Annotated in this window: 106 protein-coding genes, 3 tRNA genes and 2 pseudogenes (2 of these 111 running past the window's edge); 52 read left to right on the top strand and 59 right to left on the bottom strand. The window is 72.1% G+C overall.

All coding sequences use genetic code 11. The features are described from left to right. Nucleotides 1–952: the 5' portion of an RNA methyltransferase gene (locus H4F90_RS07465; RefSeq protein ID WP_182662886.1), read on the bottom strand. Its footprint begins 104 nt before the window's first position; 952 of the gene's 1,056 nt are visible here — the first part of the coding sequence; it begins with the start codon at nt 950–952; the stop codon falls past the left edge of the window. Between the two features lie 149 nt (nt 953–1,101). Here H4F90_RS07465 and H4F90_RS07460 point away from each other — a divergent pair, with 149 nt between their 5' ends. Then, on the top strand, nt 1,102–1,509 hold the full coding sequence (locus tag H4F90_RS07460; protein WP_182662884.1) for a surface-adhesin E family protein: 408 nt from the start codon (nt 1,102–1,104) through the stop codon (nt 1,507–1,509). A 22-nt stretch (nt 1,510–1,531) separates the two neighbouring features. Here H4F90_RS07460 and H4F90_RS07455 read toward each other — a convergent pair whose 3' ends face one another. The 16 genes from H4F90_RS07455 to H4F90_RS07380 all read right to left on the bottom strand — a co-directional run bounded on the left by H4F90_RS07455 (nt 1,532) and on the right by H4F90_RS07380 (nt 15,983). Then, nucleotides 1,532–2,284: an arginyltransferase gene (locus tag H4F90_RS07455; protein WP_182662882.1), complete on the bottom strand. Its 753-nt coding sequence runs from the start codon at nt 2,282–2,284 to the stop codon at nt 1,532–1,534. Then, a complete protein-coding gene (gene aat / locus H4F90_RS07450) occupies nt 2,281–3,102 on the bottom strand; it encodes a leucyl/phenylalanyl-tRNA--protein transferase (RefSeq protein WP_182662880.1) in 822 nt (273 codons plus the stop codon). Before aat ends, H4F90_RS07455 begins: the two co-directional genes overlap by 4 nt. A 9-nt stretch (nt 3,103–3,111) precedes the next feature. After that, entirely contained in the window at nt 3,112–5,163 is a 2,052-nt protein-coding gene (locus H4F90_RS07445) for a peptidase U32 family protein (RefSeq protein WP_182662878.1), read from the bottom strand. A 31-nt stretch (nt 5,164–5,194) separates the two neighbouring features. Next, nucleotides 5,195–6,370, bottom strand: a complete 1,176-nt coding sequence (locus H4F90_RS07440) for a PepSY-associated TM helix domain-containing protein (protein ID WP_182662876.1) — start codon at nt 6,368–6,370, stop codon at nt 5,195–5,197. Between the two features lie 587 nt (nt 6,371–6,957). After that, nucleotides 6,958–9,009 carry a TonB-dependent receptor gene (locus H4F90_RS07435; protein ID WP_182662875.1) on the bottom strand — a complete coding sequence of 684 codons (2,052 nt, stop codon included), beginning with the start codon at nt 9,007–9,009 and terminating at the stop codon, nt 6,958–6,960. Nucleotides 9,010–9,024: 15 nt separating this feature from the next. Next, on the bottom strand, nt 9,025–9,594 hold the full coding sequence (locus H4F90_RS07430) for a hypothetical protein (RefSeq protein ID WP_182662873.1): 570 nt from the start codon (nt 9,592–9,594) through the stop codon (nt 9,025–9,027). Then, entirely contained in the window at nt 9,591–10,223 is a 633-nt protein-coding gene (locus H4F90_RS15555; RefSeq protein WP_182662872.1) for an SCO family protein, read from the bottom strand. The genes H4F90_RS07430 and H4F90_RS15555 overlap by 4 nt, the downstream gene beginning before the upstream one ends. Next, complete coding sequence (locus H4F90_RS07420) at nt 10,220–10,825, bottom strand: c-type cytochrome (protein WP_182662870.1); 606 nt, start codon at nt 10,823–10,825, stop codon at nt 10,220–10,222. Before H4F90_RS07420 ends, H4F90_RS15555 begins: the two co-directional genes overlap by 4 nt. Then, entirely contained in the window at nt 10,822–11,472 is a 651-nt protein-coding gene (locus H4F90_RS07415; RefSeq protein ID WP_182662868.1) for a cbb3-type cytochrome c oxidase subunit II, read from the bottom strand. Before H4F90_RS07415 ends, H4F90_RS07420 begins: the two co-directional genes overlap by 4 nt. Next, nucleotides 11,469–13,118, bottom strand: a complete 1,650-nt coding sequence (locus H4F90_RS07410; protein WP_182662866.1) for a cbb3-type cytochrome c oxidase subunit I — start codon at nt 13,116–13,118, stop codon at nt 11,469–11,471. Before H4F90_RS07410 ends, H4F90_RS07415 begins: the two co-directional genes overlap by 4 nt. A gap of 142 nt (nt 13,119–13,260) precedes the next feature. Further along, complete coding sequence (locus H4F90_RS07405; protein WP_182662864.1) at nt 13,261–13,581, bottom strand: DUF2946 family protein; 321 nt, start codon at nt 13,579–13,581, stop codon at nt 13,261–13,263. An 82-nt stretch (nt 13,582–13,663) separates the two neighbouring features. Next, entirely contained in the window at nt 13,664–13,954 is a 291-nt protein-coding gene (locus H4F90_RS07400; RefSeq protein WP_182662862.1) for a hypothetical protein, read from the bottom strand. A gap of 17 nt (nt 13,955–13,971) precedes the next feature. Continuing rightward, nucleotides 13,972–14,496, bottom strand: a complete 525-nt coding sequence (locus H4F90_RS07395; RefSeq protein ID WP_182662860.1) for a copper chaperone PCu(A)C — start codon at nt 14,494–14,496, stop codon at nt 13,972–13,974. Between the two features lie 13 nt (nt 14,497–14,509). Next, complete coding sequence (locus H4F90_RS07390; RefSeq protein ID WP_182662857.1) at nt 14,510–15,106, bottom strand: copper uptake system-associated protein; 597 nt, start codon at nt 15,104–15,106, stop codon at nt 14,510–14,512. Between the two features lie 115 nt (nt 15,107–15,221). Further along, nucleotides 15,222–15,515, bottom strand: a complete 294-nt coding sequence (locus tag H4F90_RS07385) for a hypothetical protein (RefSeq protein WP_182662855.1) — start codon at nt 15,513–15,515, stop codon at nt 15,222–15,224. A gap of 81 nt (nt 15,516–15,596) precedes the next feature. Continuing rightward, complete coding sequence (locus tag H4F90_RS07380) at nt 15,597–15,983, bottom strand: DUF2946 family protein (RefSeq protein ID WP_182662853.1); 387 nt, start codon at nt 15,981–15,983, stop codon at nt 15,597–15,599. A 297-nt stretch (nt 15,984–16,280) separates the two neighbouring features. On the opposite strand from H4F90_RS07380, the gene H4F90_RS07375 reads away from it, so the two are divergent. Continuing rightward, nucleotides 16,281–17,291: a zinc-dependent alcohol dehydrogenase family protein gene (locus H4F90_RS07375; protein WP_182662851.1), complete on the top strand. Its 1,011-nt coding sequence runs from the start codon at nt 16,281–16,283 to the stop codon at nt 17,289–17,291. 13 nt (nt 17,292–17,304) lie between these two features. Further along, nucleotides 17,305–18,063 (top strand): DUF1624 domain-containing protein, encoded by a 759-nt coding sequence (locus tag H4F90_RS07370; protein WP_182662849.1) that lies wholly within the window; start codon nt 17,305–17,307, stop codon nt 18,061–18,063. 64 nt (nt 18,064–18,127) lie between these two features. On the opposite strand, the gene H4F90_RS07365 is transcribed toward H4F90_RS07370, so the two are convergent. The 7 genes from H4F90_RS07365 to H4F90_RS15550 form a co-directional block, all read right to left on the bottom strand. After that, the gene (locus H4F90_RS07365) at nt 18,128–18,949 is read right to left on the bottom strand and encodes a peptidylprolyl isomerase (RefSeq protein ID WP_182662847.1); all 822 of its coding nucleotides are present in this window, start codon (nt 18,947–18,949) and stop codon (nt 18,128–18,130) included. 118 nt (nt 18,950–19,067) lie between these two features. Then, nucleotides 19,068–19,343, bottom strand: a complete 276-nt coding sequence (locus H4F90_RS07360; protein ID WP_328700847.1) for a BolA family protein — start codon at nt 19,341–19,343, stop codon at nt 19,068–19,070. Between the two features lie 14 nt (nt 19,344–19,357). Next, nucleotides 19,358–19,993 (bottom strand): septation protein A, encoded by a 636-nt coding sequence (locus H4F90_RS07355; protein ID WP_182662842.1) that lies wholly within the window; start codon nt 19,991–19,993, stop codon nt 19,358–19,360. A 50-nt stretch (nt 19,994–20,043) separates the two neighbouring features. Next, on the bottom strand, nt 20,044–20,484 hold the full coding sequence (gene msrB, locus H4F90_RS07350) for a peptide-methionine (R)-S-oxide reductase MsrB (protein WP_182662840.1): 441 nt from the start codon (nt 20,482–20,484) through the stop codon (nt 20,044–20,046). After that, nucleotides 20,481–22,046, bottom strand: a complete 1,566-nt coding sequence (locus tag H4F90_RS07345; protein ID WP_182662838.1) for a protein adenylyltransferase SelO — start codon at nt 22,044–22,046, stop codon at nt 20,481–20,483. The genes msrB and H4F90_RS07345 overlap by 4 nt, the downstream gene beginning before the upstream one ends. 62 nt (nt 22,047–22,108) lie before the next feature. Continuing rightward, the gene (locus H4F90_RS07340) at nt 22,109–22,972 is read right to left on the bottom strand and encodes a hypothetical protein (protein WP_182662836.1); all 864 of its coding nucleotides are present in this window, start codon (nt 22,970–22,972) and stop codon (nt 22,109–22,111) included. A 1-nt stretch (nt 22,973) separates the two neighbouring features. Beyond that, nucleotides 22,974–23,171, bottom strand: a complete 198-nt coding sequence (locus H4F90_RS15550) for a hypothetical protein (protein WP_182662835.1) — start codon at nt 23,169–23,171, stop codon at nt 22,974–22,976. Between the two features lie 238 nt (nt 23,172–23,409). Here H4F90_RS15550 and H4F90_RS15545 point away from each other — a divergent pair, with 238 nt between their 5' ends. The 10 genes and pseudogenes from H4F90_RS15545 to H4F90_RS15850 all read left to right on the top strand — a co-directional run. Then, complete coding sequence (locus tag H4F90_RS15545) at nt 23,410–23,622, top strand: hypothetical protein (RefSeq protein ID WP_182662833.1); 213 nt, start codon at nt 23,410–23,412, stop codon at nt 23,620–23,622. Continuing rightward, nucleotides 23,619–23,906: a Dabb family protein gene (locus H4F90_RS15540; RefSeq protein WP_182662831.1), complete on the top strand. Its 288-nt coding sequence runs from the start codon at nt 23,619–23,621 to the stop codon at nt 23,904–23,906. The genes H4F90_RS15545 and H4F90_RS15540 overlap by 4 nt, the downstream gene beginning before the upstream one ends. A gap of 8 nt (nt 23,907–23,914) precedes the next feature. Further along, nucleotides 23,915–26,002 (top strand): M3 family metallopeptidase, encoded by a 2,088-nt coding sequence (locus tag H4F90_RS07320; RefSeq protein ID WP_182662829.1) that lies wholly within the window; start codon nt 23,915–23,917, stop codon nt 26,000–26,002. An 81-nt stretch (nt 26,003–26,083) separates the two neighbouring features. Continuing rightward, a complete protein-coding gene (locus H4F90_RS07315; protein WP_182662827.1) occupies nt 26,084–27,445 on the top strand; it encodes a BaiN/RdsA family NAD(P)/FAD-dependent oxidoreductase in 1,362 nt (453 codons plus the stop codon). A 64-nt stretch (nt 27,446–27,509) separates the two neighbouring features. Further along, entirely contained in the window at nt 27,510–28,559 is a 1,050-nt protein-coding gene (gene bioB / locus H4F90_RS07310; protein ID WP_182662825.1) for a biotin synthase BioB, read from the top strand. 297 nt (nt 28,560–28,856) lie between these two features. Next, entirely contained in the window at nt 28,857–29,354 is a 498-nt protein-coding gene (locus H4F90_RS07305; protein ID WP_182662823.1) for a hypothetical protein, read from the top strand. 73 nt (nt 29,355–29,427) lie between these two features. After that, nucleotides 29,428–29,937: a hypothetical protein gene (locus tag H4F90_RS07300; RefSeq protein WP_182662821.1), complete on the top strand. Its 510-nt coding sequence runs from the start codon at nt 29,428–29,430 to the stop codon at nt 29,935–29,937. 686 nt (nt 29,938–30,623) lie between these two features. Further along, entirely contained in the window at nt 30,624–31,004 is a 381-nt protein-coding gene (locus H4F90_RS07295; RefSeq protein WP_182662819.1) for a hypothetical protein, read from the top strand. A 153-nt stretch (nt 31,005–31,157) separates the two neighbouring features. Then, nucleotides 31,158–31,679 carry a DUF2846 domain-containing protein gene (locus H4F90_RS07290; RefSeq protein WP_328700845.1) on the top strand — a complete coding sequence of 174 codons (522 nt, stop codon included), beginning with the start codon at nt 31,158–31,160 and terminating at the stop codon, nt 31,677–31,679. Nucleotides 31,680–32,006: 327 nt separating this feature from the next. Further along, nucleotides 32,007–32,162: pseudogene (locus H4F90_RS15850) on the top strand (helix-turn-helix domain-containing protein); the annotation flags it as partial. 72 nt (nt 32,163–32,234) lie between these two features. Here H4F90_RS15850 and H4F90_RS07280 read toward each other — a convergent pair. Further along, nucleotides 32,235–32,489, bottom strand: coding sequence for a Txe/YoeB family addiction module toxin (locus H4F90_RS07280; protein WP_182662817.1), 255 nt, complete (start codon nt 32,487–32,489; stop codon nt 32,235–32,237). Next, a complete protein-coding gene (locus H4F90_RS07275) occupies nt 32,486–32,737 on the bottom strand; it encodes a type II toxin-antitoxin system Phd/YefM family antitoxin (protein ID WP_182662815.1) in 252 nt (83 codons plus the stop codon). The genes H4F90_RS07280 and H4F90_RS07275 overlap by 4 nt, the downstream gene beginning before the upstream one ends. 56 nt (nt 32,738–32,793) lie before the next feature. Between H4F90_RS07275 and H4F90_RS07270 the strand changes: the two genes are divergently transcribed. Further along, a complete protein-coding gene (locus H4F90_RS07270) occupies nt 32,794–33,360 on the top strand; it encodes a hypothetical protein (protein ID WP_182662813.1) in 567 nt (188 codons plus the stop codon). Here H4F90_RS07270 and H4F90_RS07265 read toward each other — a convergent pair. From H4F90_RS07265 to recC, 5 genes are all read right to left on the bottom strand, one after another. Then, a complete protein-coding gene (locus H4F90_RS07265) occupies nt 33,357–34,205 on the bottom strand; it encodes a DUF1223 domain-containing protein (protein ID WP_182662811.1) in 849 nt (282 codons plus the stop codon). The genes H4F90_RS07270 and H4F90_RS07265 overlap by 4 nt on opposite strands. Before the next feature lie 93 nt (nt 34,206–34,298). After that, the gene (locus H4F90_RS07260) at nt 34,299–34,784 is read right to left on the bottom strand and encodes an SRPBCC domain-containing protein (RefSeq protein ID WP_182662809.1); all 486 of its coding nucleotides are present in this window, start codon (nt 34,782–34,784) and stop codon (nt 34,299–34,301) included. 54 nt (nt 34,785–34,838) lie between these two features. Then, nucleotides 34,839–37,055, bottom strand: coding sequence for an exodeoxyribonuclease V subunit alpha (gene recD, locus H4F90_RS07255; protein ID WP_220486053.1), 2,217 nt, complete (start codon nt 37,053–37,055; stop codon nt 34,839–34,841). After that, nucleotides 37,052–41,107 (bottom strand): UvrD-helicase domain-containing protein, encoded by a 4,056-nt coding sequence (locus H4F90_RS07250; RefSeq protein ID WP_182662807.1) that lies wholly within the window; start codon nt 41,105–41,107, stop codon nt 37,052–37,054. The genes recD and H4F90_RS07250 overlap by 4 nt, the downstream gene beginning before the upstream one ends. A 76-nt stretch (nt 41,108–41,183) precedes the next feature. Continuing rightward, nucleotides 41,184–44,852: an exodeoxyribonuclease V subunit gamma gene (gene recC, locus H4F90_RS07245; RefSeq protein WP_182662805.1), complete on the bottom strand. Its 3,669-nt coding sequence runs from the start codon at nt 44,850–44,852 to the stop codon at nt 41,184–41,186. A 173-nt stretch (nt 44,853–45,025) separates the two neighbouring features. Between recC and H4F90_RS07240 the strand changes: the two genes are divergently transcribed. Continuing rightward, nucleotides 45,026–47,443 carry a Tex family protein gene (locus tag H4F90_RS07240; protein WP_182662803.1) on the top strand — a complete coding sequence of 806 codons (2,418 nt, stop codon included), beginning with the start codon at nt 45,026–45,028 and terminating at the stop codon, nt 47,441–47,443. A gap of 14 nt (nt 47,444–47,457) precedes the next feature. After that, the gene (locus H4F90_RS07235; RefSeq protein ID WP_220486052.1) at nt 47,458–48,585 is read left to right on the top strand and encodes a phospholipase; all 1,128 of its coding nucleotides are present in this window, start codon (nt 47,458–47,460) and stop codon (nt 48,583–48,585) included. An 89-nt stretch (nt 48,586–48,674) separates the two neighbouring features. On the opposite strand, the gene H4F90_RS07230 is transcribed toward H4F90_RS07235, so the two are convergent. Next, nucleotides 48,675–49,364 (bottom strand): Bax inhibitor-1/YccA family protein, encoded by a 690-nt coding sequence (locus H4F90_RS07230; protein WP_182663118.1) that lies wholly within the window; start codon nt 49,362–49,364, stop codon nt 48,675–48,677. A gap of 142 nt (nt 49,365–49,506) precedes the next feature. On the opposite strand from H4F90_RS07230, the gene H4F90_RS07225 reads away from it, so the two are divergent. Continuing rightward, on the top strand, nt 49,507–49,908 hold the full coding sequence (locus H4F90_RS07225) for a GlcG/HbpS family heme-binding protein (protein ID WP_182662801.1): 402 nt from the start codon (nt 49,507–49,509) through the stop codon (nt 49,906–49,908). A gap of 24 nt (nt 49,909–49,932) precedes the next feature. Here H4F90_RS07225 and H4F90_RS07220 read toward each other — a convergent pair whose 3' ends face one another. The 3 genes from H4F90_RS07220 to bfr all read right to left on the bottom strand — a co-directional run bounded on the left by H4F90_RS07220 (nt 49,933) and on the right by bfr (nt 50,984). Next, nucleotides 49,933–50,160: a hemin uptake protein HemP gene (locus H4F90_RS07220; protein ID WP_182662799.1), complete on the bottom strand. Its 228-nt coding sequence runs from the start codon at nt 50,158–50,160 to the stop codon at nt 49,933–49,935. 2 nt (nt 50,161–50,162) lie between these two features. After that, complete coding sequence (locus H4F90_RS07215; RefSeq protein ID WP_182662797.1) at nt 50,163–50,384, bottom strand: (2Fe-2S)-binding protein; 222 nt, start codon at nt 50,382–50,384, stop codon at nt 50,163–50,165. Nucleotides 50,385–50,501: 117 nt separating this feature from the next. Beyond that, nucleotides 50,502–50,984 carry a bacterioferritin gene (bfr, locus tag H4F90_RS07210; RefSeq protein ID WP_182662795.1) on the bottom strand — a complete coding sequence of 161 codons (483 nt, stop codon included), beginning with the start codon at nt 50,982–50,984 and terminating at the stop codon, nt 50,502–50,504. Between the two features lie 342 nt (nt 50,985–51,326). Here bfr and carA point away from each other — a divergent pair, with 342 nt between their 5' ends. The 4 genes from carA (at nt 51,327) to H4F90_RS07190 (ending at nt 56,892) form a co-directional block, all read left to right on the top strand. Further along, nucleotides 51,327–52,481: a glutamine-hydrolyzing carbamoyl-phosphate synthase small subunit gene (gene carA / locus H4F90_RS07205; protein WP_182662793.1), complete on the top strand. Its 1,155-nt coding sequence runs from the start codon at nt 51,327–51,329 to the stop codon at nt 52,479–52,481. 27 nt (nt 52,482–52,508) lie between these two features. Next, complete coding sequence (gene carB / locus H4F90_RS07200; RefSeq protein ID WP_182662791.1) at nt 52,509–55,814, top strand: carbamoyl-phosphate synthase large subunit; 3,306 nt, start codon at nt 52,509–52,511, stop codon at nt 55,812–55,814. Between the two features lie 116 nt (nt 55,815–55,930). Next, nucleotides 55,931–56,413 carry a transcription elongation factor GreA gene (gene greA / locus H4F90_RS07195; protein ID WP_182662789.1) on the top strand — a complete coding sequence of 161 codons (483 nt, stop codon included), beginning with the start codon at nt 55,931–55,933 and terminating at the stop codon, nt 56,411–56,413. A gap of 11 nt (nt 56,414–56,424) precedes the next feature. Further along, nucleotides 56,425–56,892: a DUF4149 domain-containing protein gene (locus tag H4F90_RS07190; RefSeq protein ID WP_182662787.1), complete on the top strand. Its 468-nt coding sequence runs from the start codon at nt 56,425–56,427 to the stop codon at nt 56,890–56,892. A gap of 25 nt (nt 56,893–56,917) precedes the next feature. On the opposite strand, the gene H4F90_RS07185 is transcribed toward H4F90_RS07190, so the two are convergent. Continuing rightward, nucleotides 56,918–57,394 carry a YhbY family RNA-binding protein gene (locus tag H4F90_RS07185; protein WP_182662785.1) on the bottom strand — a complete coding sequence of 159 codons (477 nt, stop codon included), beginning with the start codon at nt 57,392–57,394 and terminating at the stop codon, nt 56,918–56,920. A 48-nt stretch (nt 57,395–57,442) separates the two neighbouring features. On the opposite strand from H4F90_RS07185, the gene H4F90_RS07180 reads away from it, so the two are divergent. The 4 genes from H4F90_RS07180 to glmM all read left to right on the top strand — a co-directional run bounded on the left by H4F90_RS07180 (nt 57,443) and on the right by glmM (nt 62,568). Next, nucleotides 57,443–58,126, top strand: a complete 684-nt coding sequence (locus H4F90_RS07180) for an RlmE family RNA methyltransferase (protein ID WP_182662783.1) — start codon at nt 57,443–57,445, stop codon at nt 58,124–58,126. A 139-nt stretch (nt 58,127–58,265) separates the two neighbouring features. Beyond that, complete coding sequence (gene ftsH, locus H4F90_RS07175; protein WP_182662781.1) at nt 58,266–60,185, top strand: ATP-dependent zinc metalloprotease FtsH; 1,920 nt, start codon at nt 58,266–58,268, stop codon at nt 60,183–60,185. A gap of 111 nt (nt 60,186–60,296) precedes the next feature. After that, complete coding sequence (folP, locus tag H4F90_RS07170) at nt 60,297–61,166, top strand: dihydropteroate synthase (protein ID WP_182662779.1); 870 nt, start codon at nt 60,297–60,299, stop codon at nt 61,164–61,166. Nucleotides 61,167–61,221: 55 nt separating this feature from the next. After that, nucleotides 61,222–62,568, top strand: a complete 1,347-nt coding sequence (gene glmM, locus H4F90_RS07165) for a phosphoglucosamine mutase (protein ID WP_182662777.1) — start codon at nt 61,222–61,224, stop codon at nt 62,566–62,568. 76 nt (nt 62,569–62,644) lie between these two features. On the opposite strand, the gene H4F90_RS07160 is transcribed toward glmM, so the two are convergent. From H4F90_RS07160 to H4F90_RS07140, 5 genes and pseudogenes are all read right to left on the bottom strand, one after another. Next, nucleotides 62,645–63,361, bottom strand: coding sequence for an aquaporin (locus H4F90_RS07160; RefSeq protein WP_182662775.1), 717 nt, complete (start codon nt 63,359–63,361; stop codon nt 62,645–62,647). 19 nt (nt 63,362–63,380) lie between these two features. Continuing rightward, nucleotides 63,381–63,905, bottom strand: coding sequence for an arsenate reductase ArsC (locus tag H4F90_RS07155; RefSeq protein WP_182662773.1), 525 nt, complete (start codon nt 63,903–63,905; stop codon nt 63,381–63,383). Between the two features lie 187 nt (nt 63,906–64,092). Next, nucleotides 64,093–64,557 (bottom strand): annotated as a pseudogene (locus H4F90_RS07150) (ArsI/CadI family heavy metal resistance metalloenzyme); the annotation flags it as partial. Nucleotides 64,558–64,578: 21 nt separating this feature from the next. Then, nucleotides 64,579–64,902, bottom strand: coding sequence for an ArsR/SmtB family transcription factor (locus H4F90_RS07145; RefSeq protein WP_182662769.1), 324 nt, complete (start codon nt 64,900–64,902; stop codon nt 64,579–64,581). Between the two features lie 72 nt (nt 64,903–64,974). Then, complete coding sequence (locus H4F90_RS07140; protein ID WP_182662768.1) at nt 64,975–65,463, bottom strand: fasciclin domain-containing protein; 489 nt, start codon at nt 65,461–65,463, stop codon at nt 64,975–64,977. Nucleotides 65,464–65,728: 265 nt separating this feature from the next. Here H4F90_RS07140 and pstS point away from each other — a divergent pair, with 265 nt between their 5' ends. From pstS to phoR, 7 genes are all read left to right on the top strand, one after another. Then, a complete protein-coding gene (pstS, locus tag H4F90_RS07135) occupies nt 65,729–66,769 on the top strand; it encodes a phosphate ABC transporter substrate-binding protein PstS (RefSeq protein WP_182662766.1) in 1,041 nt (346 codons plus the stop codon). Between the two features lie 150 nt (nt 66,770–66,919). Continuing rightward, the gene (pstC, locus tag H4F90_RS07130) at nt 66,920–67,897 is read left to right on the top strand and encodes a phosphate ABC transporter permease PstC (RefSeq protein WP_182662764.1); all 978 of its coding nucleotides are present in this window, start codon (nt 66,920–66,922) and stop codon (nt 67,895–67,897) included. Between the two features lie 8 nt (nt 67,898–67,905). Next, nucleotides 67,906–68,787, top strand: a complete 882-nt coding sequence (gene pstA, locus H4F90_RS07125) for a phosphate ABC transporter permease PstA (RefSeq protein ID WP_182663116.1) — start codon at nt 67,906–67,908, stop codon at nt 68,785–68,787. 37 nt (nt 68,788–68,824) lie between these two features. After that, nucleotides 68,825–69,610 carry a phosphate ABC transporter ATP-binding protein PstB gene (gene pstB / locus H4F90_RS07120; protein WP_182662762.1) on the top strand — a complete coding sequence of 262 codons (786 nt, stop codon included), beginning with the start codon at nt 68,825–68,827 and terminating at the stop codon, nt 69,608–69,610. Between the two features lie 157 nt (nt 69,611–69,767). Further along, nucleotides 69,768–70,475: a phosphate signaling complex protein PhoU gene (gene phoU, locus H4F90_RS07115; RefSeq protein WP_182662761.1), complete on the top strand. Its 708-nt coding sequence runs from the start codon at nt 69,768–69,770 to the stop codon at nt 70,473–70,475. Nucleotides 70,476–70,506: 31 nt separating this feature from the next. Continuing rightward, nucleotides 70,507–71,217, top strand: a complete 711-nt coding sequence (gene phoB, locus H4F90_RS07110) for a phosphate regulon transcriptional regulator PhoB (protein ID WP_182662759.1) — start codon at nt 70,507–70,509, stop codon at nt 71,215–71,217. A gap of 37 nt (nt 71,218–71,254) precedes the next feature. Then, on the top strand, nt 71,255–72,670 hold the full coding sequence (phoR, locus tag H4F90_RS07105) for a phosphate regulon sensor histidine kinase PhoR (protein WP_182662757.1): 1,416 nt from the start codon (nt 71,255–71,257) through the stop codon (nt 72,668–72,670). 22 nt (nt 72,671–72,692) lie between these two features. On the opposite strand, the gene H4F90_RS07100 is transcribed toward phoR, so the two are convergent. The 7 genes from H4F90_RS07100 to hpnC form a co-directional block, all read right to left on the bottom strand. Next, nucleotides 72,693–74,375 (bottom strand): hypothetical protein, encoded by a 1,683-nt coding sequence (locus H4F90_RS07100; protein WP_182662755.1) that lies wholly within the window; start codon nt 74,373–74,375, stop codon nt 72,693–72,695. Between the two features lie 129 nt (nt 74,376–74,504). Then, nucleotides 74,505–74,771, bottom strand: coding sequence for a type B 50S ribosomal protein L31 (locus H4F90_RS07095; protein WP_182662753.1), 267 nt, complete (start codon nt 74,769–74,771; stop codon nt 74,505–74,507). 130 nt (nt 74,772–74,901) lie between these two features. Next, nucleotides 74,902–76,164 carry a transcription termination factor Rho gene (gene rho / locus H4F90_RS07090; protein ID WP_182662752.1) on the bottom strand — a complete coding sequence of 421 codons (1,263 nt, stop codon included), beginning with the start codon at nt 76,162–76,164 and terminating at the stop codon, nt 74,902–74,904. 228 nt (nt 76,165–76,392) lie between these two features. Then, complete coding sequence (gene trxA, locus H4F90_RS07085; protein WP_182662750.1) at nt 76,393–76,722, bottom strand: thioredoxin TrxA; 330 nt, start codon at nt 76,720–76,722, stop codon at nt 76,393–76,395. 121 nt (nt 76,723–76,843) lie between these two features. Next, nucleotides 76,844–78,244 (bottom strand): hydroxysqualene dehydroxylase HpnE, encoded by a 1,401-nt coding sequence (hpnE, locus tag H4F90_RS07080; RefSeq protein ID WP_182662748.1) that lies wholly within the window; start codon nt 78,242–78,244, stop codon nt 76,844–76,846. Nucleotides 78,245–78,249: 5 nt separating this feature from the next. Continuing rightward, a complete protein-coding gene (gene hpnD, locus H4F90_RS07075) occupies nt 78,250–79,113 on the bottom strand; it encodes a presqualene diphosphate synthase HpnD (RefSeq protein WP_182662746.1) in 864 nt (287 codons plus the stop codon). A 76-nt stretch (nt 79,114–79,189) separates the two neighbouring features. After that, the gene (hpnC, locus tag H4F90_RS07070; RefSeq protein ID WP_182662744.1) at nt 79,190–80,062 is read right to left on the bottom strand and encodes a squalene synthase HpnC; all 873 of its coding nucleotides are present in this window, start codon (nt 80,060–80,062) and stop codon (nt 79,190–79,192) included. A 204-nt stretch (nt 80,063–80,266) separates the two neighbouring features. Here hpnC and H4F90_RS07065 point away from each other — a divergent pair. The 7 genes from H4F90_RS07065 to H4F90_RS07035 all read left to right on the top strand — a co-directional run bounded on the left by H4F90_RS07065 (nt 80,267) and on the right by H4F90_RS07035 (nt 86,925). Next, nucleotides 80,267–80,353, top strand: a tRNA-Leu gene (locus H4F90_RS07065). 33 nt (nt 80,354–80,386) lie between these two features. Beyond that, on the top strand, nt 80,387–81,703 hold the full coding sequence (gene tig, locus H4F90_RS07060; RefSeq protein WP_182662742.1) for a trigger factor: 1,317 nt from the start codon (nt 80,387–80,389) through the stop codon (nt 81,701–81,703). 151 nt (nt 81,704–81,854) lie between these two features. Next, nucleotides 81,855–82,466 (top strand): ATP-dependent Clp endopeptidase proteolytic subunit ClpP, encoded by a 612-nt coding sequence (gene clpP / locus H4F90_RS07055; RefSeq protein ID WP_328700839.1) that lies wholly within the window; start codon nt 81,855–81,857, stop codon nt 82,464–82,466. A 134-nt stretch (nt 82,467–82,600) separates the two neighbouring features. Further along, on the top strand, nt 82,601–83,875 hold the full coding sequence (gene clpX / locus H4F90_RS07050) for an ATP-dependent Clp protease ATP-binding subunit ClpX (protein WP_182662741.1): 1,275 nt from the start codon (nt 82,601–82,603) through the stop codon (nt 83,873–83,875). Between the two features lie 181 nt (nt 83,876–84,056). Further along, complete coding sequence (gene lon / locus H4F90_RS07045) at nt 84,057–86,495, top strand: endopeptidase La (protein WP_182662739.1); 2,439 nt, start codon at nt 84,057–84,059, stop codon at nt 86,493–86,495. Nucleotides 86,496–86,698: 203 nt separating this feature from the next. Next, nucleotides 86,699–86,774 (top strand) — tRNA-Gly (locus H4F90_RS07040). A gap of 77 nt (nt 86,775–86,851) precedes the next feature. Next, nucleotides 86,852–86,925, top strand: a tRNA-Cys gene (locus H4F90_RS07035). A 105-nt stretch (nt 86,926–87,030) separates the two neighbouring features. Here the strand turns inward: H4F90_RS07035 and H4F90_RS07030 are convergent. Next, a complete protein-coding gene (locus H4F90_RS07030; RefSeq protein WP_182662737.1) occupies nt 87,031–87,180 on the bottom strand; it encodes a hypothetical protein in 150 nt (49 codons plus the stop codon). Between the two features lie 324 nt (nt 87,181–87,504). On the opposite strand from H4F90_RS07030, the gene H4F90_RS07025 reads away from it, so the two are divergent. After that, a complete protein-coding gene (locus H4F90_RS07025) occupies nt 87,505–88,407 on the top strand; it encodes a dienelactone hydrolase family protein (protein WP_182662735.1) in 903 nt (300 codons plus the stop codon). 101 nt (nt 88,408–88,508) lie between these two features. On the opposite strand, the gene H4F90_RS07020 is transcribed toward H4F90_RS07025, so the two are convergent. Both H4F90_RS07020 and H4F90_RS07015 read right to left on the bottom strand, forming a co-directional pair. Beyond that, on the bottom strand, nt 88,509–89,294 hold the full coding sequence (locus H4F90_RS07020) for a substrate-binding domain-containing protein (protein WP_182663112.1): 786 nt from the start codon (nt 89,292–89,294) through the stop codon (nt 88,509–88,511). 181 nt (nt 89,295–89,475) lie between these two features. Further along, nucleotides 89,476–90,021, bottom strand: a complete 546-nt coding sequence (locus tag H4F90_RS07015; protein ID WP_182662733.1) for a hypothetical protein — start codon at nt 90,019–90,021, stop codon at nt 89,476–89,478. A gap of 246 nt (nt 90,022–90,267) precedes the next feature. Between H4F90_RS07015 and H4F90_RS07010 the strand changes: the two genes are divergently transcribed. Next, nucleotides 90,268–91,116, top strand: coding sequence for a hypothetical protein (locus H4F90_RS07010; RefSeq protein WP_182662731.1), 849 nt, complete (start codon nt 90,268–90,270; stop codon nt 91,114–91,116). Nucleotides 91,117–91,146: 30 nt separating this feature from the next. On the opposite strand, the gene H4F90_RS07005 is transcribed toward H4F90_RS07010, so the two are convergent. Next, a complete protein-coding gene (locus H4F90_RS07005; protein WP_182662729.1) occupies nt 91,147–92,673 on the bottom strand; it encodes a cryptochrome/photolyase family protein in 1,527 nt (508 codons plus the stop codon). A 77-nt stretch (nt 92,674–92,750) separates the two neighbouring features. Here H4F90_RS07005 and H4F90_RS07000 point away from each other — a divergent pair, with 77 nt between their 5' ends. The 6 genes from H4F90_RS07000 to H4F90_RS06975 are packed head-to-tail and all read left to right on the top strand — an operon-like array spanning nt 92,751 to nt 97,419. Next, nucleotides 92,751–93,332, top strand: a complete 582-nt coding sequence (locus H4F90_RS07000) for a YqgE/AlgH family protein (protein WP_182662727.1) — start codon at nt 92,751–92,753, stop codon at nt 93,330–93,332. Further along, a complete protein-coding gene (ruvX, locus tag H4F90_RS06995) occupies nt 93,325–93,789 on the top strand; it encodes a Holliday junction resolvase RuvX (protein WP_182662725.1) in 465 nt (154 codons plus the stop codon). Before H4F90_RS07000 ends, ruvX begins: the two co-directional genes overlap by 8 nt. Nucleotides 93,790–93,829: 40 nt before the next feature. Next, entirely contained in the window at nt 93,830–94,345 is a 516-nt protein-coding gene (gene pyrR, locus H4F90_RS06990; RefSeq protein WP_182662723.1) for a bifunctional pyr operon transcriptional regulator/uracil phosphoribosyltransferase PyrR, read from the top strand. An 11-nt stretch (nt 94,346–94,356) separates the two neighbouring features. Then, complete coding sequence (locus H4F90_RS06985) at nt 94,357–95,319, top strand: aspartate carbamoyltransferase catalytic subunit (protein ID WP_182662721.1); 963 nt, start codon at nt 94,357–94,359, stop codon at nt 95,317–95,319. After that, nucleotides 95,316–96,635, top strand: coding sequence for a dihydroorotase (locus H4F90_RS06980; RefSeq protein ID WP_182662719.1), 1,320 nt, complete (start codon nt 95,316–95,318; stop codon nt 96,633–96,635). Before H4F90_RS06985 ends, H4F90_RS06980 begins: the two co-directional genes overlap by 4 nt. A gap of 13 nt (nt 96,636–96,648) precedes the next feature. Then, the gene (locus tag H4F90_RS06975; protein WP_328700838.1) at nt 96,649–97,419 is read left to right on the top strand and encodes a lysophospholipid acyltransferase family protein; all 771 of its coding nucleotides are present in this window, start codon (nt 96,649–96,651) and stop codon (nt 97,417–97,419) included. A 60-nt stretch (nt 97,420–97,479) separates the two neighbouring features. On the opposite strand, the gene gpmA is transcribed toward H4F90_RS06975, so the two are convergent. After that, entirely contained in the window at nt 97,480–98,223 is a 744-nt protein-coding gene (gpmA, locus tag H4F90_RS06970) for a 2,3-diphosphoglycerate-dependent phosphoglycerate mutase (protein WP_182662715.1), read from the bottom strand. Between the two features lie 98 nt (nt 98,224–98,321). Between gpmA and H4F90_RS06965 the strand changes: the two genes are divergently transcribed. The 4 genes from H4F90_RS06965 (at nt 98,322) to H4F90_RS06950 (ending at nt 100,787) form a co-directional block, all read left to right on the top strand. Next, a complete protein-coding gene (locus tag H4F90_RS06965) occupies nt 98,322–98,777 on the top strand; it encodes a rhodanese-like domain-containing protein (protein WP_182662713.1) in 456 nt (151 codons plus the stop codon). 46 nt (nt 98,778–98,823) lie between these two features. Beyond that, complete coding sequence (grxC, locus tag H4F90_RS06960) at nt 98,824–99,087, top strand: glutaredoxin 3 (RefSeq protein WP_182662711.1); 264 nt, start codon at nt 98,824–98,826, stop codon at nt 99,085–99,087. A gap of 145 nt (nt 99,088–99,232) precedes the next feature. Beyond that, on the top strand, nt 99,233–99,703 hold the full coding sequence (gene secB, locus H4F90_RS06955; protein ID WP_182662709.1) for a protein-export chaperone SecB: 471 nt from the start codon (nt 99,233–99,235) through the stop codon (nt 99,701–99,703). Nucleotides 99,704–99,743: 40 nt separating this feature from the next. Further along, a complete protein-coding gene (locus H4F90_RS06950) occupies nt 99,744–100,787 on the top strand; it encodes an NAD(P)H-dependent glycerol-3-phosphate dehydrogenase (protein ID WP_182662707.1) in 1,044 nt (347 codons plus the stop codon). A 45-nt stretch (nt 100,788–100,832) separates the two neighbouring features. Here the strand turns inward: H4F90_RS06950 and H4F90_RS06945 are convergent, their stop codons facing one another. Beyond that, a complete protein-coding gene (locus H4F90_RS06945) occupies nt 100,833–101,684 on the bottom strand; it encodes a DODA-type extradiol aromatic ring-opening family dioxygenase (RefSeq protein WP_182662705.1) in 852 nt (283 codons plus the stop codon). 154 nt (nt 101,685–101,838) lie between these two features. Here H4F90_RS06945 and H4F90_RS06940 point away from each other — a divergent pair, with 154 nt between their 5' ends. Continuing rightward, nucleotides 101,839–104,490, top strand: coding sequence for an ABC transporter permease (locus H4F90_RS06940; RefSeq protein WP_235971981.1), 2,652 nt, complete (start codon nt 101,839–101,841; stop codon nt 104,488–104,490). 76 nt (nt 104,491–104,566) lie between these two features. Here the strand turns inward: H4F90_RS06940 and H4F90_RS06935 are convergent, their stop codons facing one another. The 5 genes from H4F90_RS06935 to H4F90_RS06915 form a co-directional block, all read right to left on the bottom strand. Continuing rightward, nucleotides 104,567–105,133 (bottom strand): chemotaxis protein CheW, encoded by a 567-nt coding sequence (locus H4F90_RS06935; protein WP_182662703.1) that lies wholly within the window; start codon nt 105,131–105,133, stop codon nt 104,567–104,569. Between the two features lie 31 nt (nt 105,134–105,164). Next, nucleotides 105,165–106,946 carry a methyl-accepting chemotaxis protein gene (locus H4F90_RS15790; protein ID WP_182662701.1) on the bottom strand — a complete coding sequence of 594 codons (1,782 nt, stop codon included), beginning with the start codon at nt 106,944–106,946 and terminating at the stop codon, nt 105,165–105,167. 53 nt (nt 106,947–106,999) lie between these two features. Continuing rightward, on the bottom strand, nt 107,000–109,177 hold the full coding sequence (locus H4F90_RS06925; RefSeq protein WP_182662699.1) for a chemotaxis protein CheW: 2,178 nt from the start codon (nt 109,175–109,177) through the stop codon (nt 107,000–107,002). Between the two features lie 49 nt (nt 109,178–109,226). Next, entirely contained in the window at nt 109,227–109,589 is a 363-nt protein-coding gene (locus tag H4F90_RS06920; RefSeq protein ID WP_182662697.1) for a response regulator, read from the bottom strand. Between the two features lie 63 nt (nt 109,590–109,652). Continuing rightward, on the bottom strand, nt 109,653–110,083 hold the 3' portion of the coding sequence (locus H4F90_RS06915; protein WP_182662695.1) for a hypothetical protein. The gene runs 1 nt beyond the window's last position; 431 of the gene's 432 nt are visible here — the last part of the coding sequence; the start codon is cut by the window's right edge — 2 of its three bases fall inside, at nt 110,082–110,083; its stop codon occupies nt 109,653–109,655.

Raw genomic sequence — 110,083 nt, 5'->3', positions numbered from 1 at the left:
CCACGTCCTGCCCGGCCGAATCGCGCAGCTTGACCAGGATGCCGTGCCGGCCCAGGGTGGCGGCCAGGGCCTCGGCCCGGGCACGGGCCGGGCGGCGGAAGGCCAGCTCGGGCACGGTGTTCCAGGGGATGAGGTTGAGCATCACCCGCTTGCCGCGCAGCAGGTCGATGAAGCCTTCCACCTCATCGTCCCCGTCGTTCACGCCGTCCAGCAGCGTCCACTGCGCCATCCAGGGGTGGGCGCTGGCCTGGCTGTAGGCCTCGGCGGCCTCGACCAGCTCCTGCGGGCTGAGCCGTGGCGCGCGCGGCAGCAGCTCGGCGCGCCGCGCCGGGTCGGTGCTGTGCAGCGAGACGGCCAGCGTCGGCTTCACCGGCGATCGGCCCAGGGCTTCGAAGGCCCGCCGGTCGCCCACGGTGGAGAAGGTCATCTGCTTGTGGCCCAGGCCGCCATGGGTGCCCAGCAGCTGCAGCGCCTCCAGCACCGCCTCCAGGTTGTGGGCGGGTTCGCCCATGCCCATGAAGACCAGCTTGCGCACCGGCCCCGCGGCGCGGGCGGCGGCCACCTGGGCGACGATCTCCAGGCTGTCGAGCTGGCGCTTGAGGCCCTCGCGCCCGGTCATGCAGAAGCCGCAGCCCACCGCGCAGCCGACCTGGCTGGACACGCACAGGCCCTCGTCGGGCAGGCGCACCGTCTCCACCGTCTGGCCGTCGGCCAGGGCCATCAGCCAGCGCTCGCTGCCGTCGCCGGCGGGGTGGGCGGACACGCGCCGCAGCAGCCCGTCGAGCTGCGCCTGCAGCGCCGGCAGGGCGGCGACCAGACGGTCGGGGAAGCGCGCCCGCCGGCCGCCGGCGTCCAGGCGCTGGCCGCGGCTCCACAGGCGCAGCACGCGGGCGGCATGCACCGGGGCTGCGCCAAGCGCGTGCAGTTGCTGCTCCAGGGTGGCGATCGGCATGGGCGGGGGGCGGAAGGCGGGCCCGCATTGTCGGCCGGCCCGGCCGCGCAAGCAGGTGACAGCCCCAGGCTGACCGGCGGCGGGGCGATCGGCGATCATGCCGGGCTGTTTTCCCACCCTCCTGCGGCCCGGCCGTTCAAGGACCCAGCATGACCTTCCTCCGGCCCGCCCTTGCCGCCCTCATCCTGTCGACGCCCTTCCTGCCGGCCCAGGCCGGCTGGACCGAACTGGGCGGCAACGAGCAAGTCACCTTCTACGCCGATTTCGACGGCGTCAACAAGTCCAAGGACGCGGTCGCGATCTGGACCCTGGTCGATTCCAAGAAGCCGCGCACCTACGAGGGCAAAGTGTTCAGCTCGGTCCGCACGCAGTTCGAGTTCCAGTGCGCCGGCCCCAAGGTTCGTGAGCGCGAGACCCGCTTCCACGCCGGGGCGATGGCCGCCGGCGAGCTGGTCGCCAGCTACAAGGTCGAGGAGCCGGCCTGGGAGCCGGTGACCGGCGGCACCGTCAAGGACGCCCTGGCGCAGGAGCTCTGCAAGCCCGCTGCCGCCAAGTGAGGCGGTGCGCCGGCTCGGCGCCTCAGCCTGGGTCGGCCCCGCCGGGCAGCCACTGCCCCTCGCGCAGCAGCTCGTGCGGCCGGAAGCGGGCCTTGTAGGCCATCTTCGGGCTCTCGCCGATCCAGTAGCCCAGGTAGAGGTGGGGCAGGCCCAGCTGCCGCGTCTGCGCGATCTGCCACAGCACGTTGTAGGTGCCGTAGCTGGCCTCGGCCTCGGGCTCGTAGAAGGTGTAGACGGCCGAGAGGCCGTCGTTCAGCACGTCGAGGATGGAGACCATCTTCAGCGCGCCCGGCGTGCCGTCGGACGCGGCCGGCGCGCGGAACTCCACCAGCCGCGAATTCACCCGGCTTTGCAGCAGGAACTGCGTGTACTGGTCGATGGAATCGTGGTCCATGCCCCCGCCGGCATGGCGGCCAGCCTGGTAGCGCAGGTAGAGCTGGTAGTGCTCGGGCACGAAGCACAGCCGCAGCACCCGGGCTTCCAGCCCCGCATGCTGCTTCCAGGCGCGGCGCTGGCTGCGGCTGGGCTGGAAATCGTCCACCGGCACGCGCAGCGGCAGGCAGGCCTGGCAGCCGTCGCAGTAGGGTCGGTAGGTGAACATGCCACTGCGCCGGAAGCCGCTGGCGACCAGGCCCGAGTAAGCGTCGGCGTGGATCAGGTGGCTCGGCGTGGCCACCTGCGACCGGGCCTGGCGTCCCGGCAGGTAGCTGCAGGGATAGGGCGCCGTCGCATAGAACTGGAGCGATGCGAGGGGCAGCTCTTTCGGGAAGGTCACGGCAGGCTCGGCGGTGCGGCGGGGGGGCTCGACACGGCGTCCGGGGCGGCAAGGCCCAGGCTCGACCAGTGCGCCGGATCATAGGTCCAGGCACCGGCCGTCCCGGCCTGCGGGGCCTTGGGATCGGGCGCAGCGTCAAGCAGTTCGCGCAGATGGGCCTCGAAGGCCCGCCGCGTCCACTCCACCCCGCCCAGCGAAGCCAGGTGCCGGGTGTTCTGCTGGCAGTCGATCAGCGGCCGGCCGCTCGCGCGGCAGAAGGCCACCAGCGCGGCCAGCGCGATCTTCGAGGCGTCGCTGCGTCGCGCGAACATCGATTCGCCGAACACCATGCGCCCCAGGCCGACGCAGTAGAGGCCGCCGACCAGCTCGCCGTCGATCCAGGTCTCGATGCTGTGCACGCGGCCCTGGCGGTGCCAGTCCAGGTAGGCGCGGCGCAGGCTGGGCACGATCCAGGTGCCTTGCTGACCGGCGCGCGGCGTGCTGGCGCAGGCGGCGATGACGGCGGCGAAGTCATGGTCGAAGCGCAGTTCGCAGCGCGGGTCGGCCAGGAAGCGGCGGATCGTCTTGCGCAGGGAATGCGAGAGCCTGAAGTCCTCCACCCGCAGCACCATGCGCGGGTCGGGGCTCCACCACAGCGGCGGCTGGCCGGGGCTGAACCAGGGGAAGATGCCGCGCCGGTAGGCCGCTTCCAGCCGCGCCGGGGTGAGCCGGCCGCCCGCGCACAGCAGGCCCGGCGCGGGGCTGTCCGGGCCCAGAGCCTGGTCGGTGGGGGGGAAGTCCGCCTCGCCCAGCGGCGAGTCGTCCAGCCAGGGGATCACGGCCGCCGCTCAGGCCGAGGCCGGCTGCGGCCGCTGGCGGTAGAAGCGGATCGGCACGCCGGCCGCCTCGCTGGCCTTGATCTCGCGCTGCTGCGCGGCCATCACCTGCGGCTTCATGCGGCCCACCACATGCATCTCGCAGGGCTTGCAGTCGAAGCGCAGGGTCATCAGCTCGTCGCCGTAGCGGATCTGCAGCGGCTCGGCCTTCACCTGGCCCTGCACCCCGGTCACGCCCTTGGCCTGCTTGGGGCACAGGCTCAGCGAGAAGCGCACGCAGTGCTTGGTGATCATCAGGCTGACCTCGCCCGGCTCGGTGTGGCTCTCGTAGGCCGCCTCGATGATCTGCACGCCGTGGCGCGCATAGAAATCGCGCGCCTTGTGGTTGTGGACGTTGGCCAGGTAGCTCAGGTGCTCGCCGGGGTAGGGCGCCGGAGGCTCGACCGGCGCGGCCCGTTCCAGCCGGCGGAAGGCGGCGGCGCGGGCGGCCTCCAGGGCCGCCACGCCCTCGCGCCGCAGGCCGTTGAGCGCGCTGGCTGGCACGAAGGGCAGGGTGCCGCCGCGCGGCAGGCTCAGCTGCCGCAGGCTGAAGATCGTGCCGCCCAGCTTGCCGAGCTGCTGGCGCAGCGTGGCCTCGGCCTGGGCCGCCTGCTCGGCGCGCGGCAGGGCGCCGTCCAGGCGCACGCAGGCCTCGTGGCCGTCCTCGTCCCGCAGGCTCAGGCTCAGGCCGGCGGCGTCCCAGCCCAGGGCCAGGTCCACGGCGATGCGGCGCTCGGCCGAGGGCTTGTCCAGCAGCCGGTCCCAGGCGCGGTCGCGGTTGCGGTGCAGGGCGGTGCCGGCGCGCAGGTCCTTGAAATCGGCGCAGGGCTGCGGCGGCCAGACCCGCCAGCGGTTAGCGCCCGGCTCGCCCAGGGCCGCGGCGCGGCGCTTGCCGTCGGCTGGCGCGGCCTCGGCCGCCAGGCGCTCGGCGCGGTTCACCGGCAGGCCGACCAGCTCGGTCTGCAGGTCGAAATAGCTCAGGCCGTCGCCATTGCTCAGGGCCGCGTCCGGGGCCAGGGCCACGTCGAAGGCCTCGGCGCCCACGGCCAGCACCTCGCCCAGCGGCAGGCCGGCATGCTTGGGCGTGTCGAAGGCGCCGATGTCGATCTTGCGGCCGGTCGCGAAGTAGTCGGTCGCGCCGCGGTTGAAGTTGCGCTGCGGGTCCGGCGTGAAGCTGAAGCGGCAGCGGCCCGAGGACGCGCGCCGGAGCGCGCCACTGCCTTCCTCCAGCAGCCCATCGAGCAACTGCCGGTAGTGCGCCGTCAGGTTCTTCACATAGCCCAGGTCCTTGTAGCGGCCCTCGATCTTGAAGCTGCGCACCCCGGCGTCCACCAGCGCCGCAAGGTTGGCCGACTGGTCGTTGTCCTTGAGCGAAAGCACATGCTTGTCGTGCGCGACGATGCCGCCGGCCGCATCCGTCACCGTGTAGGGCAGGCGGCATTCCTGCGAGCAATTGCCGCGGTTGGCGCTGCGCCCGGTGTGGGCATGGCTGATGAAGCACTGGCCGCTGTAGGCCACGCAGAGCGCGCCGTGCACGAAGAACTCCACCGCCGCATGGTCCATCGCCTGCGCGCAGGCGGCGATCTGCGGCAGCGTCAGCTCGCGCGCCAGCACCAGCTGCGAGAAGCCTGCGTCCTGCAGGAAGCGCGCCTTCTCCGGCGTGCGGATGTCGCACTGCGTGCTGGCATGCAGCTGGATGGGCGGCAGGTCCAGTTCCAGCAGGCCCATGTCCTGCACGATCAGCGCATCCACCCCCGCATCCCAGGCCTGCCAGACCATGCGCCGCGCATCCTCCAGCTCGTCGTCGCGCAGGATGGTGTTGATCGTCAGGAAGATGCGGCTGCCGTAGCGGTGCGCATGGCTGCACAGCCGCGCGATGTCGGCCATGGCATTGCCTGCCTTGTCCCGCGCGCCGAAGGCCGGCCCGCCGATGTAGACCGCATCGGCCCCGTGGTTCACGGCTTCGATGCCGATGTCGGCATCGCGCGCCGGGGCGAGCAGTTCGAGGTCGGGGCGCAGGGGCATGGCGGGGGTGGGGCGAGGACGGTCTCCCAGTTTAGGAGCCCTGTCTGCCGCCCACTGCTGTCCCGCTGCCGCCGCGGGTCGCTCCCCGCCGCGTCGCCCCCACCTTCCTCGCCCGCCGCTTGTCCCGCCAGCGCCGCCAGCCCGTCCAGGCCAGCAGCAGGGGCAGCAGGCCGGCGGCGGCGACCCCGGCGCGGCCGGGCAGGCCGAAGGCTTCGCCCATGTGCAGGGGATGCATCCATTGCCAGAACACATCGCCGGCGGTGAAGGCCCGCGGGTCGCGGGCGGCGACGATCTCGCCGCTGGCGTCGTCGATCCAGACCAGGGTGGCGGGGAAGCGCACACCGGGTTCATCGGGCTGGCGCAGGCGCACGCGCCAGGGGCTGCCCGCCTCGGCCGGGGGGTCGACCCAGCGGGCGCGGGCGCCGGGCCAGGCGGCTTCGGCGACGGCCACGGCCTGGTCCACGCTCAGGCGGCGTGGCTCGGGGAAGCCTTGCGGGACGGACGGCAGCGGCGTCAGGGGGCTGAAGGCGGCGATCACCGGCTGCGTCCAGTGCGGCAGGGCGAGCAGCAGGCCGCTGAAGGCCAGCATGCCCAGCAGGGGCAGGGCCAGCCAGCCGCCGAGCTTGTGCAGGTCGTGATGGCGCCGGGCCGGCGCGGCGCCGCGCAGCTTGAGCCGCCAGGCCGCCCGCCAGCCACCGCCGCGCGGCCACCACAGCCACAGGCCGCTGAGCAGCGAGACCATCATCAGCCCGCCGCCGATCCCCACCGCCGTCACGCCGTGCTTGCCCAGCAGCAGGCTGTAGTGCAGGTCGTAGACCCAGGTGGTGAGGTGCTGGCCCCAGAAGCGGTTGAGCACCACCTGCCGGGTGGCCGGGTCCACGGTGGCCAGCAGGGGCGCGAAGCCCTGGCCGCGCGTTTCCGCCGGGCGGAGGTAGCGGGCGGTCAGGGGCTCGCCCGGGGCCTGCGGGATCTCCAGCCGCCAGCCCGGCCCGCGCTGGGGGTGGGCCGCCTGCAGGGCGGCGTAGGCCTGTTCCAGCGTCATCGGCGGCGCGCCCTCGCGCCGCGCCAGGCGGGTGTCGAGCAGGGCATCCAGCTCGGGATAGAAGGCCAGCACGCTGCCCGTCAGGCCGACCAGCACGAACCACAGGGCCAGGCCCAGGCCCAGCCAGCGGTGCAGCCGCAGCCAGAGGCGGCGGGCGCGGCTCATGCCGGGGCCGGCCCGGCGGGCCGGGCGCAGGGTGTGGCGGCACGGCGTGCCGGGTGCAGGACGGGAGGCACGTGGTCCGTCAGCAGGGGACGCTTGCACTTGGCTTGGGCCGGAGGCTGGGCAGGCCTGCTGCTGCGTGTCCCCCGGCCGCTTGGCGGCCTCCTCCTTGACCTTCGCAGCAGGCCTGCCCAGCCTCCTGCGCGCGGCCCAGGGTGCAGGCCAGAAGCCCCACGGGTGGCCCTGCGACCCAGGGCGCGGGCCGGAACGCCGACGGTGGCCTTGCGACCCAGGGCGCGGGCCGGAACACCGAGGGTGGCATCGCGGGGCCGTGCCGGCGCGCAAGGGCGCAGGTCAAGGAGGAGGGCCGCGCAGCGGCCCGGGGGACACGAAGCCCTTGCGCGCCGGCGCGGCCCCGCGCCGCTCAAGCCCGACCCCGCGCCGCTCCACCGCGGCCTCGTGCCGCTCCCCCCCGACCCCGCGCCGCTCCACCCCGACCCAAGCCTCGCCAAGGGCATCGTCAGCCCAGGCGCCCAAGGCCCCAGGGCCAGGATGACAAGACGCCTCACGCCGACTCTCCGGGCCGGGGCTCAGTAGCGCGCGCTGATCGCCAGCCAGACGCTGCGCGGCGCGCCCGGCGAGAGCAGCGGGGCATTGGCCGTGGTGTCGAAGTAGGCGTAGGCGTATTCGCGATTCATCAGGTTCAGCACCTGAGCTTCCAGCTTCAGGTTGGCATTCAGGGCCTTGCTGAGGCCGAGGTTGAGCAGGGTGAAGCCGCCGAAGCGGCCGGCGTCATTGTTGCGGGTCAGCTCGTAGTCGCCCTGGTGCTGGGCCCAGGCCTTGAGCGCCCAGCCCTCGCCGGGCAGCCAGTCCAGGCCGGCGGAGACGATCTGGCGCGGCACATGGTCCAGCTCCTTGCCGCGGGTGGGGTCGGCGGGGCCGGCGCCTTCGGTGATGCGCGCGCGCTGGAAGGCGGCGGCCATCCAGGCCTGCAGCGGGCCGGCGGGGCGCCAGGCCAGTTGCAGGTCCAGGCCACGGCGGCGGGTGCCGCCAATGTTGTCGGAATCGCCGCTCGGGTCGCCCAGGCGGCGCAGCACCTCGTTGCTGGCCTTCTGCTGCCAGACGGCGAGGCGGCCGTCCAGGTCGAAGCCGGGCTTGAACTTCAGGCCCAGCTCGGCGCCGTCGTTGATCGAGGGGGCCAGGTCGCGCACGCGGGCGCCGGTCTTGAAAGTCGCGGCCTCGGTGCCGACCTGCCAGGTGCGACCCCAGTTGGCGTAGAGGGTGGTGGCTTCGCTGGGCGTCCACACCGCGCTGATCTTGGGCTGACGGATCGTGCCGTAGTCGTTGATCTCGCCGATGCGGTCGGCCGCCACGGCGGCCAGGGGGTTGCGCAGCTCGCCGCTCAGGCGGTCGAAGCGCAGGGCCGGCACCAGCTTGAAGGCCGCGGTGGGCTGCAGCACGGCCTGCACGAAGGCGCCGTGCACGTTCAGCGCGTAGTCCAGGTCGCGGGTCTGGGCCTGGCGCACGCGGTCCACGGTGCGGAAGCGCTGGTTGAGGTTGTCCTGGCGTTCGGTGTCCACCCCGCCTTCCAGCGCGAAGGCCTGCAGGCCCGGCACGGTCGGCCGCCAGACGGCCGTGGCGCGGGCGCCGGTGTGGGTTTCATCGGCCCGCCGCTCCTGCTGCGCACCGGCCGCCGAGAAGCGCACCCAGCGCTGGTCCTCGAAGCGGTTGCGGTAGAGCCGGAAGGAGACATCGAGCCGCTCGCCGGCCTGGGCGTCCCCATGGATCGCGGCCTGGCTCATGCGGCGATCCCCGCCGTCGGTGGCGTTGTAGGCGTTCGTCTGCTTGCGGTCGGCACGTACCTGGGCTTCGGTCAGGTAGCCCGGTTCCTGGGCCGTGCTCTCGTAGGCGCGCAGCACCAGGCCGGCCGTCCAGCGCCCGCCCTTGTAGAACCACTGGCCCGAGAGCGCGGTCTTGTCGGCCTCGGAGTGCTCGCGCCAGCCGTCCGTGCGCTTGTGGCCGATGAAGTAGTTCTGCGTCCAGCGCTCGGTCTCGATGCCCTTGGCCAGCTGCAGGTCCACGCTGTTGAAGCTGCCGACGGCGGCGCGGGCGAGGGTTTCGTTGCCGCCGCGGCGCGGCACCAGGTTGACCGTGCCGGCGATGTTGTGCAGGCCGTAGCGCGCGTCGTTGGTGCCGCGCACCACCTCCACGGCCTGCAGCTCCAGCGGGAAGACCATGTCCAGGTAGGGCATGTTGCCGTTGTTGCTGTTGGCCGGGATGCCGTCGATCAGCAGCTTGACGGCATTGACCTCGCCCTCGCCATTGAAGCCGCGGAAGGAGACCTTGCCATTCGTCGTGCCCTGGTTGAAGCCGGTCAGCATCACGCCCGGCAGCTGGTCGAAGAGCTCGAAGTTGGAGAAGGCATTGCGCTCGGCCAGGCGCTCTTCATTGAGCACGTCGACCGAGGTCAGCAGGCGCCGCGTGCCCAGCGGGCCGCGGCTGCCGGCGTGGATGGTGACGCGGCCGATGTCGAAGCTGGCATCGGCCTCGGCGGCGGCCCCGTTCTGGGCCTGCAGCGGCAGGCTGGCGAAGGCCAGCAGCAGGGCGGCGGCCAGGGGATGGGGGTGGGGCAGGGTGGTCATCGTGTGTCTCGTGGTTCAGGCTTGTGCGGGGCAGGGTGGGGCGGCGGCGCGCCGGGGCCACAGGCCCAGGGGCAGGAGTCCGGCGGCCAGCAGCATCAGCAGGCCGGTGTGCTGCTGGTCGTCGATCAGGTAGGCATTGCAGTAGCGCAGCTCGGCGTCGAGCATCAGCAGGCCGCCGACGGCCAGCATCCAGGCCACGTTGCCGATCAGGAAGGCCTGCATGACCGTGCCGGCCGCCACGCGGTGCACGGCCAGCAGCACGCCACCCAGGGGCAGCGCGACCAGCTTGGCGGCCTCCAGGGCCGGCTCGGCCAGCACCGCGTCGATCACCCGCGGCAGCATGGCCAGGCTGGCCAGGGTCAGCAGCAGCAGCGCGCTGTTCAGGCCCTGGGGGTTCCAGGGCGCGAGCGCGCGGGCCAGGCCATGGCGGGCGGGCCAGGCGATCAGCAGGCCGGCCGCCAGCAGGGCCGGCAGCTGCAGGCCCAGGTGCAGGCTCATGCGCGCGCTGAGCAGCTCGCGCATCAGCGGATGCAGCAGCAGGCCCAGCAGGGCCAGGCCGGCCGCCGGACAGGCCAGGCGCTTCATGCCGCAGCGGGCCGCGCCAGGCGGCTGGCCTGGAGCAGGGCTTTGTCGGCGCGGTTGAGCGGCAGGATGGCGCGCAGCCTGGCCTGGGCGTCGACCAGGTGGAAGGCGGCGTTGTGCTCGAACTCGCCGCCCGGCAGCGGCAGCAGCTGCAGGCCGACGGTGCGCAGCAGGGGCTGCAGCGCCGCCGCGTTCTCGGGCACGGCCAGGCGCCAGCCGGGGCCGCTGAAGCCGAAGCGCCGGGCATGCCGGGCCAGCACGGGCGGCCGGTCTTCCAGCGGGTCGAAGCTGATGAGCAGCAGCTGCACCGGCCCGGCCCAGCCGCTGGCCTGCAGGCTGCGCTGCATGCCGCGCAACTGCGTGCTCAGTACGCTGCACAGGCTGCGGCAGCGGGTGTAGAGGAAGGCCAGGATCCAGGCCGAGCCGCTGGCCTGCACGGTCTGCACCAGCTCGAAGTCGGAGCCCGCGTGGTCGCGCAGCGCCAGGCGCGGCAGCGCAGGCGGCCGCTGCGCGACCGCCCAAGCCCGCGCGCCCTCGGCGGTGAAGACGCGCAGGCCCTCGGTGGCCGCCCACAGGCTGCCGCCGCAGGCGCCGAGCGTCAGCGCGGTTGCGCAGAGCCCGCGCCGGTTCACAGGCCCAGCTCCGCCTTCAGGCCGGCCTCGCCCTCATAGGGCGCGCTGCGCTCGGCCGTGGCTTCGCGCTCGGCCTTCACCCGCTCGGGCTGGACCGGCCCGGCGCTGTTGCCCCACTGGCTGCGCAGATGGCTCATCAGCGCGGCCAGCTCGGCGTCGCTCAGGCTCTTGAAGCTGGGCATCGCGCCCTTGTAGACAGTGCCCAGCACGCTCAGCTCGCCGCTGATGCCGTGCAGCAGGATGCGGGCGAGCACCTTGGGGTCGCCGATCACCCATTCGGAATTCACCAGGGGCGGAAACACCCCCGGCACGCCGGCCCCGCTGGCCTGATGGCAAGCGGCGCACTTGGCACCGAACAGTCCGGCGCCATCCACCTTGGCGGCGCCGGACGGGTCCTCGGCCTTGGGCATCAGGGCCTCGAGGCTGCGCTGGTCACCGAGCAGGCTGTCGCCGCCCGAGGGGGTCTCGACGATGTAGTAGGCCCCCCACATCACCATGGCGCCGATGAACATCGGCAGGAACCAGGGCAGCGGCCGGTCGGCCTCGTCGGGGTCGACCTGCTCGCGGGTGTGGGCCGAGCTGGCGCGGAAGGGCCATTTCATCGGGCACCTCCTGCGGCAGCTTGCGATTCGGCGGCCGAAGCCGCCGGAGCGGGCCGCGGCACCACCGGATAGGTCCGGTCCAGGGCCAGCAGGTAGGCCACCAGGTCCAGCGCCTCGGGCGTGGCCACCACCTTGGACGCGCCGGGCGCGAAGGCCGGCGGCAGGTTCAGCACCACATCGTCCGGCGCCACTTCCTCGGGCCGCTTCAGGCGGAAGAGGAAGGGGTAGGCCGGCATGATCGAGCCGTCCACGTAGGCGCGTGGCTGGTAGAGGTGGCCGAGCTGCCAGTCGCGGCTGGGCTGGCGGGCGCCGATGTTCATCAGGTCCGGGCCGGTGCGCATGGTGCCGAGCAGGTGCGGGCTGTCGTAGTAGTAGTCCAGCGCCACCGAAGGCCGGCCCCAGCCGCGCGCCACGTCCGGGCCGAGGCCCGGATCGCGCGGCTGCTGCGAATGGCAGTAGACGCAGCCGTTGGCGATGTATTGCTGGCGGCCGCGCAGCTCCTGCAGCGTGTAGGGCTTGAGGCCGGTGCCCACCGGGTGGGCCTTGTCGGTCAGCAGCCAGGGCACGATGACCATCAGCGAGGTGGCGCCGGCCAGGATGGCCATGGCGCCGGCAGCGAGCCGAAGCTCGGTCAGTGAGCCTTTCATGCCTTCACTCCTTGCAGCTTGCCGGTCCAGCGCAGATCGGCCAGGGCCGCCGCGCCGATCCGGCGCGGGCCGAAGCGCAGCACCATCGCGGCGAAGTGCCCGGCGAAGACGAGATGGCCCAGCGTCATCAGGCCGCCGCCCAGGCTGCGGGCCTTCAGGTAGGGCAGGGTCACGGCCACCGAGTCCATGAAGGGCCGGGCCGCATCGAGCATGGCCACGCCCTGCAGCCAGCCGCCGATGGAAAGCCAGACCGCATAGATGCCGAAGCCGATCGTGACCAGCCAGAAATGCAGCTCGATCAGGCGCGGGAAGGGCCACTCCCAGCCGGTGATGCGCGGCATCACGAAATAGATCGCGCCGAACATCACGAAGCTGAAGAAGCCGTAGAGCCCGATGTGCGCATGCGCGACCGTGTAGTGCGTGAAGTGCGTCACCGCATTCACGCTGCGCAGGCTCTCCAGCGAGCCCTGCACCGAGGCCAGGGTGTAGAGCATGGTGCCCAGCACGATGAAGCGCAGCGTGGGCGAATGGCGCAGGGCCTGGAAGTTGCCCCAGACCGTCATGTGCTGGTTGACCGCCACCGCGAGCACCGGGATCACCATCATCATGCTCTGCACGATGCTCATCGTGACGAACCAGCTCGGCACCGGCCCGCCGATCAGGTGATGGCCGCCGACCTGGCTGTAGAAGAAGGCCAGGCCCCAGAAGCCGATCAGCGAGAGGTTGTAGGAGTGGATCGGCTTGCCCACCACCTTGGGGATGAAGTAATAGGCCGCGGCCAGGCCCAGCGGCGTGAACCACAGGCCCAGCGCGTTGTGGCCGTACCACCAGTTCATCGTCGCCTGCTGCACGCCCACATGCAGGCCGGGGATGTTGGCCACCGCGAACAGCACGGGGAACCACAGCAGCCCGGCGGCCAGGTACCAGACCGAGACATACAGGTGATGCACCTTGCGCTGCAGCAGCGTCAGCGCCAGCGGCACGCCCATCAGGCCGCCGCCGAGGAAGAGCAGGATGTCGACCGGCCAGGGGAATTCCAGCCACTCCATGCCGTCGGACCAACCGGCCAGCAGGGCCGCCACGCCCAGCGTGACGCCGGCATGCCAGAGGCCTGCGCCCCACAGCGCGTAGCGCGCCCCGACCAGCCGCGTCTTCAGCAGCCGCGGGATCAGCCACAGCGCGATGCCGACGCCGGCGAAGGAACACCAGCCGTAGCCGACGATGTTCAGGTGCGCCGGCCGGATGCGGCCGAAGGTCAGCCAGGCCTGCGAGACCAGCCAGTCCGGCAGATGCAGCTTCAGCGAAGCCAGCAGGCCGAAGACCGAGCCCCAGACCAGCCAGACCATGGCCAGCGTCAGGCAGACCAGGGCCGGGGTGGCGCTGGAGCGGTCGGCATCGAGGCGTGTGGCCAGCTCCTCGGCATCGGCCGCGGCGGGCGCCGCGCCCATCGCATCCTGCAGGCGGCGCCGGCCCAGGGCATCGAGGGCCGGATCCTCGACGTGGCCGCGCTCACCGGGCGCGAAGATCGTGCCGGCGCCGGTTTCACCGGAGCCGAAGAAACCGCGCGACATCGACCAGACGAAGATCATCAGCGCGGACAGGGAGACCAGGAAGGTCAGCAGCAGGAGGACGACGGCCTGATCCATCAGGGGGTCCTCCGGGCGGGTGGGTTCAGCAAGGGCATGGGAAGGCAGGGACAAAAGCGGGGCGGGGCCGGACGCAGTCGTCCGGCCGGGCAGGGCGGCGGGGGAGCCCAGGCTCATCCCGCGAGCCTGGGCGAGAGAAGGCTCAGGCGACCGGCGGACCGCGTCCCGGCGGATGCCACAGGCGCCGCAGCGCCCGGTCCGGCACCGGCGCCTGCCAGGGCATCGCGTGCGCCGCCGGGGCCGCGATCGGCACCGGCATGTCGGCCCGCAGCAGCGGCAGGCGGTGAAAGAGCTTGCAGTAGCCGCAGGCCTCGCCCTCGGGTCCGGCCCGGTCCGCGGGGCGGGCCTCGCCCGCCGCCGGGCTGTGGCAGACCTCCGCCCATGGCGTGCCGGCCGCGCGCTGCGGCGGCGCCAGCAGGCGCGAGACCAGCGGGGCAATCGCCGCCGCCCACAGCAGCAGCATCGCCAGGGCGAGCGCCAGCCCGCGCCGAACGCGGTACGCGCGGCCTCGCACAGGCGAAAGGGCGGCCCGGGGATTCATGGTTTCAGCGGCCCGGTACGCCGAAGTGATGCGGCGACAGCTCCGCCGGCCGGGCCCAGTCGGGCGAGGCCTCGCCGCCCATCGGCGCGCGCGTCGCCGCGGCGACGTCTGCGGCCGGCGGTGGCGCGGCCCGCGCCCCGGAGGCCGCAGCGGCCAGGCGCGGCCGGGCCGGCACGGCCTCGAAGGGCGCCGCCGCCTGGCCCAGGGTCCAGGCCATCAGGCCGATGAAGAGGGCGGCGCCGAGGTTGGCCACGGCCAGCAGCAGCCAGCCCCAGCCGGCGTGGCGGGGTTTCACGGGCTTGGCCATCGGCCTCAGTGCCCTGCGTGCCCGGCATGCGGATCGGCCGGGGCGGCGCCCTCGGCCGCCTCCACCCAGACCTCGACCTGCACGCTGCCCGCCCGGGCAAAGCGCAGGGTCAGCGGGAAGCGTTCGCCGGCCCGCAGCGGCTGCTTCAGGCCGATCAGCATCAGGTGGTGGCCGGCTTCGCCGTCGCGCAGGCGCACGCTGCCCTGGGCGGGCACCACCAGGCGCTCCACCTGGCGCATCTGCATGCGGTCCTGGTTCAGGCGCATTGCGTGGATCTCGACCGACTCGGCGCGCGGCGTGCTGCCGCCGAGCAGCTCGTCGTCCTGCTCGCCGTTGTTGTGGATGGCCTTCAGGTAGACGGCGCCGGTGCGCAGCCCGCCCGGGGTCGGTCGGGCGTAGGGATGGGCCAGGCGCAGGCTGCCGACGCGGGCGTCGTGGGCCTGCACGGCCGGCGGCAGGTTGCCCAGCAGGGGCAGCAGCAGCCCCGTGCTCAGCAGCCGGCGGCGCCCGAGGGCGAAACGATGGGACATGGTGCGATTCCGTTCAGGGGTGGGAAGCCGCAGGGCCCTGCGGTCCAGGATGACCGTGCTGCTGCGGCTGTGGGGGATGCGGGTGCGGCGGGGCTGCATGCGGATCGGCCGCATGGCCCTCAGCCGATGCCGGGCTGGCGACCGCGCCCGCGTGATGCGCGGCCAGCGCGGCGCCCTGCACCAGGGTCGGGAAGCGGTCGAGCTCGGCGCTCAGCCGGGGCGAGAGCTGGCGTTCGGCGGTCGTCATCCGCCGGGCCAGGGCCCGCGCCTCGGCAGCGTCCATGCCGGCGGCCTGCAGCACGGCCGGATCGCGCAGGGCGCGGCCGGCGCAGGCCACGAGGGTCCAGCCCGCGGGATCGCGCCGCAGCAGGGCCCGGCCGCCCCGGCCGTCCTGGCGCCAGCCGACCAGGCCCCAGCGGCCGGCCGCCAGCACCGGGTCGAGCTGCATCGGGCGGTCCGGCTGCTCGAAGCTGGCGCGAAGCACCTGGGTCAGCGCGGCCGGGCTTGGGGTCTCGGCCCGGAGGGGCAGGGCGGCGCCGAGCCACAGGGCCAGCGCGCTGCCGCCTCCCAGCAAGGCGTGGCGGACGGACGAAGGGATGCGAGCGTGCATGGGCAGCTTCGGGGGGGGGGGGGAGAGGCATGGGGACGCGATCTGCGCCCCCGGGTCCGGCAGCGGCCGCGCCCCTTCGGGCGCTGCCGTCACCGATCGGGCCGGTGCCGCGGGCTCAGCCCGCCCGGTGCGGCGGGGTGCCTGGGCCCAGCTCGGCCTGGCGCAGGCCGGGGGCTTCCACCGGCCAGGCCGTGGTCGGCGGCCGGCTGACATGGGCCAGGCTGGCGGCGACCAGCTGGACCAGCAGGGCCAGGCACAGGCCGTGGTGGGCCCAGGCCAGGCGGCGCATCAGGGGCTGCAGCAGGTCCGCCGTGGCGCGGGCGCGCAGGCCGACGGTTTGCCAGGATGGCGTGCCCGGGGCCGCGCCGGAGGATGCGCCGGCAGCGGCCGGCGAGGAGAAGTCATGCATGGGAACTCCCGGGGGCGGCCGCTCGGACCGACCGGTGGTCGACGGACCCGCCGCGGCCAAAGGCCGGGCAGGACGCTTGCGTCAGGCCAGGGGAGTCGTGGGGGGGGCGTGGGCCGGCGGCTGCTGCCAGTGCGGCGGGCCGCGCGGGCTGGCGCCCTCGAGCCAGGATGCCGGCGCATGGGCCGGCAGGGCCAGGGCGGGCAGGCTGGGGCCGGCCTCGGCCGGCGGCAGGGCCGGCAGGTCACGCTGCAGATGGCAGAGCGCACAGGCCTCGCCATGGCCGGCCAGCGGATGGCCGGGCGCTTCGGACGGTGCCTGGGGGCTGCGGCACACGGAGGACTGCGCCCACAGCGGCACCCCGTCCCAGGCCTGCATCGCCCGCGAGATCGCGGGCGCCAGGCTCGCCAACAGCAGCAGCGCCAGCAGCAGGCTGGCGGCGCGGGGCCGGGGCGACTTGGGGTGAACCATGAGGAGAAAGTGTAGCCAGCCCGTGGAACGCGGCCGCCGCACTCAGCCTTTGAGCCTGCCCCGCCGCCGGCCGGGCCTGGGCTTGCTGCCGCCGGCGCCAGGGAGGGGGTGTCCGAAAAACCGGACAGGCCACCGGTTTCGGCGCGCTTCAGTCTGGAGCGTCGCCCGGCCCGGGGCCGTGAGGACCCGGGCCTGCGCGTGGGCCGGCTTCGCCCTATGCTGCGCAGCCTCGTCCTGCCTGCGGTCGCCTCCTGCGATCGCCTGCGGTCCTGCCGATCGTCATCCTGCCCCGCCGCCATGCGCTACCACGCCTACACCGCCACCAACGACCTCGACAGCCTGAGCCTGCACGAGGCGCCCACCCCCGAGCCCGGCCCCGGCCAGGTGCGGGTGCGGATGGGGGCGGCCAGCCTCAATTACCGCGATCTGCTGATCGTCACCGGCCGCTACCCGGGCATGGTCTCCAAGGGCCTGATCCCGGGTTCGGACGGCGCCGGCACGGTCGAGGCCGTCGGCCCCGGCGTCAGCCGCTGGCAGGTCGGTGACCGCGTGACCGGCACCTTCTTCGAAACCTGGCTGGGCGGCCCGATGGTGCCGGCCCACTTCGAGCACTCGCTCGGCGGCACCGCGCCCGGCGTCTTCACCGAGCAGCGCCTCTTCCCGGCCGAGGCCCTGGTGGCCACGCCTGCCCACCTCAGCGACGAGGAAGCGGCCACCCTGCCCTGCGCCGCGCTGACCGCCTGGAATGCGCTGTTCGAAGGCCCGGTGCCGCTCAAGCCCGGCGACACCGTGCTGGTGCTCGGCACCGGCGGCGTGTCGATGTTCGCGCTGCAGTTCGCCAAGGCCGCGGGCGCCGAAGTCATCCTCACCTCGTCGAGCGATGCCAAGCTCGAGCGTGGCCGCGCGCTGGGCGCCGACCACCTCATCAACTACGCGAAGCAGCCCGACTGGGACCAGGCCGTGCTGGCGGCCACCGGCGGCCGCGGTGTCGACCATGTGGTGGAAGTCGGCGGCCCCGGCACCTTGCAGCGCTCGATCAGCGCGGCCCGCCATGGCGGCCAGGTCCACCTGATCGGCGTGCTGACCGGCGGCACCCTGGAGCCGCTGCCCATCCTGTTCAAGACGGTCACCGTGCGCGGCGTCTTCGTCGGTTCGCGGACCATGTTCGAGGCCATGAACCGCCTGATCACCCAGCGCGGCCTCAAGCCGGTGATCGACCGCGTCTTCCCCTTCGCCGAAGCCCGGGACGCGCTCAAGCACCAGATCGGCGCCAGCCATTTCGGCAAGCTGGTGGTGAAGATCGGCTGAGCGTCCTCGGCCCATGCCCCCGCCGGTCCGGCTTCCGATGCGCCTGCCGCGGCTCGACGCGCTGCGCGGTTTCGCGCTGCTGTGGATGATCGCCTTCCACTTCGCCTTCGACCTGGCCCACCTGCGCCTGATCGAGGCGGACTTCTACCGCGACCCGGTCTGGACCGGGCAGCGCATCGCCATCCTCAGCCTCTTCCTGCTCTGCGCCGGCCTGGGCCAGGCCGCCGCGCGGGCCCAGGGCCAGCCGGCGGCCCGCTTCGCCCGGCGCTGGCTGCAGATCGCCGGGGCGGCGCTGCTGGTCTCGGCCGGGTCCTGGCTGATGTTCGGCCCGCGCTACATCCACTTCGGCGTGCTGCACGGCATGGCCCTGATGCTGCCGCTGGCGCGCTGGGCTGCGCCGCTCGGCCACGGCCTGCTGCCGCTGGCGGCGCTGGCCGTGGTGCTGCCGCTGCTCTGGACCGGTCCCGACCTGGCCGGCCGCGCGCTCGACTGGCTGGGCCTGATGGCGCGCAAGCCCGCCACCGAAGACCATGTGCCCCTGCTGCCCTGGCTGGGTCCCATGCTGCTGGGCCTGTGGCTGGGCCAGTGCCTGCTGGCCCGGGCGGCCCGCTGCGGCCGGCCCGGCCTGCTGGGCGGCCCCCTGCCCGCCGCGCTGCAGCCCCTGGCCCGCCTGGGCCGCTGGAGCCTGAGCGTCTACCTGCTGCACCAGCCGCTGCTGATGGGCGGGCTGATGGCGGGGCTGGCGCTCACGCGCGGAAGCTCCGGGTCATGAAAAAAGCGCCCCGCGGGGCGCTTGTGGGACAGCCCGGAACCCTCGGGGTCCCGACGGCAGGTGCTTACTGCGCGCCGCTGAACTTGTAGTCGGTCTTGGCCTTCAGGCGCAGGTCCTCGCGGAACTTGGCCAGCTTCTGCTGGGTGAGCTGCTGGACGATCTGGCCCTTGACCTCCTCGACCGGCGGCAGCTGCGCCTCGCGGGTGTCCTCGAGCAGGATCACGTGCCAGCCGAAGGAGCTCTGCACCGGGGCCTCGGTCAGCTGGCCCTTCTGCAGCGCGGCCATGGCCTTGCCGAATTCGGGCACGAAGCTGCTGGGGCTGGCCCAGCCGAGGTCGCCGCCCTGGGGCGCCGAGCCGCTGTCCTTGCTGCTGGCCTTGGCGACCTCGGTGAAGGCGGCACCGCCCTTGATCTTGGCGATCAGGGCCTTGGCCTCGTCTTCGCTGTCGACCAGGATGTGGCGGGCCCGGAACTCCTTGTCGCCCGCCTGGGCCTTGGCCTTGTTGTACTCGGCCAGCACCTCGGCGTCGCTGACCGGGCTCTTCTTCTGGAAGTCGGTGATCAGCTCGCGGATCAGGATGCTCTGGCGGGCCAGTTCCATCTGTTCCTTGTAGACCGGGCTCTGCACCAGGCCGCGGCGCTCCGCTTCCTGGGTCAGGATCTCGCGCAGCACGGCCTCGTCGCGGACCTGCTGCTCCAGCTCGGGCGTGCGCTGCTGCTGGCCGTTGCGCAGCACCTGGGTCATCAGCGATTCGACGCGGGCCTTGGGCACCGGCTTGCCGTTGACGAGGGTCAGGTTCTGGGCCTCCGCGGCCAGCGGCGCCAGCAGGGCGAGGGACAGGCTCGACAGGGCCGCCAGGCGGGCCGGAAGGGTGAAGGTGTTCATGGAGACTGCCGCACGGCGGCGAAGGGGGGAGGAACGAAGGGAGGGCAGGGGAGCCCCGGAGTTCCGAGGCCTGGGCCGGAGACCCCGTCGTGCAAGGGCGCCGACAGGGTCGACCGGCCTACCGCGACGCCTCGTCAGGCGTCAGGGTTTCGAGGGCCAGCGCATGGATGCCACGCGGCATCCACCGGCTCAAACGATCATACACAAGGCGATGTCGGGCCAGCCGGGGCAGGCCGAGGAAGGCAGGACTCACGATCCGCACATGGAAATGCCGTCCCTCGCGTGCGCCGGCATGGCCGGCATGGAGGTGGCTGTCGTCGCGCACGGCCAGGGCCTGCACGGGCAGGCCCTCGCGCAGGCAGGCTTCGACGGCGGCGGCGTCGGGGGCGTCCACGGGGCAGGCTGGGCTCACGGCTGTTCCGGCGTCTCGGCCTGCTTGATGTGCTTGCCGAGGTAGATCGCCTGCGCGACCGTGAAGGCGATCATCAGCCCCATGCTGCCGAAGAGCTTGAAGTTCACCCAGGCGTCGGTCGAGAAGCTGTAGGCCACGTAGAGGTTGGCCAGGCCCATGAAGGCGAAGAAGGCGATCCACATCAGGTTCAGCTTGCGCCAGACCTGGGCCGGCAGCTGCATCTGCTCGCCCATCACCGACTGCAGCAGGTTCCTGCGCCAGATGGCGTGGCTCAGCCAGAAGACCAGGCCCATCACCCAGTAGAGGACGCTGGGCTTCCACTTGATGAAGGTCTCGTTCTGGAACCAGACCGTCGCGCCACCGAAGACCGTGACCAGCACCAGGCTGATCCAGAGCATCTTGTCGACCTTCCGGCGCAGGGCCAGCAGCACGACGATCTGCAGCAGCGTGGCCAGCATCACCACCAGCGTGGCCAGCAGCACCGGCGCTTGCGCGGCGGCCACCACCCCGCCGGACACGAAGGGCCCGAAATGCTCGGTGGCGAAGGCGGCTGCCGCGTCCGGGCGGCCCTCCGCGACCTTGAAGACCGCGAAGAACAGGACGATGGGCAGGAAGTCGAGGAGGAGTTTCATCGCGCGTCGGGTGGAGCCCCCGGGGCGGCCCCGGGGGGCGACGGACCGTTTCAGTCGCGGGGCGTGAAGTCTAGCGAGGCCGAGTTGATGCAGTAGCGCAGCCCGGTGGGCGCCGGCCCGTCCTCGAAGACATGGCCCAGATGGCTGTCGCAGACCCGGCAGCGCACCTCGGTGCGCACCATGCCGTGGCTGCGGTCCACCCGCTCCTCGATCACCTCGGCCTGCAGGGGCTGGCTGTAGCTGGGCCAGCCGCAGCCGGCGTCGAACTTGGTGGCGGCATCGAACAGCGGGGTGCCGCAGCCGATGCAGCGGTACTGGCCGTCTTCCCAGTGGTCCCAGTAGACGCCGGTGAAGGCGCGTTCCGTGCCGGCCTGGCGCGTGACCGCGTACTGCAGGCGGTCGAGCTGGGCCCGCCATTCGGCATCGGTCTTGACGACCTTGGGCAGGGGCGCCGGGACGGCGTCGGGGGGCGGGGGGGTGTCGTCGCTCATGAGGAACAGCTCACTTCCAGGGGCGGGAGGTCGGCGGGCGGCGGCTCGGCGTAGTGCGCCAGGGCGGCAGCGGGTTCGTCGTAGGGACGGGTCAGAACTTGCGCCAGGCGCTGCAATTCGTCGAGCCCGCCGCGCTCGGCCTCGGCAATCGCGGCCTGGGCCAGGTGGTTGCGCAGCACGATGGCGGGGTTCACGGCCCGCATGCGGGCGGCGCGTTCGGCGTCCACGCTGCCCTCGGCCTGCAGCCGCGCGCGGTAGCGGGCCAGCCAGGCGTCGGCCCGCGGGCGGTCGATCACGTGGTCGCGCAGCCAGCGCTCGCCCGCGGGGTCGGCCGGGTCGGTGCCCTCACCGGGCTGGCTGCGCAGGCGGGCCAGGCGGCGCCAGCTCTGGGTGTGGTCCAGGCGCTCGGCGGCGAGCAGGGCGAGCCAGTCGTCGGCCAGGGCGGCGTCCTCGGGCTGCGTCGTCCGCAGGCCCAGCTTGGCGCGCAGGCGGTGCAGCAGGGCGGTGGGGAAGGTCTGGCGGTAGGTCTCGATCGCGTCGAGCAGGCCCTCGACGGCCGCCTCGCGCTCGGCCTCGCGGGCCGAGGGGCCGCCGCCCACCAGCGGCAGCAGCGCGGTCGCCAGGGCCTGCAGGTTCCAGCCGGCGATGCTCGGCTGGCGCGCGAAGGCGTAGCGGCCCTGGTGGTCGGAGTGGTTGCAGATGTGGCCGGGGTCGAAGCGGTCGAGAAAGCCGTAGGGGCCGTAGTCCAGCGTCAGGCCCAGCAGGCTCATGTTGTCGCTGTTCATCACCCCGTGGCAGAAGCCCACGGCCTGCCAGTCGGCCAGCAGCTCGGCGGTGCGGCGGCTGACCTCCGCCAGCATGGCCAGCACCGGCTGCCCGGCCTCCTGCGCGGCGGGGAAGAAGCGGCGGATCGTCCAGTCCGCCAGCTCGGCCAGCTCGGCATGGTGGCCGTGGTGGCAGAAGTGCTCGAAGTGGCCGAAGCGCAGGAAGCTGGGCGCCACCCGGGTGACGATGGCCGCCGTCTCCAGCGTTTCGCGCCGCACGGGCAGCGCGCTGCCGACCAGGGCCAGGGCGCGCGTCGTCGGGATGCCCAGGGCGTGCAGGGCCTCGCTGGCCAGGTATTCGCGGATCGAGGAGCGCAGCACCGCGCGGCCGTCGCCGCGGCGCGAATAGGGCGTCGGCCCCGCGCCTTTGAGCTGGATCTCCTGCGGGCCGGCGGCCGTGGCCACCTCGCCGAGCAGCAGGGCGCGGCCATCGCCGAGCTGCCCGGCCCAGGCGCCGAACTGGTGGCCGCTGTAGACGGTCGCCTGCGGCGGCGTCTGCGGCCGCCAGGCATTGCCGGCCAGCAGCTCCAGCAGGCCGGGCGCCTCCGGGCCGTGCAGGTCCAGGCCCAGTTCCGCCGCCAGCGGCGCATTGCGCAGCAGCCAGCGGGCCGGGCCGACCGGGTGGGGCGCCACCGGCGCCGCGAAAGCCGGGCCCAGCCCGGCGTAGGCCGCCGCCTGCCAGGGCGGGCGGGGCGGGGGGACGGCCGCGGCGGGCTCGGGCAGGGTCGAGAGGGCCATGGGCCAAGTATCGGGCTTGGCCCCTTCCGCCCCGTCCCCACGGTCTTGGTGGGGCGGGTGGCTCAGGGGCGCCAGGGCTGCCAGGGCCGCTGGCCCAGACGCAGGCGCAGGTCCTCGTGGATGTCTTCCGACCAGGCCAGCAGCGCCCGGCCCTCGGCCATCGGCGGCGGCCGGGCCACCACCGCTTCGGCCCAGCGCTCGCGCCACAGCGCATCCGGCAGGCCCAGCACCCAGTTCCCCAGCCAGCGCTGCCGCTGCATCACCTGCCCGGGCGTGGCGTCATCGTCCTGGCGCTGCGCCCAGGCATGCAGCGCGGTCCAGGCCACGCGGCCCCGGGCCTGCGGGTCGAGGGCGTCCGCATCCAGGCCCGAGCGGGGGTAGCCGAAGCGGTCGAAGCATTCCGGGAAGGCGGCCTCCACCGCCAGCCGCACCCAGTCCGGCACGGGCGGGGCCGGGTCCGGCGCGGCGTTGATCCGGGGCAGCGCCGGCAGCTCGTGGTCCCGGGCGAAGCCGGGCCACCAGCGGTCCAGCGTCTCCAGCGGGACGATCTCCACCGGCCACCCGGCGGCCGGCCCGCTCGCCGGCAGCATGCGGTGCGGCGTGGCGCGGGTCAGCAGGTTGTGGCCCTGCAGCAGATCCCCCAGCAGATCGGCGTCCGCCACCTCGTCCCGCAGGCGATGGCGCCAGACCGGGTCGTGCCGGCGCAGGAAGCGCACGAAGCTCCAGGCCCGCGCCACCGGGTGGCGCACGATGGCAAAGCGGCGGTAGTCCCGCCAGGCCTGCGGGCAGTGCCGGGCCAGCAGCTCCGCCCCCCAGTGCTGCATCGCGTGCTGGTCCGGCGGCAGGCCGCCCAGCGCCCGCTCCACTGACAGCCCGCCGCACTTGGGGATGTGGACGAAGACCAGCCCCCGTGCGTGGTCGATCACCTCAGCCCTTCGGCAGCCCCGGGCCCGAAGCCACCCAGTACTCCACCGGCAGCGTCTTCGTGGGCGACTTCGTCGGGCCGCTGGTCCGCGCGCCGGCCTTCTCGCCCGCGCCGGGGTGCACCTTCAGCAGGTGGTCGACGATGTCCTCGCGCTTCAGCGGGCCGGCACCGCAGAGGGAGCATCGAAAGGTCTGGCTCATGGGGAAGGTCTCCAAAAGGTCGGCCGCAGGCTAAGGGCGGCCGGCTGCGGGCTTCAATCCCGGGCTTGCCCGGCTTGCCCGGCTTGTCGGCCCGGCTTGCGGGCCGGCTTGCGGGCCGGCCCGGGGCGGCGGCCCGCCCTTCGGCGACACTCGACGCCCCGTGGTTGCGGCCCCCGTGCCGAGGCCGCAACCTTTCCCCTGACCCGCCCCAGGCCTGCCGGCTGCGGCCCCCAAGCGCATGTCCCCCGCCCGACTCGACAAGCTCACCTGGCACCTGATCTTCGTGGGCATCACGCTCGTCATCCTGGGCTTCTACCTGGACGCGGGCCTGCCCACGGCCAGCCTGGGCCTGAAGATCGCCGGCGCCGTGCTGGCGGCCGTGGGCTTCGTGATGATCGGCGTGCGCGCCCAGCCCGCCCCGGGCCCCAAGACCCCTGGAGACCGTTCGTGATCGATCACATCGTCCTTTGGCGCCTGAAGGAGCCGGCCGACGCGCCGCGCTTCAAGGCCATCCTCGACACCTGTGCCCAGCTCGTGCCGGGCATCCTGCGCTTCGAAGTCTCGATCCGCGAGGAGGGTCTGGAGGCCAATGCCGACGTGGTGCTCGTCTCGCGCTTCGCCGACGAGGCCGCCCTGGCCGCCTACCAGCAGCACCCCGAGCACCAGAAGGTGCTGCAGCAACTCGGCCCCCTGCGCGTCGAGCGCCACGTGCTCGACGCCCGCGTGCCGGCCTGATCCCCCGCATGCGCCCCGCGCCCGCACCGGCTGCGACCGGCCCGCGCGGCGCGCCGCCCCCGGAGCGCCGGCCGCGCCCCGCGCGGCGGCTGGCCGCGCTGATGCTGGCTGCCGTCCTGCTGCCGGCGGCCCGGCCGGCCGCGGCCATCGAGCCGCCGCGCCTCGCCACCGAGGCCCGCAGCGCCCCCCAGCTCGACTGGGCGGCCATCGAGCACCCCGAGGCCCTGCGTCGCCGCTGCGACCAGGGCGTGCAGGCCCTGGACCGTGAGCGCCAGGCCCTGGTCCGCCGGGTGGCGTCCGGCGAGGCCTCGCCGCTGGCCGGCTATGGCGCCATCACCGAGGGCCACGAAGACCGCCTCCTGCCGCTGGCCTTCCTGGGCCGCGTCCATCCGCAGGACGCCATGCGCCAGGCCGCGCGTGCCTGCGAGCTGCGCCAGCAGGCCGCCCTGCAGCGCCTGCACCAGCAGACCCGGCTGCTCGAGGCGCTGCGCGCCCTGGCCCCCACCGACCCGGTCGAGCAGCGCCTGCGCCAGCTGCTGATCCGGCGTTTCGAGCGGGCCGGCGCCGGCCTGCCGCCGGTCGAGCGCGACCACGCCATGGCCCTGCAGCAGGCCCTGGGTGCCGAGATCCAGGCCTTCGAGCGCGCGCTCAGCGACGACCGCCGCGTGCTCGCCTTCGAGCCGGAGGCCCTGGCCGGCCTGCCCGCCGCCAGCCTGGCCGAGCTGCCGCGCGACGCGCGTGGCCGCTACAGCCTGGGCTTCGACGCCGTCACCGCCGACACCCTGCTGCGCCTGGCCCGCCGCCCCGCCACCCGCGAGCGCTACTGGCGCGCCTGGCTGCGCCAGGGTGGCGAGGCCAATCTGCGCCGCCTCGCCCGCATCGTCGAGCTGCGCCGCGAGCACGCCGCCCTGTTCGGCGCCGCCAGCCCGGCCGAGCTGGAACTGCGCGAGCGCATGGCCGGCGACCCGGCCACCGCCGCCGCCTTCCTCGACCGCCTGGAGGCCCAGATCGCGCCCCTGCAGGCCGCCGAGCTGGCCGAGCTTCAGGCCCTGCTGGATGCCGACCCCGATGCCCCGCCCGGCCGCCGCCTGCAGCGCTGGGACCAGGCCCACTACCTGGAGCGCCTGCGCCAGGCCCGCCACCCGCACGACCCCGAAGCCCTGCGCCGCCACCTGCCGCCGCAGGCCGCGGTCGACCTCGTCATGGCCCTGGCCCAGCGCAGCTTCGGCCTGCGCTTCGAACGCCTGCCCGCCACCCTCTGGCACCCCAGCGCCCAGCGCTGGCGCCTGCTGGACGCACAGGACGGCCGCGTGATCGGCGAGCTGCTGCTCGACCTGCACCCCCGCCCCGGCAAATACGGCCACTTCGCCGTCTTCCCGCTGCGCGGCGCCGCACCGGGCCGCCAGCCCCTGGCGGCGCTGGTCGGCAACTTCGACCGCGAGGGCCTCAGCCTCGTCGAGCTGGAAACCCTGCTGCACGAGTTCGGCCATGCCCTGCACGTGCTGCTGGCCCGGCCGCGCCACGTCGATGCGGCGGCGCTGCAGCAGCCGCTGGACTTCGTCGAAGTGCCGTCCCAGCTGCTGGAGGGCTGGATCGACGACCCCCGCCTGCTCGCGCTGCTGCCCGGCGTCTGCCCGCGCTGCGTGCCGATGCCGCCCGAGCTGGCGCAGGCCGCGCTGGCCGCGCGCCGCGTGGGCCGCGCGCTGCACGTGGGCCGCCAGCTGCTGTTCGCGCGCTACGACCTGCAGCTGCACGGGCCGGACGGCCTGCGCAGCCCGGCCCCGCTCGCCCTGTGGCGCCGGCTGGAAGCCGCCAGCCCGCTCGGCCACGTGCCCGGCAGCCTCTTCCCGGCCAGCTTCGACCACATCGTCGGCGAGTACGCCGCCGGCTACTACGGCTACCTGTGGGCCCAGGTCATCGCCGCCGACCTGCGCACCGCCTTCGCGCCCGATCTCTTCGATCCGGCCACCGGCCGGCGCTGGCGCGAACGCGTGCTGGAGGCCGGCAACGAGCGGCCACCCGAAGCGCTGATCCAGGCCTTCCTCGGCCGCTCCGTGCGCGAAGACGCCTTCCGCCGCTGGCTGCAGGGCCGCTGAGCCCTGCCATCCGGACGCGGCCTCCGCCCCGGCCGGCCCGCGCCGGGGCCCGCGCCGGGGCCCGCGCCGACAATCCCGGGCATGACTGCGCCTTCCCCGTCCCCCGCGGCCGTGCACCTGGTCGGCGGCGGCCCCGCCGGCCTGATGGCGGCTGAAACCCTGGCCGCCGCCGGCCGGCCCGTGGTGCTGCACGACGCCATGCCCAGCGTCGGCCGCAAATTCCTGCTGGCCGGCAAGGGCGGCCTGAACCTGACGCACAGCGAGCCCCGCCCCGGCTTCGACACCCGCTACGGCGAAGCCGCCGCCGCCCTGGCCCCCTGGCTGGACGCCTTCCCCCCGCAAGCCCTGTGCGACTGGGCCGCCGGCCTGGGCGTGGACACCTTCGTCGGCAGCTCGGGCCGCGTCTTCCCGGCCGAAATGAAGGCTGCGCCCCTGCTGCGCGCCTGGGTGCAGCGGCTGCGGCAGCAGGGCGTCGTCTTCCGCATGCGCGAGCGCTGGCTGGGCTTCGAGCGGCCCGCGCCTGCCCCTTCAAGCGATGCGGCCGAGCCGGCCCAGGCCCCGCCGCCACTGCGCCTGCGCTTCGCCGGGCCGCAGGGCGAAAGCACCGTGCCCGCCGCCGCCTGCCTGCTGGCCCTGGGCGGCGCCAGCTGGTCGCGCCTGGGCTCGGACGGCGCCTGGGTGGCGCCGCTGGCGCAAGCCGGCGTGCCCATCGCGCCGCTGCGGCCGGCCAATGTCGGCTTCCATGTCGGCTGGGCCGGGCAGGCAGCGGGCTGGAGCGCGCCGCTGCGCGCCCGCCAGGCCGGCGCGCCCCTCAAGCCCGTGCGCCTGCGCATGGTGGGGCCGGACGGCACCGTCTTCGACCGCGCCGGTGAGTTCGTGCTCAGCGACTACGGCGTCGAAGGCAGCCTGATCTACGCCGCCGGCGCCGCCCTCCGCGAGCAGATCGCCGCCACCGGCGCCTGCACCGTCCACCTGGACTTGCTGCCCGCCTTCAGCCTGGACAAGGTGCGCGCCGACATCGCCCACCCCCGCGGCCCGCGCAGCCTGGCTACCCACCTGAAAAGCCGCCTGGGCCTGGAAGGCGCCAAGGCCGCGCTGCTGCAGGAAGTGCTGCACCGCGGCCTGCCCGACACCCCCGAGCAGCGCCCCGACCCGGCCGATGCCGCCGCCCTGGCCACCCTGCTCAAGGCCTGGCCGCTGCGCCTGGTGGCCCCCCGGCCGATCGACGAAGCCATCAGCACCGCCGGCGGCGTCAGGCTGGACACCCTGAGCCCCGGCCTGATGCTGCCCCCCGGCCCCGCCCTGCCGGCCGGCGTCTTCGTGGCCGGCGAAATGCTGGACTGGGAAGCCCCCACCGGCGGCTACCTGCTGCAAGCCTGCTTTGCCAGCGGCCGGTACGCCGCCCAGGGCCTGCTGCGCTGGCTGCATCACACGGGCGCCTGAGGCGCCCCGGCCCCCGCCCTGCGCGTGGTCCAATCCCGCCCTGCCTTCGAACGACGCTGACGCGATGAGCCTGACCGACGCCCCGACCCCCGCCTGCTCGGCCCCCACCGCCGCCACCGCCCGCCCGGTCACCCTGCACCGCCCGCAGGCCGCCGGCACCCCCCACGCCAGCCAGCCCGGCCGCTGGCCCGTCGAGGCGGTGGAAGCCCTCTTCGAACTGCCTTTCAACGACCTGCTCTGGCGCGCCCAGCAGGTCCACCGCGAGCACTTCGACGCCAACGCCGTCCAGCGCTCCACCCTGCTGTCCATCAAGACCGGCGGCTGCCCCGAAGACTGCGGCTACTGCCCCCAGGCCGCCCGCTATGACACCGGCGTGGAAGCCACCAAGCTCATGTCCGTCGAGCAAGTGCGCGCCGCCGCCCAGGCCGCCAAGGACGTGGGCGCCACCCGCTTCTGCATGGGCGCCGCCTGGCGCGAGCCCAAGGACCGCGACATCGAGAAAGTCAGCGAACTCATCCGCGAGGTGAAAAGCCTCGGCCTGGAAGCCTGCTGCACCCTGGGCATGCTGACCGAACCGCAGGCCCACGCCCTGAAGGACGCCGGCCTGGATTACTACAACCACAACCTCGACACCGCCCCCGAGGCCTACGGCCGCATCATCACCACCCGCGACCAGGCCGAACGCCTGGCCACCCTGGCGCGGGTGCGCGATGCCGGCATGAATGTGTGCTGCGGCGGCATCGTCGGCATGGGCGAATCCCGCCGCGAACGCGCCGGCCTCATCGCCGAACTGGCCAATCTCGACCCCCAGCCCGAATCCGTGCCCATCAACGAACTGGTGCAAGTGGAAGGCACCCCCCTGGCCGGCACCGAGAAACTCGACCCGCTGGAATTCGTCCGCACGATCGCCGTGGCCCGCATCACGATGCCCAAGGCCTATGTGCGCCTCTCCGCCGGCCGCCAGCAAATGGACGACGCCACCCAGGCCCTGTGCTTCCTGGCTGGCGCCAATTCCGTTTTCTACGGGGAAACGCTGCTGACCACGGGGAACCCTGAGGTGGCGCGGGATGAGGCGCTGTTTGCGCGGCTGGGTTTGCGCGCCGAAAGCGCCTGAGCCCGTGCAATGCCTGCGAGACGCAGGCGGGATGAAGCAAAAACGCCGCGGCCTGTGCCGCGGCGTTTTTGCTTTGGGGGGGTGATCGCCGGGAGGCGCATGCACCCGGGCCCGAGGGTGTGCCGCTGCCGTGCTGCCGTTGGGCCGCCTAGCGCGCCGTTGCAAGCCCTCGCAAGAAGGGGTTGTGTGGTCCCTATCCCTGGGAAGCAGGCCGCGGTAGGCTCAAGGTGTCTTGAACATTCGGCGTCATGTGGCAAGTGCTGCTGTGATGCCTAAAGTACGTTAGCCGCCATAGCCATGCAGCTTCGCGCCCGTTGTCTCATTTGCGCCTTCGGCGCTTCCATCGTGGTCAGCGCGTTCGGCGCCGATGAGCGGAGCCAGTCTTACGCTGGGTTCTCGCTCGGCATGTCTAAGAGCGAAGCCAGTGCTATTCGTCCAGAAACGCAATGGAAGTCAGCGATGCTGGCTCCCCCGGAAAAGTTTCTGCGCAAGGAGTTTGAGGGCAACCTCTTCGACCGAACCGCAACGGTCACAGTAGATCTCGATGCGTCAGAAAGCTTTGTCCGCATGATCGGGTTCACTTTCGGAACCCAGACTACTCAGCAATGCATCAGCGATGCCGTCCGAGCGCTTGCAGCGCTTAAGTCCCAGTTCGGCGAGCCGACGGAAGTTTCACACGAGCCTCCTGGCAAGCGGGTGAAGTGGGCCTCCCAGAGTCCGGTCGTTCGTTGGGGAGAGCTTTGTGCAGTCGGCGCCCTGCTCTACTACATCACCTACGCGCAGAATGGCGGCTAACCCCTCCGTCAAGGGGACTGGCCTGCGGCCAGCCCCTTACGTCGAACGTTAGGCCGCAGAACACACGCCAATGATGACCACACCCTTCCGCCTCGGGCGCCGTCAGTCGTATCAGTGGTGGTTCACAGGAACCGCAGTTGCAGCTGGGCTTGGCTTCTACCTTCTGCCCACAGAGAAACAGACGCCGGAGCTTCTGATTTCGCTGCTCGGGAGCATCGCAGCCTTCTTCCACTTCCTCTTCGCTCAGCACAACTCCAACACTGAGCGGTTTGTCGCGCTATTCAAGGAGTTCAACGCGCGCTTCGACGCTCTGAACGACGACCTGAACCGAATCCGAGAGCTACCCGCCAACGCCTTGATGGAACCGAAGGACAAGCAGCGCTTGTACGACTACTTCAACTTGTGCGCAGAGGAGTACTTGTACTTCAAGGGTGGCTACATCGACGCTGAAGTTTGGTCTTCATGGCTGCGCGGCATGGCTTACTTCGCTTCAAGTGACGGCATTCGCCCTATCTGGGACAAAGAGCTCCAACAAGGCTCCTACTATGGTTTCAAGCTTTCTCTGCTGCCGGCTGCGGCCTAACCCCTCGTTCAACCCCCGACCCGCTACGGCAGCCACCGCCTGGCCGCTCCTGGCCATGGTAGAAATTGTCCTTCCGCGGCCAGTCGGCGTCTGCCTCCGCGGTCGGGGTTAACTCGAACGTTAGGCCCCATGATGACGATGTCGGTTACTGAGTCCGTCACCCTTGCAATCGCTGTACTTGGAGCGGTCCTTGGGCTCGTCAATACCTGGCATCAGTTGGATCGCTCGCGCGTGAAGCTCCGGGTCAGGCCAAAGCACGCAATACCGGTTGGTGCTGCAGACCCGAGATTGAACTTCTGCATCGAGGTAACGAATCTCAGCGCCTTCGCTGTCACCATTGAGGAAGCGGGTGTCTTCTATAAAGGCACAGACTCACGCGGCGCGTATACGCAACCAGTCATTTTGGACGGTGGGTCTTGGCCACGCAGGCTCGAGCCGCGTAGCTCTGTCACGGTTTATGGCCAGTCGCCAATTGGCAAGCCCGGCCATCCTCTCAAATGCGCCTACGCTCGCACCGCATGTGGTGTCACTCGCAATGGCAACAGTCCAGCCTTCAAACAGTTGGCAGCGAATGGGGCCTAACCATTCGTTCGAGCCGACAGCCACCGGCAAGCCGGCGTCTGCGGCTCAACTCAAACGTTGGGCACCACACGACTCAGCTCACTCGCAATAAGTCGGAGATTTAAATGAGTAAATACCCTCTCGCGTCACTTGCGATTGCACTCTTGCTTACCGGATGTGCATCAAATCCATCCCCTTCAACAGATCCATATCCCGGTTCCGGAGGGCTTTTTCTCGGGACTCCTAGCCAAGCCGATGTTCAAAGTGGCAGGTCGGTATTCACCCCAGGCAAAATCGATTTTGCAAAGGTCGGAGTTACGTCAAAGCAAGATGTCGTAAAGACATTGGGGCCACCGGCTTGGTGGCAAACCAAGAAAGATGGAACATCAACAATGGGTTATGACTTTGTTGAAGTGTCGGGGTTCATGGGTATGCGAAAGGTAGTGCGTGCTTCGTTTACGTTCAACACGAACCTTGTACTTGCGGCGATTGATAAACCCCAATGAGTGTTGTGCCCAACCCATCATTCCAGCGGATCTCGCGCCTGCGGTGCGGGTCTGCTGAATTCAAACGTTAGGCCACCCAACAAGCCTCCTCAGACTGCGATTGCCAAGATTGGTTGGCTCGCGAATGAAGCTATCTGATTTGATACACTGACCGTGGCCGTGAGCTGGCCAAAAAGTGCTCGCAACATCAACAACTTGAGGGAGCTTTTGATGCGATTCATTGCTGTTCTATCTGTCTGCGCTGCGCTCGCACTTACTGGATGCGCCTCAGTGCAGATGGCCTCGAAGGAAGATTCCGCAAAGGCGAAGGAGTTCAATCCTCCTAGCCAAGGGAAGTCAGGCGTCTACCTTTATCGAAACAGCTTCGTTGGTCAAGCCCTTAAGAAGGACCTTTGGATCGACGGCAAGTGCATCGGTGAAAGTGCGCCGGATGTCTTCTTCTATACCGAGGTAGATGGCGGAACGACTCATAAGGTCGACACCGAATCCGAGTTCTCTCCGAATGCGCTCGAGTTGATGTTTGAAGCTGGGAAGAACTATTTTATTCGGCAATACATCAAGCTTGGCGTCTTTGTTGGTGGCGCTGGCGTTGAGCAGGTTACGGAAGCGCAAGGAAAAGCCGACGTTGTGAAACTTGAGATGGCAAAGCCCGGCAAATGCAGTGCTAGCAAGTGACGCCAGGGAGTTGTTCAAGCTACTTCGTCGTTGACGGGGTGGCCTAACCCTTCGCTCGAGCGGACCCGGAACCTTGTTTCACTTTAGTGGACACTCCAACCTAACAGAAGGAGTGTTTGATGGGAAAGCCGGGGCCGCAGATGGTGGATCGCTACGGAGTTGATTTCAAACCCGCTGCGGTCAAGATGTCGGAATCGCCGGGGGTGTTGATCAAGGACGTTGCAGAGTCCTTGTGTGGCGGATTCAAGCCTTAAGTGCAACACCTTGCCCGACCGGTAAGGTTTGACGATGACGAAGAGATACCTACAGCTGCAGGCGTAAGAGCGGGTGACGCTGGCGAGCCTGCGCCAGCAGGGGCATAGCCTGCGGGCGATTGCCAAAGTGCTGCAGCGCAGCCCCAGCTCGCTCAGCCGTGAGGTGGCGCGCAACAGCACGACCGAGGGCTACGCGTCGCAGGCGGGCCGGCAGTGGACGCAGGCGCGTCCGGCCTCGACGAAGGCATTGCTGAGGCGCAGAGAGCGCTGACGCACCCAATCCCTCAGCCCGACAGGGGTCTCAGTAGTGGTATCGAAGCTGCGCAATCAGGAGGGAGTCCCCCTCGACGCGATACACCATCCGGTGCTCGTCGGTGATGCGGCGAGACCAGAATCCGGCAAGGGCGTGACGCAGTGGCTCGGGTTTCCCCAAGCCCGCGAACGGTTCGCGCCGCACTTCCTGAATGAGCTTGTTGATGCGCTCCACCATCTTTCGATCTTGCTTCTGCCAGTGGACGTAGTCTTCCCAGGCGGCATCCGCGAAGACGAGCTTCATGCGCCTAAGTCCCGCGCCGTGCCGCCACCCTGGGCAAGCTGCTCGATGGCGCCCAGCAGACGCTTGGCGTTGGCCGGTGAGCGCAGGAGGTAGGCGGTTTCCTCCAGCGCCTTGAAATCCTCCAGGGAGAGCATCACCACGGACTGCTCGCCATTGCGTGTGATGATCACAGGCTCATGGTCGTCACACACGCGGTCCATCGTCTTGGCCAGGTTGGCGCGCGCCGAGCTGTAGGTGATGGCGTCCATTCGCAAACTCCTCTTATGTACGTTTTATTGTACAAGTCGTTCGGGCCAGGCCGTCAATGATCTTCCCCAGCCGCTTGCGCAGCGCCGCCCCAGCCCTGCTGCTCACCGCCTGCGCCAGCACCCAGACCACCCTCACCCCGTCGCCGCAGGCGCCGCTGTGCGATGCCTCGGCCTCGGCCCTGGTGATCTGGGCGCCGGCCTGGCGGGCGGATCAGAAGGATGTGCCGGCGCGGGAGGCTGCTGCGGCCGCCGGTTTGCGGGATTTCCTGGCGCAGTCCGGCTGTTTTGCGCAGGCGACGCTGCAGCGGGTGGCTGCGGTGGATGCCGCCCACGCGCAGCGGCAGGCCGCGGCGGCTGCGGCGCCCTTCTCGGTGCTGCTGGGCGTGGAGGTGCAGGAACTGGGGCCGGTGCTGAAGCTTTTGTCCTCGCCCGCGCTGGTGGAAGGCGGCACCGAGGTGAAGCTGCGCCTCCTGGCCTTCGACCCGGCGGGCGCTGCGGCCCGACGGACCTTCACCCTGCACTGGCGCCACGGCGGCGCGGGCGTGGTGAAGGGGGTGGCCAGCCTGCCGGCCGATCTGCAGGCGGCGCTGCGGGTGGCCTTGCAGCCGGGCGGGGCGCCCTAGCTGCCGCAGGCCAGCACCCCGGCCTGCAGCGTGCGGCCGCTGGCCGCGTCCGCCACCACCATCACCACCCGCCGCGCACCCGCACCGGGGCTGGCGGGCGGCGGGGTGTAGCTCAGGCGCAGCGGCTGGCCGGCGTGCAGGGGCGCCAGCAGCTGGGGCGGGATGGGGGTGTAGCCGCGCACCACGGCGGCGTGGCGCAGCAGGCTGCCTTCGTTCTCGCCGGGTTTCACCTGGGTGCTGTGGCCGTCTTCGCTGACGGCCCAGAAGGCTTGCAGCCGCGCGGGCAGGGGGGCGCCGGGGCGGGGGTGCAGTTCCACGTCGACGGCCTGGCCGCGGCCGCTCAGGCTGAGGGCCAGCGGGGCGGCGCTGGTGGCGGGGCGCGGCAGGGCCTGGCCTTGCCACCAGCCGCGCCAGTCGCGGCCTTCCAGCACGGTCTGGGGGGTGTAGAGCTGGCGGGCGCCGAGGCGGTCGCGCACTTCCGTCTGGCGCTGGGTGTGCAGCGGGTCGGCGTAGCGGTCGGGCCAGCCCAGGCGGTCCCAGTAGGTGACGTGGAAGGCGAGCGGCAGCACGTCGCTGCGCCCGCTGAACTGGGCCAGCCAGCGGTCGGCCGGCGGGCAGGAGCTGCAGCCTTCGGAGGTGTAGAGCTCCAGCACCTGCGGCGCGCGGTCCGGCGCCTCGGCCCGGCCCGGGCAGGTGGCGGGCGCCGCGCCCGCCCCCGCAAGCGGCGGTGCGGTTTGCGCAGCCAGCGGGCCGGCCGCCAGGGCGGACAGCGCCAGCCCCCAGGGCTTGACCCGATCCATCAGCGGGCGAGGGGCAGGGCGTGACAGGGCAGGGCGATGCGGCATGGCGGGCTCCCGGCCGGCGGGGGCCGGCGTGTGGCGGTGGGTCGCCCGCGGGGCGGGGGGCTTACGCCGCTTCGGCGGGGCCCGCGCCCCCGCTCAGGCCCTGCGGGTCGGCTCGGCGGCCGGGGGCATGTCGGGCCCCTCCACCAGCAAGGCCAGCAGTTGCAGCGAGTCCTGCCAGCCCAGCATGCAGGATTCCGGCGTCAGCGCGTCGGGCAGGCCGCTTTGCGTCACGCGCAGTTCGGTGCCGCTGGGGGTGGGGCGCAGGTTGACTTCGGTGCGCAGGGTGCCGGGCAGGTCGGGGCTGTCGAAGACTTCCTCGGTGACGATGCGCTCGCCCAGCACCAGCTCCAGGTAGCGGCCCTGCCAGGTATGCACCTCGCCGCTGCCGAGCTGGGTGAAGCCCATGCGGAAGGCGCCGCCGGGCCGGGTGTCGGCCGCATGCACGATGCCGATGAAGCCGTGCGGTGGCATCCACTTCATCAGGGCCTGCGGGTCGGTCCAGGCGCGGTAGATGCGCTCGGCCGGCGCGCGCAGCATGCGGTGCAGGGTGAGGCTGCCGGGGGCGGGGGTGTCGGGCATGGTGGGCTCCGGGGGCGGTGAGGCGGGCAAGCCTCGCGTGCGGCCCGCGCCAGGTCAAGCGCCGCTTGCCTGCCCGTCGGGCGCCGGATCCCACCCCTCTGCCAAACCACTCGCCCGCTGCACGCGCCGGCCCAGGGCATCGAGCAGGGTGGCGCGGCCGCCGGGGGGCAGCAGCAGGGTGAGCCGCTCGCGGGCGCGGGTGAGGCCGGTGTAGACCAGTTCGCGGCCCAGCACGGGGCTGGGGCGGGCGGGCAGCAGCAGGGCGGCGTGGCGGAATTCGGAGCCCTGGGCCTTGTGCACCGTCATGGCGAAGACGGTCTCCACCGCGCGCAGGCGGCCGGGATGCAGCCAGCGCACGCCGCCCGGTGCCTCGGGCGCGGGGACGACGACGCGCAGGCTGCCGGGCCGGCCGGTGGCGGGATCAGGCGCGCTGCGGAGGGTCAGGCCGAGGTCGCCGTTCATCAGGCCGAGCTCGGGGTCGTTGCGGGTGACCATGACGGGCCGGCCCAGGTACCAGCCGCCCGCCGCCGGGCCGAGCAGGCCTTCGGCGCGCAGCAGGGCCTCGATGCGCTCGTTCAGGGTCTCGATGCCCTGCGGCCCGCTGCGCAGCGCGGCCAGCAGCTGGAAGCTCGCCAGCGCCTCCAGCAGCTCGCGCGCCCAGGCGGCGCGGGCCTCGGGCGGGGCGCCGGGCGGTGGCTCCTCGGCCGGCAGGCGGGCCAGCCAGGCGCCGGGGGCCTGCGGATCGACGAGGTGGCCGGCCTCGTCGCGGCCCAGCAGCAGGCGGCGCAGCGGGGCTTCGCGGTCCAGCTCCAGCACGCTGAGGCCGGGGCCGGGGGCATCGAGCTGGGCCTGCAGGGCCGCGCGGTCGCCGCGGCGCACGGCTTCGGCCAGGCGGCCGATGGTGCCGCCGGCCTGGAAGCGGTGGCTGGTGCGCAGCAGGGCCACGGCCTGGTCCAGGCGGCGCGGGGGGGCGGTGTCGGAGGGAGGTGGCGCGGCCGGCTCGCCCGCCACGGCCTGCAGCCAGGCGCGGGTGTCGGCGTCGTAGGCCTCCTCGTCGGCGCGCAGGGCCAGGTCACCGAGCACGGCGCCGGCCTCCACCGAGGCGAGCTGGTCCTTGTCGCCCAGCAGGATCAGCCGCGCGCCGGGCGGCAGGGCCTCGACCAGGGCGGCGGCGGTTTCCAGGTCGAGCATCGAGGCTTCGTCCACCACCAGCGCGTCCAGCGGCAGGGGCTGGCGGGCGTCGTGGCGGAAGGCGCGGGTGTCGGGCCGGGCGCCGAGCAGGCGGTGCACGGTCAGCACCTCGGTGGGCACGGCGGCGCGCAGGCGCTCGGCCTCGGGCAGGCCGTCCAGCGGCAGGCGGGCCACGGCGCCGGCAATCGATTCGCCCAGCCGCGCCGCGGCCTTGCCGGTGGGCGCGGCCAGGCGGATGCGCAGCGGCCGCGCCTGCGGCCCGGCGCTCAGCGCCAGATGCTGCAGGGCCACCAGCAGGCGCAGCACGGTGGTGGTCTTGCCCGTGCCGGGGCCGCCGGTGATGAGTGCGAAGCGGCGCCGCGCGGCCAGGGCGCAGGCGCGCTTCTGGCCGTCGAGGGGCGGGGGGCGGCCCTCCGGCGCGGCGGCGAGGGGCGGAAACAGCACGCCCAGCGCATGGGCCAGCGCGGCGCGGCCGGCGGGGGATTCGGCTTCGGCCACCGGGTCCAGCCGCGCGGCCAGGGCGGCGCGCAGGGTCTGCTCCTGCCGCCAGCAGCGCCGCAGGTAGAGCCGCGGGCCGACGCGCACCAGCGGCGTGTCGCCCGGGTCGGCGGGGGCAGGCTGGCCGGGGCCGGCGGGCGTCAGATCGCTCACCAGGGCGGGGTGGGCCAGGGCCGCATCCCAGGCGGCGCGGCTGAGGCCGGCCAGCAGCTGCGCGGGGCGGGCGGGCGGCCGGGCCGGGGCCGCCGGCTCCGCCGGCAGGCTGGCGCGGAAGCCGGCCGCGGGCGGGCGGCGCGGCCGGCCATCGGGCGGCAGGGCCAGGGCGGTGCCGGCATCGGCCAGGGTGGCGTCCAGGTCCAGGCAGGCATGGCCGCGGCCGAGCTGGTGGCTGGCCAGGGCGGCGGCCAGGATGGCGTGTGGGTGGGCGTCCGGCTGCCGGGCGGCCAGGAAGGCGGCGAACTGGCGGTCGAGCGCGCGCAGCCAGCCTTCGGCCACCCAGCGGTCCAGCTCGGCCAGCAGCGCGGCATGGGCGGCCGGCGGCGGCGCCAGCAGCATGGGGCGGTCGGTGTCGGCGGGGCTCATGCGGCGGGGGGACGGGGGGCAGGCGCAGGGGCCGGGGGGCCGTCTGGGGCGGCGGCTGCCACCGGCTCGCCCGGCCGGCCGGCGAACAGCGCATCCAGGGCCTCGATCAGCGCCCGCGGCGGCTGGATCGCGAGCACGCCGCCGCCGGGCGCCGCATGGCCGCGCAGGAAGAGGACCAGCGCGCCGCCCACGTCGCGCTCGTAGTCGTAGCCCGGCTTGCGGATGCGCAGCAGGCGGTGCAGGGCCAGCAGGTAGAGCAGGGCCTGCAGCTCGTAGCGGCTGTCCAGCGCGGCGGCCTGCAGCGCGGCCGGGCCGTAGGCGGCCTCGTCCTCGCCCAGGGCGTTGGACTTGTGGTCGGCCACGTACCAGCGGCCTTCGTGCTCGAAGACCAGGTCGATGAAACCCTTGAGCATGCCGTCCAGCGCCTGCGGCGCCAGGGCCGGGCGGGGCGCGCCGGGGAAGACCTGGGTGCTGACGAGCCGGTCCAGCGCGGCGGCCTCCACCGCCGTGGCGGCGAACCAGAACTCCAGCTCGACCGCGCTGCTGCCGAAGGCCTGCGGCGCCACCGCCCCCCGGCCCGGCCCCAGCGGCAGCGGCGTGCGCAGCCAGTCCAACAGCCAGGCGTGCAGGGTGTCGGCCAGGGCGGCTTCGCCGAAGCGCGCGGCGCGCGGCGCCAGCCAGGCGCGGGCTTCGGCCTGCAGGGCGGGATCGGCCGCCAGCCGCGCGAAGCCGCGCTGGCCGGCCCATTCCAGCAGGCTGTGCAGGAAGGTGCCGGGTGCGGCGCCACGGGGCAGGCCGTGCAGGCGGCCGGAGCGGGCGGCGGGCGTGGGCTCGGGGGGGGCGGTGTCCAGCCCGGCGAACAGATCGGCGGTGATCCCGCGCGGCGGCAGCGGGCGGGCGGGCGGCGCGTCGTCCGACCAGGGCGAGGGCTGCGGCGCGGGGGCGAGGCCACGGTCCGGGCCTTCGGCATAGGTGGCGGCGCTGGCGCTGCCGGGCGCCTCGGGCGGCAGCGGCTCGCCGGAGGGCTCCGGCCCCTCAAGGCTTCGTGCCGTCGGCCCGGCCTCCGCAGCGTGGCGCAGGGCCGAGTAGCTGGCGATCCACCAGCGCCGCCGCGGCTGCGGCAGGGCCGGGGCAGGCCGCAGGCGGGGCCGGGCGGGCGGCGCGGCGCAGCGCGCCGTCCCCGCGGCCGGCAGGGGCGCGCAGACGATGGACGGGCAGGCCGCCGTCCAGGCGGCCAGGGCCGTGTCCAGGGCCGTGCCCAGCAGGGGCTCGCCGGCGTCCCCGTCCTCGTCCTCGGTGTCGCCGGCCGATCCGCTGCCGGCCGTCTCGCCGCCCACCAGCAGGTGGCCCAGCGCGCTGCGCCGCAGGGCTTTGACGGGCGCCACGCCCAGCCAGGTGGCGTGGCGCGCGCGGGTCAGGGCGACGTAGAGCTTGCGCAGGTCTTCCTGCAGGCGCTCGGCCTCGGCCGCTGCGCGGGCGGCGTCGTCGGCCTGCGTGCTGGCGCGCAGCCGGCCCTCGGCGTCGTGCCAGCGCAGCGGCTGCGCGCCGCCGGGCTTCTCGGCCCGGAAGAAGGCGGCGAAGGGCAGGAAGACCAGCGGGTATTCGAGGCCCTTGGACTTGTGCACGGTGACGACCTGCACCCGGTCGGCATCGCTTTCCAGCCGCAGGCGGCGCGCGTCGGCGTCGCCGCGCGGCGCCTCGCGCTGCCGGCCCAGCCAGCGGATCAGCGCGGCCGGACCGTCGAGCGTGGCCTCGGCGGCCTGCAGCAGCTCGGCCAGATGCATCAGGTCGGTCAGGCCGCGTTCGTCGCCGCCGGCCAGCAGGCGCGGCGCGACGCCGAAGTCCTGCATCAGCCGGTGCAGCATGGGCAGCACGCCGTGGCGGCGCCAGCGCGCCTGCAGGGCCTGGAAGCGGGCGAGTTCGGCCTCCCAGGCGGCTTCGTCCAGGCTGAGCGCTTCGAGCGTGGCCCAGTCCAGGCCCAGCGGCGCGGTGGCCAGGGCGGCGCGCAGCGCGGCGCCGTCCTCGGGCGTGGCGGCGGCCTGGAGCCAGCGCTGCAGCACGCCGGCCTGCGGGCTGTCGAAGACCGAGCCGCGGTCGGACAGGTAGACGCTGCGCACGCCCAGGGCATCGAGCGCGCTGCGTACGGCCTGCGCCTCGGTGCCGGTGTTGACCAGCACGGCCACGTCGCCGGGCCGCAGGGGCTGCAGGCCCGGGGGCGGCTCGCCGGGCCGGCCGCCTGCCGGGGCCTCGGCCGCGGCGTCCGGCACGAAGCCGGCGCGGCCGGCTGCGCCCTCGGCCAGCAGGCGGGCGATCTCGGCGGCGCAGCCGGCGGCCAGGCGCTCGCGGGCCAGGCCGGCACCCAGCGGCTTGTCGCCTTCGGCCGGCAGCGTCCAGGCGGTGAGCGGGACCGGGTCGGGGGCCTCGGCCGTCCACCAGCGCTCGCGCCGGCCCGGCGCGGCCACGGGCGTGAAGGGCAGGGCCTCGCCCAGGCCGAAGGCGCCGCCGGACCGGGCTTCGGCAAGCGCGAAGACGGTGTTGACCGCCGCCACCATGCCCGGGCCGGCGCGGAAGTTGGTGCCCAGGGTGGCGTGGCGGCCGGCGGTGGCCCGGCGCACGTGCAGATAGGTCGGCAGGTCGGCGCCGCGGAAGGCGTAGATGGCCTGCTTGGGGTCGCCGATCATCAGCAGGGCGGTGGCCGGGTCGTCGGCCTCGATGCGGTAGATCGCGTCGACGATGCGCAGCTGCACCGGGTCGGTGTCCTGGAATTCGTCGATCAGCGCGACCGGGTGCTGCGCCCGCAGCCGCGCGGCCAGGGCGGCGCCGCGCGGCCCCTGCAGCGCGGCATCCAGGCGCTGCAGCAGGCCGTCGAAATCCAGCAGCGCGCGGCGCTGGCGTTCGGCCTCGGCCTGGTCCAGGGTCCAGCGCAGGGCCTGGGCCAGGATGGCGTCGCGGCCGTCGGGCAGGGCCGCCAGCGCGGCGCGCAGGCCGGCCAGGGCGGGCCAGAGCGGGTGGCGGTCGCCCTCGGCCAGGCGGGCCTGGGCGAAGGCTTCCAGGGCGGGCCAGGCGGTTTTCCGGGTGAGGTCCGGCTGTTCCCCGGCCGGCCGGTCGGCCGCGCCGTCCTCGTCGGAGGGGAGGGCGCCGGCCCGGTCCCCGTCGGGACCGGCGTCGAGCATGTCCGGCGTCTCCGCCCAGCGGCGCAGGGCCTCGACCCAGGCGGCGCGCTTGCCCATCTTGAGCTGCTTGGCGGCCACCGCGGTATTCAGCGCGTCCAGCAGGGTGTCGGCCCAGCCCTCGCCGCCCTGGGCCGGCGCGCGCCAGGGCTGGCGCAGGCGGGCCAGGGTGGCGCGGCGGGCGCGGTCGGCCTCGGCCAGCGCGGCCTGGGGCGGCAGCCCGGGGCCCAGGGCCTCGGGCTGCATGCGCAGCGGGGCCAGGGCCTCGCCCAGGGCCTCGGGCGTGGGCCACCAGGCGGCCAGGCGGCGGGCCAGCGCCAGGGGCAGGGGCCGGGCATGCAGGCGCCACCAGTCGCGCAGGGCCTCGGCCTGGAGGCGCTCGGGCTCGGGGTCCAGGGCCAGGGCGAAGAGGCTGCCGCTGTCGAAGGCGTGTTCGCGCAGCACGCGGCCGCACCAGCCGTGCAGGGTGTGGATGGCGGCTTCGTCCATCCAGGCGCAGGCCAGGCGCAGGCGCTGGGCGGCGGCGGGCCAGTCGGTGGGGGGCAGGTCCGCGCGCAGGGCGCGCAGCAGGGGCTCGTCCAGCGCGGGCGGGGCCTCGCCGCGGGCCTGGGCATCGGCCGCGGCGGTGAAGGCCTCGCTGGCCTCGCGCAGGCGGGCGCGGATGCGCTCGCGCAGCTCCTCGGTGGCGGCCTCGGTGAAGGTGAGGACGAGGATCTCCGGCGGCAGCAGCGGCCGGGGCGGCCCGGCCTCGCCGCCATGGCCCAGCACCAGGCGCAGCACCAGGGCGGCCAGGGTGTAGGTCTTGCCGGTGCCGGCGCTGGCCTCGATGAGCCGGCTGCCGCGCAGCGGCAGGCGCAGGGGGTCGAGCAGGGGGGCGCTCATGCGATGCGCCTCCGCCGCCCGGCGGCCCGGGGGGCTTGCGGCCGGCGGCCGCCGCGGCTCGGCTGGAGGGGACGGTTCATGCACCCTCGCCCTCGTCGCCGGCCGGGGCGGCGCCGCGCCGCCCGCGGCCCTGGCCTTCGGCACGCTGCACGGCGGCGTCCAGCGGGGCGAGCAGGCGCTGCACCGCGTCGACGAAGCCCCCGCCGGCCCACAGGGCCTCGAAGCTCGGGAAGCAGCGGGCCAGGGCCTCGCTGCCCACGCGCTCGCCCGGGCGCCGATGCGCGCCGGTGCCGGCGACGGGGTCCTCGGCCACCTTGCGCACGGCCTCGCGGCCTTCGGGGAAGGCGGCGGCTGGCGTGTCGGCTGGCCGTCTGGCCTTGCGCAGCGCCTCCAGCCAGGCGAAACCGGCCTTCGGCGCCAGCGGCAGCGGGGCGCAGAGATGCGCTTGCCAGGCCTCGCCCAGGGCCTGCCAGGCGGCCTGGGCTTCGGCCGCCTCCAGGGGGCGCAGGGTGATGTGACCGACGGGGCTGAGGATCCGGCTTTCCATCGGCCGGCCCGCCGCATGCGCGGCCAGGTGGACCAGCCAGGGGCCGAGCAGCTTGTCGAGCCGGTAGTGGCCGTTCGTGACCAGGTCGGTGGGCAGCACGACCCGACGCAGGCGCCGGCCGTCGGCCCGGGCGCGCAGCGCATCGAGCCGGTCCAGCACCTGGGCGCCGCCGGGCAGGGGCAGCTCCAGCACCTCGTCGGGCAGGGGCTGGGGGGCGTCGGCGTCGACTTCGTCGAGCGCTTCCATCAGCGCCTGCAGCGGCCGGGCGGCGCGCTCGCCGGCCAGGATGCCGAAGGCACCGCCGGGCAGCTCGCCCCGCCGGGCGGCGCGGGCGCGCAGGGCATCCAGGCGCTGCGCCGGCGCGGGGCCGCCGTGCTTGCGGTCGTCCAGCAGTTCGGGGATCCAGGCCTCGCGCAGGGCCCAGACGTCGAGGCCGGACAGCGCGAAGGGCTCATGCTCGGCGGCGTCCTCCGCCGCCTCGTGCAGCCCCACCTTCAGGCGCCGGCCGAGGAAGCTGGCCGCCGGGTTCTTCAGCAGGCGCTGCAGCTCGGCCAGACGCAGGCTGGCCTCGGGCGGGACCGGCGCCAGCGCGGCGCCATCCGCGCCGGCCGCCGGGGCCGGGCCCTGCCAGCCGGCCCGCCAGGCGGGTTCGTGGCTGCGCAGGCGCAGCTCGCCGCCGTCCTCGGGCACGGCGAAGTAGGCCGGGTGGAAGGGTTGCAGGCGGTGCTCCACGGTCAGCGCCGCCAGCAGGGCCTGGCCGGCGGCGCGGCGGGCGGCGGGATCGTCCCCGGCCGCTTCGGGCGAGCCGGCCAGGCGCCAGCCGGCGGCCAGGTGCTCGCGCAGCTCGGCCACCAGCACGGAGGCCGGACGCTCGCGCAGCTCGTGCGCGCTGCGGCCGACCCAGGAGACGATCAGCTTCTCGCGGGCCGAGAGCAGGGCTTCGAGGAAGAGGTAGCGGTCGTCCTCGCGGCGCGAGCGGTCGCCGGGCCGGCGGTCGGCGGCCATCAGGTCGAAGTCCAGCGGCGGGCGGCTGCGCGGGTAGGCGCCGTCCTGCATGCCCAGCAGGGCGACCACGCGGAAGGGGATGGCGCGCATCGGCATCAGCGTGGCCACGGTGATGGCGCCGGCGAAGAAGGGCTGGTTCAGCGCCGGCCGGTCGAGCGCGGCCAGCCAGGGCTCGGCGACGCTGGCCAGGGGCAGGGGCTCGTCCAGGCCGGCGGCGGCGCAGGCGTCCAGCCAGGCCTGCAGGGCGGCGTCCAGGCGAAGCAGGGTGTAGCCGTCGGCCTCCTCATCGGCCTGGAAGCAGTCGTCCAGCAGGGCGCGCAGGCGCTCGCCCCAGGTGGCGGGCGGGGCGGGCTCGGCCAGGGCCAGGCGATGGCGTTCCAGCGTCTCCAGCAGGGCGATCAGGGGGCCGAGGCTGGCGGCTTCCAGGCCGCCGACCTCGCCCAGCGGCTCCACCCCCTGCCAGGCCGGGCCCTCGCCCACGGCATGGCCGAGCAGCATGCGTTGCAGGCCGGCGTCCCAGCCGTGTTGGCCGCCCAGGCCGGGCAGGCCCAGGGCCTCGCGCTGGCCGGCATGCAGGCCCCAGCGGATGCGGGCGGCTTCGGCCCAGCGGCGCAGGCGCGGCAGCTCGGCCTCGTCCAGGCCGAAGCGCGCGCGCAGCGCCGGCACGGCCAGGCTGTCGAGCACCTCGGCCACGGTCAGGCGCCGGGTCGGAAGGGCCAGCAGGCCTTCCAGCACGGCCAGCAGGGGATCGTGGCGGCGCTGGCCGCGGTCGGCCAGGCTGAAGGGCAGGTGGCGCGGGTCGCCCGGGGCATGGCGGCCGAAGACGGCCTGCACATGCGGGGCGTAGTCGGCCACCTCGGGGACCATCACGATGACCTCGCGCGGCTGCAGCGTGGGGTCGGCGGCGAAGGCGTCGAGCAGGGCGTCGTGCAGGGCCTCCACCTCGCGCTGCGGGCCGTGGGCGATGTGGAAGCGGATGGACGCATCGTGCGCCGGGTCCACCGCCGGCCAGCGGGCGCGGGTCTCGGCCAGGGGGCGCAGGTCGCGGATGTCGTCCTGCAGCTGGCGCAGCAGGCTGTCCTGCGGGTTGGGGTCGAAGCAGTCGATGCGCTGGCCGATGGCGGCGAAGCGGCCGGCATAGGCCTCGGGCTCGTCGTGCTGGGCCAGCAGGCGCAGGAAGTCGCGCCCCTGCTGGCCCCAGGCGGCCAGCAGGGGCTGGGCGTGCAGGTGCAGGGCGTCCTCGGCGATCGGGCCCTCGCTGCCCGGGCGGCGCGGCCGGCGGCGGCTGGCCAGGCGCAGGGCGTCGCGCGCGGCCACGAGGTGCGACCACTCGTGCTCGCAGGGGTTGTGCACCAGCATCAGCACCTGCACCCAGCGGCCCAGGGCGGCCAGCGCCTCCAGCACCTGCTGCGGCAGGCTGGACAGGCCGAACACCGCCACCCGCCGCGGCAGGCCCGCCGGCCGCGGCGTGCCCGGCGCCTGGGCCGCAGCCAGGAAACGGCGGTGCACGCTGGCCCGGCCGCCCTCGGCCGCGGCCTCGCCCAGCTGGGCCTGCACATCGGCCCGCAGCGCGCGCCACAGCGCGGGCTGCCAGGCCTGCTCGGCCGGCAGGGGCAGGGGCTCGGCCCCGGGCCGGGCGAGCCGGTCGCGGCCCGCGGCCCAGTCGGCCAGCCAGTCGGCCCGGTAGACCTGGTAGCCGTCGAAGAGATCGGCCAGGCGATCGGCCAGCTGCTGGCGCTTGCGGCCGTCGGCATCCTGGGCCAGGAAGCCGGCCAGCGGCGCGAAGGCCGGTGCCGCCAGCAGGCCGGGCAGCAGGCGCATGAGGCGCAGGGCCAGCAGCTCGCGGTCGTAGGGCGAGCTGGCCGGCACCGCCGATTCGCCCAGCACCGCCCGGTAGGCCTGCCACAGGAAGCGCGCCGGCAGCTCGGTGGCCAGCCCGGCGGCCAGGCCCAGGCCGCCTTCGGCCGGATCCGCTGCCAGCGCCAGCTTCAGCCACTGGGCCACGCCGTTGCTGGGCACCAGCAGCCATTCGGTCTCCAGCGGCGCCAGCGGCTGCCGCGCCAGCCAGGCCACCAGCAGCGCCCGCAGGGATTCCGCATGGTTGCCCTGCACGACGAGGAAGCCCGGCGCGATGGCCCCGGCCGCGCCGGGCTCGGCCGGCGGGACGGGGGCAGGGGGCAGCAGCTCGGCCATGGCGGCGCATTCTGGCGGGCGGCGGGCGCATGGGGTGAGCCTGGGGCGCTGGCTTGCGTCGCCCGGCGGCGATCGCGGCCCCGCCTCCCGCCGGCTGGCCCGGGCCCCGCCGCCCCCCGTGCCACACTCCCGCCCCCTGTGAGAAACCGCCCCCCGGCCCGGGGGCCTGAGCCGTGGATTCGAAGATCACCGACCAGATTGCCGCCGAGCTGAAGGTTCGTCCGGCGCAAGTGCGGGCAGCCGTGGAGCTGCTGGACGGCGGGGCGACCGTGCCCTTCATCGCCCGCTACCGCAAGGAGGCCACCGAGGGCCTGGACGACATCCAGCTGCGCGAGCTGGAGGCCCGCCTGGCCTATCTGCGCGAGCTGGAGGAGCGCCGCGCCGCGGTGCTGAAGTCCATCGCCGAGCAGGGCAAGCTGACCCCCGCGCTGGCTGCCGCGATCGCCGCCGCCACCACCAAGCAGGAGCTGGAAGACCTCTACCTGCCCTACAAGCCCAAGCGCCGCACCAAGGGCATGATCGCCCGCGAGGCGGGGATCGAGCCGCTGGCCGACCGGCTCTTCGCCGACCCGGGCCTGGACCCGCTGGCCGAGGCGCAGGCCTTCGTCGCCGCCTACGAGGGCGGGGCCGCCAAGCTGGCCGAGGCCGGCTTTGCCGACGCCCATGCGGTGCTGGACGGTGTGCGCGACCTGCTGAGCGAGCGCTGGGCCGAGGATGCCGAGCTGGTCGGCAGCCTGCGCGAATGGCTGTGGGCCGAGGGCCTGCTGGTCAGCAGCCGGGTGGCCGAGAAGAACGAGCAGGACCCGGAGGTCGCCAAGTTCCGCGACTACTTCGACTACGACGAGCCCATCCACCGGGTGCCCAGCCACCGCGCGCTGGCGGTCTTCCGCGGCCGCACCCTGGGCCTGCTGGACGCCAAGCTGATGCTGCCGGCCGACCGCGAGGCCCTGGCCGCCGGCCTGAGCGGCAGCAAGCTGCCGCCCTCGCTGGCCGAGGGCCGCATCGCCCAGCACCTGGGCTGGCGCGCGCAGGAGCGGCCGGGCGATGCCCTGATCCGCAAGACCGTGGCCTGGACCTGGAAGGTCAAGCTCAGCCTGAGCCTGGAGCGCGACCTCTTCGGCCGCCTGCGCGAGGCGGCCGAGGCCACGGCCATCAAGGTCTTCGCCGAGAACCTGCGCGACCTGCTGCTGGCCGCCCCGGCCGGCAAGCGCGTGGTGATGGGCCTGGACCCGGGCATCCGCACCGGCGTGAAGGTGGCGGTGGTGAGCGACACCGGCCGCGTGCTGGACACCGCCACCGTCTATCCGCACGAGCCGCGCCGCGACTGGGAGGGCTCGCTGCACACCCTGGCCCGCCTGGTGGCCACGCATGGCGTGAACCTGATCGCCATCGGCAACGGCACGGCCAGCCGCGAGACGGACAAGCTGGCCGCCGACCTGATCGCCAGGGTTGCCAAACTTGCCCCGGACGCCCCCGCCATCCAGAAGGTCGTGGTCAGCGAGGCCGGCGCCTCGGTCTATTCCGCCAGCGAATTTGCCAGCAAGGAGCTGCCGGACCTGGACGTGAGCCTGCGCGGCGCCGTCTCCATCGCCCGCCGCCTGCAGGACCCGCTGGCCGAGTTGGTGAAGATCGAGCCCAAGAGCATCGGCGTCGGCCAGTACCAGCACGACGTGAACCAGGGCGAGCTGGCCCGCACCCTGGATGCCGTGGTCGAGGACTGCGTGAACAAGGTCGGCGTGGACCTGAACACCGCCAGTGCGCCCCTGCTGGCCAAGGTCTCGGGCCTGAGCCCGGCGGTGGCCCAGGCCATCGTGCGCTGGCGCGACGCGAAGGGCGCCTTCCGCAACCGCCAGCAGCTGCTGGACGTGACGGGCCTGGGCCCCAAGACCTTCGAGCAGGCGGCCGGCTTCCTGCGCGTGCGCGATGGCGACCAGCCCCTGGACCTGAGCGGCGTCCACCCCGAGACCTACCCCCTGGTGGAGAAGATCCTGGCCGCCACGCAGCGGCCGATCACCGAGCTGATGGGCCGCGCCGACGTGCTCAAGACCCTCAAGCCCGAGGCCCTGGCCGACGCGCGCTTCGGCGCCATCACCGTCAAGGACGTGCTGGCCGAGCTGGAGAAGCCAGGCCGCGACCCGCGCCCGGACTTCAAGGTCGCCCGCTTCAACGAGGGCGTGGAAGACCTGAAGGACTTGCAGCCCGGCATGACGCTGGAGGGCACGGTCAGCAACGTCGCCCAGTTCGGTGCCTTCGTCGACCTGGGCGTGCACCAGGACGGCCTGGTGCACGTGAGCCAGCTCTCGAACAAGTTCGTCAATGACGCGCGCGAGGTGGTGAAGACCGGCGACATCGTCAAGGTGAAGGTGCTGGAGGTGGACCTGGCGCGCGGCCGGGTCTCGCTGACGATGAAGCTCGACGCGGCGCTGCCCGGCGCACGCGGCGAGGGCGCGGACAACCGCTACCGCCCGGCGGCGCGCGACGAACGCGGCCGCGGCGCCGGCCGGCCCGGTGGGGGCGGCCGCCCGGCCGAGGCGGCGGGCGGCAATGCCATGGCCGCGGCCTTCGCCAAGCTGCAGGCTGGCAAGCGCTGAGGGCGGGGCCGTCGATGCCGGCTGCCCTGGCCCCGCTGCGCGTGCAGGCCGGCCCGCTGGCGGCGGCCCACCTGCGCACGCACGGCCTGCGGCCGGAGGACGTGGCCCTGGTCCCGGCCGCGGCGGGCGGGCCCAAGGGCCTGGTGCTGAATCCGCTCGACCGTTTCCTCTTCGGCGACTGGCTGGCGCGCAGCCGGCGGCCGGGGCATGTCGTGCATCTGGCCGGTGCGTCCATCGGCGCCTGGCGCATGGCCTGCGCCTGCGCGCCCGATGCCGACGCCGCCCTGGCCGCGATGGCCGAGGCCTACATCGCCCAGGACTATCCCCATGCGCCGGGCCGCGCGCCGGCGCCGGCCGAGGTCAGCCGGATCTTCGGCGAGACGATCCGCACCCAGTTCGGCCCGCCCGGCGGCGCGCAGGAGGCGGCGCTGCTGGCCCATCCCCAGCGCCGCCTGCACATGGTGACCGCCCAGGGGCGCGGTCTGCTGGCCGGCCGGCCCGGCCGCCTGCGCACCGCCCTCGGCCTGGGCACGGCCTGGGCCGGCAATGCCCTGGCCCGGCCCGGCCTGGGGCTGGGCCTGACGCGCTGCCTGTTCAGCGACCCGCGCGATCCCCTGCCCCTGCCGCTGGCCGACGACGGCCTGCCGACCCGCCGCATCGCCCTGGACGGCCGCAACCTGCAGGCCGCGCTGCGCGCGAGCTGCGCCATTCCCCTCTGGCTCCAAGCCGAACAGGATGTGCCCGGCGCGCCGCCCGGCCCGCACTGGGACGGCGGTCTGGCCGATTACCACTTCCACTGGCCCTATGCGGCCCTGCCCGAGGGCCCGCAGGCGCCGCCGCTGGTGCTCTACCCGCACTTCCAGCCGACGCTGGTGCCGGGCTGGTTCGACAAGCCCTGGCGGCGCCGCCACCGCCCGACGGCCGCGCTGGACCGCCTGGTGCTGCTGAGCCCCGATCCGGCCTGGGTGGCCGGCCTGCCCGGCGGCAAGCTGCCCGACCGCGGCGACTTCCAGCGCTGGGCCGACGAACTGCCCGCCCGCATCCGCGCCTGGCGCAGCGCGCTGGCTGCCAGCCAGGCCCTGGCCGAGACTTTCGCCGACTGGGTCGAGGGCCGGCGGGCGCTGCCCGTGCAGCCGCTCTGAGTCGGCCGTCGCGCGGCCATGAAAAAGGGGCCCGAAGGCCCCCTGGGAATCGGTGCCGGCCGGGGCGGCTGCCCCGGACCGTCCGCGACTCAGTCGCGCTCGCCGCCGAAGATGCCGAGCAGGCTGAGCAGGGACTGGAAGACGTTGTAGACGTCCAGGTAGATGGCCAGGGTGGCGGTGATGTAGTTGGTCTCGCCGCCGTCGACCACGCGCTTGATGTCGTAGAGCATGAAGGCCGAGAAGATCACCACGGCCAGGGCCGAGACGGTGGCGGCCAGCGCCGGCATCTGCAGCCAGATGTTGGCCACGCCGGCCACCAGCAGGCCGATCACGCCGACCATCAGCCACTTGCCCAGGCCGGACAGGTCGCGCTTGATGGTGGTGGCCAGGGTGGCCATGCCGAAGAACACCGCCGCGGTGCCGCCGAAGGCAAAGGCGATCAGCTGGCCGCCGTTGCTGAAGCCCAGCACGGCGCCGATCAGCCGCGACAGCATCAGGCCCATGAAGAAGGTGAAGCCCAGCAGCAGCGCGACGCCGACGCCGGAGTTCTTGAACTTCTCGATCAGGAAGAAGAAGCCGAAGGCGATCGCCATGAAGGCGATGAAGCCGATGAAGGGGCTGCCACCGAAGAAGCTGAAGCCCATGTTCACGCCGACCCAGGCGCCCAGCACGGTGGGCACCAGCGAGAGGGCGAGCAGCCAGTAGGTGTTGCGCAGCACGCGCTGCTGGCCGAGGGCCGAGCGGCCCGCATAGGTCGTCTGGATCGAGGGGTTGAGCATGAAAGTCTCCGAAAGGGAATTCACGAACGCGGTCATGGACCGTTGTGCGCGAGTCTAGTTCCCTCGTCGGCACGAAGCCTGCTGGGTGGATGCGCATCGGCCGCCACCGCGGCCTCTTGCCGCCCCACGAAGGAGATTCAGGATGAAAACCCGAGCCGTGCTTGAACTCGCGGATGTGAAGCGCATCGCTGCAGCCGCCGAGGCCGAGGCCCTGGCGAACGGCTGGGCCGTGACGATCGCCATCGCCGACGAGGGCGGCCACCTGCTCTGGCTGCAGCGCCTGGACGGTGCGCCGGCCGTGTCGGCGCAGATTGCGCCGGCCAAGGCACACACCGCCGCCCTGGGTCGCCGCGAGAGCAAGGTCTACGAGGACGTGATCAACGGCGGCCGGGTGTCCTTCCTCAGCGCGCCCGGCCTGGCCGGGCTGCTGGAGGGCGGTGTGCCCATCCTGGTCGAGGGTCAGTGCATCGGCGCGGTCGGCGTCAGCGGCGTCAAGTCCACCGAGGATGCGCAGATCGCCAAGGCCGGCATCGCCGCGCTCTGAGCCCGGCCCGGAGCCTGGGTGGCCTCACTTGGTGAGGATCAGCTTGCCCAGCTTGGTGGCCCGCAGCAGGTAGGTCGCGCCGTTGTGCTGGATGGGCACGACGCTGCGACCGCGGAAGAGCTGCTCGCTGGCCACTTCCGGCGCCGCGGCGCAGCCGGGCCGGACGTCCATCCCGCTGCGGTCCTGAGGCGACAGCTCGGGGGCCGGTGCCGCGCGACGCGGGGCCAGGCCGGGGGGCAGGGCGGGATTCATGCTCAAGCCCCCACGGCCGCCGGCCACTGGCCGGCGTCCCACAGATGGCAGGCCCCGGCGGCCGGCTTGCAGTGCGTCTCGAAGACGGCCCGGGCGCAGTCGCCACAGCGGCCGCAGCCGGTGGCCACGCCGGTGTCCATCTGCAGGCTGTCGAAGTCCTGCCCGCTGGCGGCGTGCTGGGCGATGGCCCGGTCGGAAACCCGGTGGCAGAGGCAGATGATCATGGCGGCATCGGAAAGGTCGATGCCGCTAATTTAAATGCGAACGATTCGCATTGCAAGGCCTCGCCCCTGGGATGGGTGGGGCAGGGCCTGCCGCCCCGCCGCGGGGCGGGCGCCGGTTCAGTCGCCCGAGGGCGGGCTGGTCATCAGCTGCAGCCAGTTGGCGCGGCCGAGCTGGTCGACGAGGCCAAGCTGGGTTTCGAGGAAGTCGATGTGCTCCTCGGTGTCGTCGAGGATGCCCTGCAGCAGCTCGCGCGACACGTAGTCGCGCACGGTTTCGCAGTGGGCGATGCCCGCCTTGAGGGTGGCCTGGGCGGTCATCTCCATCGCCAGGTCGCTCTTCAGGGCCTCGACCGGCTCCTCGCCGATCATCAGCTTGCCCAGGTCCTGGAAGTTCGGCAGGCCGTCGAGCATCAGGATGCGCTCGGTCAGCTTGTCGGCGTGCTTCATCTCGCCGATCGATTCCTCGTACTCCTTCTTGGCCAGCTTGTCATGGCCCCAGTGCCGCATCAGGCGGGCGTGCAGGAAGTACTGGTTGATGGCAGTCAGCTCGTTCTTGAGCTGTGCATTCAGGTGCGCGATGACTTGGGGGTCGCCTTGCATGGGGTTCTCCGGACAAGCGGCCGGGCGGCCGGGTGGGCACGAGTCTAGGCTGCCCTCCGGGCCGTCCGGGCCCATCCCCCCGCCGCTGCGCTCGTGCTGCGGATGCGTCGCAAAGCGCTTCGCATGCCGGGTGCACGGGACACGCCAGGGGGCGTGCTTGCGCTCGCGGCCTCGGGTGGCGGGCACCGAATCGAGGGGGCTCGGCTATACTCCTCAGGTTTACCCGCATCCACACCTGCCGCCCACGCGAAACGACCGCCGTTTCCTCGCCGCCAGCGCCCCCGCACCCCTTCCGGGTCGGCATGCGCCGCGGGCTGGGCGTGCCTCAACGGAGTCTTTCCCGTGCTGCCCGTCCTGCCCCCCGCACTCCTCGCACTCGCAGACGGCACGGTCTTTCCCGGCATCTCGATCGGCGCCGCCGGTCACACGGTCGGTGAGGTGGTGTTCAACACCTCGCTCACTGGCTACCAAGAGATCCTCACCGACCCGAGCTACTGCCGGCAGATCGTCACCCTGACGTATCCGCACATCGGCAACACCGGCGTCAACGATGAGGATGTCGAAGCCCCGAAGGTCCATGCCGCCGGTCTGGTCATCAAGGACCTGCCGCTGCGCGTCTCCAATTTCCGTGCCCAGCGCAGCCTGTCCGATTACCTGGTCGCCGAAGGCACGGTGGCCATCGCCGGCCTCGACACGCGCCGCCTGACCCGCCACCTGCGCAGCCTCGGTGCGCAGAACGGCTGCATCGTCAGCTTCCCGGTGGGCCATGTCGTGAGCGAGGCCGACCGCGCCGCCGCCATCGCCCGTGCCCAGGCCGCGCCGAGCATGGCCGGCCAGGACCTGGCCAAGGTGGTCAGCACCGGGCAGTCCTACGTCTGGACCGAGTCCGAGTGGGTGCTGGGCCAGGGCTACGGCAGCCAGACCGCGCCCCGCTTCCACGTGGTGGCCTACGACTTCGGCGTCAAGCGCAACATCCTGCGCATGCTGGCCGAGCGCGGCTGCAAGGTGACCGTGGTGCCGGCCCAGACCCCGGCCCGGGACGTGCTGGCGCTGAAGCCCGACGGCGTCTTCCTCAGCAACGGCCCCGGCGACCCGCAGCCCTGCGACTACGCGATCGCCGCGGCGGCGGAGCTGATCGAATCCGGCCTGCCGACCTTCGGCATCTGCCTGGGCCACCAGATCATGGCCCTGGCCTCGGGCGCCAAGACCTTCAAGATGAAGTTCGGCCACCACGGCGGGAACCATCCGGTGAAGGACCTGGACGACGGCCGCGTTGCGATCACCAGCCAGAACCACGGTTTCGCGGTCGACGAGAAGACCCTGCCGGCGAACCTGCGTGCCACGCATGTGAGCCTGTTCGACGGCACGCTGCAGGGCCTGGCCCGCACCGACAAGCCGGCCTTCTGCTTCCAGGGCCACCCCGAAGCCAGCCCCGGCCCGCACGACATCGGCCCGCTGTTCGACCGCTTCACTGCCCTGATGGCCGCCGCCCGCTGAGCGGCGCGCAAGAGACGAGAGAGAACCATGCCCAAGCGCAGCGACCTTCAGAGCATCCTCATCATCGGCGCCGGCCCGATCATCATCGGCCAGGCCTGCGAATTCGATTACTCCGGCGCCCAAGCCTGCAAGGCCCTGCGCCAGGAGGGCTACCGGGTCATCCTGGTCAACAGCAACCCGGCGACGATCATGACCGACCCGGGCATGGCCGACGCGACCTACATCGAGCCCATCACCTGGCAGGTGGTCGAGAAGATCATCGCCAAGGAACGCGCCGCCCATCCGGACGAACGCATGGCCGTGCTGCCCACCATGGGCGGCCAGACCGCGCTGAACTGCGCGCTCGACCTCCACCGCCATGGCGTGCTGGCCAAGTACGGCGTCGAGATGATCGGCGCCAACGAGCACGCGATCGAGAAGGCCGAGGACCGCCTGAAGTTCAAGGACGCGATGACCAAGATCGGCCTGGGCTCGGCCAAGTCCGGCATCGCGCATTCGATGGAAGAGGCCTGGGCGGTGCAGAAGAGCATCCAGGCCGAGATCGGCGGCCCGGGCTTCCCGATGGTCATCCGCCCGAGCTTCACGCTCGGCGGCACCGGCGGCGGCATCGCCTACAACCCGGAGGAGTTCGAGACCATCTGCAAGCGCGGTCTGGACCTGTCGCCGACCAAGGAACTGCTGATCGAGGAATCGCTGATCGGCTGGAAGGAATACGAGATGGAAGTGGTCCGCGACAAGGCGGACAACTGCATCATCGTCTGCTCGATCGAGAACCTCGATCCCATGGGCATCCACACCGGCGACTCGATCACCGTGGCGCCTTCGCAGACGCTGACCGACAAGGAATACCAGCTGCTGCGCAATGCCTCGATCGCGATCCTGCGCGAGATCGGCGTCGACACCGGCGGCTCGAACGTGCAGTTCTCGATCAACCCGAAGGACGGCCGCATGGTCGTCATCGAGATGAACCCGCGCGTCTCGCGCTCCTCGGCGCTGGCCTCGAAGGCCACCGGCTTCCCGATCGCCAAGATCGCGGCCAAGCTGGCGGTGGGCTACACGCTCGACGAGCTGAAGAACGACATCACCGGCGGCGCCACGCCGGCGTCCTTCGAGCCCTCGATCGACTACGTCGTCACCAAGATCCCGCGCTTCGCCTTCGAGAAGTTCCCGGCCGCCGACCCGCACCTGACCACGCAGATGAAGTCGGTCGGCGAGGTCATGGCCATGGGCCGCACCTTCCAGGAAAGCTTCCAGAAGGCGCTGCGCGGCCTGGAGACCGGCATCGACGGCCTGTCCGAACGAAGCACGGATCGCGACGAGATCATCGAGGAGATCGGCGAGCCCGGCCCCGAGCGCATCCTCTTCGTCGGCGACGCCTTCCGCATCGGCATGTCGCTCGACGAGGTGTTTGAAGAGACCGCGATCGATCCCTGGTTCCTTGCGCAGATCGAGGACCTCATCCGCATCGAGGGTCAGCTCAAGGGCCGCGAGCTGGCCGGCCTCTCGGCCGCCGAGCTGCGCTTCCTCAAGCAGAAGGGCTTCTCCGACCGCCGTCTGGCCAAGCTGCTCGGCAGCGACCAGCACGCCGTGCGCGCGGCGCGCCACGCCCTGGGCGTGCGCCCGGTCTACAAGCGGGTCGACACCTGCGCGGCCGAGTTCGCCACCGGCACCGCCTACATGTACTCCTGCTACGAAGGCGTGGACGGCGAGTGCGAGGCCCAGCCGACCGACAAGAAGAAGATCATGGTCCTCGGCGGCGGCCCCAACCGCATCGGCCAGGGCATCGAGTTCGACTACTGCTGCGTCCATGCCGCCCTCGCCATGCGCGAGGACGGCTATGAGACCATCATGGTCAACTGCAACCCGGAGACGGTCTCGACCGACTACGACACCAGCGACCGCCTCTACTTCGAGCCGGTGACGCTGGAGGACGTGCTCGAGATCGTCGCCAAGGAAAAGCCGGTCGGCGTGATCGTGCAGTACGGTGGCCAGACGCCGCTGAAGCTGGCGCTGGACCTGGAGCGCAATGGCGTGCCCATCATCGGCACCACGCCCGACAGCATCGACATCGCCGAGGACCGCGAGCGCTTCCAGCAGCTGCTGCACAGCCTGGGCCTGAAGCAGCCGCCCAACCGCACCGCGCGCACCGAGGAGGCTGCGCTGAAGCTGGCGCAGGAGATCGGCTACCCGCTGGTCGTGCGCCCGAGCTATGTGCTGGGCGGCCGCGCCATGGAGATCGTGCACGGCGACAAGGACCTGGAGCGCTACATGCGCGAGGCCGTGCGCGTGAGCGAGAAGTCGCCCGTGCTGCTGGACCGCTTCCTGGACGACGCCGTCGAGGTGGATGTGGACTGCATCGCCGACGGTTCGGACCGCGAGGACGGCGTGATGATCGGCGGGATCATGGAGCACATCGAGCAGGCGGGGGTGCACTCCGGCGACTCGGCCTGTTCGCTGCCGCCCTACTCGCTGCCCGCCGTCCTGCAGGACGAGCTGCGCCGCCAGACCGCACTGATGGCCCGCGCGCTGAAGGTCAAGGGCCTGATGAACGTGCAGTTCGCCATCCAGGGCGATTTCAGCGCCGACCCCTCGCAGGCCGTGGTCTATGTGCTGGAAGTGAACCCGCGGGCCTCGCGTACCGTGCCCTTCGTCAGCAAGGCCACCGGCCAGCCGCTGGCCAAGATCGCCGCGCGTGCCATGGCCGGCCAGCTGCTCAGCAGCCAGCGCGGCGCCGACGGCCGCACCCCGCGCGAGGTGGTGCCGCCCTACTTCAGCATCAAGGAAGCGGTCTTCCCCTTCAACAAGTTCCCGGGCGTCGATCCGGTGCTTGGCCCCGAGATGCGCTCGACCGGCGAGGTCATGGGCGCGGGCGCCACCTTCGCCGAGGCCATGCTGAAGAGCCAGCTCGGTGCCGGTTCGCGCCTGCCGGATCAGGGCGCGGTCGTCATCTCGGTGAAGAACAGCGACAAGGACCGCGCGGTCAAGGTCGCCTCCGACCTGCACGATCTCGGCTTCAGCATCCTGGCCACCAAGGGCACCGCGGCGGCCATCGCGGCGGCCGGCGTGCCGGTGAAGGTGGTCAACAAGGTCAAGGACGGCCGGCCGCACATCGCCGACATGGTCAAGGCCGGCGAGGTGCAGCTCGTCTTCACCACGGTCGACGAGACCCGCACCGCGATCGCCGACAGCCGCTACATCCGCACCGCGGCCCTGGCCAACCGCGTGACCTACTACACCACCATGGCCGGCTGCGAGGCCGCGACCGAGGCGCTGAAGCACGAAGACGGAATCAGCGTGTTTGCCCTGCAAGAGCTGCACGCCGAACTTCACTAAACTTCGCCGCCTCAGACGGCCGCCCCCGGGATCGGGAAGGCGGCCTTCCTTTTTCCCCCACACGCCGGACCCGGGCTGACCGCCCCGGTCCGGCGTGTCTTTGACCCCCTGATGCGATGAGCACCATCCCCCTGACCAAGCGCGGCGCCGAGAAGCTCAAGGACGAGCTGCAGCGCCTCAAGCATGTCGAACGCCCCGCCGTGATCCAGGCCATCGCCGAAGCCCGGGCCCAGGGCGACCTGTCCGAGAACGCCGAGTACGACGCGGCCAAGGACAAGCAAGGCTTCATCGAAGGCCGCATCAACGAGATCGAGGGCAAGCTGGCCGCCGCCAAGATCATCGACCCGGCCGCGCTGGCGGACAACGCCGCGGGTCGCGTCGTCTTCGGGGCGACGGTCGACCTGGAGGAGGAAGCCAGCGGCGGCGCGGTGACTTACCAGATCGTCGGCGAGGACGAGGCCGACCTGAAGTTCGGCCTGATTTCGATCAGCTCGCCGATCGCCCGTGCGCTGATCGGCAAGGAAGCCGGCGACGTGGCCGAGGTGCAGGCCCCGGGCGGCATCAAGCGCTACGACATCGTCGAAGTCCGCTACCAGTGAAGGGAGCCGCGATGACGCCGCCGCTGCTGCCCCCGCTGCTGGAGCGCCTGCGCCGCAGCCTGCCGGGCGTGTGGCTGGGCCTGCTGCTGGCCCTGGGCCTGATCGCGGCGCCAACGCTGTTCGCCCTGCTGGACCGGCCGCTGGCCGGCCGGGTGGCCGGCCAGCTCTTCGCGATCGAGGCCCGGCTGACGCTGGGCTTCGTCGTCGTGCTGGGCCTGATCGAGCGCACCCGCGGCCAGCGCCGGGCGGAAGCCGGCCTGGGCACCCGCCTCAGCGCCGAGCTGCTGCTCGTGCTGGGCGTGCTCTTCCTGACGGTGGCGGGCTATTTCGCGCTGCAGCCCATGATGGAAGCGGCGCGGGCCGGCCAGGGACGCCTGTCCTTCGGGACGCTGCACGGCCTGTCCTCGGCCGCCTATTTCCTGAAGATGGCCTTGCTGGCCGTGCTGAGCTGGCGGGTCGCGGCGCCGTCGCGGGCCTGAGCCCGGCCGCGCGCCGCGCGGCGATTCACTCGCCGGCCGGCCGCTTGCGGCTGCTCATGCGGGGCTTGGCACGCTTGACGATGCCCCCGGCGGTGACCCGCTCGTTGCCGAAGACGGTCAGCTTCTTGACCTGGGCCCGGTGGTTGCCGCTCTTGGAGAACTTCAGCACCTTGACGATCTTGGGCCCGGACTTGGCGCCCTCGGCCGGCGGGGCCTTCTCCTTGGGCGGAATCGGTCGCCACAGCACCAGCAGCTTGCCGATGTGCTGCACCGGGGCGGCGTTGAGCGTGTCAGCGAGTTGCGCCAGCAGGGCTTCGCGGGCACTGCGGTCGTCGGAGAAGACGCGGAGCTTGATCAGGCCGTGGGCCTTCAGCGCCAGGTCGGCCTCGCGCATCACGGCGGGGGTCAGGCCCTCGGCCCCGATCATGACGACCGGGTCGAGGTGGTGGGCAGCAGCGCGGTGTTCCTTGCGCGCCGCCGGTTTCAGGATCAATGCGGGCATCGGGGGATTATCGTTGCCCCCCGCCCCTTCTCGCGGAAGCTTCCGAGCATGAAGACCAAGACCAAGAGCCGCAAGGTCAACAAGGCCTGGCTGAACGACCACGTCAACGATCCCTACGTCAAGATGGCGAAGAAGGATGGCTACCGGGCCCGCGCTGCCTACAAGCTCAAGGAGATCGACGAGGAACTGAAGCTGGTGCGGCCCGGCCAGACCGTGGTGGACCTGGGCTCCACCCCCGGTGCCTGGAGCCAGTACCTGCGCCGCCGCTTCGCGCCCAAGGAGGCCGGCGTCGGCGGCGCGGCGGTCGGCCAGCTCGACGGCCGCATCGTCGCGCTGGACATCCTGCCGATGGAAGCCATCGAGGGTGTCGAGTTCCTGCAGGGCGACTTCCACGAGGAGGCGGTGCTGGCCGAGCTGAAGGCCCGTCTCGGCGGCCAGCCGGTCGACCTGGTGGTTTCGGACATGGCCCCGAACCTGTCGGGCATCGCCGCCTCGGATTCGGCCCGCGTCGCCGGGCTGGTCGAGCTGGCGATCGACTTTGCCTGCGCCCACCTGCGGCCGGAAGGCGCGCTGGTCTGCAAGGTTTTCCACGGCAGCGGCTACAGCCAGCTGGTCGAGCTGTTCAAGCGGCATTTCCGCGTCGTCAAGCCGATCAAGCCCAAGGCCTCGCGTGATCGATCGTCGGAAACCTTCCTGGTCGGCATGGGTCTGAAAGCGGTGTCCGGGGCGTGACATCCGCCTGCCATCGACCCCGGGCTATGGGCGGACAAGGCAGAAGCGATCGGGCAGGCCCGGGTCGACGCCCTAGAATCAAGTCACTGTCAAGCCCACGCGCGTTTCGCGGCGAGGGCGGGACGATCAAGGAGTCGCGGTGAACAATCAATGGTTCTCGAAGGTTGCGGTGTGGATGGTGATCGCCCTGGTGCTGTTCACCGTCTTCAAGCAGTTCGATCGGGGCATGGTCGGGGCAGGGCAGGTCGGGTACTCCGATTTCCTCGAAGAGGTGCGCCAGCGCCGCATCCAGAGCGTGACGCTGCAGGAAAGCGGCAGCGGCACCACCGAGATCCGCGCGCAGACCACCGACGGCAAGCAGATCCGCTCGACCGCCACCTACATGGACCGTGGCCTGGTCGGTGACCTGATCGCCAACGACGTCAAGTTCGATGTCCGTCCCCGCGAAGAGCCCTCGATGCTGATGAGCATCCTGGTCAGCTGGGGACCCATGCTGCTGCTGATCGGCGTGTGGGTCTATTTCATGCGCCAGATGCAGGGCGGCGGCAAGGGCGGGGCCTTCAGCTTCGGCAAGAGCAAGGCCCGCATGCTCGACGAGAACAACAATTCCGTGACCTTCCAGGACGTCGCCGGCTGCGACGAGGCCAAGGAAGAGGTGAAGGAACTCGTCGACTTCCTCAAGGACCCGCAGAAGTTCCAGAAGCTCGGTGGCCGCATCCCGCGCGGCGTGCTGCTGGTCGGCCCCCCCGGCACCGGCAAGACGCTGCTTGCCAAGGCCATCGCCGGCGAGGCCAAGGTGCCCTTCTTCAGCATCTCCGGCTCGGACTTCGTCGAGATGTTCGTTGGCGTCGGTGCGGCCCGCGTGCGGGACATGTTCGAGCAGGCCAAGAAGAACGCCCCCTGCATCATCTTCGTCGACGAAATCGACGCGGTCGGCCGCCATCGCGGGGCCGGCCTCGGCGGCGGCAACGACGAGCGCGAACAGACGCTGAACCAGATGCTCGTCGAGATGGATGGCTTCGAGACCAATCTCGGCGTGATCGTGATCGCGGCGACCAATCGCCCGGACATCCTCGACCCGGCCCTGCTGCGCCCCGGCCGCTTCGACCGCCAGGTCTACGTGACCCTGCCGGACGTGCGCGGCCGCGAGCAGATCCTGAACGTGCACATGCGCAAGGTGCCGATCGGCGGCGACATCAAGGCCGACATCCTGGCCCGTGGCACGCCCGGCTTCTCCGGCGCCGACCTGGCCAACCTGGTGAACGAGGCTGCCCTCTTCGCCGCCCGCCGCAATGCGCGCGTGGTCGACATGCAGGACTTCGAGAAGGCCAAGGACAAGATCATGATGGGCCCCGAGCGGAAGTCCATGGTCATGCCCGAGGAAGAGCGCAAGAACACCGCCTACCACGAGGCCGGCCACGCCCTGGTCGCGCGCCTGCTGCCCAAGACCGATCCGGTGCACAAGGTCACCATCATCCCGCGCGGCCGCGCGCTGGGCGTGACCATGCAGCTGCCCGAGGGTGATCGCTACAGCATGGACAAGGGCCGCATGCTCAGCACCATCAGCGTGCTGTTCGGCGGCCGGATCGCCGAAGAGGTCTTCATGGACCAGATGACCACCGGCGCCAGCAACGACTTCGAGCGGGCCACTGCCTTGGCCCGCGACATGGTCACCCGCTACGGCATGACCGATGCCCTGGGTCCGATGGTCTACGCCGAGAACGAGGGCGAGGTCTTCCTCGGCCGCAGCGTGACCAAGACCACCTCGATGTCCGAGGAGACCATGCGCAAGGTCGACGCCGAGATCCGCAAGATCATCGACGCGCAGTACGCGCAGGCCCGGCAGCTGATCGAGGAGCATCAGGACAAGATGCATGCGATGGCCAAGGCCCTGCTCGACTGGGAGACCATCGACGCCGAGCAGATCGACGACATCATGTCCGGCAAGGCGCCGCGTCCGCCGAAGGACTGGACCAGCGTCGGCGGCGGCAAGAGCGGCGGCGACGGTCCGGCGGCTCCGGTGGGGGGCAGCCCCGACCAGGCGGCTGCGGTCGCCTGATCCAGGCGCGGGCCACACCGCGGCAGCATGCGACGGGGCTTCGGCCCCGTCGTCGTTTGTGGGCCGGCCGCGCGGTCGGCCTTCCCGTGTTTCCTTCCTCCTGCCCTTGCCATGCCTGCTGAGCTTTCCGACGACCCGCACCGCATCGCGCCTTTCTGGCAGGCGGGCCGCTTCAGGCTGGCGCTGGGGCGGCCGCTGCTCATGGGTATCGTCAATGTCACGCCCGATTCCTTCTCCGACGGCGGCCGCACCACAGCATCGGCCGCCATCGCCCACGCCGAGCAACTCCTGAAGGACGGTGCCGACATCCTGGACATCGGCGGTGAATCCACCCGCCCCGGCTCGGAGCCGGTGCCTGCCGAGCTGGAGCTCGCCCGCGTGCTGCCGGTGCTCCGGGCGGCGGTCGCCTTGGAGGTGCCGGTGTCCATCGACACCCTCAAGCCTGCCGTCATGCAGGCTGCGCTGGACCTGGGCGCCGACATCGTCAACGACGTGCAGGCCCTGCGCCAGCCCGGCGCCCTGGAGGTGGTCGCAGCCCACCCGAGCTGTGGCGTCTGTCTGATGCACATGCTGGGCGATTCGCCCAAGACCATGCAGGCCGCGCCGGTCTACACCGATGTGATCGCCGAGGTGCGCGACTTCCTGCGCGAGCGCGTGGCGGCCCTGGCGGCCCGCGGCGTGGCGGCCGAGCGTCTCAGCGTCGACCCTGGCATCGGCTTCGGCAAGACCGTGGCCCACAACCTCGAACTGCTGGCCCGCCAGCACGAGCTGCTCGACCTGGGCCTGCCGATCCTGGCCGGCTGGTCGCGCAAGAGCACCCTGGGCAGCCTGTGCGACCGCACGGTCGATCAGCGCCTGGCCGCCAGCCTGGCGGCTGCCCTCGCGGCGGTGCAGCGTGGTGCGCGCATCCTGCGCGTGCACGATGTCCGCGAGACGGCCGATGCGCTGAAGGTCTGGGCGGCCGCCGGCCTGCCGGGCTGAGGTCGCCCGCCCGCTCCACGAACGAGGGCCGTCAACGAACGGCCACAATCCCCGCATGAGCAGACAGTATTTCGGCACCGACGGCATCCGCGGCACCGTGGGCCAGGCCCCGATCACGCCCGACTTCGTGCTGCGCCTGGGCCATGCGGTGGGCCGCGTGCTGCAGGCCCAGCGCGGCGGCGGCCGGGGCCGCCCGACCGTGCTGATCGGCAAGGACACGCGCATTTCCGGCTACATGCTCGAATCGGCGCTGGAAGCCGGCTTTGCCTCGGCCGGTGTCGACGTGCTGCTAAGCGGCCCGCTGCCCACGCCCGGCGTGGCCTACCTGACCCGCGCGCTCCGGCTGGACCTGGGCGTGGTGCTCAGTGCCTCGCACAACCCCTATCCGGACAACGGCATCAAGTTCTTCTCGGCCCAGGGCAGCAAGCTGCCCGACGCGTGGGAGCTGGCCGTCGAGGCCGCGCTGGCCGAGCCGCCCGCCTGGGCCGACTCCACCAGCCTGGGCAAGGCCCGGCGTGTCAGCGATGCGCAGGGACGCTACATCGAGTTCTGCAAGGGCACGGTCGACCCCAGCTTCTCCCTGCGCGGGCTGAAAATCGTCGTCGATGCCGCCCACGGCGCGGCCTACCAGGTCGCGCCCGCCGTGCTGCACGAGCTGGGGGCCGAGGTGGTGGCCATCGGCTGCAGTCCCGACGGCCGGAACATCAACGACGGCTTTGGCGCGACCCATCCCGAAGCCCTGGTCGCGGCCGTGCAGCAGCATCGCGCCGACCTCGGCCTGGCCCTCGACGGCGATGCCGATCGGCTGCAGGTCGTCGATGCCGCGGGCCGGCTCTACAACGGCGACGAGCTGCTCTACGCCCTGGTGGTCGACCGGCTCGACCGCGGCCAGGCCCTGGCGGGCGCGGTCGGCACCCTGATGACCAACCTGGCCGTCGAGCAGGCCCTGCGCGCCCGCGGCCTGGACTTTGTCCGCGCCAAGGTGGGCGATCGCTACGTGCTGGAAGAGCTGCTGGCCCGGGGCTGGCTGCTGGGCGGCGAGGGCTCCGGCCACCTGCTGGTGCTGGACCAGCACAGCACCGGCGATGGCCTGGTCAGCGCCCTCCAGGTGCTGCAGGCGGCGGTGCGCGGCGGCCGGGGCCTGGCCGGCCTGCTGGGCGGGCTCACGCTCTTCCCGCAGACCCTGCTGAACGTGCGCCTGCAGCCTGGCCAGGACTGGCGTGCCGATCCGCGCCTGGCGCAGGCCCAGGCCGCGGTGGAGGCCGAGCTGGCCGGCCGCGGCCGGGTGCTGATCCGCGCCTCAGGCACCGAGCCGCTGCTGCGCCTGATGGTCGAGGCGGAGGACGCCGGGCTGGCCCGGCGCAGCGCCGAGCGCCTGGCCGAGGCCGTACGCGGCGCCTGAGCCCGGCGCAGCACGGCCGGGCGCGGCCTGCATCCGCGTGCCGATCCCGGCGGGGGGATGCGCCAGGGGCGTCGGCTCAGGCCGGTCGCGCGCGGCTCGGGTCGGCGGCCGCCCCCAGCTTCGGGTCGGGCGGGGCTGCTGCCGCGGTCGGCGCCAGCAGCCGGGCCAGGCCCCAGCCCAGGCCGGCACCGGCCAGCTGGGCCAGCACGAAGCCCGGCACATCCGCAGGCGCGATGCCGGCAAAACTGTTGCTGAACATGCGGCCGAAGGCCGCGGCCGGGTTGGCAAACGAGGTCGAGGCCGTGAACCAGTAGGCCGCGCCGATGTAGGCCGCCACCCGGGCCGGCGCCTTGTCCCCAGGGCTGCGCAGGATGACCAGCAGCAGGCCGGCGGTGGCCACCGCCTCGGCAAGCCACTGGGCCGGGCCGCTGCGCACCTTGTCCGACCATTGCAGCACGGGCATCTCGAACATCGCATGCACCAGCCAGGCGCCCAGCATGGCGCCGAGCAGCTGCACGGCGAGGTAGCCCAGGGCCAGGCGCCGGGGCAGTTCGCCGCGCAGCGCCATCACCAGGCTGACCGCCGGATTGAAGTGCGCCCCGCTGACCGGCCCCATCAGCTCGATCAGCACCCACAGCCCGAAGACCGTGGCCAGGGTGTTGGCCAGCAGGGCCAGGCCGTCGTTGCCGCCGGACAGGCGCTCGGCCATCACGCCCGAGCCGATCACCACGGCCAGCAGGGCCAGGGTGCCCAGGCCTTCGGCCAGCAGCTTCTGCAGGGTGCAGGGCTTCATGGCAGGTCCCGGCTGCGCCTCAGGCCGAAGGCGCGGGAGCCTGCGCGGCCAGTTCGCGCACGCTGCGCGCCAGCGTCATGCGATCCAGGGCGCTGGCCGGCAGGTTCAGCAGCAGCTCCAGGCGGCGCTGCATGGCGAGCAGGGTCTGGCGGAAGGCGCGCAGCCGCTCCTCCTCGCTGCCTTCGACCGCCGAGGGATCGGGGTAGCCCCAGTGGGCGGTGGCCGGCTGGCCGGGCCAGTAGGGGCAGGTCTCGCCCGCGGCGTTGTCGCAGACGGTGATGACCAGGTCCATCACCGGCGCATCGGCCGCGGCGAAGTCGTCCCAGCTCTTGCTGCGCAGGCCTTCGGTGGCGATGCCGGACTCCGCGAGCACCTTCAGCGCCAGGGGGTTGGGCGCGGTCTTGGGCGAACTGCCGGCCGAATAGGCCTTGAAGCGCCCGCCGCGGGCGGCGCTGAGGTGGTTCAGCAGGCCCTCGGCCAGGATGCTGCGCGCCGAGTTGTGCGTGCAGAGGAAAAGGACGTTCAGCGGACGGTCGGTCGACATGGGACGGCTTGCTCGGGAGGGGGGGAGGGGCTCAGCGCCCCCGCACCGGAATGCGGGCGCCGAGGCGGACGGTGGCGGGTGGGCTGGGCGCGCAGCAGGCGCCGGCCGGCTCGGTGAGGGGGGTGGGGGCGGTGGCAGACGTGGAGGGCGCGCCGCAGCCCACGGCCGGGACGGCCGGTGCCGGCGCACAGCAGGCTGACGCCACCGGGCTGGGGTGGGCGGGGGCGCAGCAGGCCGAGTCGCCTTCCGCCGCCGCTGCCGCCTCGGCCGGGGCCTCCCGGAAGACCGGGATCGAGGCCAGGGAATGGAAGTGCTCCCAGGCGATGCCCTGGGGGTCGGGAATCCAGTGCTTGTCGCTGCGGGCGTAGCAGCAGGTGGTCTCGCCCTCGTCGACCAGGCTGAGGTCGGCGGCTTCGGCGCGGGCCTTCAGCTCGGCAAGCTCCGAAGGGTCGTCGACTTGCAGGCCCAGGTGGTCCAGGCCCGGCGCGGCGCTGCCGCGGGTGGAGATCGCGAAATTCAGCCGCGGGTCCTCCAGCATCCATTTCGCGTAGTCGGCCTCCCGGCGGGTGGGTTCGGCGCCGAACATCGCGCTGTAGAAGGCGATGTTGCGGTCGAGGTCCTCGACATGCAGGTGGACGTGGAAGCGCTTCATGGGATCTCCTCGGGCAGGGGTTCAGCAGCCGCAGCCGCCGGCCGGGGCCACCACACAGGCAGCCCCTTCGCAGCAGTGTTCGGTCAGGTAGGCAATCAGGCTGTCGACCTGGCCGTAGCGGGCGCGGTAGATCAGGTGCCGGCCGTCGCGCGTCGACTCGCACAGCCCGGCGGCCTGCAGCTCCTTCAGGTGGAAGGAGAGCGTGGCGGGCGGCAGCCCGAGCTGGGTGGCCAGCACCCCGGGCGTCAGGCCGGGCGGGCCGGCGACGACCAGGGCGCGGAACACCCGGAGCCGGCTGGCCTGGGCCAGGGCGGCGAAGCTGCGGACGGCGTCTGATTCTTCCATCATTCGATGATAGTCGAATGGTTTGCGCTGAAAAACGCCCGTCATGCGGGCGTCCCCACCGGCTGCGAGGGCTTACTTCTTCGGCACGGGAGGGGTCAGGACCTTGTCGATGACCTGCACCACGCCATTGCTGGCGGGCACATCGGTCTGGGTGACCAGGGCCTCGTCGACGGTGACGAAGGGACCGGCCAGGGCCACCTGCAGCTCGGCACCGTTCAGCGTCTTCAGCTTGCCGGCCTTGATCTGGGCCGCGTTCAGCTGGCCCGGCACCACGTGGTAGGCCAGCAGGGCCTTGAGCGCTTCCTTGTCGCTGGCGAGCTTCTCCAGGGTCTTGGCCGGCAGGGCCTGGAAGGCCTCGTCGCTGGGGGCGAACACGGTGTAGGGCCCGGCGGCGGCCAGGGTTTCGCCAAGGCCGGCGTCCTGGATCAGCTTGGCCAGGGTGCCGAGCCCGGGGGCCGCGGCGGCGGTGGCCGGAATCGGCTGCGGCAGCGGCGTGCTGGCGCAGGCGCCGAGCAGGGCGGCGCAGAGACTCAGGGCAAGCAGGGCGGGGCGAACGGTCATTGGGGGCTCCGGGGTGGGCAGGGGCGGGGGCTGCGGCAGATCGCAGCAGTCCCGCGCATGCTCGGCCGGCTTGATGACAGGCGGGTGAAGCTTGTGTGACAGCGGCGTCAGCGAGACCTGCCGCCTTTGCGGCCGGGGCCTGGCCCGGGGCGGCCGGGGTCGAATGTGTCGATGACATGACAACTGTGACGACACTGTCATGAAGCCGTCACGGCCGCTTTCTAGAGTGCGCCGGTCACCAACACGCCACCCGAAAGGTTGACGCATGTCTCTCACCTGCTTCCGCACCCTCGCCCTCGGCGCCGTCCTCAGCCTCGGCGCCGGCATCAGCTTCGCCCAGGACGTCACGGGCGCCGGCGCCAGCTTCCCCGCCCCGGTCTATGCCAAGTGGGCCGATGCCTACAACAAGGCCACCGGCGTGCGCATCAACTACCAGTCGGTCGGCTCGGGCGCCGGCATCAAGCAGATCAAGGGCAAGACGGTGGACTTCGGCGCCTCCGATGCGCCGCTCAAGGATGAAGAGCTGGCCAAGGACGGCCTGGTCCAGTTCCCCACCGTGATCGGCGGCGTCGTGCCGGTGGTCAACATCAAGGGCATCACCCCGGGCCAGATCAAGCTGACCGGCCAGGTGCTGGGCGACATCTACCTCGGCAAGATCGCCAAGTGGAACGACCCGGCGCTGACCGCGCTGAACCCCGGCGTGCCGCTGCCCGACAGCGCGATCGCCGTGGTGCGCCGCGCCGACGGCTCGGGCACCAGCTTCATCTTCACGAACTATCTGTCGAAGGTGAACGCCGAGTGGAAGGACAAGGTCGGCGAAGGCACGGCCGTGAACTGGCCGACCGGCGCGGGCGGCAAGGGCAACGAGGGCGTCTCGGCCTTCGTGCAGCGCCTGCCCAACTCGATCGGCTACGTCGAGTACGCCTACGCCAAGCAGAACAAGATGTCGCATGTGCTGCTGAAGAACAAGGACGGCCAGTTCGTCGCCCCCGAGGACGACAACTTCAAGGCCGCCGCGGCCGGCGCCGACTGGGCCAAGAGCTTCTACCAGATCCTCACCGAGCAGCCCGGCAAGACCAGCTGGCCGATCACCGGCGCGACCTTCATCCTGATGCACAAGGCCCAGGACAAGCCGGCCAGCGCCAGCACCGCGCTGAAGTTCTTCGACTGGGCCTACACCCAGGGCGACGCGATGGCCGCCGGCCTCGAGTACGTGCCGCTGCCGCCGGCCGTGAAGGACCTGGTCCGGGCCCAGTGGGCTGCCCAGCTCAAGGACGGCGCCGGCAAGCCCATCGCCTTCAAGTGATCCCCGACCCCGCCGCCCGGTCCCTTCGGGGCCGGGCGGCGGGGCGGTCCTCCCGGCCCACCGGACGCGCAGTCGGTGGCTCTTCGTAAGATCGCCGAGGTCACCTTGTCTGCAACCCTCCCCGCGACCGCCCTTCCCGGCGGGTCCTCGATGGCGTCCACCCAGTCTCCTTCGCAGCCTCCCGCCCGGCGCAGCAACCTGCCCTGGGCGGACGGGCTCTTCTCGGCGCTCGCCCACGGCGCAGCCCTGCTGACCCTGCTGCTGCTGGCCGGCATCATCGCTTCGCTGGTCGTCGGTGCCTGGCCGGCGATCACCGAGTTCGGCCTGCCCTTCCTGTGGTCGGCGGAATGGGATCCGGTGCAGGAGAAGTTCGGCGGCCTGGTGATGGTCTACGGCACGCTGATGACGGCCTTCATCGCGCTGCTGATCGCGGTGCCCGTCAGCTTCGGCATCGCCCTCTTCCTGACCGAGCTGTCGCCCGCCTGGCTGAAGCGCCCGCTGGGCATCGCCATCGAGCTGCTCGCCGCCGTGCCCTCGATCGTCTACGGCATGTGGGGCCTGCTGGTCTTCGCCCCCCTGCTGGCCGAGTACGTCCAGACCCCGCTGCAGGCGGCCTTCGGCGGCGTGCCGGTGCTGGGCGCGCTGTTCTCCGGCCCGCCAGTCGGCATCGGCATCCTGTCGGCCGGCATCATCCTGGCCATCATGGTCATTCCCTTCATTGCCTCGGTGATGCGGGATGTGTTCGAAGTCACCCCGCCGATGCTCAAGGAATCGGCCTACGGCCTGGGTTCCACCACCTGGGAGGTGATGTTCAAGATCGTGCTGCCCTACACCAAGACCGGCGTGGTCGGCGGGATCATGCTGGGCCTGGGGCGCGCGCTGGGCGAAACCATGGCCGTCACCTTCGTGATCGGCAACTTCAACCAGCTCGGCAGCCTGTCGGTCTTCGAGGCCGCCAACAGCATCACCTCGGCGCTGGCCAATGAATTCGCCGAGGCCGGTGCCGGCCTCCACCAGGCCTCGCTCATCTACCTGGGCCTGGTCCTGTTCTTCATCACCTTCGTCGTGCTGGCCTGCTCCAAGCTGCTGCTGGCCCAACTGAAGAAGTCCGAAGGGAGCCGTTCGTGAGTGCTGTCCTGCACGGTGCGGGGGGCCGCAGCGCCGCCCTGGACGCCCAGCGTCTGAGCAAGTTCAAGTCGCGCAAGCGGGTCAATGCGATCGCGCTCTGCCTGTCGCTGGCCGCGATGGCCTTCGGGGTGTTCTGGCTGATCTGGATCCTGTTCGAGACCATCCGCCTGGGCATCGGCGGCATGGCCCTGTCGATCTTCACCGAAATGACACCGCCGCCGCAGGCCGAGACCGGCGGCCTGGCCAATGCCATCTTCGGCTCGCTGATGATGGTGGGCCTGGCCACCGCGCTGGGGACGCCGATCGGCGTGATGGCCGGCGTCTACCTGGCCGAGTACGGCCAGAAGGGCTGGCTGGGCAATGTCACCCGCTTCATCAACGACATCCTGCTGTCGGCGCCCTCGATCGTCGTGGGCCTCTTCATCTACACGGTCGTCGTGGCACCGATGAAGGGCTTCTCGGGCTGGGCCGGCGTGCTGGCGCTGGCGCTGATCGTGATCCCGGTCGTGATCCGCACCACCGAGAACATGCTGAGCCTGATTCCCAACGCGCTGCGCGAGGCGGCCTACGCCCTGGGCACGCCGAAGTGGAAGGTGATCGCCAGCATCACGCTGAAGTCGGCCCGCGCCGGCGTCATCACCGGCGTGCTGCTGGCCGTGGCCCGCATCGCCGGCGAGACCGCCCCGCTGCTGTTCACCGCCCTGTCCAACCAGTTCTGGACCAGCTCGCTGGGCGAGCCCATGGCCAGCCTGCCGGTGACCATCTTCAAGTTCGCACTCAGCCCCTACGAGAACTGGCAGCAGCTGGCCTGGGCCGGCGTCTTCCTGATCACCGTCGGCGTGCTGCTGCTGAACGTGCTGGCCCGAACCTTCCTGCGCAACAAGCACTGAGCCTGTCGCCACCTCTCTCCATCGGAACCCACCCATCATGGATGCCAAGATCCACATGCCCGAGACCGAGGTCGCCAAGCTCTCGGTGCGCAACCTGAACTTCTTCTACGGTCATTTCCACGCCCTGAAGAACATCAACCTCGAGATCCCGAAGGGCAAGGTCACGGCCTTCATCGGGCCCTCGGGCTGCGGCAAGTCCACGCTGCTGCGCACCTTCAACCGCATGTTCGAGCTCTACCCCGAGCAGCGCGCCGAAGGCCAGATCCTGCTCGACGGCCAGGACATCCTCAGCACCAAGGACGATGTGGCCCTGGTGCGCGCGAAGGTCGGCATGGTGTTCCAGAAGCCCACGCCCTTCCCGATGTCGATCTACGACAACATCGCCTTCGGCGTGCGCCTGTTCGAGAACCTCAGCCGGGTCGAGATGGACGAGCGCGTCGAGTGGGCCCTGAAGAAGGCCGCGCTCTGGACCGAGGTCAAGGACAAGCTGCAGCAGAGCGGCTCGGGCCTGTCCGGCGGCCAGCAGCAGCGCCTGTGCATCGCCCGCGGCATCGCGATCAAGCCCGAGGTGCTGCTGCTCGACGAGCCCTGCTCGGCCCTGGACCCGATCTCCACCGGCAAGATCGAGGAGCTGATCCTCGAACTCAAGAGCGACTACACGGTGGTCATCGTCACCCACAACATGCAGCAGGCCGCCCGGGCGTCGGACTACACGGCCTACATGTACCTGGGCGACCTGATCGAGTTCGGCCCGACCTCGGAGCTGTTCATGAAGCCCAAGCGCAAGGAAACCGAGGACTACATCACCGGCCGGTTTGGGTGAGGGCCGCGGTGCCAGCCGTCCTGTGGGCGGCTGGACGGCCCGAACGACCCGAGCTCTGCGAGGGGCTGGGTGCCTCATTCAAGCCACCGACTCGATGGACTGATTCAGCCCGCTGGGCTTGAGCCCGGCCCGTTCCAACGTTTTCCAGGATCCCCCCATGCCCGACAAGCACCTCTCCACCCAGTTCGACGCCGAGCTTGGCGACATCTCCACCCGCGTGCTGGAGATGGGCGGCCTGGTCGAGGCCCAGGTCGCGCAGGCCGTCTACGCGCTGGCCCAGTTCAGCAGCGAGACGGCCTCCCAGGTGCTGCTCGGCGAGGAGCGGGTCAACCGCATGGAAGTCGAGATCGACCACGACCTCTCGACCATCATCGCGCGCCGTCAGCCGACCGCCCGCGACCTGCGCCTGCTGATCGCGATCAGCAAGACCCTGGGCAACCTCGAGCGTGCCGGCGACGAGGCCGCGCGTATCGCCCGCGTCGTGCAGCGCCTGATCGGTCTGGGCATGCCCACCCGCATGCACACGCCGCTGGGCGACCTGAGCTTCGAGGCCAGCCTGGCCACGGCCTCGCTGCGCAAGGCCCTGGACGCCTTCGCCCGCCTGGATGCCGAAGCGGCCTTCGAGGTGATCAAGCAGGACAACCAGATCGACCTGGAGTTCGACGGCCTGATGCGCAAGCTCATCACCTACATGATGGAAGACCCGCGCAGCATCTCGGCCGCGATCGACCTGGTCTTCGTCGCCAAGGCGATCGAGCGGGTCGGCGACCACGCGAAGAACATCGCCGAGCAGATCATCTACGTGGTCAAGGGCACGGACGTGCGCCACAACCCGCTCGCGACCGTCGAGCAGATCGTCAAGTGAGCCCGGCTGCAGCCGCCGGAGGAGAGAGCGCATGAGTCGCGTGTTGGTGGTGGAAGACGAGCCGGCGATCGCCGAGCTGATCTCGATCAATCTCCGGCACGCCGGCCATGAGGTGACGATCGCCGGCACCGCCGACCAGGCGCAGTTCGAGATCGACGCCGTGCTGCCCGACGTGGTGGTCCTGGACTGGATGCTGCCCGGCTGCTCGGGCCTGCAGCTGGCCAAGCGCTGGCGCGCGGAGAAGCGCACGGCCGAGCTGCCGATCATCATGCTGACCGCGCGGGCCGACGAGGCCGACAAGGTCAGCGGCCTCGACGCCGGGGCCGACGACTACCTGACCAAGCCCTTCTCCACCCAGGAGCTGATGGCCCGCATCCGCGCCGTGCTGCGCCGCAAGGCGCCGGACGCGCTGGACCATGTGGTCGAGGTCGGCCCGCTGCGCATCGATCCGGCCACCCGTCGCGTCGGCCGGGTGATCGAGGGCGAGCTGCGCGAGCTGAAGGTCGGCCCGACCGAGTTCCGCCTGCTGCACTTCTTCATGACGCATCCCGAGCGCGTGCACAGCCGTTCGCAGCTGCTCGACCGCGTCTGGGGCGACCATGTCTTCATCGAGGAGCGCACGGTCGACGTTCACGTCAAGCGCCTGCGCGAGTCGCTTGCGCCGGTCGGCTGCTCGGCCATGATCGAGACCGTGCGCGGCGCGGGCTACCGCCTGACCGCCTCGGTGGTCGCCGCGGCCTGAGCGACGGCCCGGTCGCCCCTCTTTCTCCTGGAGTCCCATGGGCTGGTTGCTGCCCCGATTGCTGGCGGGCCTGCTGGCCCTGCTGACCGGCGCGCTCGCCGGTTACCTGCTCGGCGAATCGGCCCATGTGCCGCTCGTGGCCGGCCTGGTCGGGGCCTGCGCCGCCGTGGCCACCCTGGTGGTGGCCGATACCCTGCGTGGTCTGAAGCTGATGCAGTGGCTGGCCAGCGCCGGCCGCAGCGCCGTCCCGGCCAAGATCGGCGTGTGGGGCGAGGTGGCCTACCGGGTCGAGCGCCTGCTGCGCCAGTCCGAGGCCCAGACCCGGCAGGAGCGCGACCGCCTGCAGCGCTTCCTCAGCGCCATCGAGGCCTCGCCCAACGGGGTGCTGCTGCTCGACGCGAACGAGCAGATCGAGTGGTGCAACGGCGTGGCCGCCGAGCATTTCGGGCTCGATCCACAGCGCGACCGCCTCCAGCGCATCACCAATCTGGTCCGCACGCCGGTGTTCGTACGGCACCTTCAGGGCGGCGACCACGACACGCCGGTCAGCTTCCACGGCCCGGACGGCTCGGTGCTGCTGACGGTGCTGGTGCGCGATTACGGCGAGGGCCGCCGCCTGGTGCTGACGCAGGACATCACCGAACGCGAGCGTGCCGAGGAGATGCGCCGCCACTTCGTGGCCAATGTCTCGCACGAGATCCGCACCCCGCTGACGGTCCTGGCCGGTTTCATCGAGACCCTGGACAGTCTGCCGCTGACCGAGCCCGAGCGTCGGCGCGTGCTCGGCCTGATGGGCCAGCAGACCCGGCGCATGCAGGACCTGGTCAGCGATCTGCTGGCCCTGGCCAAGCTGGAAGGCAGCCCGCGGCCTCCGACCGATCGCTGGGTCGAGGTCGGCCCGCTGCTCGAACGGGTGCTGGGCGATGCCCGCACGCTCTCGCGCGACCGGCACCCGATCGCGCTGGAGGGCGAGCCGCGCGGCGCGCAGATCGCCGGGGACGAGACCGAGCTGCACAGCGCGGTGGCCAATCTGGTGACCAATGCCGTGCGCTACACGCCCGACGGGGGCGCGATCGCCATCGCCTGGCGGCGCCTGCCCGACGGCGGCGGCGAGCTCGCCGTGCGCGATGCCGGCATCGGCATCGCCCGCGAGCACATCCCGCGGCTGACCGAGCGCTTCTACCGCGTCGACCTCAGCCGGGCGCGCGACACCGGGGGCACCGGCCTGGGCCTGTCCATCGTCAAGCATGTGATCCAGCGCCATGGCGGCGAGCTGGAGATCGAGAGCCAGCCGGGTCGCGGCTCCACCTTCCGCCTGCGGCTGCCGCCCCAGCGCGTGCGCGCGGCCGGGCCCATGGCACCTTCGCTGCGCCTGGTTCGCCGTGAGGACACACCCCCTTCCGCCGGCGGACCGGAGCCCGATCCGGCCCCGCGCAGCGCCCACGGCCACTGAGCGGCGACGCCGGCCCGGGCGCTCAGGGCGTGGTGCCGCCGGCCAGGGTGGCCGCCTGTCGACGGTAGAGCAGGGTGCTGCCGCTGCGATCGGTCGGACGGTGCACGCGGGCCACCAAGGTCCAGCCCAGTCGGGCCGGCTCGCTGCCCGGCTCGCGGCGGCGGCTGCTGGCGATCAGCCAGTCGCAGCCGGGCGGTTCGTGGCCGGGGCGGGCCTCGACCCGCCAGCCGCCGTGATGGGCCAGCGCGGCCAGCGTGCTGCGGTCCTGGCCCGGCGCCAGCACACAGCTGCCGGCGGGAAGGTGCGGGGCCAGGCGCTCGACCAGCGGCCGCTGGCTGCGTGCGTAATCCAGCACCGGCAGCAGCAGGGTCATCAGCAGCAGCCAGTTCAGCGCGACACCGCCCGCCGGCAGCACCAGGCTCTTCCACAGCGGGCTGCGGTGGCGGCCGGTGCGCCACTTCACCAGCGCCAGCCAGGCCAGCGTGCCGGCCAGGGCCGCGGCCACGCCCAGCGGGGCCATGCTGTGCACATAGCCCGGCGCGAGCTTCATCACATTGGCTGCCGGCTTGGCGGGCCAGCCCCAGCCCAGCGACAGCCACATCGTCCAGCTCGCCAGCGCACAGAGGCTGAAGGCAAAGACCGAGAACCAGTCGATCGCGGCCGACAGGCTGCGCGACAGCGTCGGCAGCGCAAAGGCCGCCAGCACCGCCGTGGCGGGCAGCATCAGCAGCAGCGCACGGTCGGAACCGCCGCTGGCCAGCCAGCCCAGCAGCAGCACGCCAGCGATGCCGGCCGGCACCGCGATGTGCCGGTGGCCCGCATGGCGGCGCCACTGCCACAGCGTCCAGCCGGCTAGCACCCAGCTCGGCCACAGGAACCACAGCGGCAGCTCGATCAGGTCCAGCGGCGAATCGGGCAGCCGCAGGCGCAGGGCCCAGCTGCCGAGCGCCCAGGCCGTCAGGGCGGCCGCCAGGCCGGCGCCTGCAAGCCAGGGCGCGAAGGCCTGGGCCAGGGGGTAGCTCGACCGCCGGCAGATCACGATGCCGCCCAGGGCCAGGGCCAGGGCCATCACCGGCGCGCCGCTGCCGGCCAGCAGGGGCAGGGCCAGCAGGGCAGCGAGCCGGGCCGGTGCCTGCTGCCAGCCGCTGGCGGCCATCGCGTAGAGGAAGAGACTGAGCGCGAAGAGCTGCACCAGCTCCGGCGTGGTTTCGTGACCTGGCTGCAGCAGGCCGAGCGAAGCCACCAGGGCCAGCAGGGCCCCATCGGCCACCGCACGGGCGTAGTCGACCGGGTGGGCCTCGCCGCCGAAGGCGAAAGGCACCGGCTGCGCGGCCTCGGTGCGGGCCAGCAGGTAGCAGGCGTACCAGGTGCAGGCCAGCACGCCGACCAGCAGCAGCGCAAAGGGCAGGCGGGCCGCGAGCGCGGGATCCATCCATCCCCCCAGCAGCTTCATCGCCAGCGCGCCCAGGCCGGTGGCCAGCGGGGCGGCATCGGCGGGCAGACCGCCCAGGGTGGGCGCCCACCAGGGGCTGTCGCCGCGGGCGACGCTGGCCATCGCGCCGAAGGCCGGCAGTTCGCCGCCGCGCCAGGGGTCGCGGCCGAACAGGCCCGGCAGCACGTAGGCGGCACAGAACAGCAGCAGGGCCAGACGCGGCAGGCGCTCGGCGGCGCGGGCGGACACCAGGGCAGGCTTGGGCGTGTTCAAGGCGACAGGCGGTTCAGTGGTCGGCGGCCGGCATCTTGCCGCATCGCATCAGGGCATGAAAAAAGGCAGCCGAGGCTGCCTTGATCGAAGGGGCGGACCGGGGCACGCGGACGTGGCCGGTCGCGGGCCTCACTTCTTGCCGGGGATGCCGGCGCGGGCGAACTTGGTGCGGAACTTCTCCACGCGGCCGCCGAGCGAGTCGATGCTCTTCTGGGTGCCGGTGTAGAAGGGGTGCGATTCGCTGGTGGTTTCCAGCTTCATCAGCGGCACTTCGCGGCCGTCGTCCAGCTTGATGGTTTCCTTGGTCGTCACGGTCGAGCGGGTGACGAACTTGAAACCGTTGCTCAGGTCGACGAAGCAGACGTCGCGATAGTTGGGGTGGATACCGTCTTTCATGGCACAGCTCGCTGTTGGGCCCGGGAGCCACGCCGCACCATGCGACGCACTTTCCGGAAGCGGAAAACCTGGGATTGTAGCCTGGGCGACTCGCCCGTCCGGAAGAGCCGGCGCCCTGCGTCGCGCGGCCTCAGCCGCCGCGGCGCATCATGTCGAAGAAGTCCAGGTTGGTCTTCGTCGACTTCATCTTGTCGAGGATGAACTCCATCGCCTCGATCTCGTCCATGGGATAGAGCAGCTTCCGCAGGATCCAGGTCTTCTGCAGGATCTCGGGCTTGAGCAGCAGCTCCTCGCGGCGCGTGCCCGACTTGTTGATCAGGATCGAGGGGTAGACGCGCTTCTCGGCCATGCGGCGGTCCAGATGGATCTCGCAGTTGCCGGTGCCCTTGAACTCCTCGTAGATCACCTCGTCCATGCGCGAGCCGGTCTCGACCAGCGCGGTGCCGATGATTGTCAGCGAGCCGCCTTCCTCCACATTGCGCGCGGCGCCGAAGAAGCGCTTGGGGCGCTGCAGGGCGTTGGCATCGACGCCGCCGGTCAGCACCTTGCCCGAGCTGGGCAGCACGTTGTTGTAGGCCCGAGCCAGGCGGGTGATGGAGTCGAGCAGGATCACCACGTCCTTCTTCAGCTCGACCAGGCGCTTGGCGCGCTCGATCACCATCTCGGCCACCTGCACGTGGCGGGCGGCAGGCTCGTCGAAGGTCGAGCTGATGACCTCGCCGCGCACGGTGCGCAGCATCTCGGTCACTTCCTCGGGGCGCTCGTCAACCAGCAGGACGATCAGGTGCACCTCGGGGTGATTGGCCACGATCGCATGGGCCAGCTGCTGCATCATGACCGTCTTGCCGGTCTTGGGCTGGGCCACCAGCAGGGCCCGCTGGCCTTTGCCGATGGGCGCGATCAGGTCGATGATGCGGCTGGTGATGTTCTCTTCGGACTTGATGTCACGCTCGAGCTTGAACGCCTCCTTCGGGAAGAGCGGCGTCAGGTTCTCGAACATGATCTTCTGCTTGTTCTCCTCGGGCGTGATGCCGTTCACCCGGTCGACCTTGACCAGGGCGAAGTAGCGCTCGCCGTCCTTGGGCACCCGCACCTCGCCCTCGATCATGTCGCCGGTGTGCAGGTTGAAGCGCCGCACCTGGCTGGGCGAGAGGTAGATGTCGTCGGTGCTGGCCAGGAAGCTGGTGTCCGGCGAGCGCAGGAAGCCGAAGCCGTCGGGCAGCACCTCGAGCACGCCGTCGCCAAAGACCTGTTCGCCGGCCTTGGCGCGTTTCTTCATGATCGCGAACATCAGTTCCTGCTTGCGCAGGCGGCTGCTGTTCTCGATCTCCAGCTCTTCCGCCATGCGGACCAGCTCGGAGATGTGCTTGAGTTTGAGTTCGGACAGATGCATGGGGGAGCACCCTCGCGGTGCAGGGCGGCACGGAGCCGCCGGAAACCGAATCACCTGGCGGGTGTCGGCTTGCGGAGAAAACCCGCGGCCTGACCTGGCAGTCCGGCGGATTCAGCTCAAGGGGGAGATTCGGGGGGGCGAAGCCCGGACGCTGATGCGGTCCGGGTGCCGGTTCGGCATCGGGCGGGGGCTGCGGGGAAGCAGCCGGATCCGCCCGTGCTGCGTGAATTATAGGTGGCCGTCGACGAAGCCGACGAGCTGCGACTTCGGCATCGCGCCGACCTTGGTCGCGGCGAGCTGGCCATCCTTGAACAGCATGACCGTCGGGATGCCGCGGATGCCGAACTTGGCCGGCACGGTGCGGTTCTCGTCGACATTCATCTTGGCGATGGTCAGGCGGCCCGCGTAGTCGCCCGCCAGCTCGTCGAGGATGGGCGCGATCGCGCGGCAGGGGCCGCACCATTCGGCCCAGAAGTCCACGAGGACCGGGGTCGAGGATTGCAGCACATCGCTTTCGAACGATGCATCGGACACGTGCTTGATCAGGTCGCTGGCCATGAAGGTCGTCCTTTCGGACCGTTGGAAGGCGGAGGCCTCGCAGATCGCGGCATGCGTCTGCGGGCTGCAAATTTTGACACAAGGGTCCCCCTGCGCCCGGCCGCCGGCTGGCGGGCCCGCGCTATGACCGGGATAGCGCAGGCCGGGCCCCGGGCCCCGGGGGGATGCCTTCGGCGCGGAGGCCGTTGACGGCCTGCCGTCCCGAGCGCACCGCGCCTTCGAGCGTGGCGGGGTAGGGCCCGGCCACGTGGTCGCCGGCAGCCCAGAGGCCTTGCAGGATGCGCGCCTCGGGTCGCACCAGGCCGACCGTGGCGGCGAAGGTCGCGCGCTTCTCGGCCAGCACGCGCAGCACGCGTCGTGGCCGTGCCGGGTCGGCGGGCGGCAGCAGCGGGCCGGCCTGGGCGGCGAGCTGGTCGAGCACGGCCTGGCCGCAGCGCGGCAGCCCGCCGGGCAGCCAGGGTTCGGCGGCACTGACGACCACGGCCCACAGGCCGTGGGCGCCCGGCGCTTGCGCCGTGTCGCGCAGCTGGCCCCAATCGAAGATCCACTGCCCCGGCTCGCCGGGGCCGTCGCGCAGCATCAGCAGGGGCTCGCCCAGTCGCTCGCCTTCGGTGGCGACCAGCACGGTGACGATGGCGCGATGGGTCAGCGCAGCGGCCTGAGCGGCCCAGTCCGGCCGCAGCGGCCCGACCAGGCGGGCGGCCTCGCCCGGCGGACAGGCCAGCACCACGCCATCGGCCTCATGGCGCTCGCGCCGACCCTGAGGTCCCTGGACTTCGAGCTGCCAGCGGCCACCGGCCAGGGGATGCAGGGCCTGCACCCGCCGTCCCAGGCTCAGGGGCTGAGCCTGGTCGGCCAGCCAGGCCGCGGCCGGGTCGGGCAGCAGCGCCCCCAGGTCCTCGCGCGGCAGCAGCAGGTCGCTGCTGCCGCGCGGGCCCAGGAGGGCATCCTTCAGCACGCGCAGGAAGACCTGTGCGCTGGCTTCCTCCGGCGCCGTGTTCAGGGCGGCCACGCAGAGCGGATCGATCAGCCCCCGTCGCAGGCCGGCCGGCAGGCCGCGGCCGAGCTCGGCCACGCTGCAGTCGTGCCGCAGCCTGAAACCCTGCAGCGCCCAGCCGGCGCTCGCACGCAGCAGGGCCAGGCGTTCGCGCCAGGACCAGCCGCACGCCCCCAGCACGCCGCGCAGCAGGGCCAGGCGGCCGCCGCCGGGCGGCAGGGCCAGGCCATGGCCCTGGGGGTCCAGCGCGCGCAGCGGCAGGCGCAGCAGGGCACGGGAGAGATCGATCCCCAGCTCGGCCATCAGGCCCAGCGTCTCCCGGTAGGCGCCGATCAGCAGGTGCTGGCCGTTGTCCAGGGCCAGGCCGCGGGGCGATGCCGCGGCCGCCGTGTCGGGCAGGCGCCGCGCGCGGCCCCCGGCCTGGCCTGCCATCTCGAAGACCTGGACGGACTCACCCGCCTGGCGTGCCCGCACCGCCGCGGCCAGCCCCGCCCAGCCGGCGCCGACGACCGCCAGCTGGCGCATCGCGTTCAGCGGGTCTGGCGGTGGGTCCGCCAGGCGATCCACAGCTTGCGCAGCGGCGTGAGCGCGATGCGCTGGTGCAGCACCTGGAAGCCGCCGCGCTCGATCTCGCCGAGCAGGCGCCGGTAGATCGCCGCCATCATGAGGCCGGGCCGCTGGGCGCGCCGCTCTTCGGCCGGCAGGAGGGCCAGGGCTTCGTCGTAGCAGGCCTGGGCGCGGCCGGCCTGGAAGCGCATCAGGGCCTGGAAGCGATCGCTGTAGCCCCAGGGGGCCTCGCGCTTGAGCAGCTCGTGCGCCTTCACCTCGAAGCGTTGCAGTTCGTTGACCGGCAGGTAGATGCGGCCCCGCCGCGCGTCCTCGCCGACATCGCGCAGGATGTTGGTCAGCTGCAGGGCCCGGCCCAGGCGATGGGCGTAGGCGCGGGTGGCCTCACCGAGCGGCTGGCCATCGACGCAGCCGAAGATGCTGGCCGAGACTTCCCCGACCACGCCGGCCACCAGGTGGCAGTACTGGAACAGCCCGGCTTCGTCGAGCACGCGGTTCTGGCGCAAGTCCATCTCGCAGCCGTCGATGATCAGCGCGAGTTGCTCGGCCCGGATGTTGAACGCCGCGGCGTGCGGCATGAGCGCCTTGAGCACCGGGTGCTGGGGCTGGCCCGCGTAGGCACGTGCCAGCTCCTGCCGCCACCAGGCCAGCTTGGTCGCGGCCACGCCGGGATCGGCCACTTCGTCGACCACATCGTCTACTTCGCGGCAGAAGGCGTAGAAAGCCGTGATCGCCGCCCGCCGGGCCGGGGGCAGGAAGAGGAAGGCGTAGTAGAAGCTGGAGCCGCTGCGCGCGGCCTTGTCCTGCACGTACTGTTCGGGCGTCATGAGGGGCCGGGACGGGGGCGGACGAAAGACGGTCCGAGGCGGCGCGGATTCTCCCATCGCGCCCCGGGCCGGCGCCTCAGCGCATCGCCAGCACGCGGCCGACGAGCCGCAGACGGTCGCGCCGCCGCAGCACCGGGCGCTGGCGCAGCGCATCGTGGTCCTGCGCGGCCAGGCGGTCCAGCACCATCAGTCCGCCCTGCACGACAGCCCGCATCTCCCAGGCAAAGCGCCCGGGCAGGCGGCGCGGCAGGCTCGCGCCCTGCAGCATCAGAGCGCGTGCCCAGGCGGCCAGCTCGGCCACCAGGCGGGGCAGGCCGGGCGGCGCCCGGCCGGCCAGCAGCTCGGCCGGCGCCAGGCCGTGGGCCGTGCAGTCGGCCAGCGGCAGGTAGAGCCGGCCGCGCGGCAGGTCCACCCGCAGGTCCTGCCAGAAGTTGATCAGCTGCAAGGCCGTGCAGATCGCGTCGGACTCCTCGCAGGCTTGCCGGTCCTCGCCCAGCCCGACGAGATGCAGCAGCAGCCGTCCGACCGGGTTGGCCGAGTTCGCGCAATAGGCCAGCAGGGCGGCGCGGTCGGGGTGGGGTGCGCCGCGCACGTCCTGCTCGAAGGCGTCGAGCAGGGCCTCCAGCCAGCGCTGCGGCAGGGCGTGCTGCGCGATGGCCGCGGCCAGCGGGCCGAAGATGGCGGCCCAGCGGCTGTCGGCTGCCACCTGACCCTGCATGGCCAGCCGCAGGGCCTGGCGGTAGGCGGCCAGGTCGGCCAGGCGCTCGGCGGGCGGCGCCGTGCCCTCGTCGGCCAGGTCGTCGGCCGTGCGGGCGTAGTGATAGATGGCCCGCACGGCCGGCCGGAGCGCGGGCGGACACAGCCAGGACGCGACGGGGAAGTTCTCGGGATGCTCGACGGCCGGCGCCAGGGCCTGCGCGGCGGGGGGCGGGGGGGCTGGAGCGGGCATGGGGTCCGATTCTCACCGCCGCTTCGGGGCGGCTTGCGGGCCCGGGACCGGGGGGCGCCGACCCGAGGCTAGAATCCGCCCCCGGTCAGAACCGCAGTGCGCTGCAGCCCTGGGGCGCTCGGACGGCCCGGCGGCCTTCAGATGCATGCCCGGCTTCCGATCGGCGACACGAGGCGGTGACCGCTGGGCCGCTCCTGGCCCTGCGCGCGGGTGGCGAAATTGGTAGACGCACCAGGTTTAGGTCCTGACGCCTGCAAGGGTGTGCGGGTTCGAGTCCCGCCCCGCGCACCACCACCGCAAATCAACACTACAGAGCAAGAGAACATGGCTGTCACCGTGGAGACCCTCGACAAGCTGGAACGGCGCATCACGCTGTCGCTGTCGGCGCAGGACATCAGCACCGAGGTGGAGCAGCGTCTCAAGCGCCTGGCCCGCACGGTCAAGGCCGACGGCTTCCGTCCCGGCAAGGTGCCGATGTCGGTGGTTGCGCAGCGCTACGGCATGTCCGTCCAGTACGAAGTCGTCAACGACAAGGTCGGCGAGGCCTTCGCCCAGGCTGCCAGCGAAGCCCAGCTGCGCGTGGCGGGTGCGCCGCGCATCAGCGAGAAGGAAGGCGAAGCGCCTGAAGGCCAGCTGGTGTTCGACGCCGTCTTCGAGGTCTACCCCGAGGTGCAGATCGAAGACCTGGCCGCGGTCGAGGTCAGCCGCGCCAGCAGCGAGATCGACGAAGCGGCGATCGACCGCACCGTCGAGATCCTGCGCAAGCAGCGCCGCAGCTTTGCCGAGCGCGCCGAGGGTGAAGTGGCCGTCGACGACGACCGCGTGACCATCGACTTCGAAGGCAAGGTGGACGGCGTCGCCTTCCCCGGCGGCACCGCCGAGGGCTTCCAGTTCCTGCTGGGCGAAGGCCGCATGCTGCCGAGCTTCGAGGATGCCGTGCGCGGCATGAAGGTCGGCGAGAGCAAGACCTTCCCGCTGACCTTCCCCGAGGACTATCACGGCAAGGATGTGGCCGGCAAGGAAGCCGACTTCCTCGTGACCGTCAAGAAGATCGAAGCCCAGCAGCTGCCCGAGATCACCGAGGACTTCGTGAAGTCGCTCGGCGTGGCCGATGGCAGCATCGATTCGCTGCGCGCCGACATCCGCAAGAACCTCGAGCGCGAGATCAAGGCCCGTCTGGCCAGCCGCAACAAGTCGGCGGCCTTCGAGGCCCTGCTCAAGGCGTCGAGCTTCGACCTGCCGCAGGCCCTGGTGGCCAACGAAGTCGAGCGCATGGTGCAGTCCGCGATGGCCGACCTGAAGGAACGAGGCGTGAAGGACGCGGCCAAGGCCGGCATCCCGGCCGAGGTCTTCCAGCCCCAGGCCGAGCGCCGTGTGCGTCTGGGCCTGATGGTCGCCGAGCTGGTCAAGCGCAATAACCTGCAGGCCACGCCGGACCAGATTCGCAGCCACATCGAAGAGATCGCCCAGAGCTACGAGCGGCCCGAGGAAGTGATCCGCTGGTACATGAGCGACCGCGGCCGCATGGCCGAGGTCGAGGCCCTGGTCATCGAGAACAATGTCCTGAGCCACCTGCATGCGCAGGCCAAGGTCAGCGACGAGGCCGTGCCCTTCGAAGCCCTGATGCAGCAACCGGCCTGAGGCCGCGGTGCCGGGCCCTCGGGCCCGCATCCCCAAGCAGGGGCGCGTGCCGCAAGGCCGCGCCCCTTGTCGTTGCGGCCCAGGCCCCGGGGCCCGGCGGGCTTCCGGGGCCGGCCCATAATCCCCCCGACATCTTTTCCGCAGGAGTGCCATGAGCGCGCTGGACACGCAGAACCTGGGCATGGTGCCCATCGTCATCGAGCAATCGGGCCGCGGCGAGCGGGCCTACGACATCTACTCGCGCCTGCTGCGCGAGCGGGTGGTCTTCCTGGTCGGGCCGGTCAACGACGTGACCGCCAACCTCGTCGTCGCGCAGCTGCTCTTCCTGGAGAGCGAGAACCCGGACAAGGACATCTCGCTCTACATCAACTCGCCGGGCGGCAGCGTCAGCGCGGGCCTGTCGATCTTCGACACGATGAACTTCATCAAGCCCGATGTCTCGACGCTGTGCATGGGCATGGCCGCCAGCATGGGGGCCTTCCTGCTGGCCGCTGGCGCCAAGGGCAAGCGCTTCGCGCTGCCGAACTCGCGCGTGATGATCCATCAGCCGCTGGGCGGCGCGCAGGGCCAGGCCACCGACATCCAGATCCAGGCGCGCGAGATCCTGCGCCTGAAGGACAAGCTCAACGAGATCCTCGCCGAGCGCAGCGGCCAGAGCTTCGACAAGATCGTGGCCGACACCGAGCGGGACTACTTCATGTCCGCGGCCGAGGCCAAGGACTACGGCCTGATCGACCAGGTCATCGCCCAGCGCGGCGCCTGAGCCCGCGGGATTTCGCGCGGCGTCGCGAAGCCCGGAAGCGGCCTGGAGAAGGGTCTTTTCCGCAAGGAAGGGCCCTTTTTTCTTTGGCTTATCATCGTCCCGACAAGACCGTCAAGCGGAAAGCGCAGCACTCCATGGCCGACAAAAAAGGCTCCTCCGGCGAAAAGGTTCTCTACTGCTCGTTCTGCGGCAAGAGCCAGCACGAGGTGAAGAAACTCATCGCCGGCCCCTCGGTCTTCATCTGCGACGAGTGCATCGACCTCTGCAACGACATCATCCGCGACGAGGCCCCGGCCGATGCTGCGGAGGACAAGTCCGCGAAGAGCGACCTCCCGGTGCCCAGCGAGATCAAGGCCAGCCTCGACCAGTACGTGATCGGGCAGGACCCGGCCAAGCGCACGCTGGCCGTCGCGGTCTACAACCACTACAAGCGCCTCAAGCACATGCAGGGCGCGGGCAAGAAGGAGGAGGTCGAGCTCGCGAAGAGCAACATCCTGCTCATCGGCCCGACCGGCTCGGGCAAGACGCTGCTCGCGCAGACCCTGGCCCGGCTGATCAACGTGCCCTTCGTGATCGCCGACGCGACGACGCTGACCGAGGCGGGCTACGTCGGCGAGGACGTCGAGAACATCATCCAGAAGCTGCTGCAGAACTGCAATTACGACGTCGAGCGGGCGCAGCGCGGCATCGTCTACATCGACGAGATCGACAAGATCTCGCGCAAGGCCGACAACCCGTCCATCACCCGCGACGTGTCGGGCGAGGGCGTGCAGCAGGCCTTGCTGAAGCTGGTCGAGGGCACGATGGCCAGCGTGCCGCCGCAAGGCGGCCGCAAGCATCCGAACCAGGACTTCCTGCAGATCGACACGACCAACATCCTGTTCATCTGCGGGGGGGCCTTCGACGGTCTGGAGAAGGTCATCGCCAACCGCTCCGAGAAGTCCGGCATCGGCTTCGGGGCGACGGTCAAGAGCAAGTCCGAGCGCAAGCTCACCGAGGTCTTCCGCGAGGTCGAGCCCGAGGACCTGATCAAGTTCGGCATCATTCCCGAACTGGTCGGCCGCCTGCCGGTGGTCGCCACCCTCGGCGAGCTGACCGAGGATGCGCTGATCCAGATCCTGACCGAGCCGAAGAACGCGCTGGTCAAGCAGTACCAGCGCCTGTTCGCGATGGACGGCGTCGAGCTGGAGATCCGGCCCAGCGCGCTCAGCGCGATCGCCCGCAAGGCTCTGGCCCGCAAGACTGGCGCCCGTGGCCTGCGCTCGATCGTCGAGCAGGTGCTGATGGACACGATGTTCGAGCTGCCGGCCCTCGAAGGGGTCGGCAAGGTCGTCATCGACGAGCCGACCATCGAGGACCAGGCCAAGCCGCTGCTGGTCTACCGCGAGCAGGCCAAGGCCAGCGCCTGAAGCCGGTCGAAGGCGGTCGGGCCTCTCCCTGCACGCCGCCATGAGACGCCACGACGCCCTGCGACGCCTGCCGATCCGCGCGACCCTGCCGGTCGCGCCATCTTGCGCCCGTGCTCCCGCGCGGGCCTTGTGATTCCCCGCTCCGGCCGCAACTGAGCAGCCTGAGCACGAAAGGCCCTCCATGTCCGGACAACCCATCCTGCCGCCCGACGCGATCACGCTGCCGCTGCTGCCGCTGCGCGACGTGGTGGTCTTCCCCCACATGGTCATCCCGCTCTTCGTCGGGCGCCCGAAGTCGATCAAGGCCCTGGAGGCCGCGATGGAAGCCGGCCGCCAGATCATGCTGGTGGCCCAGAAGGCCGCCGGCAAGGACGAGCCCAAGGCCGACGACATGTTCGACGTCGGCTGCGTCTCCAGCATCCTGCAGATGCTGAAGCTGCCCGACGGCACCGTGAAGGTGCTGGTCGAAGGCGCGCAGCGCGCGAACACGCTGAAGATCGAGGACAACGGCGAGCACTTCATCGCCCAGGTCGCGCCGGTGCCGCCGGATGTCGCGACCTCGCCCGAAGTCGAGGCCCTGCGCCGCGCCGTCACGCAGCAGTTCGACCAATACGTCAAGCTCAACAAGAAGATCCCGCCCGAGATCCTCAGCTCGATCGCCGGCATCGACGATGCGGGACGCCTGGCCGACACCATCGCCGCCCACCTGCCTCTGAAGCTGGAGAACAAGCAGGCCGTGCTCGACCTGCTGAGTGTTTCCGCCCGCATGGAGAAGCTGCTCGAACTGCTCGAGCACGAGGTCGACATCCTGCAGGTGGAGAAGCGCATCCGCGGCCGCGTGAAGCGGCAGATGGAGAAGAGCCAGCGCGAGTACTACCTGAACGAACAGGTCAAGGCCATCCAGAAGGAGCTGGGCGAGGGCGAGGAGGGCGCTGACCTCGAGGAGCTCGAGAAGAAGATCATCGCCGCGCGCATGCCCAAGGACGCGCGCAAGAAGGCCGAGACCGAGCTGAAGAAGCTCAAGCTGATGTCGCCGATGTCGGCCGAGGCCACGGTGGTGCGCAACTACATCGACACCCTGGTCAATCTGCCCTGGGCGAAGAAGACGAAGATCAAGCACGACCTGGCCAACGCCGAGGACGTGCTGAACCAGGACCACTACGGTCTCGACAAGGTCAAGGACCGCATCCTCGAATACCTTGCCGTGCAGACCCGCGTCGACAAGGTCAAGGCGCCCATCCTGTGCCTGGTCGGCCCCCCGGGCGTCGGCAAGACCTCGCTGGGCCAGAGCGTGGCCCGCGCGACCGGCCGCAAGTTCATCCGCATGGCCCTGGGTGGCGTCCGGGACGAGGCCGAGATCCGGGGTCACCGCCGCACCTACATCGGCTCCATGCCCGGCAAGGTGCTGCAGAACCTCGGCAAGGTCGGCGTGCGCAATCCGCTCTTCCTCCTCGACGAGATCGACAAGCTCGGCATGGACTTCCGTGGCGACCCCTCGAGTGCGCTGCTGGAGGTGCTGGACCCCGAGCAGAACCACACCTTCGGCGACCACTACGTCGAGGTCGACTTCGATCTGTCGGACGTGATGTTCGTCGCCACCTCGAACAGCCTGAACATCCCGCCGGCCTTGCTGGACCGGATGGAGGTGATCCGCCTGTCGGGCTACACCGAGGACGAGAAGCTCAACATCGCGCAGAAGTACCTGCTGCCCAAGCAGTTCAAGAACAACGGCCTGAAGGACGAGGAACTGCTGGTCACGGAAGGCGCGCTGCGCGACGTGGTGCGCTACTACACCCGCGAAGCCGGCGTGCGCTCGCTCGAACGCGAGATCGGCAAGATCTGCCGCAAGGTCGTCAAGGCCCTGTCGCTGAAGACGGTCGCGCCCCAGGTGCGGGTGGACGAGACCGCCCTGGCCGACTACCTGGGCGTGCGCAAGTACGACTTCGGCCGGGCCGAGAAGCAGAACCAGGTCGGCCAGGTGGTCGGCCTCGCCTGGACCGAGGTGGGCGGCGACCTGCTGACCATCGAGGCCGCCGTCATGCCGGGCAAGGGCAACATCCTGCGCACGGGCTCGCTCGGCGACGTGATGAAGGAGTCGGTCGAAGCCGCGCGCACGGTCATCCGTTCGCGGGCCCGTCGCCTCGGCATCAAGGACGAGCTCTTCGAGAAGCGCGACATCCACATCCACGTGCCCGACGGGGCGACGCCCAAGGACGGCCCCAGCGCCGGCGCCGCCATGGCCACGGCCTTTGTCTCGGCGCTGACGGGCATCCCGGTGCGAGCCGATGTGGCGATGACCGGCGAGATCACGCTGCGCGGCGAGATCACGGCGATCGGAGGCCTCAAGGAGAAGCTGCTCGCCGCCCACCGCGGTGGCATCAAGACCGTGATGATCCCGGAGGAGAACGTCAAGGACTTGGCCGACATCCCGGAGAACGTCAAGGGCCAGCTCGAGATCGTCCCCGTGCGCTGGATCGATCGCGTGCTTGAAGTGGCACTCGAACGCTTGCCCGAGCCGCTGGTCGACGACGAGGCCAAGCCGGCGGTGGCGGTCCAGCCCGCAGCGGTTGAGGCTGCGGCGCCGGCCGCCGCGGGATCCACCGACGTCACCAAGCATTGAGGGGCGGGCCGCGTCGGTCTCGGCCGGCGCGGTTTGCGCGTTGTCTGGGCGCGACATCGCATGTTTTTCGGCAGGGGCTTGTACAAAACGTCAAAGTCCCCCTATACTGCGAGGCTCGCAACGACGCCAAACGATGCGAGCGACAGACAAGAACAGCCGGCAGTCACAAGCCACCGGTGCAGCGTTCAAGCCAGTCGATCCAAGCGGGAATAGCTCAGTTGGTAGAGCGCAACCTTGCCAAGGTTGAGGTCGCGAGTTCGAGCCTCGTTTCCCGCTCCAAATTCCGAAAAAGGGAAGCCCATGTCAACATCGGCTTCCCTTTTTTCTCAGGCGGTCCGGCTTCCGGGCAGCCCCAGGGCGCGGTAGCAAAGCGGTTATGCAGCGGATTGCAAATCCGTCCAGGGCGGTTCGACTCCGCCCCGCGCCTCCAAGACATCAGGACCCAGACGTGCAAGCGTCTGGGTCTTTTGTTTTGTCCAGGCTCAAGTCATGTCCCAAGCGCGAGCTGCGGGGCCGCTGCACTTGCACCGGACGATCACGCGCCACTGCGTAGCGCCTTCACGCCACGGCCCAGCTTGCGTCGCAACAGGGCGCGCATGCTGACCCCGTCCGCGCAGCCGATCTGCGCCCCGTCCGCGAAGCGCTCGACCACGGGATCGGCGTGGGCGAGGGGGTCGGGAATCACGGACTCGGCTTGCGAAGGCCAGGCTTCGACGGGCAGGTGGCACGCCACCCGGTCGGCCCACGTCGGGCTGCTGCTGCGCACCCCGCCCCGGGGCCGGCTCGAGGTGGGCCAGGGCCGCACCCGCCGTGATGAAGCGGGCTGAGCCTACGAACATGCGGGATTCGTCGGGTGCCGCGCACGCAGAGGGATGACTCGACTTACGCTGCGCGACCGGTCGAGCCGTGACCCGTCGTCCGGCGGTACGCCGGGCGGGAGCCGGCGACCGGCGCCTGCATGCCGGCGGTCCGACCCACTCCCGCCCTCCCTCCCGATCCAGGAATCTGCATGAAACTGATGGACTACGGCCTCAAGCCGGTCGACTTCAATGGCCCTGCCCCGAGGGCAGGCGAGGCTGAGGCAAGCCTCTCCCGGCGCGGCTTCGTGATGAGCTCCCTGGCCTCGGGCTTTGCCGTCGCCTCCGAGCCCGTGCTGGCCCAGGCCATCACCACCGACCGCAAGGGCCTGGTGGCTGGTGAGGTCAGCATCGCGGTCGCCGATGGCAAGATCCCAGCCTACCGGGCCATGCCCGCGGGGCCCGGCACCTTCCCGGTGATGTTGGTCGTGCAGGAAATCTTCGGCGTGCACGAGCACATCAAGGACATGTGTCGCCGCTATGCCAAGCGGGGCTATTACGCGATCGCACCCGAGCTGTTCGCACGCCAGGGGGATGTGTCGACGATGACGGACATTCCCACCATCCTGTCGCAGGTGGTCTCCAAAGTGCCCGATGCGCAGGTCTGTGCGGACCTGGACGCCACCCTGGCCTTTGCCCGCGCCAGCGGCCGCGCCGATGCCAAGCGCACTGGCCTCGTCGGCTACTGCTGGGGAGGGCGTACGGCCTGGATCTACGCCCGTCACAACCCCAAGCTGAACGCTGCCGTGGCGTACTACGGCCTGCTGGAAGGCCTGAAGGCGCCGGAGCTGCGTCCGCAGGACCCCATCGATCTCGCCCAGGAGATCAAGGTGCCGGTGCTGGGTCTGTACTCGGGCATCGACGCCTTCGTGAAGCAGGAAACCATCGCCAAGATGCGCGGCCTCGTCAACCAGGGCGGCAGCGGCTCGGAGATCGTGGTCTTTCCGAATGTGGACCATGGCTTCAATGCCGACTACCGGCCCAGTTACGACAAGGCCGCAGCCACCTACGCGCAGAAGCTGGCCAACGACTGGTTCAAGAAGCACGGCGTCTGAGACCGGTCGGCCGGGGAGCACGCCGCGCTTGCGGGTCCTGAATGAAACACGCCGGGCAGCGCCCGGCGTGTTTCAGGGTGCGTCCCGCGGACGCGCTGGGCTCAACGTCCGGCGCTCGGGAAGAACAGCGGCTCGCCACCGATCTTGTAGGACGCGATCGTGGACTGGCCTTCGGTCGAGACCACCCAGTCGGCGAAGGCCTGCGCGGCGGCCTGCTTCACGTGCGGATGCTTGGCGGGGTTCACCACGATCACGCCATAGGGATTGAACAGGCGCTTGTCGCCCTCGACCAGCACGGCCAGATCGCCGCGGTTCTTGAAGTTCAGCCAGGTGCCGCGGTCGCTCAGCGCGTAGGCCCCGCTCGACGAGGCGATGTTCAGCGCCGGGCCCATGCCGCAGCCGCATTCGCGGTAGCCAGCCGGCTTGGCGGCGGCCAGGTCCACGCCGGCCAGCTTCCAGTAGCGCAGCTCGGCCGCGTGGGTGCCGCTCTTGTCCCCGCGCGAGACGAAGCTTTCCTTCCCCGCAGCCAGCTTGCCCAGCGCCGCCGCCACGTCGCTGCCCTTGACCCCGGCCGGGTCGCTGCGCGGGCCGACGAGGACGAAATCGTTGTACATCACGTCCCGGCGGCCCAGCCCCCAGCCCTCCTCGACGAACTTGTCCTCGGCGGCCCGGTCGTGCACGAAGACCACGTCGGCATCGCCGCGCCGGGCCATGTCCAGCGCCTGCCCGGTGCCGAGGGCGACCACCTTGACCGCGATGCCGGTCCTGGCGGTGAAGGCGGGCAGCAGGTGGGCGAAGAGGCCGGATTGTTCCGTGGAGGTCGTCGAGGCCATGACCAGGGTCGTCGGCTCGGCTCGCAGGGCCGGGCTCAGCCCCAGGCCGAGCATGGCGGACAGCAGCAGGCCACGGCGCAGCCGCGAGAACAGGGGACGCAGGTCGGAGGAAGGCATCGGGAGACTCACACGGAGACGGAATGGCCGCGAGGCTACGGAGCACCGCGACAAAAAACCATATGTCACTCTGTTCATAGCGGAAGCCCCGGGGGGCACGGGGCGCTGGTGGCGCCCCTCATTCCCGCAGCGCGCAGCCCCCGGGCTGGATCGCGCGCTGGCCGATCAGCTGGTAGGCACCGCCTTGCCAACGAAAAAGCGGCATGCAGCCCCCGGAGGTCGCGACCCCCAGGTCCAGCCAGCCGCCGTGGCGTCCGGGCTGCAGGACCAGCTCGACGCCCTGCATCCAGTCGCTCAGCGGCTGCCAGCCGCCGTCCGGCCCGAGGGCCATCAGGCGCAGCGAGCCTCCCGGATGCGCCGGCAGGCATCGGCTGGCTGCGAGAAACACCACGGCTTCCGCCGGAGCCTCGCCGTTGAGCTCGTGTCGCTCCACCTCCGGCTTCACGGGCGTCGTGCAGTTCGGCAGATGCCATTGACCGTCCAGGCGCGTCAGGCCGGCGGCCTGCAGCAGCGCCACGGGATCGGCGGCGGTGGTGGCTCCTTGTGCCAGGGCCAGGGCCAGGCCGAGCACGGCGGGCCGGGCGGGACGCCCCAGGGCCTGCAGCGTGCGTTGGACGCGGGGTGCGATCGGGCCGGATGGGCGGGACGAGGGCGACAGGGCCATGGCGCGGTCGGGAAGGCGGATCGTGGGCGAGGGGGGCGCGGCCTGCTGGCGCGGGCGGCGGCGGGCCGGTCGGCGCCCGGCAGGGGCGGCAGATGGAGGCCCGCGCACTCTAGCCAGCTGCTGGGCGGCCGGCAGCCGGTCGATCCCGCATCGCCCGGTCTTGTCCTGCAGGCCCCGCCTGCGACGACACTCGGCCCGCCGCAGGCCGGGTTGCGCCGGTGCGTGACGCCTGGCGGACCGAAGCCCATGACCTTCTCCCTGACGCCCTTTCACGCCCTCTGGCGCCTGGCTGCAGCCGGGCTGATCGCGAGCCTCGCTGCCTGTGGCGGCGGGGGTGGGGGCGGCGATCCGGACGGCCCGGCCGCGGCCACCGGCCTGCAAGGCGTCTACGACGTGCAGAAGGCCGGTGTTTCGCAGGGGCTGGCCTTCGTGCTGGAGGACGGCACGCTGTGGTCGCTGCTGATCGACGAATCCGGCGAGAGCCCGCGGGTCGAGGTGCTGCAGGGCGGCCTGACCCTCGAAGGCAGCACCGTCGCCGGCCTGCCGAGCGAGGCCGAGCAAGGCCTGCGCTTCTTCGCCCCGGCCCCGGCCGGGCCGACCCGCGTCAGCGCCTTCCGCGGCAGCCGGGTGGGCGGCGGTGGCTTCGACGGCACGCTGTCGATCCAGGCCCTGCGCGAGGACGCGCTGAGCTTCGTGCCCGTGCCGAACAGCGTCTTTCCCTACCGCACGGCCGCGACCGCCACGGCCATGGCCACCCGCTGGGATGCGGTGCTGACCACCGGCGAGACCCTGGTCTTCACGGTCGCGGTCGATGGGAGCTTCGAGGTGGAAAGCCCGGGCGGCTGCGCGATCCGCGGCACCCTGGTCCCGCGGGCCAATGGCCGCAATGTCTACAACGCCACCGTCAGCTTCGGGCCGGCGCCCTGCCTGACCCCGGGCCTGGTGGCGCGCGGCATCGCCCTCATCCAGACCGAAGACGGCCAGCGCCTGCTGCTGGGCGGCATGACCAGCGCCGACCGCGACTTCGCGCTCGTGCTGAGCGGTTTCGAGTCCCCGCTGCCGCCGGCGCCGCCGGCCTCCGCCGCCGCGCGCTGAGACCGGGAGCCGCCCGGCGACCCGGCCCGCTCAGCCCTTCACCACCGCATAGCGTTCCAGCGTGCGGGCCCGGGCCTCGGCATGGTCGACGATGGGCCGCGGGTAGTCGCGGCCCAGCACGAAGCCGGCAGCCGCCTGGTCCACCGGGCGGGCCAGCCAGGGCGCGTGGATCGCGCCGTCCGGCAGCGCGGCCAGCTCGGGCACGTAGCGGCGGATGAACTTGCCGGCCGGGTCGAACTTCTCGCTCTGGCTGACCGGGTTGAAGATGCGGAAATAGGGCTGGGCGTCGCAGCCCGAGCTGGCCGCCCACTGCCAGCCGCCGTTGTTGGCAGCCAGGTCAAAGTCGTTGAGCTGCAGGGCGAACCAGGCCTCGCCACGGCGCCAGTCCAGCCCCAGGTCCTTGGTGAGGAAGCTGGCCACCACCATGCGCAGGCGGTTGTGCATGTAGCCGGTCTGGGCCAGCTGGCGCATCGCGGCGTCGACCAGGGGGTAGCCGGTGCGGCCGGCGCACCAGGCTTCGAAGTGAGCGTCCGCCTCGGGCCCCTCGTCCCAGGTGATGCGGTCGTACTCGGGCCGGAAGGCCGCCCGCTCGACGCGAGGATGGTGCTGCAGCACCTGCATGTAGAAGTCGCGCCAGATCAGCTCGCTGCGCCAGACCTCGGCCCCGGCCGCGCCCGGGCCGCCCGCCTCCACGCGGGCCTGGGCCTCGCGCAGCAGGCGGCGGATCGAGACCGTGCCGAAGCGCAGGTGCACGCTCAGGTAGCTCGGACCCTTGACGGCGGGGAAGTCGCGTGCGGCGTCGTAGCGGTCGATGCGCCCGTCGAGGAAGTCCGCCAGCAGGGCCTCGGCGCCGGGGCGGCCGGTCGGCAGGACCCGCAGGTCGAGGCCGCTGGGTTCGAAGCCGATCGCGGCCAGGGTGTCCGGCACACCGGGCTCGCCGGCCGGTCGTGCGGCCAGGGCGTCGCCATGGGCCTCCACCGGGTAGGCCTTGAGCTGGTAGGGCGTCAGCGCCTTCAGCCAGGCGTTCTTGTAGGGCGTGAACACGCCATAGGGCTTGCCGGCGCCGGTCAGCACCTCGGGGCCCTCGAAGATGCTCTGGTCCTTGAAGCCGTGGAAGGCGATGCCGACCGTGCGCAGGGCCTCGGCCACCGCCGCATCGCGGCGCTGGGCGGCGGGTTCGGGATCGAGGTTGGTGAAGACGGCGTCCACACCCAGCTGCAGGGCCAGGCGAGGCAGCTCCTCCAGGGCCCGGCCGTGGCGGGTGATCAGGCCCGCGCCGGGCCGGCCATGGGCCTCGCCCAGGGCCCGCAGCTCGGCGTCCAGGGCCTGCAGGCTGCGCCAGATGAACTCGACGCGGCGGTCGCGGCGGGGCAGGGGATCGAGGATCTCGCGGTCGAAGACGAAGACCGACCAGACCTCGCGCGCCGCGCGCAGGGCCTGGTGCAGGGCGGCGTGGTCGGGCAGGCGCAGGTCGCGGCGCAGCCAGACCAGCGCACGGCCCAGGGCGCGGCGGGGCAGGGCGGCTTCGCGGGGGCGCAGGGGATCGGAAACGGTCATGGGCGGGGCGGCGGCGGGACAGGGCGGGCCCGGGGGGCGGGCCGGCCGCAGTGTGCCCGCCACCTAGAATCCCCACCATGTCCTCCGGCGCCCCGATCGACCTCACCAACCAGTTCCTGATCGCGATGCCCGGCGTGGCCGACGACAACTTCGCCGGCACCGTCGTCTACCTCTGCGAACACTCCGAGCGCGGCGCGCTGGGCCTGGTCATCAACCGGCCCAGCGACATCACGCTGAGCAAGCTGTTCGAGAAGGTCGACCTCAGCCTGGACCGCGAAGATCTGGCCGCCCAGCCCGTCTTCGTCGGCGGCCCGGTGCAGACCGAGCGTGGCTTCGTGCTGCACGATGCCCTCGACATCGAAGGCGGCGGCTACACCAGCAGCCTGAAGATTCCCGGCGGTCTGGAGATGACCACCTCCAAGGACGTGCTGGAGGCGCTCTCCCATGGCGCCGGCCCGCGCCGCGTCTTCGTGACCCTGGGCTACGCCGGCTGGAGCGCCGGCCAGCTCGAAGAGGAGCTGGGCCGCAACGGCTGGATCACCGTGGCGGCCGAGCCGACGCTGATCTTCGACACCCCGGTCGAGCAACGCTACAAGCGCGCGCTGTCCCTGCTCGGCATCGACCTGGGCATGCTCAGCAGCGAAGCCGGCCATGCCTGAGCCGGCCGGCGGCGCCACGCCGTCCCCCGCCGCCCCGCAGACCCTGCTGGGCTTCGACTTCGGCCTGCGCCGCACGGGCGTCGCGGTGGGCAACACCCTGCTGCGCGAGGCCAGCCCGCTGACCACCGTGCAGGCCGAGGGCGAAGCCCGCTATGCGCCCATTGCCGCCCTGGTGGCCGAATGGCGGCCGGCCGCCCTGGTGGTGGGCGTGCCCTTCCATCCCGACGGCGCCGAGCACGAGCTCAGCCGGGCCGCGCGTCGCTTCGCGCGCCAGCTCGGCCTGCGCCACGGCCTGCCGGTGCACGAGGTGGATGAGCGCTACAGCAGCGTCGAGGCCGAGGCCGTGCTGGCCGCCGAGGGTGCTCGCCGCAAGGCCCGGCCGGGCCGCCCGGATCCGCGCCTCGATGCCCGCGCCGCGGCGCTGCTCCTCGACCAATACCTGCGGGCCCTGCCATGAGCCGGTGCCCGACCTTCCTGCCCGACGGAGTCTTCCCCCGATGAGCCTGCTCGCCCTCGATGCCGAGGCGCTCTACCTGGACCTGCGCGCCCGCGTGCAGGACTGGCTGGCGCCGCGCGATCCGCTGGAGAACATGCTGGTGGGCGTCTGGTCCGGCGGGGCCTGGCTGGCCGAACGCCTGCACCGCGACCTGGGCCTGCCCGGCCGCCACGGCGTCGTCTCCAGCGCCCTGCACCGCGACGATTTCGGCGCGCGCGGCCTGGCCGCCACGGCCGATGCCACCTCCCTGCCCTTCGAGATCGACAACCTGCATGTGCTGCTGGTCGACGACGTGCTGTTCACCGGCCGCACCACCCGCGCAGCCATCAACGAGCTGTTCGACTTCGGCCGCCCGGCCAGCGTGACCCTGGCGGTGCTCGTCGACCGCGGCGGCCGCGAGCTGCCGATCGAGGCCGCGATCTCCGCCGCCCGCATCGCCCTGCCGCCGGCCCAGCGCCTGGCCCTGGGCCGCGATGCCGACGGCCGCTTCAGCTTCGACCTTCAAACCCTCGCCTGAGCCGACGACCGATGCTTTCCCGCCGCAATCCGCAGCTCAACGCGCACGGCGAGCTGATCCACCTGCTGTCCATCGAGGGCCTGCCGCGTGCCGTGCTGCACGGCATCCTCGACACCGCCGCGACCTTCCTGGCCGTCAACGACCGCGAGGTCAAGAAGGTGCCGCTGCTGCGCGGCAAGAGCGTGTTCAACCTCTTCTTCGAGAACAGCACCCGCACCCGCACCACCTTCGAGATCGCGGCCAAGCGCCTGTCGGCCGACGTGCTGAACCTGGACATCGCCCGCTCCAGCGCCTCCAAGGGCGAGAGCCTGCTCGACACCATCGCCAACCTGAGCGCGATGCATGCCGACATGTTCGTCGTGCGCCACAGCGAATCGGGTGCGCCCTACCTGATCGCCCAGCACTGCGCGCCGCACGTGCACGTGATCAATGCCGGGGACGGCCGCCATGCGCACCCCACGCAGGGCCTGCTCGACATGTACACCATCCGCCACTACAAGAAGGACTTCACGCAGCTGCGCGTGGCCATCGTCGGCGACATCGTGCACAGCCGGGTCGCACGTTCGGACATCCTGGCCCTGGCCACCCTGGGTGTGCCCGAGATCCGCGCCGTCGGCCCCAAGACCCTGGTGCCCGGCGACCTGCGCGAGATGGGCGTGCGCGTCTGCCACGACATGGCCGAGGGCGTGAAGGACGCCGACGTCATCATCATGCTGCGCCTGCAGAACGAGCGCATGAGCGGCGCGATGCTGCCCAGCGCCGGTGAGTTCTTCAAGCACTTCGGCCTGACGCCGGAAAAGCTGGCCCTGGCCGCACCCGATGCCATCGTGATGCACCCCGGGCCGATCAACCGCGGGGTCGAGATCGATTCCGCCGTGGCCGACGGGGCGCAGAGCGTGATCCTGCCCCAGGTCACCTTCGGCATCGCCGTGCGCATGGCCGTCATGTCGACGATTGCAGGCAACCTCGCATGAAGCTCCTCCTCCAGAACGGCCGGGTGATCGACCCGGCGAGCGGCCGCGACGAGACGGCCGATGTCGCGATCGCCGCCGGTCGCATCGTGGCCATCGGCGCGGTCCGCCCGGATTTCCAGGCCGACCGCGTGATCGATGCGCGCGGCCTCGTCGTCGCCCCCGGCCTGGTCGACCTGGCCGCGCGCCTGCGCGAGCCTGGCCACGAACACGAGGGCATGCTGGAAAGCGAGCTGGCCGCGGCCGCCGCCGGCGGGGTCACCAGCCTGGTCTGCCTGCCCGACACCGACCCCACGCTGGACGAACCCGGCCTGGTCGAGATGCTCAAGTTCCGCGCCCGCAAGCTCAGCCGCTGCCGGCTCTTCCCGCTGGGCGCGCTCACCCGCGGCCTGGCCGGCGAGGCCCTGACCGAGATGGCCGAGCTGACCGAGGCCGGCTGCGTCGGCTTCAGCCAGGCCGAGGTGGCGATCCGCGACACCCAGGTCCTCCAGCGTGCGCTGCAGTACGCCGCGACCTTCGGCTACAGCGTCTGGCTGCGGCCGCAGGACCCCTGGCTGGGCAAGGGCGTGGCGGCCAGCGGTGCGGTGGCCACCCGCCTTGGCCTGTCCGGCGTGCCGGTCAGTGCCGAGACGGTGGCCCTGCACACCCTCTTCGAGCTGATCCGCGTGACCGGCGCCCGCCTGCACCTGTGCCGCCTGTCCAGCGCGGCCGGCGTGGCCCTGCTGCGCGCGGCCAAGGCCGAGGGCCTGCCGGTCACGGCGGACGTCAGCATCAACTCCCTGCACCTCAGCGATGTCGACATCGGCTACTTCAACCCGGCCATGCGCCTGAACCCGCCGCTGCGCCAGGGCCGCGACCGCGAGGCCCTGCGCGCCGCCCTGGCCGACGGCACGATCGATGCGCTGGTCAGCGACCACACCCCGGTCGAGGGCGATGCCAAGACCCTGCCCTTCGGCGAGGCCGAACCCGGCGCCACCGGCCTGGAGCTGCTGCTGAGCCTGGCCCTGAAGTGGGGGACCGACCAGGGCCTGGCCCTGCCCGCGACCCTGGCCACCGTCACCAGCAGCCCGGTGCGGGTGCTGGGCGAGGCCCTGGGCTCGCTGGCCAGCTCGGCCGGCCGGCTCGTCGAGGGCGGCGTGGCCGACCTCTGCCTCTTCGACCCGGGGGCCGACTGGACGGTGCAGCCGGGCAGCCTGCGCAGCCAGGGCAAGCACACGCCCTTCGCCTTCGAGACCACCGGCATGCGCCTGCCCGGGCGTGTGCGGCTGACCATCGTCGCGGGCCATGTGGCCCACGAGCTGGCGGCCGAAGCCGCCTGAGCCCGGCCTGCCCGTGAAGCAGTTGCTGCGCACTCCCGTCGTCGCCTGGCGCCTGCTGCGCGTGCTGCTGCACATCCTGCGCGGCGTGCTGACGGTGGCGCTGGTCCTGCCCTGGCTGGGCCCCGCCGCTCGCCACCGTCAGGTGCAGGCCTGGGCCCAGGCGGCGCTGCGGGCCCTGGGCATGCGCCTGGTCGTCGAGGGCCAGCCCCGGCCAGGCGCCACCCTGCTGGTCGCCAACCATGTGTCCTGGCTGGACATCACCGCCATCCACGCCGTCTGCCCGCAGGCGCGCTTCGTATCCAAGGCCGAGGTGCGGCGCTGGCCGCTGCTGCGGCATCTCAGCGACGCGGCGGGCACGCTCTACCTCAGCCGCGAAAGCCGGCGCGATGCGCTGCGCGTCGTGCACCAGGTGTCCGAGGCCCTGCAGGCCGGCGACGTGGTGGCCGTCTTCCCCGAGGGCACGACCTCGGACGGCCGCAGCCTGCTGCCCTTCCACGGCAACATGCTGCAGGCGGCGATTGCCGTCGAGGTGCCGGTGCAGCCGCTGGCCCTGCGCTACTCGGATGCCGAGTCGGCGATCAGCCGCGCCGCACCCTACATCGACCAGATCAGCCTGGTGGCCAGCGTGCTGGCCGTGGTGCGGGCCCGCGGCCTGACGCTGCGGGTGCAGTGGCTGCCCGCCCGGGGCAGCCGCCATGCCGACCGGCGGGCACTCGCGCACACCCTGCGCGCCGATATCGCCGAGGCCCTGGGCCTGCCGGCCGAGGCGGCCGCCGGCCACTGAGCCCTCGGCAAGGGCGGCCTCTCCCGGGACGCTCTCGTCCCGTCGAGGCCGGCCCGGGTCTCAGTCCTGGCCGTGCGGGCCGGCTTCGACCTTGGCCCGTTCGTCGGCCAGTGCGTCGCCCAGGTAGTAGCGGCGGATCGGCTTGAGCGACTCGTCGAGCTCGTAGACCAGCGGCGTGCCGTTGGGGATGTTCAGGCTGACGATGTCGGCATCCGAGATGCCGTCCAGGTGCTTGACCAGCGCGCGGATGCTGTTGCCGTGGGCGGTGATGACCAGGCGCTTGCCGCTCAGGATGGCCGGGCCGATCGTGCCCTCCCACAGCGGCAGCACGCGGGCCACGGTGTCCTTCAGGCATTCGGTCAGCGGAATCTGCTCGGGCGCCAGACCGGCGTAGCGGGCGTCCTGGCGCTGGCCGCGCGGGTCTTCCGGGGTCAGCGCGGGCGGCGGCTCGTCGTAGCTGCGGCGCCATTGCAGCACCTGCTGTTCACCGAACTCGCGGGCCATGTCGGCCTTGTTCAGGCCCTGCAGCGCGCCGTAGTGGCGCTCGTTCAGGCGCCAGTCCTTCACGACCGGCAGCCAGGTGCGGTCCATCGCGTCCAGGCAGTGCCAGAGCGTCCAGATCGCACGCTTGAGCACCGAGGTGTAGGCCACGTCGAAGCTGTAGCCGGCCTCGCGCAGCATGTTGCCGGCGGCGCGGGCCTGGGCGACGCCGGTCGGCGTCAGCGGCACGTCGGTCCAGCCGGTGAATCGGTTCTCCAGGTTCCACGACGATTCACCGTGGCGGATCAGAACAAGCTTGTGCATGGGGTGGGGTTGGGGGAGGTCGGGGGATCCGTAATTACCCGGGATTCTAGAATCATGACTTTGCCGGGGCCCCACCCGGCTTTCGGGGACAAGACACCGTGGACTTCCTGATCGAGAACTGGATCCTTGTGCTGATCGCCGCCACCTCGGGTGGCCTGCTCGTCGCCCAGCAGCTGCGCGGGGCGTCCGGCGGCGGCGCCAGCGTCAGCCCGGCCGAGGCCGTGACCCTGCTGAACCGCGAGAAGGCGGTGATGTTCGACGTCGGCGAGCCGGCCGAATACGCCGAAGGCCATGCCACGCCGGCCCGCGCCCTGCCCTTCGGCCAGCTCGAGGGCTCGCGTCTGCTGCCGAGCGACAAGAACCGCCCGGTGGTGCTGATCTGCCCGAGCGGCGCCCGTGCGCGCCGCGCGGTCGATCTGCTCAAGAAGGCCGGCCATGCCCGCGTGGTCGCCGTGGCCGGTGGCACCGCGGGCTGGCGCGAGGCCCAGCTGCCGACCGAGCGGGGCGCCAGCGAGACCGAGGCGGCCGCCCCGGGCAAGCGCAAGTCGGCCTGAGTCCGGCCCCGCCCCTTCTGTCCAGCCCCCACCCAGCGAGATCGCGATGGCCCCCGTCCAGATGTACACGACCCAGGTCTGCCCCTACTGCCAGCGCGCCAAGGCGCTGCTGAAGCAGCGCGGGGTGCAGGTGATCGAGGAGATCCGCATCGACCTGGATCCGGCCGCCCGCGAGGCCATGATGGCCCGCACCGGTCGCCGCACCGTGCCGCAGATCTACATCGGCGACACCCATGTCGGCGGCTGCGACGACCTGATCGCGCTCGACCAGCGCGGCGGCCTGCTGCCGCTGCTCGGCCAGGGCGCCTGAGCCCCGGCCGCCCCCAGGCGGCCACGCGGCCATAATCGCGCGCCTCGTGCGGGGCCGCCTTCCGGGCGGCGCCGGGCCACGACGCCTTCGCCGGGCCGCGCGCTGTGCGCGGCCGCGCTTCCCCCGATCCCACCGAAAGCCCCCCATGGCCGACGAACAGCAAGCCGATCCCGTCTTCCAGATCCAGCGCGTCTATCTGAAGGACGTTTCGCTCGAACAGCCGAACTCGCCGCGCATCCTGCTCGAGCAGGCCCAGCCGCAGATCGAGATCAACCTGGGCGTCGGCGCCGAGACCGTGGCCGACGGCGTCTACGAGGTGGCGGTCACCGCCACCGTGCAGACCAAGATCGCCGACCGCACCCTGTTCCTGGTGGAAGCCAAGCAGGCCGGCATCTTCGAGATCCGCAACGTGCCGCAGGAGCAGATGCGCCCCATCCTGGGCATCGCCTGCCCGGGCATGCTCTACCCCTACCTGCGCGCCAACGTGGCCGACCTGATCACCCGTGCCGGCTTCCCGCCGGTGCACCTGACCGAGGTCAACTTCCAGGCCATGTTCGACGCCCAGCAGCAGGCCGAGCTGGAGCAGCTCGCCGGCCAGACCCTGGGTCAGGCCTGATCCAGGCCGGGCACAGGCGGCGCTCCGGACCCGCGGCGTGATGCGGATCAGCGTCCTCGGCGCCGGGGCCTGGGGCACGGCCCTGGCCCTGGGCATGGCCCGGGTCGGCCATGCCGTGCAGCTCTGGGCGCGCGATCCGGCCCAGGCCGCCGCGCTGCGCGAGCAGCGCGAGAACGCCCGCTACCTGCCCGGCGTGGCCTTGCCGGCCGGTCTGCAGATCGCGGTCGATCTCGACGCCGCCATCGACCATGCCCGCGCCGGCGCCTCCGACCCCGAAGGCGCGCTGCTGATCGTCGCCAGCCCCATGGCGGGCCTGCGTGGCCTGCTGGCCCATGGCGCGGCGGCCGGTCTGCCCGAGGGCGTGGGCCTGCTCTGGCTCTGCAAGGGCTTCGAGGCGGGCAGCGGCCGCCTCGGCCACGAGATCGCCGCCGAGCTGGCCCCCGGCCTGCGCAGTGGCGTGCTCTCCGGCCCCAGCTTCGCGCAGGAGGTGGCGCGCGGCCAGCCGACCGCCCTGGTCGCCGCCAGCCGCGACCCCTGGCTGCCGCAGCAGGCCGTCGCGGCCTGCCATGGCGGCGCGCTGCGCGTCTACACCTCGGACGACCCGGTCGGGGTCGAGGTCGGCGGCGCGGTCAAGAACGTCCTGGCCATCGCCACCGGCATTGCCGACGGCCTGCCGGCGCGGGACGGTGGCGAGCCCGGTCTGGGCCTGAACGCCCGCGCCGCGCTGATCACCCGCGGCCTGGCCGAGATGAGCCGCCTGGGCCTGGCCCTGGGCGCACGGCAGGAAACCTTCATGGGCCTGTCGGGCCTCGGCGACCTGGTGCTGACGGCGACCGGCGCGCTCTCGCGCAACCGCCGCGTCGGCCTGGAACTCGCGGCCGGCCGCAGCCTGGCCGAGGCGGTGGCCGCGCTCGGCCATGTCGCCGAAGGCGTGCCGACCGCGCCGACCGTGCTGGCCCGCGCCCGCGCGCTGGGCGTGGAGATGCCGATCACCACCGCCGTGGTCGAGGTGCTCGAAGGCCGGCTCGACCCGGCCGAAGCCGTGCGCGCGCTGATGCGCCGCGAGGCCCGCGCCGAGCACTGAGTCGCCCGGCCCGCAGCGCGGCCGGGGCCGTTTTTCCCCCCCGGTTCAGTGCAGGGCCGCGGCCAGCGCCGCCGCGCCGGGGCCGAAGGCATAGCTGTCCATTGCCAGTGCGCCATGGTCCACGCCGGCGTGCAGGCGGGCCGCGTCCTGCAGGCCGCCGGCGCCCATCGCCAGGTAGAAGGGCAGCCAGTGCTCGTCGGTCGGATGCTGCTCGCGGGCGGCGGGGGCGAGCCGCCGGTAGTCCCGCAGCCCGGCCTCATCCCCCGCGGCGACGCGCGCCTGCACCCAGTCGCGGAAGGCGCGGGTGCCGGCCTGCTCCGGCGCGTCCTGCGGCAGCCAGCCCTGCGGCCCGAAGAGCAGGCGCAGGTTGTGCGTCAGGCTGCCGCTGGCCAGCAGCAGCACGCCGTGTTCGGCCAGGGCCGGGGCCAGTGCGGCGCCCAGGGCCTGCAGCGTGGCGGGTGTGGCCTCGGCCGGCAGGGTCAGCGGCAGCACCGGCCGGTCGGCCTCGGGCCATGCGAAGCGCAGCACGCTCCACACGCCGTGGTCCAGCCCGCCAGCCTCGCGCCGTGCGACCTGCAGGCCCTGCGCGGCGAGGGCCGTCGCCAGCGTCTCCGCGAGCTCCGGCGCCCCCGCAGGCTCGTAGCGCAGGCGGTAGAGGGCTTCGGGGAAACCGCTGAAATCGTGGACGGCCGGGTGCCGCGTCGCGGTCAGCAGGGTGGGCTCGCGCGTGCTGCTGTGCGGCGACAGCGCCAGGATCGCGCGCGGCCGGCCGAAGCGGGCTTCCAGCGTCGGGCCGAGGCGGCGCATGAACGCACCGGCCGGGCCGGGCTCCAGCGCGAGCATCGGCGAGCCATGGGAGACGAAGAGGGCGGGGAAGGGCAGGGGGGCGGCATCCATCGGCCGATTGGACCGCCGCCCGGGCCCTGCGTCGTTCAAGGCCTTTGAGCGCGCCGTTCAGCGATGCCCGCGTCCGGTGCCGCCCGCCGGCTCCCCCGGGGTCGGCAAAGCCCGGCGAGTTCGCCGCACCCGGGGGATCGGCTAGGGTCGCGGGATGGTCGAGACCCCGCCCCCCCCTGTGCCCGCCCCGTCGTCCCTGCCGCCCCCCGTGGGCTGGCGGCCGCCCAGCCTGCTGCGCCTGGCGGCCCGTCAGGCCTGGCGGGATCTGCGTGGCGGCGAACTCAGCCTGCTGCTGATGGCCGTGGCCCTCGCCGTGGCCGCGCTCAGCGCCGTCGGCTTCTTCGCCGAGCGCCTGCAATCCGGCCTCAGCCGCGACGCCCAGGCCCTGCTCGGTGGCGATGCGGTGCTGGTGGCCGACCAGCCCCTGCCCCCGGTGCTGGCCGAGCGCGCCCGCGCCCTGGGCCTCAGGACCTCGACCAGCGTCGGCTTCCCCAGCATGGCCCGCGCGCCCGAGGCGCGCGGCGGCGCCAGCCGGCTGGTCGCCGTCAAGGCCGTCGATGCGGCCTATCCGCTGCGCGGTGCGCTGCAACTGGCCGACAGCCCCGAGGCCGACACCGCCGGCACGCGCAGCCTGCGGGCGGCGCCGCCGCGCGGGGCGGTCTGGGTCGATGCGGCCCTGCTCGACGCCCTGCAGCTCCAGGTCGGCGAGCACCTGGGCCTGGGCGATGCGGACCTGCGCATCGACGCCGTGCTGCGCATCGAGCCCGACCGTGGCGCCGGCTTCCTCAGCTTTGCGCCGCGGGTGATGCTGAACCTCGACGACCTGGCCGCCACCGGCCTGGTGCAGCCCGCCAGCCGCGTCAGCCACCGCCTGGCCGTGGCCCTGCCGGCGGGCGGCGAGGCCGCGGCCGTGACGCGCTATCTGGACGAGACCCGGCGGCGCATCACACAGGAAGGTTGGCGGGGCCTGCGGCTGGAAACCCTGGAAGCCGGCCGGCCGGAGATGGCGCAGACCCTGGACCGCGCCGCCACCTTCCTGCGCCTGGTGGCCCTGCTGGCGGCCCTGCTGGCTGCGGTGGCGGTGGCGATCGCCGCGCGCCACTACGCCGACCGTCACCTGGACGAGAGCGCCATGCTGCGCGTGCTCGGCCAGTCCCAGCGCCGCATCGCCGGGGCCTACGCCCTGGGCTTCGGCGTGGCCGGCCTGGCGGCCAGCGCCCTCGGCCTGCTGATCGGCCTGGCGCTACACCAGGTCTTTGTCTGGCTGCTGGGCCGCCTCGTCGGCGCCGAGCTGCCGCCGCCCGGCCCGGCGCCGGCCCTGCTCGGCCTGGGCGTGGGCATGAGCCTGCTGATCGGCTTCGGCCTGCCGCCGGTGCTGCAACTCGCCCAGGTGCCGGCACTGCGGGTGATCCGCCGCGAGCTGGGCCGGCCGCGCGCCGTCTCCCTGCTCACGGCCCTGGCCGGCCTGGCCGGCTTCGGCGCCATGCTGTGGGCCACGGCGGCCACGCCGCAGCTGGGGGCCATCGTCGTCGGCGGCTTCGCGCTGGCCCTGCTGCTCTTCGCGGCCGCCGGCGGCGGCGTGATGGCCTTGCTGCGCCGGGTGGTGCCGGCCGGTGGCGCGGCCCTGCGCCTGCCGCGCGCGCTGCGCCTGGCCACCCGCCAGCTCGCGGCGCGGCCGGTGCAGGGCATGGTGCAGCTTGCGGCGCTGTCGGTCGGCCTGCTGGCCCTGGTGCTGCTGGTGCTGCTGCGCACCGACCTGATCGCCAGCTGGCGCGAGGCCACGCCGCCCGATGCGCCCAACCGTTTCGTCATCAACATCCAGCCCGACCAGGCCCAGGCCTTCCGCGCCCACCTGGCCGAGGCCGGCGTCGAGCGCTACGACTGGTATCCCATGATCCGTGGCCGGCTCAGCGCGATCAACGGCCAGCCGGTGCGCGCCGGCCAGTTCGCCACCGAGCGCGCCAACCGCCTGGTCGAGCGCGAGTTCAACCTCAGCCATGCCGCCGAGGCCCCGGCCCACAACCGCCTGCTGGCCGGCCGCTGGGATGCCGCTGCAGCGCAGCAGGCCGAGGCCCTGCCGGCGCTCAGCGTCGAGGAGGGCCTGGCCCAGGCGCTGGGCCTGAAGCTCGGCGACCGCCTGCGCTTCGACATCGCCGGCCAGGCGCAGGAGGGCGTGATCGGCAGCCTGCGCCAGGTCGACTGGGCCTCGATGCGGGTGAACTTCTTCGTGATGTTCGAGCGCGCCGCCCTGCCGGAGCTGCCGGTGACCTGGATCGCCGCCTTCCAGGCCCCGCCGCGCGCGCCGGGCCAGACCGGCCCCGGCTTCGACAGCCGGCTCAGCCAGGCCTTCCCCAATGTGACCGTGGTCGATCTGTCGGCCACCCTGGCCCAGGTGCAGCGGGTGCTCGACCAGGTCGTGCGGGCGGTCGAGTTCCTGTTCGCCTTCACGCTGGCGGCCGGCCTGCTGGTGCTGCTGGCCGCCATACGCGCCAGCCGCGAGCAGCGCCTGCACGAGGCCGCCGTCATGCGCGCGCTGGGCGCCAGCCGCAGGCTGATGGCCCGGGTGCTTCAGGTCGAGCTGCTGGGCCTGGGCGCGCTGGCCGGCGCGCTGGCCTCGGTCGTGGCGATGGGCCTGGGTGCGGCGCTGGCGCACTACGCTTTCGAGTTCCGCTGGACGGCGCCGCTCTGGGTGCCGCTCGCCGGTGCTGCCGCCGGCGCCCTGCTGGCCCTGCTGGCCGGCCGTTGGGGCCTGCGCGGTCTGCTGGCCCGGCCGGTCGTCGAGACCCTGCGCCGCAGCAGCCCCTGAACGGTCGACGCCGCCGCGCCCCGGGGGGCGTCGGCGGTGTCGGCCGGGGGGAGGGCGGGGTGCGCGGCCCGGCCGCTCAGTGGCTGGCGGCGTCGATCAGGCCCAGCTCGCTGCTCGACATCAGCGATTCGATGTCGAGCAGGATCAGCATGCGCTCGTTCACATTGGCAATGCCCATCAGGTGGCTGGTGTCGACCAGGGTGCCCATCTCGGGCGCCGGCTTCACCAGGGCATGCGGCAGTTCCAGCACGTCGCTGACCGAATCGACCACCGCACCGACGACCCGGCCCTTCACGCTCAGCACCACCACGGCGGTGATGGCGGTGATCTCGGCCTCGCAGCCGAACTTCACCCGCAGGTCGATCACCGGCACGATCACGCCGCGCAGATTGATCACGCCCTTCAGGAAGGCGGGCGCATTGGCGATGCGGGTCGGTGCCTCGTAGGAGCGGATCTCCTGCACCTTGAGGATGTCGATGCCGTACTCCTCCTGGCCCAGGCAGAAGCTGAGGTACTCGCGGCCCGGGGCATTGGCGGCCTGGCCATGGGCCGCGCCGTAGGAGCTTTCCTTGCGGGACGGCGTGCCGGCTGCGGACTGGGTCGAGGTCGGGGAGGTCGTGCGGGGGGCGGTCAGGGTGTCCATGGCGGGTTCCGGTTCGGTGGGGTGGGGCCGCTCAGAAGCTGGTCCATTCGTCGTCCGCGGCGGCCGGTGCGGCATTCGGGCGGGTCGGGGCCGGGGCGCGCGGCGGCGTGGCGGCCGGAGCGGCCGGACGTTCGCTGCGGACCGGGGTGCCTGCCGCACGGGCCGGCGTGGCTGCGGGCTTGGCGGCTGGCTTGGCCGCCGGACGCGGGCTCTGCCGCACCCGTTCGATCAGGTGGGCGGCCTGCATCTGCGCGCCTTGCTCCAGCCGGAAGCTGCCGATGGCCTGCTGCAGGCGCTGGGCCTGGTCGCGCAGCGATTCGGCCGCTGCGCTGCTTTCCTCCACCAGGGCCGCGTTCTGCTGCGTCATCTGGTCGAGGTTGTTGACCGCCTGGTTGACCTGGCCGATGCCGTCGCTCTGCTCGGCCGAGGCGGCGGTGATCTCGCCGATGATGTCGCTGACGCGGCGAACGCTGGAGACGATCTCCTCCATCGTGCTGCCGGCGTCCTGCACCAGGCGGGCGCCGGACTCGACCTTGTCGACCGAGGCGCCGATCAGGGTCTTGATCTCCTTGGCCGCCTGCGCGCTGCGCTGGGCCAGGTTGCGCACCTCGCCGGCGACGACCGCGAAGCCACGGCCCTGCTCGCCGGCCCGGGCCGCCTCCACCGCGGCGTTGAGCGCCAGGATGTTGGTCTGGAAGGCGATGCCGTCGATCACGCCGATGATGTCGGCGATCTTCTTGCTCGACGCGCTGATCTCCTCCATGTTGGAGACGACCTGGGTCACCACCTCGCCGCCGCGCTGGGCGGCGGTGGCGGCGGACGAGGCCAGCTGGTTGGCGGTGCGGGCCGAATCGGCGGTCTGCTTGACGGTGCCGGTCAGCTCTTCCATCGAGGAGGCGGTCTGCTGCAGGTTGGAGGCCGTCTGCTCGGTGCGGCTCGACAGGTCCAGGTTGCCGGTGGCGATCTGGGTGCTGGCGGTGGAGATGCCGTCCGTGGTGTTGCGCACCTCGGTGATGAGCTTCAGCAGCGCGGTCTGCATGTCGGCCAGCCCGCGCTGGAGGTCGGCGACTTCGTCGCGGCCGTCCACGGCGATGTGCTGGCTCAGGTCCCCCGAGGCGATGGTGCGGGTGGCCTGCACCGCCTGGGCGAGCGGCCGGGTGACGGAGCGGGTCAGCGTCCAGCCCAGGCCGCTGAGCAGCAGCACGGCAAAGCCGCCGAGGGCCAGCATGGTCAGCTGCGAGTTCTTGTAGCTCGCCAGGGCGGAGGCCGTCTCGGCCGTGGCCTGCTTGCGGTTGCTGTCGTTGAAGGCCTGGACCTCGGTCAGGATCTGGTCGAGCAGCGGCATGCAGTCCTGCGTCAGGCGCTGCACCGCCTCGGCCTGCTTGTGCGCGATGGCCAGGGCGACGATGTCGGTGGCGATCGGCAGGTAGCGGGCCTCCAGGGCCATCAGCGACTTCACGCGCCGCTGGTCCTCGGCCGTGGCGTGCGGATCGTCGGCGACGAGCTGGGCCAGCTTGGTCAGGCTGCCGTCGAGCTTGGCCTGGGCCGTGCGCACGCGCTCGACTTCCTTGTCGACGGCCTGCCCCTCGCGCAGCAGGGTCAGGTTGCGGGCGGCAATGGCGCGCATGTCGATCGCCGCGCCGACATCGGCCAGCAGCTCCGTGGTGCGCATGGTGGTCTGGCTGACGGCTTCGAGCTTGCTCTCGATGCCGGCCATCTGCTGCAGGCTGACCGTCAGCACCGCGAGCAGCAGCAGCAGCAGGCCGATGAAGCCGACGCCCAGGCGCTGGCCGATCTTCAGGTGATTGAGCATGGCGTGTCCTTGTGTCCGGGCTCAGGGAATGCGGGGCGACGGCGCGTCGACGCTCAGTGGCGCGAGCGGCGTACCAGGGAGGCGATGTCGAGGATCAGCGCCACCCGTCCATCGCCCATGATCGTGGCGCCCGAGATGTCGGGCACCTTGCGGTAGTTGGCTTCGAGGTTCTTGACCACGACCTGCTGCTGGCCGAGCAGCTCGTCGACCATCATGGCCACGCGGCTGCCCTCGGCCTCGACGACGACCATGATCGGGTTCGACGGCAGCTGGCCGTCCTCGCGCGGCACGTGGAAGAGCGACTCCAGCTCGATGACCGGCATGTACTCCTCGCGCACCTGCACGACGCGGCCGGTGCCGCCCAGCGTCTTGACCGTCTGCGGGGTGACCTGGAAGCTCTCGACCACGCTGGCCAGCGGCAGGATGTAGACCTCCTCGGCCACGCCCACGCTCATGCCGTCCATGATGGCCAGCGTGAGCGGCAGGCGCACCGCCACGCGCATGCCGTGGCCTTCGGCCGAGTCGATCTCGACCGTGCCGCCCAGCGCGGAGATGTTCTTCTTGACCACGTCCATGCCGACGCCGCGGCCGGAGACGTCGGTCACCACCTCGGCGGTCGAGAAGCCGGGCGCGAAGATCAGCGACCAGACCTCGGCATCGCTCATCTCCTCGCTCACCGCCAGGCCGCGCTCGCGGGCCTTCTTGAGCAGCTTGGTACGCGACAGGCCCTTGCCGTCGTCGCGCACCTCGATGACGATGCTGCCGCCTTGGTGGCTGGCCGCCAGGGTGATGGTGCCCTGCTCGGGCTTGCCCCGCGCGCGCCGCTCCTCGGGCGATTCGATGCCGTGGTCGCAGGCATTGCGCACCAGGTGGGTCAGCGGGTCGGTGATCTTCTCGACCAGGCCCTTGTCGAGCTCGGTGGCTTCGCCGACGGTGAGCAGCTCGACCTCCTTGCCGAGCTTGGCCGCCAGGTCGCGCAGCATGCGCGGGAAGCGGCTGAAGACCGTGCCCATCGGAATCATGCGGATCGACATCACCGCTTCCTGCAGGTCGCGGGTGTTGCGGTCCAGGGCAGTCAGGCCGGCGATCAGGGTCTGGTGCTGCACCGGGTCCAGCGCGCGGCTGTGCTGGGCCAGCATGGCCTGGGTGATGACGAGCTCGCCCATCAGGTTGATGAGCTGGTCGACCTTCTCCAGACCGACGCGCAGCGTCGTGCCTTCCAGGCCGGCCGGCTTGGCTTCGGCCCGGGCGCTCGCGCCCGCCTGCGGCACCGGGGCGGCCGGCACCGGGGCCTGCAGGGCCGGGGCGGCATCGACCGCCGGGCCGGAGGCGCCGGGGGCGCCCGGGGCATCGTCGAAGAAGCCGTAGCCCGGATCTTCCTCCAGCACCGGCGAGCCGGGCGCCTTGGCATAGAAGCCGTAGCCCGGTGCGATGTGCTCGCCCGCCCAGGGCCGCAGCCGCACCTGCTCGCGGGCGATGTGGAAGGCGAAGAGGTCCAGCAGCTCGCTGTCGGGCGTCGCCGTGATCAGCTTGAAGCGGCGCAGGCCGTCGGCGGCCAGGCCGCCATCGACCGGCTCGACCTGGCCCAGGCCCTCGATCTCCTTGAACAGGCTCAGCACGTCGTCGGCCAGGCCGGGCCGTTCCAGCGGCCCCAGCGTCATCTCCAGGATGCGCTCGCCCTTGACGGTGACGGGCACGTCGGCCGACTGGGCTTCGTCCGCTGCGGCCTGCGGGGCGGCTGCGGCGGCCGGGTCGGTCGGCGCGGCGGCCGCCATCGCCGGGACGGCCGACAGCGGGGCCGGATCCTCGCCCTGGCTGTAGGCCGCGATGCGACGGCGCAGCTCGCCGGTGTCGGGGCTGTGGCCGGCGCCGCCAGCCTGGTGGCGTGCGAGCTGGCCGGCCAGCGCATCGCCCGAGGCCAGCAGCACGTCGACCATGCCGGCCGTGGCGCTCAGCTCGTGGCGGCGCAGCTTGTCGAGCAGGGTCTCCATCACATGGGTCAGCTCGGCCACGTCGCTGAAGCCGAAGGTGGCGGCCCCGCCCTTGATCGAATGGGCGCAGCGGAAGATGGCATTGAGCTGCTCATCGTCCGGCGCCGCCACGTCCAGCGCGAGCAGCAGCTGCTCCATCTGCTGCAGGTTCTCGCCGGCTTCCTCGAAGAAGACCTGGTAGAACTGGCTGAGGTCGATGCCGGCGGCGCCGCCGGCCTGCATGCCTGGGGACTCGCCCATCATCGGCTCCTTGATGTTCCTGTTGGGGGGCGCACGCGGCGGGCCGGGCTCAGCGGATGACCTTGCGGATCACTTCGATCAGCTTGGCCGGATCGAAGGGCTTGACCATCCAGCCGGTGGCCCCGGCCGCGCGGCCGGCCTGCTTCATCTGGTCGCTGGACTCGGTGGTCAGGATCAGGATGGGCGTGGCCTTGAAGGCCGGGTGCTCGCGCAGCTTCTTGGTCAGGCCGATGCCATCGAGGTGCGGCATGTTTTGGTCGGTCAGCACCAGGTCGTAGTGGTGCGAGGCCGCCTTGTCCCAGGCGTCCCGGCCGTCGACGGCCTCGGTCACCTGGAAGCCCGCGCTCTTGAGGGTGAAGCTCACCATCTGGCGCATCGAGGCGGAGTCATCCACGGCAAGGATGGAAGGCATGGGGACGTTCTCCGGGGTAGGTCGGGTCATCGGCAGAGGGGGCGGGATCTTGAGGTCGCGGGCTCAGAACAGCTCGACCGAGCCGGCGTCCATCTCGTCCTGCGTGACCGGGTTCGGTCGCTGCGGCGCGGGGGTGACGGCGGCTTCGCCGTCCTCGTCGGCCCCGAAGGCGCGGGCGGCCAGCTGGTCGGCACAGCTGCGCACGCGCTGCTGGGTGTGGCGCAGCAGCTGGCTGGCCATGTCCTCGAACTGCAGGGCGACCACGCTGTCGGTCAGCGTCTCGCGCAGGGCCTGCACAGCGGCCGGCGAGCGGCTCGGGTCGACGCTGTCGAGCGCGCGATGGGCGGCGCCGAAGCCGCCGAGCAGCAGCGCACAGCTCTCGCTCAGCAGGGTCTGCAGGCGGTCCAGGTCGTGACCGACGGCCAGCAGGTGGTCCTGCAGCTCGGCCACGGCCAGCACCGGCAGCTCGACGGTGGGATCGGGGGAACTCGACA

This window comes from Aquariibacter albus (assembly GCF_014145335.1).
GTDB classification, from domain to species: domain Bacteria; phylum Pseudomonadota; class Gammaproteobacteria; order Burkholderiales; family Burkholderiaceae_C; genus Aquariibacter; species Aquariibacter albus.
Note: the sequence above shows the minus strand (reverse complement) of the source record. Positions and strands in the feature narration are given on the sequence as shown.

Coding starts and splice junctions, on each gene's coding strand:
- H4F90_RS07460 (WP_182662884.1), top strand. CDS start 1,102: ATGACCTTCCTCCGGCCCGCCCTTGCCGCCCTCATCCTGTCGACGCCC.
- H4F90_RS07445 (WP_182662878.1), bottom strand. CDS start 5,163: ATGCCCCTGCGCCCCGACCTCGAACTGCTCGCCCCGGCGCGCGATGCC.
- H4F90_RS07440 (WP_182662876.1), bottom strand. CDS start 6,370: ATGAGCCGCGCCCGCCGCCTCTGGCTGCGGCTGCACCGCTGGCTGGGC.
- H4F90_RS07435 (WP_182662875.1), bottom strand. CDS start 9,009: ATGACCACCCTGCCCCACCCCCATCCCCTGGCCGCCGCCCTGCTGCTG.
- H4F90_RS07430 (WP_182662873.1), bottom strand. CDS start 9,594: ATGAAGCGCCTGGCCTGTCCGGCGGCCGGCCTGGCCCTGCTGGGCCTG.
- H4F90_RS07420 (WP_182662870.1), bottom strand. CDS start 10,825: ATGAAATGGCCCTTCCGCGCCAGCTCGGCCCACACCCGCGAGCAGGTC.
- H4F90_RS07415 (WP_182662868.1), bottom strand. CDS start 11,472: ATGAAAGGCTCACTGACCGAGCTTCGGCTCGCTGCCGGCGCCATGGCC.
- H4F90_RS07410 (WP_182662866.1), bottom strand. CDS start 13,118: ATGGATCAGGCCGTCGTCCTCCTGCTGCTGACCTTCCTGGTCTCCCTG.
- H4F90_RS07405 (WP_182662864.1), bottom strand. CDS start 13,581: ATGCTGCTGCTGTGGGCGGCGGCGATTGCCCCGCTGGTCTCGCGCCTG.
- H4F90_RS07395 (WP_182662860.1), bottom strand. CDS start 14,496: ATGTCCCATCGTTTCGCCCTCGGGCGCCGCCGGCTGCTGAGCACGGGG.
- H4F90_RS07390 (WP_182662857.1), bottom strand. CDS start 15,106: ATGCACGCTCGCATCCCTTCGTCCGTCCGCCACGCCTTGCTGGGAGGC.
- H4F90_RS07385 (WP_182662855.1), bottom strand. CDS start 15,515: ATGCATGACTTCTCCTCGCCGGCCGCTGCCGGCGCATCCTCCGGCGCG.
- H4F90_RS07380 (WP_182662853.1), bottom strand. CDS start 15,983: ATGGTTCACCCCAAGTCGCCCCGGCCCCGCGCCGCCAGCCTGCTGCTG.
- H4F90_RS07375 (WP_182662851.1), top strand. CDS start 16,281: ATGCGCTACCACGCCTACACCGCCACCAACGACCTCGACAGCCTGAGC.
- H4F90_RS07370 (WP_182662849.1), top strand. CDS start 17,305: ATGCCCCCGCCGGTCCGGCTTCCGATGCGCCTGCCGCGGCTCGACGCG.
- H4F90_RS07365 (WP_182662847.1), bottom strand. CDS start 18,949: ATGAACACCTTCACCCTTCCGGCCCGCCTGGCGGCCCTGTCGAGCCTG.
- H4F90_RS07355 (WP_182662842.1), bottom strand. CDS start 19,993: ATGAAACTCCTCCTCGACTTCCTGCCCATCGTCCTGTTCTTCGCGGTC.
- msrB (WP_182662840.1), bottom strand. CDS start 20,484: ATGAGCGACGACACCCCCCCGCCCCCCGACGCCGTCCCGGCGCCCCTG.
- H4F90_RS07345 (WP_182662838.1), bottom strand. CDS start 22,046: ATGGCCCTCTCGACCCTGCCCGAGCCCGCCGCGGCCGTCCCCCCGCCC.
- H4F90_RS15550 (WP_182662835.1), bottom strand. CDS start 23,171: ATGAGCCAGACCTTTCGATGCTCCCTCTGCGGTGCCGGCCCGCTGAAG.
- H4F90_RS15545 (WP_182662833.1), top strand. CDS start 23,410: ATGTCCCCCGCCCGACTCGACAAGCTCACCTGGCACCTGATCTTCGTG.
- H4F90_RS07320 (WP_182662829.1), top strand. CDS start 23,915: ATGCGCCCCGCGCCCGCACCGGCTGCGACCGGCCCGCGCGGCGCGCCG.
- H4F90_RS07315 (WP_182662827.1), top strand. CDS start 26,084: ATGACTGCGCCTTCCCCGTCCCCCGCGGCCGTGCACCTGGTCGGCGGC.
- bioB (WP_182662825.1), top strand. CDS start 27,510: ATGAGCCTGACCGACGCCCCGACCCCCGCCTGCTCGGCCCCCACCGCC.
- H4F90_RS07305 (WP_182662823.1), top strand. CDS start 28,857: ATGCAGCTTCGCGCCCGTTGTCTCATTTGCGCCTTCGGCGCTTCCATC.
- H4F90_RS07300 (WP_182662821.1), top strand. CDS start 29,428: ATGACCACACCCTTCCGCCTCGGGCGCCGTCAGTCGTATCAGTGGTGG.
- H4F90_RS07295 (WP_182662819.1), top strand. CDS start 30,624: ATGAGTAAATACCCTCTCGCGTCACTTGCGATTGCACTCTTGCTTACC.
- H4F90_RS07280 (WP_182662817.1), bottom strand. CDS start 32,489: ATGAAGCTCGTCTTCGCGGATGCCGCCTGGGAAGACTACGTCCACTGG.
- H4F90_RS07275 (WP_182662815.1), bottom strand. CDS start 32,737: ATGGACGCCATCACCTACAGCTCGGCGCGCGCCAACCTGGCCAAGACG.
- H4F90_RS07270 (WP_182662813.1), top strand. CDS start 32,794: ATGATCTTCCCCAGCCGCTTGCGCAGCGCCGCCCCAGCCCTGCTGCTC.
- H4F90_RS07265 (WP_182662811.1), bottom strand. CDS start 34,205: ATGCCGCATCGCCCTGCCCTGTCACGCCCTGCCCCTCGCCCGCTGATG.
- H4F90_RS07260 (WP_182662809.1), bottom strand. CDS start 34,784: ATGCCCGACACCCCCGCCCCCGGCAGCCTCACCCTGCACCGCATGCTG.
- recD (WP_220486053.1), bottom strand. CDS start 37,055: ATGAGCCCCGCCGACACCGACCGCCCCATGCTGCTGGCGCCGCCGCCG.
- H4F90_RS07250 (WP_182662807.1), bottom strand. CDS start 41,107: ATGAGCGCCCCCCTGCTCGACCCCCTGCGCCTGCCGCTGCGCGGCAGC.
- recC (WP_182662805.1), bottom strand. CDS start 44,852: ATGGCCGAGCTGCTGCCCCCTGCCCCCGTCCCGCCGGCCGAGCCCGGC.
- H4F90_RS07235 (WP_220486052.1), top strand. CDS start 47,458: ATGCCGGCTGCCCTGGCCCCGCTGCGCGTGCAGGCCGGCCCGCTGGCG.
- H4F90_RS07230 (WP_182663118.1), bottom strand. CDS start 49,364: ATGCTCAACCCCTCGATCCAGACGACCTATGCGGGCCGCTCGGCCCTC.
- H4F90_RS07225 (WP_182662801.1), top strand. CDS start 49,507: ATGAAAACCCGAGCCGTGCTTGAACTCGCGGATGTGAAGCGCATCGCT.
- H4F90_RS07220 (WP_182662799.1), bottom strand. CDS start 50,160: ATGAATCCCGCCCTGCCCCCCGGCCTGGCCCCGCGTCGCGCGGCACCG.
- H4F90_RS07215 (WP_182662797.1), bottom strand. CDS start 50,384: ATGATCATCTGCCTCTGCCACCGGGTTTCCGACCGGGCCATCGCCCAG.
- bfr (WP_182662795.1), bottom strand. CDS start 50,984: ATGCAAGGCGACCCCCAAGTCATCGCGCACCTGAATGCACAGCTCAAG.
- carB (WP_182662791.1), top strand. CDS start 52,509: ATGCCCAAGCGCAGCGACCTTCAGAGCATCCTCATCATCGGCGCCGGC.
- greA (WP_182662789.1), top strand. CDS start 55,931: ATGAGCACCATCCCCCTGACCAAGCGCGGCGCCGAGAAGCTCAAGGAC.
- H4F90_RS07190 (WP_182662787.1), top strand. CDS start 56,425: ATGACGCCGCCGCTGCTGCCCCCGCTGCTGGAGCGCCTGCGCCGCAGC.
- H4F90_RS07185 (WP_182662785.1), bottom strand. CDS start 57,394: ATGCCCGCATTGATCCTGAAACCGGCGGCGCGCAAGGAACACCGCGCT.
- H4F90_RS07180 (WP_182662783.1), top strand. CDS start 57,443: ATGAAGACCAAGACCAAGAGCCGCAAGGTCAACAAGGCCTGGCTGAAC.
- folP (WP_182662779.1), top strand. CDS start 60,297: ATGCCTGCTGAGCTTTCCGACGACCCGCACCGCATCGCGCCTTTCTGG.
- glmM (WP_182662777.1), top strand. CDS start 61,222: ATGAGCAGACAGTATTTCGGCACCGACGGCATCCGCGGCACCGTGGGC.
- H4F90_RS07160 (WP_182662775.1), bottom strand. CDS start 63,361: ATGAAGCCCTGCACCCTGCAGAAGCTGCTGGCCGAAGGCCTGGGCACC.
- H4F90_RS07155 (WP_182662773.1), bottom strand. CDS start 63,905: ATGTCGACCGACCGTCCGCTGAACGTCCTTTTCCTCTGCACGCACAAC.
- H4F90_RS07145 (WP_182662769.1), bottom strand. CDS start 64,902: ATGGAAGAATCAGACGCCGTCCGCAGCTTCGCCGCCCTGGCCCAGGCC.
- H4F90_RS07140 (WP_182662768.1), bottom strand. CDS start 65,463: ATGACCGTTCGCCCCGCCCTGCTTGCCCTGAGTCTCTGCGCCGCCCTG.
- pstS (WP_182662766.1), top strand. CDS start 65,729: ATGTCTCTCACCTGCTTCCGCACCCTCGCCCTCGGCGCCGTCCTCAGC.
- pstC (WP_182662764.1), top strand. CDS start 66,920: ATGGCGTCCACCCAGTCTCCTTCGCAGCCTCCCGCCCGGCGCAGCAAC.
- pstB (WP_182662762.1), top strand. CDS start 68,825: ATGGATGCCAAGATCCACATGCCCGAGACCGAGGTCGCCAAGCTCTCG.
- phoU (WP_182662761.1), top strand. CDS start 69,768: ATGCCCGACAAGCACCTCTCCACCCAGTTCGACGCCGAGCTTGGCGAC.
- phoB (WP_182662759.1), top strand. CDS start 70,507: ATGAGTCGCGTGTTGGTGGTGGAAGACGAGCCGGCGATCGCCGAGCTG.
- phoR (WP_182662757.1), top strand. CDS start 71,255: ATGGGCTGGTTGCTGCCCCGATTGCTGGCGGGCCTGCTGGCCCTGCTG.
- H4F90_RS07095 (WP_182662753.1), bottom strand. CDS start 74,771: ATGAAAGACGGTATCCACCCCAACTATCGCGACGTCTGCTTCGTCGAC.
- rho (WP_182662752.1), bottom strand. CDS start 76,164: ATGCATCTGTCCGAACTCAAACTCAAGCACATCTCCGAGCTGGTCCGC.
- trxA (WP_182662750.1), bottom strand. CDS start 76,722: ATGGCCAGCGACCTGATCAAGCACGTGTCCGATGCATCGTTCGAAAGC.
- hpnE (WP_182662748.1), bottom strand. CDS start 78,244: ATGCGCCAGCTGGCGGTCGTCGGCGCCGGCTGGGCGGGGCTGGCCGCG.
- hpnD (WP_182662746.1), bottom strand. CDS start 79,113: ATGACGCCCGAACAGTACGTGCAGGACAAGGCCGCGCGCAGCGGCTCC.
- hpnC (WP_182662744.1), bottom strand. CDS start 80,062: ATGCCCGCTCCAGCCCCCCCGCCCCCCGCCGCGCAGGCCCTGGCGCCG.
- tig (WP_182662742.1), top strand. CDS start 80,387: ATGGCTGTCACCGTGGAGACCCTCGACAAGCTGGAACGGCGCATCACG.
- clpP (WP_328700839.1), top strand. CDS start 81,855: ATGAGCGCGCTGGACACGCAGAACCTGGGCATGGTGCCCATCGTCATC.
- clpX (WP_182662741.1), top strand. CDS start 82,601: ATGGCCGACAAAAAAGGCTCCTCCGGCGAAAAGGTTCTCTACTGCTCG.
- lon (WP_182662739.1), top strand. CDS start 84,057: ATGTCCGGACAACCCATCCTGCCGCCCGACGCGATCACGCTGCCGCTG.
- H4F90_RS07025 (WP_182662735.1), top strand. CDS start 87,505: ATGAAACTGATGGACTACGGCCTCAAGCCGGTCGACTTCAATGGCCCT.
- H4F90_RS07020 (WP_182663112.1), bottom strand. CDS start 89,294: ATGCTCGGCCTGGGGCTGAGCCCGGCCCTGCGAGCCGAGCCGACGACC.
- H4F90_RS07015 (WP_182662733.1), bottom strand. CDS start 90,021: ATGGCCCTGTCGCCCTCGTCCCGCCCATCCGGCCCGATCGCACCCCGC.
- H4F90_RS07010 (WP_182662731.1), top strand. CDS start 90,268: ATGACCTTCTCCCTGACGCCCTTTCACGCCCTCTGGCGCCTGGCTGCA.
- H4F90_RS07005 (WP_182662729.1), bottom strand. CDS start 92,673: ATGACCGTTTCCGATCCCCTGCGCCCCCGCGAAGCCGCCCTGCCCCGC.
- H4F90_RS07000 (WP_182662727.1), top strand. CDS start 92,751: ATGTCCTCCGGCGCCCCGATCGACCTCACCAACCAGTTCCTGATCGCG.
- ruvX (WP_182662725.1), top strand. CDS start 93,325: ATGCCTGAGCCGGCCGGCGGCGCCACGCCGTCCCCCGCCGCCCCGCAG.
- pyrR (WP_182662723.1), top strand. CDS start 93,830: ATGAGCCTGCTCGCCCTCGATGCCGAGGCGCTCTACCTGGACCTGCGC.
- H4F90_RS06985 (WP_182662721.1), top strand. CDS start 94,357: ATGCTTTCCCGCCGCAATCCGCAGCTCAACGCGCACGGCGAGCTGATC.
- H4F90_RS06980 (WP_182662719.1), top strand. CDS start 95,316: ATGAAGCTCCTCCTCCAGAACGGCCGGGTGATCGACCCGGCGAGCGGC.
- gpmA (WP_182662715.1), bottom strand. CDS start 98,223: ATGCACAAGCTTGTTCTGATCCGCCACGGTGAATCGTCGTGGAACCTG.
- grxC (WP_182662711.1), top strand. CDS start 98,824: ATGGCCCCCGTCCAGATGTACACGACCCAGGTCTGCCCCTACTGCCAG.
- secB (WP_182662709.1), top strand. CDS start 99,233: ATGGCCGACGAACAGCAAGCCGATCCCGTCTTCCAGATCCAGCGCGTC.
- H4F90_RS06950 (WP_182662707.1), top strand. CDS start 99,744: ATGCGGATCAGCGTCCTCGGCGCCGGGGCCTGGGGCACGGCCCTGGCC.
- H4F90_RS06945 (WP_182662705.1), bottom strand. CDS start 101,684: ATGGATGCCGCCCCCCTGCCCTTCCCCGCCCTCTTCGTCTCCCATGGC.
- H4F90_RS06940 (WP_235971981.1), top strand. CDS start 101,839: ATGGTCGAGACCCCGCCCCCCCCTGTGCCCGCCCCGTCGTCCCTGCCG.
- H4F90_RS06935 (WP_182662703.1), bottom strand. CDS start 105,133: ATGGACACCCTGACCGCCCCCCGCACGACCTCCCCGACCTCGACCCAG.
- H4F90_RS15790 (WP_182662701.1), bottom strand. CDS start 106,946: ATGCTCAATCACCTGAAGATCGGCCAGCGCCTGGGCGTCGGCTTCATC.
- H4F90_RS06925 (WP_182662699.1), bottom strand. CDS start 109,177: ATGGGCGAGTCCCCAGGCATGCAGGCCGGCGGCGCCGCCGGCATCGAC.
- H4F90_RS06920 (WP_182662697.1), bottom strand. CDS start 109,589: ATGCCTTCCATCCTTGCCGTGGATGACTCCGCCTCGATGCGCCAGATG.